This is a genomic window from Shewanella sp. SP2S2-6 (assembly GCF_031931965.1).
In the GTDB taxonomy this organism is placed as follows: Bacteria; Pseudomonadota; Gammaproteobacteria; order Enterobacterales; family Shewanellaceae; genus Shewanella; species Shewanella baltica.
Genome location: NZ_JAUOEQ010000013.1, coordinates 1 through 115,343, shown reverse-complemented (window position 1 = coordinate 115,343; position 115,343 = coordinate 1). Strand labels below are relative to the sequence as shown.

98 protein-coding genes and 1 riboswitch (1 of these 99 running past the window's edge) are annotated in these 115,343 nt (G+C 46.8%); of the genes, 42 read left to right on the top strand and 56 right to left on the bottom strand.

Annotation, left to right across the window (positions count from 1 at the left end):
* On the bottom strand, window positions 1-1,864 hold the 5' portion of the coding sequence (locus Q4Q57_RS11305) for an NADPH-dependent 2,4-dienoyl-CoA reductase (RefSeq protein WP_311890869.1). Its footprint begins 155 nt before the window's first position; only the first 1,864 of its 2,019 coding nucleotides appear in the window; it begins with the start codon at window positions 1,862-1,864; its stop codon lies off the left edge, out of view.
* Window positions 1,865-2,029: 165 nt separating this feature from the next.
* Here Q4Q57_RS11305 and sppA point away from each other — a divergent pair, with 165 nt between their 5' ends.
* Both sppA and ansA read left to right on the top strand, forming a co-directional pair.
* Complete coding sequence (gene sppA, locus Q4Q57_RS11300; RefSeq protein ID WP_311890868.1) at window positions 2,030-3,877, top strand: signal peptide peptidase SppA; 1,848 nt, start codon at window positions 2,030-2,032, stop codon at window positions 3,875-3,877.
* Between the two features lie 137 nt (window positions 3,878-4,014).
* The gene (gene ansA / locus Q4Q57_RS11295) at window positions 4,015-5,028 is read left to right on the top strand and encodes an asparaginase (RefSeq protein ID WP_006086774.1); all 1,014 of its coding nucleotides are present in this window, start codon (window positions 4,015-4,017) and stop codon (window positions 5,026-5,028) included.
* A gap of 263 nt (window positions 5,029-5,291) precedes the next feature.
* Here the strand turns inward: ansA and Q4Q57_RS11290 are convergent, their stop codons facing one another.
* The 11 genes from Q4Q57_RS11290 to Q4Q57_RS11240 form a co-directional block, all read right to left on the bottom strand.
* Window positions 5,292-5,573, bottom strand: coding sequence for a DUF1315 family protein (locus tag Q4Q57_RS11290; protein WP_311890867.1), 282 nt, complete (start codon window positions 5,571-5,573; stop codon window positions 5,292-5,294).
* Complete coding sequence (locus Q4Q57_RS11285; RefSeq protein WP_006081737.1) at window positions 5,570-5,887, bottom strand: hypothetical protein; 318 nt, start codon at window positions 5,885-5,887, stop codon at window positions 5,570-5,572. The genes Q4Q57_RS11290 and Q4Q57_RS11285 overlap by 4 nt, the downstream gene beginning before the upstream one ends.
* 12 nt (window positions 5,888-5,899) lie before the next feature.
* A complete protein-coding gene (locus tag Q4Q57_RS11280) occupies window positions 5,900-7,027 on the bottom strand; it encodes a M14-type cytosolic carboxypeptidase (RefSeq protein ID WP_006086776.1) in 1,128 nt (375 codons plus the stop codon).
* Window positions 7,028-7,251: 224 nt separating this feature from the next.
* Window positions 7,252-7,932 (bottom strand): response regulator transcription factor, encoded by a 681-nt coding sequence (locus Q4Q57_RS11275; RefSeq protein ID WP_311890866.1) that lies wholly within the window; start codon window positions 7,930-7,932, stop codon window positions 7,252-7,254.
* A 261-nt stretch (window positions 7,933-8,193) separates the two neighbouring features.
* On the bottom strand, window positions 8,194-10,755 hold the full coding sequence (locus tag Q4Q57_RS11270) for a TonB-dependent receptor (protein ID WP_311890865.1): 2,562 nt from the start codon (window positions 10,753-10,755) through the stop codon (window positions 8,194-8,196).
* A gap of 994 nt (window positions 10,756-11,749) precedes the next feature.
* The gene (gene ruvB / locus Q4Q57_RS11265) at window positions 11,750-12,754 is read right to left on the bottom strand and encodes a Holliday junction branch migration DNA helicase RuvB (protein ID WP_006081741.1); all 1,005 of its coding nucleotides are present in this window, start codon (window positions 12,752-12,754) and stop codon (window positions 11,750-11,752) included.
* Between the two features lie 44 nt (window positions 12,755-12,798).
* Window positions 12,799-13,416, bottom strand: coding sequence for a Holliday junction branch migration protein RuvA (gene ruvA, locus Q4Q57_RS11260; RefSeq protein WP_311890873.1), 618 nt, complete (start codon window positions 13,414-13,416; stop codon window positions 12,799-12,801).
* Window positions 13,413-13,934, bottom strand: a complete 522-nt coding sequence (gene ruvC / locus Q4Q57_RS11255) for a crossover junction endodeoxyribonuclease RuvC (RefSeq protein WP_006081743.1) — start codon at window positions 13,932-13,934, stop codon at window positions 13,413-13,415. Before ruvC ends, ruvA begins: the two co-directional genes overlap by 4 nt.
* 120 nt (window positions 13,935-14,054) lie before the next feature.
* Complete coding sequence (locus Q4Q57_RS11250; protein ID WP_006081744.1) at window positions 14,055-14,801, bottom strand: YebC/PmpR family DNA-binding transcriptional regulator; 747 nt, start codon at window positions 14,799-14,801, stop codon at window positions 14,055-14,057.
* A 308-nt stretch (window positions 14,802-15,109) separates the two neighbouring features.
* Window positions 15,110-16,888: an aspartate--tRNA ligase gene (gene aspS, locus Q4Q57_RS11245; protein ID WP_012089298.1), complete on the bottom strand. Its 1,779-nt coding sequence runs from the start codon at window positions 16,886-16,888 to the stop codon at window positions 15,110-15,112.
* 184 nt (window positions 16,889-17,072) lie between these two features.
* Window positions 17,073-19,883 (bottom strand): transporter substrate-binding domain-containing protein, encoded by a 2,811-nt coding sequence (locus Q4Q57_RS11240; RefSeq protein WP_311890864.1) that lies wholly within the window; start codon window positions 19,881-19,883, stop codon window positions 17,073-17,075.
* A 150-nt stretch (window positions 19,884-20,033) separates the two neighbouring features.
* Between Q4Q57_RS11240 and cmoA the strand changes: the two genes are divergently transcribed.
* The 4 genes from cmoA to Q4Q57_RS11220 all read left to right on the top strand — a co-directional run bounded on the left by cmoA (window position 20,034) and on the right by Q4Q57_RS11220 (window position 25,020).
* The gene (gene cmoA / locus Q4Q57_RS11235) at window positions 20,034-20,765 is read left to right on the top strand and encodes a carboxy-S-adenosyl-L-methionine synthase CmoA (protein WP_006081747.1); all 732 of its coding nucleotides are present in this window, start codon (window positions 20,034-20,036) and stop codon (window positions 20,763-20,765) included.
* Entirely contained in the window at window positions 20,762-21,754 is a 993-nt protein-coding gene (gene cmoB / locus Q4Q57_RS11230) for a tRNA 5-methoxyuridine(34)/uridine 5-oxyacetic acid(34) synthase CmoB (protein ID WP_311890863.1), read from the top strand. Before cmoA ends, cmoB begins: the two co-directional genes overlap by 4 nt.
* Window positions 21,755-22,048: 294 nt before the next feature.
* Window positions 22,049-23,908 (top strand): peptidase M3A, encoded by a 1,860-nt coding sequence (locus Q4Q57_RS11225; protein ID WP_311890862.1) that lies wholly within the window; start codon window positions 22,049-22,051, stop codon window positions 23,906-23,908.
* Between the two features lie 203 nt (window positions 23,909-24,111).
* Window positions 24,112-25,020: a LysR family transcriptional regulator gene (locus Q4Q57_RS11220; RefSeq protein WP_311890861.1), complete on the top strand. Its 909-nt coding sequence runs from the start codon at window positions 24,112-24,114 to the stop codon at window positions 25,018-25,020.
* Between the two features lie 60 nt (window positions 25,021-25,080).
* On the opposite strand, the gene Q4Q57_RS11215 is transcribed toward Q4Q57_RS11220, so the two are convergent.
* The 9 genes from Q4Q57_RS11215 to Q4Q57_RS11175 all read right to left on the bottom strand — a co-directional run bounded on the left by Q4Q57_RS11215 (window position 25,081) and on the right by Q4Q57_RS11175 (window position 36,723).
* Window positions 25,081-27,504, bottom strand: coding sequence for a putative metalloprotease CJM1_0395 family protein (locus Q4Q57_RS11215; RefSeq protein WP_311890860.1), 2,424 nt, complete (start codon window positions 27,502-27,504; stop codon window positions 25,081-25,083).
* Window positions 27,505-27,509: 5 nt separating this feature from the next.
* Window positions 27,510-27,773 (bottom strand): chemotaxis protein, encoded by a 264-nt coding sequence (locus Q4Q57_RS11210; RefSeq protein WP_113940374.1) that lies wholly within the window; start codon window positions 27,771-27,773, stop codon window positions 27,510-27,512.
* A gap of 102 nt (window positions 27,774-27,875) precedes the next feature.
* Window positions 27,876-28,991 (bottom strand): 2-iminoacetate synthase ThiH, encoded by a 1,116-nt coding sequence (gene thiH / locus Q4Q57_RS11205; protein WP_311890859.1) that lies wholly within the window; start codon window positions 28,989-28,991, stop codon window positions 27,876-27,878.
* A complete protein-coding gene (locus Q4Q57_RS11200; RefSeq protein ID WP_311890858.1) occupies window positions 28,988-29,752 on the bottom strand; it encodes a thiazole synthase in 765 nt (254 codons plus the stop codon). The genes thiH and Q4Q57_RS11200 overlap by 4 nt, the downstream gene beginning before the upstream one ends.
* 1 nt (window position 29,753) lies before the next feature.
* Window positions 29,754-29,957 (bottom strand): sulfur carrier protein ThiS, encoded by a 204-nt coding sequence (gene thiS / locus Q4Q57_RS11195; protein WP_311890857.1) that lies wholly within the window; start codon window positions 29,955-29,957, stop codon window positions 29,754-29,756.
* Between the two features lie 16 nt (window positions 29,958-29,973).
* Window positions 29,974-30,885 carry a HesA/MoeB/ThiF family protein gene (locus Q4Q57_RS11190; protein ID WP_311890856.1) on the bottom strand — a complete coding sequence of 304 codons (912 nt, stop codon included), beginning with the start codon at window positions 30,883-30,885 and terminating at the stop codon, window positions 29,974-29,976.
* Complete coding sequence (locus Q4Q57_RS11185; RefSeq protein ID WP_311890855.1) at window positions 30,878-32,815, bottom strand: bifunctional hydroxymethylpyrimidine kinase/phosphomethylpyrimidine kinase; 1,938 nt, start codon at window positions 32,813-32,815, stop codon at window positions 30,878-30,880. Before Q4Q57_RS11185 ends, Q4Q57_RS11190 begins: the two co-directional genes overlap by 8 nt.
* Window positions 32,816-32,817: 2 nt before the next feature.
* Complete coding sequence (gene thiC, locus Q4Q57_RS11180; protein ID WP_311890854.1) at window positions 32,818-34,923, bottom strand: phosphomethylpyrimidine synthase ThiC; 2,106 nt, start codon at window positions 34,921-34,923, stop codon at window positions 32,818-32,820.
* 202 nt (window positions 34,924-35,125) lie between these two features.
* Window positions 35,126-35,224, bottom strand: a riboswitch (TPP riboswitch).
* A gap of 167 nt (window positions 35,225-35,391) precedes the next feature.
* Window positions 35,392-36,723, bottom strand: coding sequence for a hypothetical protein (locus Q4Q57_RS11175; protein WP_311890853.1), 1,332 nt, complete (start codon window positions 36,721-36,723; stop codon window positions 35,392-35,394).
* 506 nt (window positions 36,724-37,229) lie between these two features.
* Between Q4Q57_RS11175 and trhA the strand changes: the two genes are divergently transcribed.
* Window positions 37,230-37,913: a PAQR family membrane homeostasis protein TrhA gene (gene trhA / locus Q4Q57_RS11170; protein ID WP_311890852.1), complete on the top strand. Its 684-nt coding sequence runs from the start codon at window positions 37,230-37,232 to the stop codon at window positions 37,911-37,913.
* Window positions 37,914-38,045: 132 nt separating this feature from the next.
* On the opposite strand, the gene Q4Q57_RS11165 is transcribed toward trhA, so the two are convergent.
* The 3 genes from Q4Q57_RS11165 to Q4Q57_RS11155 form a co-directional block, all read right to left on the bottom strand.
* Complete coding sequence (locus Q4Q57_RS11165; RefSeq protein ID WP_311890851.1) at window positions 38,046-38,651, bottom strand: tRNA-uridine aminocarboxypropyltransferase; 606 nt, start codon at window positions 38,649-38,651, stop codon at window positions 38,046-38,048.
* Window positions 38,652-38,799: 148 nt separating this feature from the next.
* Complete coding sequence (locus Q4Q57_RS11160; protein WP_311890850.1) at window positions 38,800-39,330, bottom strand: NUDIX domain-containing protein; 531 nt, start codon at window positions 39,328-39,330, stop codon at window positions 38,800-38,802.
* 253 nt (window positions 39,331-39,583) lie between these two features.
* Window positions 39,584-40,387: a tRNA (adenine(22)-N(1))-methyltransferase TrmK gene (locus tag Q4Q57_RS11155; RefSeq protein WP_311890849.1), complete on the bottom strand. Its 804-nt coding sequence runs from the start codon at window positions 40,385-40,387 to the stop codon at window positions 39,584-39,586.
* Between the two features lie 255 nt (window positions 40,388-40,642).
* Between Q4Q57_RS11155 and Q4Q57_RS11150 the strand changes: the two genes are divergently transcribed.
* The 3 genes from Q4Q57_RS11150 to Q4Q57_RS11140 all read left to right on the top strand — a co-directional run bounded on the left by Q4Q57_RS11150 (window position 40,643) and on the right by Q4Q57_RS11140 (window position 44,546).
* On the top strand, window positions 40,643-42,775 hold the full coding sequence (locus tag Q4Q57_RS11150) for a glycoside hydrolase family 97 protein (protein WP_311890848.1): 2,133 nt from the start codon (window positions 40,643-40,645) through the stop codon (window positions 42,773-42,775).
* Window positions 42,776-43,144: 369 nt separating this feature from the next.
* A complete protein-coding gene (locus Q4Q57_RS11145) occupies window positions 43,145-44,059 on the top strand; it encodes a helix-turn-helix domain-containing protein (RefSeq protein WP_311890847.1) in 915 nt (304 codons plus the stop codon).
* A gap of 37 nt (window positions 44,060-44,096) precedes the next feature.
* Complete coding sequence (locus Q4Q57_RS11140; RefSeq protein WP_311890846.1) at window positions 44,097-44,546, top strand: carboxymuconolactone decarboxylase family protein; 450 nt, start codon at window positions 44,097-44,099, stop codon at window positions 44,544-44,546.
* An 86-nt stretch (window positions 44,547-44,632) separates the two neighbouring features.
* Here the strand turns inward: Q4Q57_RS11140 and Q4Q57_RS11135 are convergent, their stop codons facing one another.
* From Q4Q57_RS11135 to Q4Q57_RS11125, 3 genes are all read right to left on the bottom strand, one after another.
* Window positions 44,633-45,640 carry a class I SAM-dependent methyltransferase gene (locus Q4Q57_RS11135; protein ID WP_311890845.1) on the bottom strand — a complete coding sequence of 336 codons (1,008 nt, stop codon included), beginning with the start codon at window positions 45,638-45,640 and terminating at the stop codon, window positions 44,633-44,635.
* Window positions 45,641-45,853: 213 nt separating this feature from the next.
* Window positions 45,854-46,723, bottom strand: a complete 870-nt coding sequence (locus Q4Q57_RS11130; protein WP_311890844.1) for an alpha/beta hydrolase — start codon at window positions 46,721-46,723, stop codon at window positions 45,854-45,856.
* Window positions 46,724-46,871: 148 nt separating this feature from the next.
* Entirely contained in the window at window positions 46,872-47,165 is a 294-nt protein-coding gene (locus Q4Q57_RS11125; RefSeq protein WP_311890843.1) for a YciI family protein, read from the bottom strand.
* Between the two features lie 659 nt (window positions 47,166-47,824).
* Here Q4Q57_RS11125 and Q4Q57_RS11120 point away from each other — a divergent pair.
* From Q4Q57_RS11120 to umuC, 4 genes are all read left to right on the top strand, one after another.
* Window positions 47,825-49,480: an MFS transporter gene (locus Q4Q57_RS11120; protein ID WP_311890842.1), complete on the top strand. Its 1,656-nt coding sequence runs from the start codon at window positions 47,825-47,827 to the stop codon at window positions 49,478-49,480.
* Between the two features lie 291 nt (window positions 49,481-49,771).
* Window positions 49,772-52,336: a glycoside hydrolase family 15 protein gene (locus Q4Q57_RS11115; protein ID WP_311890841.1), complete on the top strand. Its 2,565-nt coding sequence runs from the start codon at window positions 49,772-49,774 to the stop codon at window positions 52,334-52,336.
* Between the two features lie 196 nt (window positions 52,337-52,532).
* Window positions 52,533-52,952: a translesion error-prone DNA polymerase V autoproteolytic subunit gene (gene umuD / locus Q4Q57_RS11110; protein ID WP_220590351.1), complete on the top strand. Its 420-nt coding sequence runs from the start codon at window positions 52,533-52,535 to the stop codon at window positions 52,950-52,952.
* On the top strand, window positions 52,949-54,223 hold the full coding sequence (gene umuC / locus Q4Q57_RS11105; RefSeq protein WP_311890840.1) for a translesion error-prone DNA polymerase V subunit UmuC: 1,275 nt from the start codon (window positions 52,949-52,951) through the stop codon (window positions 54,221-54,223). The genes umuD and umuC overlap by 4 nt, the downstream gene beginning before the upstream one ends.
* A 182-nt stretch (window positions 54,224-54,405) precedes the next feature.
* Here umuC and Q4Q57_RS11100 read toward each other — a convergent pair whose 3' ends face one another.
* Window positions 54,406-55,563, bottom strand: a complete 1,158-nt coding sequence (locus Q4Q57_RS11100; protein WP_311890872.1) for a cupin domain-containing protein — start codon at window positions 55,561-55,563, stop codon at window positions 54,406-54,408.
* Window positions 55,564-55,782: 219 nt separating this feature from the next.
* Here Q4Q57_RS11100 and Q4Q57_RS11095 point away from each other — a divergent pair, with 219 nt between their 5' ends.
* The gene (locus tag Q4Q57_RS11095; RefSeq protein ID WP_011846919.1) at window positions 55,783-56,409 is read left to right on the top strand and encodes a PolC-type DNA polymerase III; all 627 of its coding nucleotides are present in this window, start codon (window positions 55,783-55,785) and stop codon (window positions 56,407-56,409) included.
* A gap of 158 nt (window positions 56,410-56,567) precedes the next feature.
* Here the strand turns inward: Q4Q57_RS11095 and Q4Q57_RS11090 are convergent, their stop codons facing one another.
* Entirely contained in the window at window positions 56,568-57,614 is a 1,047-nt protein-coding gene (locus Q4Q57_RS11090) for a LacI family DNA-binding transcriptional regulator (protein ID WP_311890839.1), read from the bottom strand.
* A gap of 104 nt (window positions 57,615-57,718) precedes the next feature.
* Window positions 57,719-58,447, bottom strand: coding sequence for a DUF3334 family protein (locus Q4Q57_RS11085; protein WP_106650630.1), 729 nt, complete (start codon window positions 58,445-58,447; stop codon window positions 57,719-57,721).
* 357 nt (window positions 58,448-58,804) lie between these two features.
* On the opposite strand from Q4Q57_RS11085, the gene Q4Q57_RS11080 reads away from it, so the two are divergent.
* The 5 genes from Q4Q57_RS11080 (at window position 58,805) to crr (ending at window position 63,820) form a co-directional block, all read left to right on the top strand.
* Window positions 58,805-60,442, top strand: coding sequence for a methyl-accepting chemotaxis protein (locus Q4Q57_RS11080; protein ID WP_311890838.1), 1,638 nt, complete (start codon window positions 58,805-58,807; stop codon window positions 60,440-60,442).
* 206 nt (window positions 60,443-60,648) lie between these two features.
* Window positions 60,649-61,044, top strand: a complete 396-nt coding sequence (locus Q4Q57_RS11075; protein WP_220590356.1) for an ACT domain-containing protein — start codon at window positions 60,649-60,651, stop codon at window positions 61,042-61,044.
* A 28-nt stretch (window positions 61,045-61,072) separates the two neighbouring features.
* Window positions 61,073-61,330 (top strand): HPr family phosphocarrier protein, encoded by a 258-nt coding sequence (locus tag Q4Q57_RS11070; protein WP_028760055.1) that lies wholly within the window; start codon window positions 61,073-61,075, stop codon window positions 61,328-61,330.
* A 205-nt stretch (window positions 61,331-61,535) separates the two neighbouring features.
* Complete coding sequence (gene ptsP, locus Q4Q57_RS11065) at window positions 61,536-63,239, top strand: phosphoenolpyruvate--protein phosphotransferase (protein ID WP_311890837.1); 1,704 nt, start codon at window positions 61,536-61,538, stop codon at window positions 63,237-63,239.
* Window positions 63,240-63,310: 71 nt separating this feature from the next.
* Entirely contained in the window at window positions 63,311-63,820 is a 510-nt protein-coding gene (gene crr, locus Q4Q57_RS11060) for a PTS glucose transporter subunit IIA (RefSeq protein WP_106650635.1), read from the top strand.
* Window positions 63,821-64,034: 214 nt separating this feature from the next.
* Here the strand turns inward: crr and Q4Q57_RS11055 are convergent, their stop codons facing one another.
* The gene (locus Q4Q57_RS11055) at window positions 64,035-65,417 is read right to left on the bottom strand and encodes an MFS transporter (RefSeq protein ID WP_311890836.1); all 1,383 of its coding nucleotides are present in this window, start codon (window positions 65,415-65,417) and stop codon (window positions 64,035-64,037) included.
* Between the two features lie 271 nt (window positions 65,418-65,688).
* On the opposite strand from Q4Q57_RS11055, the gene Q4Q57_RS11050 reads away from it, so the two are divergent.
* The 12 genes from Q4Q57_RS11050 (at window position 65,689) to Q4Q57_RS10995 (ending at window position 75,278) form a co-directional block, all read left to right on the top strand.
* Complete coding sequence (locus tag Q4Q57_RS11050; protein WP_106651830.1) at window positions 65,689-66,033, top strand: ArsC family reductase; 345 nt, start codon at window positions 65,689-65,691, stop codon at window positions 66,031-66,033.
* A complete protein-coding gene (dapE, locus tag Q4Q57_RS11045; RefSeq protein WP_311890871.1) occupies window positions 66,033-67,172 on the top strand; it encodes a succinyl-diaminopimelate desuccinylase in 1,140 nt (379 codons plus the stop codon). The genes Q4Q57_RS11050 and dapE overlap by 1 nt, the downstream gene beginning before the upstream one ends.
* Window positions 67,166-67,879, top strand: a complete 714-nt coding sequence (locus Q4Q57_RS11040; RefSeq protein ID WP_311890835.1) for a M15 family metallopeptidase — start codon at window positions 67,166-67,168, stop codon at window positions 67,877-67,879. The genes dapE and Q4Q57_RS11040 overlap by 7 nt, the downstream gene beginning before the upstream one ends.
* 111 nt (window positions 67,880-67,990) lie before the next feature.
* On the top strand, window positions 67,991-68,821 hold the full coding sequence (locus tag Q4Q57_RS11035) for an alpha/beta fold hydrolase (protein WP_311890834.1): 831 nt from the start codon (window positions 67,991-67,993) through the stop codon (window positions 68,819-68,821).
* A gap of 320 nt (window positions 68,822-69,141) precedes the next feature.
* Window positions 69,142-69,588: a hypothetical protein gene (locus Q4Q57_RS11030; protein WP_311890833.1), complete on the top strand. Its 447-nt coding sequence runs from the start codon at window positions 69,142-69,144 to the stop codon at window positions 69,586-69,588.
* A 128-nt stretch (window positions 69,589-69,716) separates the two neighbouring features.
* Window positions 69,717-70,325, top strand: a complete 609-nt coding sequence (locus Q4Q57_RS11025) for a hypothetical protein (protein WP_311890832.1) — start codon at window positions 69,717-69,719, stop codon at window positions 70,323-70,325.
* Window positions 70,326-70,335: 10 nt separating this feature from the next.
* Window positions 70,336-70,773 carry a phosphate ABC transporter substrate-binding protein gene (locus tag Q4Q57_RS11020; protein WP_311890831.1) on the top strand — a complete coding sequence of 146 codons (438 nt, stop codon included), beginning with the start codon at window positions 70,336-70,338 and terminating at the stop codon, window positions 70,771-70,773.
* Between the two features lie 298 nt (window positions 70,774-71,071).
* A complete protein-coding gene (gene can / locus Q4Q57_RS11015; protein WP_028760064.1) occupies window positions 71,072-71,689 on the top strand; it encodes a carbonate dehydratase in 618 nt (205 codons plus the stop codon).
* Between the two features lie 194 nt (window positions 71,690-71,883).
* Window positions 71,884-73,074, top strand: coding sequence for an 8-amino-3,8-dideoxy-alpha-D-manno-octulosonate transaminase KdnA (kdnA, locus tag Q4Q57_RS11010; RefSeq protein WP_006081832.1), 1,191 nt, complete (start codon window positions 71,884-71,886; stop codon window positions 73,072-73,074).
* Between the two features lie 20 nt (window positions 73,075-73,094).
* Complete coding sequence (gene kdnB, locus Q4Q57_RS11005) at window positions 73,095-74,165, top strand: 3-deoxy-alpha-D-manno-octulosonate 8-oxidase KdnB (protein ID WP_311890830.1); 1,071 nt, start codon at window positions 73,095-73,097, stop codon at window positions 74,163-74,165.
* A 97-nt stretch (window positions 74,166-74,262) separates the two neighbouring features.
* Window positions 74,263-75,000 carry an 8-amino-3,8-dideoxy-manno-octulosonate cytidylyltransferase KdsB gene (gene kdsB / locus Q4Q57_RS11000; protein WP_006081834.1) on the top strand — a complete coding sequence of 246 codons (738 nt, stop codon included), beginning with the start codon at window positions 74,263-74,265 and terminating at the stop codon, window positions 74,998-75,000.
* Window positions 75,001-75,047: 47 nt separating this feature from the next.
* On the top strand, window positions 75,048-75,278 hold the full coding sequence (locus Q4Q57_RS10995; protein ID WP_106650647.1) for a DUF2897 family protein: 231 nt from the start codon (window positions 75,048-75,050) through the stop codon (window positions 75,276-75,278).
* Between the two features lie 165 nt (window positions 75,279-75,443).
* Here Q4Q57_RS10995 and Q4Q57_RS10990 read toward each other — a convergent pair whose 3' ends face one another.
* Both Q4Q57_RS10990 and Q4Q57_RS10985 read right to left on the bottom strand, forming a co-directional pair.
* Window positions 75,444-75,911 (bottom strand): hypothetical protein, encoded by a 468-nt coding sequence (locus tag Q4Q57_RS10990; protein ID WP_311890829.1) that lies wholly within the window; start codon window positions 75,909-75,911, stop codon window positions 75,444-75,446.
* A 336-nt stretch (window positions 75,912-76,247) separates the two neighbouring features.
* Window positions 76,248-77,252, bottom strand: a complete 1,005-nt coding sequence (locus Q4Q57_RS10985) for a rhodanese-related sulfurtransferase (RefSeq protein WP_220590365.1) — start codon at window positions 77,250-77,252, stop codon at window positions 76,248-76,250.
* 375 nt (window positions 77,253-77,627) lie between these two features.
* Between Q4Q57_RS10985 and Q4Q57_RS10980 the strand changes: the two genes are divergently transcribed.
* Both Q4Q57_RS10980 and Q4Q57_RS10975 read left to right on the top strand, forming a co-directional pair.
* Entirely contained in the window at window positions 77,628-78,284 is a 657-nt protein-coding gene (locus Q4Q57_RS10980) for a glutathione S-transferase (RefSeq protein WP_311890828.1), read from the top strand.
* A gap of 196 nt (window positions 78,285-78,480) precedes the next feature.
* Complete coding sequence (locus Q4Q57_RS10975; protein ID WP_006081839.1) at window positions 78,481-78,678, top strand: hypothetical protein; 198 nt, start codon at window positions 78,481-78,483, stop codon at window positions 78,676-78,678.
* A gap of 224 nt (window positions 78,679-78,902) precedes the next feature.
* Here Q4Q57_RS10975 and Q4Q57_RS10970 read toward each other — a convergent pair whose 3' ends face one another.
* Entirely contained in the window at window positions 78,903-80,660 is a 1,758-nt protein-coding gene (locus Q4Q57_RS10970) for a SulP family inorganic anion transporter (protein ID WP_011846940.1), read from the bottom strand.
* A 184-nt stretch (window positions 80,661-80,844) separates the two neighbouring features.
* Window positions 80,845-81,471, bottom strand: a complete 627-nt coding sequence (locus Q4Q57_RS10965) for a LysE family translocator (protein WP_311890827.1) — start codon at window positions 81,469-81,471, stop codon at window positions 80,845-80,847.
* Between the two features lie 92 nt (window positions 81,472-81,563).
* Here Q4Q57_RS10965 and Q4Q57_RS10960 point away from each other — a divergent pair, with 92 nt between their 5' ends.
* On the top strand, window positions 81,564-82,922 hold the full coding sequence (locus Q4Q57_RS10960) for a PLP-dependent aminotransferase family protein (RefSeq protein WP_311890826.1): 1,359 nt from the start codon (window positions 81,564-81,566) through the stop codon (window positions 82,920-82,922).
* 188 nt (window positions 82,923-83,110) lie between these two features.
* Here the strand turns inward: Q4Q57_RS10960 and Q4Q57_RS10955 are convergent, their stop codons facing one another.
* Complete coding sequence (locus Q4Q57_RS10955; RefSeq protein WP_311890825.1) at window positions 83,111-84,985, bottom strand: choice-of-anchor I family protein; 1,875 nt, start codon at window positions 84,983-84,985, stop codon at window positions 83,111-83,113.
* A gap of 595 nt (window positions 84,986-85,580) precedes the next feature.
* Here Q4Q57_RS10955 and Q4Q57_RS10950 point away from each other — a divergent pair.
* The 3 genes from Q4Q57_RS10950 (at window position 85,581) to ilvN (ending at window position 89,562) form a co-directional block, all read left to right on the top strand.
* Entirely contained in the window at window positions 85,581-86,804 is a 1,224-nt protein-coding gene (locus Q4Q57_RS10950; protein ID WP_311890824.1) for a multidrug effflux MFS transporter, read from the top strand.
* Between the two features lie 545 nt (window positions 86,805-87,349).
* A complete protein-coding gene (locus tag Q4Q57_RS10945; RefSeq protein ID WP_311890823.1) occupies window positions 87,350-89,068 on the top strand; it encodes an acetolactate synthase 3 large subunit in 1,719 nt (572 codons plus the stop codon).
* Window positions 89,068-89,562, top strand: coding sequence for an acetolactate synthase small subunit (gene ilvN / locus Q4Q57_RS10940; protein WP_006081846.1), 495 nt, complete (start codon window positions 89,068-89,070; stop codon window positions 89,560-89,562). The genes Q4Q57_RS10945 and ilvN overlap by 1 nt, the downstream gene beginning before the upstream one ends.
* A 99-nt stretch (window positions 89,563-89,661) precedes the next feature.
* On the opposite strand, the gene Q4Q57_RS10935 is transcribed toward ilvN, so the two are convergent.
* The 14 genes from Q4Q57_RS10935 to trmJ all read right to left on the bottom strand — a co-directional run bounded on the left by Q4Q57_RS10935 (window position 89,662) and on the right by trmJ (window position 100,171).
* Complete coding sequence (locus Q4Q57_RS10935; RefSeq protein WP_311890822.1) at window positions 89,662-90,105, bottom strand: Hsp20 family protein; 444 nt, start codon at window positions 90,103-90,105, stop codon at window positions 89,662-89,664.
* Between the two features lie 362 nt (window positions 90,106-90,467).
* The gene (gene ndk, locus Q4Q57_RS10930; RefSeq protein WP_006081848.1) at window positions 90,468-90,899 is read right to left on the bottom strand and encodes a nucleoside-diphosphate kinase; all 432 of its coding nucleotides are present in this window, start codon (window positions 90,897-90,899) and stop codon (window positions 90,468-90,470) included.
* Between the two features lie 197 nt (window positions 90,900-91,096).
* Window positions 91,097-91,264 (bottom strand): hypothetical protein, encoded by a 168-nt coding sequence (locus Q4Q57_RS10925; protein ID WP_006081849.1) that lies wholly within the window; start codon window positions 91,262-91,264, stop codon window positions 91,097-91,099.
* A 217-nt stretch (window positions 91,265-91,481) separates the two neighbouring features.
* Window positions 91,482-91,679 (bottom strand): Fe-S cluster assembly protein IscX, encoded by a 198-nt coding sequence (gene iscX, locus Q4Q57_RS10920; protein ID WP_006081850.1) that lies wholly within the window; start codon window positions 91,677-91,679, stop codon window positions 91,482-91,484.
* A gap of 113 nt (window positions 91,680-91,792) precedes the next feature.
* Window positions 91,793-92,698, bottom strand: coding sequence for a 30S ribosomal protein S6--L-glutamate ligase (rimK, locus tag Q4Q57_RS10915; RefSeq protein ID WP_006081851.1), 906 nt, complete (start codon window positions 92,696-92,698; stop codon window positions 91,793-91,795).
* A gap of 157 nt (window positions 92,699-92,855) precedes the next feature.
* Complete coding sequence (gene fdx / locus Q4Q57_RS10910; RefSeq protein ID WP_006081852.1) at window positions 92,856-93,194, bottom strand: ISC system 2Fe-2S type ferredoxin; 339 nt, start codon at window positions 93,192-93,194, stop codon at window positions 92,856-92,858.
* A gap of 8 nt (window positions 93,195-93,202) precedes the next feature.
* Window positions 93,203-95,065, bottom strand: coding sequence for a Fe-S protein assembly chaperone HscA (gene hscA / locus Q4Q57_RS10905; protein WP_311890821.1), 1,863 nt, complete (start codon window positions 95,063-95,065; stop codon window positions 93,203-93,205).
* Between the two features lie 67 nt (window positions 95,066-95,132).
* Window positions 95,133-95,657 (bottom strand): co-chaperone HscB, encoded by a 525-nt coding sequence (gene hscB / locus Q4Q57_RS10900; protein WP_311890820.1) that lies wholly within the window; start codon window positions 95,655-95,657, stop codon window positions 95,133-95,135.
* A gap of 16 nt (window positions 95,658-95,673) precedes the next feature.
* Window positions 95,674-95,997 (bottom strand): iron-sulfur cluster assembly protein IscA, encoded by a 324-nt coding sequence (iscA, locus tag Q4Q57_RS10895; RefSeq protein ID WP_107947761.1) that lies wholly within the window; start codon window positions 95,995-95,997, stop codon window positions 95,674-95,676.
* A 14-nt stretch (window positions 95,998-96,011) separates the two neighbouring features.
* Window positions 96,012-96,395, bottom strand: a complete 384-nt coding sequence (gene iscU, locus Q4Q57_RS10890; RefSeq protein WP_011072277.1) for a Fe-S cluster assembly scaffold IscU — start codon at window positions 96,393-96,395, stop codon at window positions 96,012-96,014.
* 37 nt (window positions 96,396-96,432) lie between these two features.
* Window positions 96,433-97,647, bottom strand: a complete 1,215-nt coding sequence (locus tag Q4Q57_RS10885) for an IscS subfamily cysteine desulfurase (RefSeq protein WP_107404633.1) — start codon at window positions 97,645-97,647, stop codon at window positions 96,433-96,435.
* Between the two features lie 79 nt (window positions 97,648-97,726).
* Window positions 97,727-98,188 (bottom strand): Fe-S cluster assembly transcriptional regulator IscR, encoded by a 462-nt coding sequence (gene iscR, locus Q4Q57_RS10880; protein WP_006081858.1) that lies wholly within the window; start codon window positions 98,186-98,188, stop codon window positions 97,727-97,729.
* A gap of 378 nt (window positions 98,189-98,566) precedes the next feature.
* Window positions 98,567-99,388 carry a serine O-acetyltransferase gene (gene cysE, locus Q4Q57_RS10875; protein ID WP_107404634.1) on the bottom strand — a complete coding sequence of 274 codons (822 nt, stop codon included), beginning with the start codon at window positions 99,386-99,388 and terminating at the stop codon, window positions 98,567-98,569.
* A 54-nt stretch (window positions 99,389-99,442) separates the two neighbouring features.
* A complete protein-coding gene (gene trmJ, locus Q4Q57_RS10870) occupies window positions 99,443-100,171 on the bottom strand; it encodes a tRNA (cytosine(32)/uridine(32)-2'-O)-methyltransferase TrmJ (protein WP_263167246.1) in 729 nt (242 codons plus the stop codon).
* Window positions 100,172-100,324: 153 nt separating this feature from the next.
* On the opposite strand from trmJ, the gene suhB reads away from it, so the two are divergent.
* A complete protein-coding gene (gene suhB, locus Q4Q57_RS10865) occupies window positions 100,325-101,128 on the top strand; it encodes an inositol-1-monophosphatase (protein ID WP_106650666.1) in 804 nt (267 codons plus the stop codon).
* A 293-nt stretch (window positions 101,129-101,421) separates the two neighbouring features.
* On the opposite strand, the gene lolE is transcribed toward suhB, so the two are convergent.
* From lolE to Q4Q57_RS10850, 3 genes are all read right to left on the bottom strand, one after another.
* Complete coding sequence (gene lolE / locus Q4Q57_RS10860) at window positions 101,422-102,672, bottom strand: lipoprotein-releasing ABC transporter permease subunit LolE (RefSeq protein ID WP_311890819.1); 1,251 nt, start codon at window positions 102,670-102,672, stop codon at window positions 101,422-101,424.
* Window positions 102,669-103,364, bottom strand: coding sequence for a lipoprotein-releasing ABC transporter ATP-binding protein LolD (gene lolD / locus Q4Q57_RS10855; RefSeq protein ID WP_006081863.1), 696 nt, complete (start codon window positions 103,362-103,364; stop codon window positions 102,669-102,671). The genes lolE and lolD overlap by 4 nt, the downstream gene beginning before the upstream one ends.
* Before the next feature lie 130 nt (window positions 103,365-103,494).
* Window positions 103,495-104,727, bottom strand: coding sequence for a lipoprotein-releasing ABC transporter permease subunit (locus Q4Q57_RS10850; protein ID WP_012089342.1), 1,233 nt, complete (start codon window positions 104,725-104,727; stop codon window positions 103,495-103,497).
* A gap of 94 nt (window positions 104,728-104,821) precedes the next feature.
* Here Q4Q57_RS10850 and Q4Q57_RS10845 point away from each other — a divergent pair, with 94 nt between their 5' ends.
* The 3 genes from Q4Q57_RS10845 to Q4Q57_RS10835 all read left to right on the top strand — a co-directional run bounded on the left by Q4Q57_RS10845 (window position 104,822) and on the right by Q4Q57_RS10835 (window position 110,077).
* The gene (locus Q4Q57_RS10845; RefSeq protein WP_311890818.1) at window positions 104,822-105,493 is read left to right on the top strand and encodes a hypothetical protein; all 672 of its coding nucleotides are present in this window, start codon (window positions 104,822-104,824) and stop codon (window positions 105,491-105,493) included.
* Window positions 105,494-105,578: 85 nt separating this feature from the next.
* Entirely contained in the window at window positions 105,579-109,076 is a 3,498-nt protein-coding gene (mfd, locus tag Q4Q57_RS10840; protein WP_311890870.1) for a transcription-repair coupling factor, read from the top strand.
* The gene (locus tag Q4Q57_RS10835; RefSeq protein WP_300480586.1) at window positions 109,076-110,077 is read left to right on the top strand and encodes a peptidoglycan binding protein CsiV; all 1,002 of its coding nucleotides are present in this window, start codon (window positions 109,076-109,078) and stop codon (window positions 110,075-110,077) included. The genes mfd and Q4Q57_RS10835 overlap by 1 nt, the downstream gene beginning before the upstream one ends.
* 61 nt (window positions 110,078-110,138) lie before the next feature.
* Here Q4Q57_RS10835 and Q4Q57_RS10830 read toward each other — a convergent pair whose 3' ends face one another.
* The 3 genes from Q4Q57_RS10830 to Q4Q57_RS10820 form a co-directional block, all read right to left on the bottom strand.
* A complete protein-coding gene (locus Q4Q57_RS10830; RefSeq protein ID WP_106650673.1) occupies window positions 110,139-110,414 on the bottom strand; it encodes an acylphosphatase in 276 nt (91 codons plus the stop codon).
* Between the two features lie 504 nt (window positions 110,415-110,918).
* The gene (locus Q4Q57_RS10825) at window positions 110,919-112,619 is read right to left on the bottom strand and encodes a hypothetical protein (RefSeq protein WP_311890817.1); all 1,701 of its coding nucleotides are present in this window, start codon (window positions 112,617-112,619) and stop codon (window positions 110,919-110,921) included.
* Window positions 112,620-112,629: 10 nt separating this feature from the next.
* Window positions 112,630-114,909 carry a hypothetical protein gene (locus Q4Q57_RS10820; protein ID WP_311890816.1) on the bottom strand — a complete coding sequence of 760 codons (2,280 nt, stop codon included), beginning with the start codon at window positions 114,907-114,909 and terminating at the stop codon, window positions 112,630-112,632.
* Between the last annotated feature and the right edge of the window lie 434 nt (window positions 114,910-115,343).

Genomic DNA, 115,343 nt, shown 5'->3' with positions numbered 1-115,343 from the left:
CAACATTATCAACGACCAGCACTTCAGCGGTTTCGCCCACGCGAATATGCAGTCCCGCATCATCAAACTTATCGTAACTCACGCCCGTTTTCATCTTCACATCATGTTGCTTAAGCACAAGACGGTGGATCCAGCCGGTGGTTTTACCTAAGCCCTTGCCCATCTTCGACGTTTTACGTTGCAGTAAAAACACCTTACGATGATCGGTATTGTCGGAATGTGGTTCTGTTAGGCCGCCCGCATGTTGGTAAGTTTTATCTATGCCCCACTGTTGCAGCCATTTATCAGCGTTCAGCGTGCTAGATTGGCGCTCACATAAGTAATGCGCCATATCGAACCCTATGCCGCCAGCACCAATCAAGGCCACGGTATTACCGACAGTCACTTCACCCGAGAGCACTTTTTGATAATCGACCACCCGTGGGTCATCAAAGCCGGGTAAGACTAAATCACGCGGCACAACGCCTGACGCTATCACCATTTCATCAAACTTTTCGGTTGCCAACACACTGGCATCCAGGCGAGTGTTTAATCTCAGCTCCACCTTATGCAACTTAATTTGGTTGATGAAATAACGGATAGTTTCGTTAAACTCTTCTTTCCCAGGGATTTTACGGGCGAGATTAAACTGACCACCCACCTCGGATTTCGCTTCAAACAAGACAACATCATGGCCACGCATGGCGGCATAAACAGAAAATGCCATGCCCGCAGGACCTGCGCCCATCACCGCAATACGCTTTTTATTGGCTGTGGGTAAGAAGTTGATTTCAGTCTCATAACAGGCACGAGGATTCACTAAACAGGTTGCGCGCTTGAGTGAGAATGTATGATCAAGACATGCTTGGTTACAGCCAATACAAGTGTTAATCAGCTCTGGTGTGTTCGCCGCGGCTTTATTGACAAACTCAGGATCGGCGAGAAAAGGCCTTGCCATCGACACCATGTCAGCTTGACCAGAGGCAATGATCTGCTCGCCAATTTCAGGGGTATTAATGCGGTTAGTTGCAATTAAGGGCACAGAGACAGATTGTTTGAGCTTTTCAGTTACCCACGCAAAGGCGCCGCGGGGCACACTCGTCGCAATGGTCGGTACGCGCGCTTCATGCCAGCCAATACCGGTATTTAGAATGGACACGCCAGCTTGCTCTAACCACTGGGCGAGCTGCACCACTTCATCCCAAGTTGAGCCGTTATCCACCAGATCGAGCATAGATAAACGAAAGATAATGATGAAGTCTTTACCGACTTTTGCCCGTATCGCGTTAACAATCTCAATCGGGAATTGCGCGCGCTTTTCAAACGCGCCGCCCCATTCATCGGTGCGGGTGTTGGTGCGCGCACTGACAAACTGATTGATCAAATAGCCTTCTGAGCCCATGACCTCGACGCCATCGTAACCGGCTTTCTTGGCGAGTGCGGCTGAGCTGGCGTAATCCTTAATGGTCGAGCGCACTTGGCGACTAGACATAGCTGACGGCGTAAAAGGTGTAATCGGTGATTTAATCTTGCTCGGTGCTTGGGAAAAAGGATGATAACCGTAGCGGCCCGCATGCAAAATTTGCATACAGATCTTACCGCCCGCCTCATGTACAGCCTGCGTGACCACGCGATGCTTACCGACTTGCCAAGGAAAACTCAGCTGACAGGCATGCGGCGTAAGGCGGCCACGAAGATTAGGGGAAATACCACCCGTCACAATCAAACCCACACCGCCCAGAGCGCGTTCTTTGTAGAACGCTGCCAGTTTCTCAAATCCGCCCTTTTCTTCTTCCAAACCTGTGTGCATTGAGCCCATAAGCACGCGGTTTTTGAGCTGGGCAAATCCCAGATCTAAGGGTTCTAATAAATGGTGAAACGACATTCAAACATCCTTTTAAAACAAGTGATTTAAATCAGCATACCTTGAGTCAAATCTAAGCTCAACCGTTGGATCGAGACCATCAGTCAAAATCCTTTACAATTGTGTTTAGCCTGTAGCGCCATTTTCAGTTAGCATTGGCAGATTGGACTTATAAAGGAGTGGCAGATGTCCGCTAACCCATCGTTTTTCAAGAGAATATGTTTGTTTATTTGGCACACCCTCAACGGGACGCGTAAACTGATCCTCAATCTGATCTTTTTTGGCATCTTAGCCGCCATTATCATCTCCATTGGCAGCAGCGAAGATATTCAAGTTGAAGATAATTCAGCACTGGTGCTTAATCTGGCTGGTTCGATTGTCGATCAGAAGCAACAGGTCGATCCCTTAGAAGCCGCATTCAAGCAAGGCAATAATGGCAATGCCGATGGGGAAATCCTGCTCGCCGATGTGCTGTATGTGATTGACAATGCCGCGCAAGATCAAAGGATTAGTACCCTAGTACTTGATCTAGCCGATTTGAAACGTGCCGGGATCAGCAAGCTGCAATCTATCGGTGATACACTTAACCGCTTTAAAGAAAGCGGCAAAAAAGTGGTCGCCATCGGCAATTACTACGAACAAAATCAATATTTCCTCGCCAGTTTTGCCGACACCATTTACCTCAATCCCCAAGGCGGCGTGTCGCTTGATGGCCTGAGTATGTACAACCAGTACTTCAAATCGGCCTTAGATAAACTCAAAATTAAAGCGCATATTTTCCGCGTAGGAACCTTTAAATCCGCGGTTGAACCCTACATGCGTGACGATATGTCCGACGCCGCTCGCGAAGCCAGTAGCGCACTTTTAACCGATGTATGGCAAAGCTACACCCAGACTGTCGCTGGTAATCGCAATATTGAGCCTAACTCGCTAGTGCCCGATGCAACCACTTATTTGGCTGAGCTCGATAAAGCTAATGGTGACTCTGCTACAATGGCCATCAACATGAAATGGGTTGATAGCTTAGCGACCACGGAAGATTTTCGTCAAACCATGCTAGAAACCGTGGGCAAAGCCAGCAGTGGTGACAGTTTCAAGCAAGTGAGTTTTTACGATTATTTAACCTTAGTGACGCCATTGCCAAGCTTTGTTGAGCAAGACAGTGTCGGCATTATTGTCGCAAGCGGTACGATTCTGAACGGCACTCAACCTGCGGGCCAAATTGGCGGCGAAAGCACTGCCGAACTGCTACGTAAAGCGCGTTTTGATAAACACGTTAAAGCCTTAGTGCTGCGCGTCGATAGCCCTGGCGGTAGCGCCTTTGCCTCGGAGCAAATTCGTCAAGAATTACTGGCACTTAAAGCAGCGGGCAAACCTGTTGTCGTCAGTATGGGCAGTTTGGCCGCATCGGGTGGTTATTGGATTTCGGCCAGTGCCGACTACATCTTCGCAACGCCAACCACGCTCACGGGCTCAATTGGGATCTTCGGCATGATCACCACCTTCGAAGATTCTCTGGCCAGTATAGGCGTGCATACCGATGGCGTATCAACGTCGGAATGGGCGGGATTGTCTGTGACACGCACGCTGTCACCGCAAGTTGAAGCGATTATCCAACGTCATATTGAACGTGGCTATTTAGACTTTATCTCGCTGGTCGCCAAAGAACGAAAGATGACCATAGAACAAGTCGATAAGATTGCCCAAGGCCGTGTTTGGAGCGGTAAAAAAGCCCTTGAGCTTGGCTTAGTCGATGAACTAGGTGATTTAGATGAGGCGATAGCTAAAGCCGCTAAACTCGCGGATATGACACTATTTGACACCCGCGTTATCGAACAAGAGCTGACACCCGAGCAACGCTTTATGCAACAGATGTTTGCCTCAGTATCGAGCTACCTGCCCGCCTCACTGAGCCAATCATCGATGTTAGAGCAAATGCTACAGCAATGGACCAGCAGCTTGAAAACGTTAACCTCTTTTGATGATCCAAATAACGTCTACATCTACTGCGATACTTGCAACATAATGAACTAAATCTGCCAGCGCCTAGGTTGCAGCTCGCAACTTCAAGATGATGACAAAGACAAAGCCCGGCTCTCCGGGCTTTTTTATTGGGTTTATGTCAGTTAAATCGTATAATTCGGCCACTTGAAGCTAAGAAAACGACAAGAATGACTAAACGCTCCATTTATGTTGCCTATACAGGTGGCACCATCGGTATGCAAAAGACCGATAACGGCTTCGTCCCTGTGGCGGGATTCCTGACTCAGTGCGTGCAATCTATGCCTGAGTTTTACCATGAAGAAATGCCGACATTCGTGATCCACGAATACTGCCCGCTTATCGACTCTTCCAATATGGCGCCGACCGATTGGCAGATGATCGCCGACGATATACAAGCTAATTACGATAAATACGATGGCTTTGTGATCCTCCATGGCACAGATACCATGGCGTATACGGCTTCGGCGCTGTCGTTTATGCTGCAAGGCTTGTCAAAACCTGTGATAGTAACGGGCTCACAAATTCCCCTCGCCCAGCTGCGCTCAGACGGACAAACTAATTTATTAAATTCACTCTATATTGCGGCGAATTATCCGGTCGCAGAAGTGTGTTTATTCTTCAACAACAAACTCTTTCGAGGTAATCGCTCGACGAAGGCCCATGCCGACGGTTTCGATGCTTTTGCTTCGCCTAACTTCCCGCTACTGCTTGAAGCTGGGATCAAAATCAATCTGCGCGCTGGCAAAATCACCGTTGCCAACGATACCCCATTGGAAGTGGCGCATATTAGCCCGCAGCCTGTCGGTGTGGTGACTTTGTATCCAGGTATCTCGACCCAGATTTTTGAGAACATTCTGCAGCAGCCGGTTAAAGCCCTCATACTACTGACATTTGGTGTGGGTAACGCGCCGCAGGATGCTGCCTTACTCAAAACCTTAAGGCAAGCGGATGAACGTGGCATAGTGCTGGTGAATCTTACCCAGTGTTTCCAAGGTAAGGTGAATATGGGCGGCTACGCCACAGGCAATGCACTCGCTAAAGCGGGCGTGATCAGTGGCGCCGATATGACCATAGAAGCAGCCTTAGCTAAACTGCATTATTTACTATCTAAAAATTTGCAGCCAGCCGAGATAAAAGCAGCCATGTTACAAAACTTGGTCGGTGAATTGAGCATAGATTAAAGATAGTGTCTGTTAATCTGTTCGTAGTTCTCAATCACTAGCAACAAAAAAGCCCATATTTAATGGGCTTTTTTATGTTAACTCAGATTAAACGACGTCAAATGAGTACTTGTCTAGGTGCTTTTACAGAGAGCTATTTACAGAGGCTATTTGCATTGAAGTTATTTGATACTAAATCAATATTAACGTCACATAAACAGCTAGTCCTAGATCCACGCCTAACATCTTAGCAAACTCAAACCACCTTGAAGTCAGTGAGTAATTTATAAATCCTGCACTTTAAACTCAGCAATCGGCTCACCGCGGAATTGCTTTTTCAGCTCGGCTTTAGACAATTCATTGATTTTACCGTCAGGCGCAATAGTGAAATGCTCAGTTTGCTCAAGCTTGCGAGCTTGATACAACATCACGACCTGCAGGGTCGATTCACGCTGCGCTTCACTTAACACAGTGCCATCTTCCCACTTACCCAGCTCTGCTGCAGTACGAAGCCTTTGATAGACTTCAATGGGCATTTGATCGATCACTTGATTAATATCTGTCATACACTTTTCCGCTTATGTAACACGATTCTGACTCGTGTGATGAGATAACCCACAAAACCAAACACAAAGCATATTCCAGCTATATTCGCCCGCATACCTTCGGCAGGTTCACCACCCCAAAACCAAATCACCACACCAGCAATAAACAAGGTCATAGCAACAAAACTCTGATTCATTAAGCTGCTGGACTTTTGAATATGACTAATGCGCGATAAAGACTCATTGTCACCATTGGTGCTCGCTTGACAATGGGGACATGAAGGCGCCTTACTCGACATCCGCTTGCGACACACTGGACATTCAATTAATGCCATATCAGCCTCGCCCTAACGTAATTTATCAACAACGGCGAGCATGGCGATAAGCGATGCTTCACCTAAATAAATACTGCGCTCTGGCGACCAACCCACAAAAGGATCGGCCAGATTGTTATTGTCTTTAAAAGGCATTTCGAGGGTATTGGATAAACACTCGAAGGTCTGAGCGACCCAATTAGACGCAACCGTTAGATTCGCTTGGCCAGGCTCGTCTTTGTCATAGCCAAACTGAGTTTGGAAATCGGCACTGGCTAAGGTTAATGCTTGACTGAAGTCCGCTTGCAGCTGCGCCAGCTTATCATTGTAGGCAGGCACGCCCTCACAACCTGCGAGAAACACATAAGGTAAACCTTCATCACCATGGACATCATAGAACAAGTCGACACCAGTTTGCTGCATCTTGTTGACGACGTGGTACACCTCTGGACTCTTTTCTAAACTCGGCGTTTGCCACTCGCGGTTAAGATTGATCCCAATCGCATTGGTGCGCAGATGGCCTCTGACACTGCCATCGGGATTCATGTTCGGCACTATATAGAAATTGGCTTTGTCGAGCAGCGCTTTCGCTGTTGGACAATCATTATCGAGTAAACGATTCACTAGACCTTCGACTAACCATTCAGCCATGGTTTCGCCCGGATGTTGTCTGGCGGTGATCCAAATATTGCGTTTAGAAGGATCGCCATTCCCGACTTTCATCAGGGTAATATCGCGGCCATCTAAGGTCAGGCCCAAATGCTCTAAATTGACATCTGGGTGTAACTGGGCGCTGCTGAGTAAATCTAAGTGACGCTCATAGCTGTATGGCGCAAAGTAAGCGATTTGAATCGCATCGCAATCCAGCTCTAAGCTAATGCTCAGTTTACCGTCTTTATACTGTGTAGGAATACGGAACCAATGCTGACGGTCGTAACTGGCTACTGCTTGATAGTCTTCCCATCCCTTGGTATAGGAAGCCGTCCCCGCGTTGATGATATTTAAGGTGTAATGGTTACCCACCTCACCTTCGAATCGAAAATTGAACCATTGATAAAACTCGCCGCCCGCATCGGGACGAATAGCAAGTTGAATATCGTCTTTATTATCAAGATTGACGACTTGGATATTTCCGCCATCAAAGTTGGCACTGATCCGCATAATGATTCCTAATAGGTTGTTAAAGCTAAGGGCAGTTAATGGCACGCGACTGATAGCACGCGGCACATTTTATTATATGGCCGATAGGATAAACCAAAACATCCCAAGGGGAAAACGAAAGCCAGTAAATTCAGTCAAGGCAGTTGCAGTCGACCTTTTATTGACCAAGTTTCACGCCAAACATCCGTCAAACTTAGCCGTTCACAAGTTAGTAAACGATGGTGTTAAGCCATAAAACTATAACCTTGGCCGCGCACTGTATTGATTAAGTTACGCGGCAAGCTGATGTTGGCTAATTTACGGCGAGTGTTACTAATGTGCATATCGAGATTGCGGTCAAATCGGCCCAGATCTTTTTGTAATACAGAGCGCTGCAGCTCTTGCTTAGTGATGACTTGACCTTTCCTTTCAAACAGATATTTAAATAATTTAAACTCGGTTTGAGTCAAATCGACATACCGTGTACCAATAGTTATCCTATAACTCATATCATCAAAGTTAATCACTTTCGCTGCTACAGTTGCAATTTGCGGCGAGTGAGGTTGACTGACACAAAGACGTCGCTCTAAGGCGCGTAAGCGAACAAATAGCTCTTTGATGCTAAATGGTTTACTCAAAAAATCATCGGCCCCCAATTCATAACCTGTGATGCGATCGTCTTCATTATCCCGTGCTGATATCATCAATACCGGCGTTGAGCATTCCCGCGCTTTTAACAGCTCAAAACCATTCATTTGTGGCATGACTAAATCAAGTACTATGATGTCGGGAGCAAAACTTTCAATGCATGCCAAACCGTCGACACCATTTTCCGCACATGCAACTTCATGCCCTTGTGTGCCCAAGGCATCGGCCAACCACACACTAAACAAGGGATCATCATCAACTAAGAGTATTTTACTCATCCTTAAAACCCAAACGAGAATCTATATCATTTATATTACCATGCGAATCGAGATGACTCTAGACCTATTACATTCGTTAGGAAGTGTGATGTTGAAAACTGTGAACAAAATACGAAATTTAGGGAAAATTAAACGAAAATTGGCTATTCAAAAGTGAAGAGTAAAATGATGCTTAGCCACTCAAAAATCTGTGTCTGGTTCCATTTCGCAATAAAAAAGCGCCCTAAGGCGCTTTTTAAACACTAAGAGTACAAACTTAGCTTAGAACTTAACCGTTACACCACCGTAAATAGTACGGCCAATGGTGTCGTACACTTCAGGAACTGTACCTGCATCACTACCGTTAGTAACGTATAGAGGCTTCTCGTCAGTAAAGTTCTTAACACCTAAGCTAACTGTGGTGCTGTCATTTACGTGATAAGTCCCTGAAATATTGTGATACAGAATAGAATCAACACCTCTTACCGCAGCAAATGGTTCATCATTCACATCATAGTCAGTGTAATTATCATTCATAGAACGGATATAGCGGTTGAAGTACATTACACTCCAGTCATCTTGACCCGCAGAAATGCTGAAGTTGTTACGAACACGAGAGTAAGCACCGAAGTTCCCATCGATAGTGCCAGTATAGTTTTCACCATCTTGCTCATAATTGATGAGATATGTGGTGTCATTGCTGACTTTCCAGTCTAACCCAAACAATGCAAAGCTATAAGCTAAGTTGAAATCAATACCACTAGTATCCTGTGATCCAACGTTTGTTAATGCGCTTGTTAAATTAAACAAATCACCATCGGCAGTAATATTGAATGTGCTACATGCTTCAGCATCACCTTTATGACAAGCATCTAAACCGACTTGAACATCTGCACGAGCAATAGCATCAGTTACTTTGAAACGCCAGTAGTCTAAAGTCAGAGACATGCCATCGATATAGTTTGGTGAGTAAACTAAACCAGCGGTATATGACTCAGATTCTTCAGGTTTTAAATTTTCATCTGATGTACGATTAACTAAAATCTGTCCAGTTTGTTCACTCAGAGGCAACCAAGGGTTCGTTAAATAATCAAAAGAACCTGAATTACCACCATATAATTCAGCAACACTTGGAGCACGGAAACCTGTAGCAGCGACAGTACGTAACATAAGTTCGTCGGATGCGACATATGTCAACCCAATTTTCCACGTAGTTGCTTTACCAAATGTTGAATAATCATCTAAACGCAGTGCAAATTCACCCGTTAATTTTTCTGTAAATGGTACGCTCACTTCTTGGAAAATAGAGATAACGTTGTAGTTACCGCTTGTCGGGTCTTGCTGAGCAGCAGTACTATCGCCAGCGACAACAACTGGATCTGGATTATAGAAACCACTTTCGCGACGGTATTCAGCACCAATCGCAAAGCCCACAGCACCCGCACTTAAATCGAAGAGTTCACCATTTAAGCCAGCAGACAACGTTTGTTGTTCATTGCCACCAGTTGATTTCTCGTCATACGAAACGTCTTTCATCTCATTCGTCAGTGGAGACCCTTCAAACCACGCATATGGGTCTGCATAAATAGAAGCAGCCATTAATGTTGCGTTAATTGAGTTATCAACACCAGTTTTAGCCTCGTTCTTACCAAATGTGTAGTCCACATTCCAGTTCATACCAGTATGAACATCCAAAGAACCCGCTAATCCACCAGATAAACGCCAAGTATCAGTATCTTGGCTGTAAACACGAGGTCCAACATCATTCATACGTCTGTTATATTGCACTTGTCCGCGAGCGTCAGCTTTAATCCCTGCATCAACCATGCTTTGGTCAAGATTAAGGCAACCAGCAGTTGGATTTGTCACTCTTGGGTCGCCACAAACATTTAATTTGATTTGCGCAGGTTGTGCCGCAAGCTGTTGGTTTGAACGACGATTGGTATAGATAGCATCCGCGGTTAGTACCACATCATTACCTAACTCTTGTGTCATATTTGCAAATAAGCTACGGCGTTCGCTTGGCGTTTGGAAGTAAACGTCATTCGAATAATCATAACCTGTGGCTCTGTTAACCCAATTACCATTTGCATCAATAACCTTCTGGTTTAATGCACCAGTTGGAATAATTGAACTCGTATTATCGAGTGGGTCATACCAATCTCGATCACCTTGGATAACACCACGACGGTCAGCATAAGCAGCACCAAAGGTGTAGTTACCACCCTCTGTGTTGAAACCATATAATGCACTTACATCACCGCTTTCACCATCGCCTTTATCAGTGCCACTGCCGTTAAAATCGAGCTGAAAACCTTCAAAGTCTTTCTTAGTGATAATGTTCACAACACCGGCAATGGCATCTGAACCATAAACCGCTGAAGCGCCATCTTTCAGAATTTCAACACGGGCAATCATGGCAACAGGAATCGAGTTCAAATCGACAGAACTATTCGCGCCAGAACCTGAGTTCACCATACGACGGCCATTCAGTAATACAAGCGTTCGTTGTGAACCCATACCACGTAAATCAACTTGCGCAACACCATCTGCACCGTTGTTCGTAGTTGAACCCACGGCTGCACCCGCCATAGATGTTTGTACTTGTAGCATTTGGTCAACAGAAGTAAAACCTTCCGCTTTAATCGCAGCAGCATCAATAACGGTCACAGGTGAAGCTGTTTCCATATCTTGGCGCTGAATGCGTGAACCCGTGACTTCAATACGTTCAACTTTTGCTTTTTCTTCCGCAGCAAATGTGCTTGACGTTACAAATGCACCAGAAGTGATAGATGCAACGATAGCTAAGTTAATAGCTGACGCGACTTTGGTTCTTTTGATCATGTATGAATGCTCCCTAGATCTTACTATTATTTTTATGCTTACAGCTTGTACAACTATTGATGTACTACTGTTGCACTCGATACTGAGGATTCACTTTAACTCCGTCAACACTCAAAATATTAACCAACGAAAAAGCAATGTTAAATAATTTAGGTTACTTTGTTTTTATTTATGACGCATATTTTCAATAAAACTTAAGCATCATATTTTATTAGAAGTTAAATCTTAATGAGGACAAGTAATAAGTGATTAACACTGTTAACGAGTTACTTTTATGAAACATGTTCAGCATCAAAAAGTGTGATCAAAATCACATTTAATTATTCAAGCGAGAGCTGTAAACTGGAATGAGGTACTGATTAACCACCACTTAAATTGCATAGTCATGAACATTAGTAACTTATATGCAGCCATAATTATGGAGATAACCTCGCTAAATCAGTGCATAACAGAAGATACAAACAGTATCAGTTGTGCTATTTATGCACACAAAGAAAATCACCCTCGAAATTTCAACAATATTGACACAAATTATTCCGTATACCAAACCCTAGCAAAAGATAACTGTAGTGAGTATTTGTGTTGAGGATTTAGTAACCTAAGGCAAATTATTAAATTAAGTTAATCTCAGAATAAAAATCAATTTTGATAGTGGATAGTTCCTATCCCTGCTCAATAAACAAACTAAATAGATACATTTGTTAATTAATTTAGGTTCGCGTCAATTAACTATAAATATACAGTTTTCTGTATAAAATCTATTGTAATCGTCTAAATACTGAGCTTAAAAAGACGGGGAGTTCTGGAATACTGATACAACTTAATGATGAGAAACTCATAGCTATCAAGTTTTAAAAAGTCTTATATTTAACGCCATTTCAAACGCTATTCGATTTGCCAAAATCTCACCCCTATTGTAACCAAAGTTAAATTTCACCCATAAAAAAGCGACCACTCAGGTCGCCTTTCATTATCGGTATTATCAAGCAGATGGTTATTCAGGTTTGATCAACTCAAAATGCTGGTATGCCCGTGCGGTTGCAATGCGGCCGCGGGGCGTGCGTTGGATAAACCCTTGCTGGATCAAGAAAGGTTCTAACACATCTTCAATGGTTTCACGCTCTTCGCCGATGGCTGCGGCTAAGTTATCTAGTCCTACTGGTCCACCCATAAATTTATCGATAATAGCCAGTAACAATTTGCGATCCATATAATCGAAACCTTCACTATCCACGTCTAACAAGTCTAAAGCGTGTTCGGCCACAAACTTAGTGACGGCACCGTCATGCTTCACCTGCGCGTAATCCCGTACGCGGCGCAGCAATCGGTTGGCTATTCTCGGTGTACCGCGTGAACGGCGCGCGATTTCAAAGGCACCTTCAGCATCAATATCCAGCTCCATTACCTGCGCCGAACGCGTGACTATGGTGCTTAAATCTTTGATGTTATAAAACTCAAGCCGCAGCGGGATCCCAAAACGCGCCCGCAGTGGTGAGGTTAACGCACCTGCCCGTGTTGTCGCGCCCACTAGAGTGAACGGCGGTAAATCAAGCTTAATAGAACGCGCTGCAGGCCCTTCACCTATCATGATATCCAGCTGATAATCTTCCATCGCCGGATACAAAATCTCTTCTACCACAGGGCTTAATCGATGGATTTCATCGATGAATAACACATCACCGGATTCAAGATTGGTCAAGAGGGCTGCAAGATCGCCCGCTTTTTCAAGCACGGGGCCCGAGGTGGACTTAATGTTCACTCCCATCTCGTTCGCCACAATCATAGCCAAGGTGGTTTTACCCAGTCCTGGCGGACCGTAGATCAACATATGATCTAAGGCTTCATTACGATTCTTTGCCGCTTGAATAAACACCTTAAGTTGCGCCCGAGTGTCATCTTGGCCCGTGTATTCATCGAGCATTTTAGGGCGCATTGCCCTGTCGATGGATTCATCTTGAGCTTGGATCTGCGGCTGGATGAGTCTGTCTGCCTCAATCATTATTATTCCTTCTCGCAGCTTTCATCTTAATTATCATCATTCAATTAAAGCATCGACTTAAGGGCAGCTTTGATCAGTGTTTCTGAATCCATGCCCTCTTTGTAGGCTGCAGAAACCGATTTGCTCGCCTGCGGCGATTTATAACCCAGCGAAATCAAAGCTGAAATAGCATCTTCTTCGGCACTATTGACTGTCGGCGCAGGAGAGTAATTAGATTGCAGCACAAACTCACGCTCTGAACCTGCAGAGGCTTCCATCAAGCTCTTGAGCTTATCGCGCATTTCTACCAGTAAACGCTCGGCGGTCTTCTTACCCACACCGGGTAATTTCACTAAGGTCACTATGTCATCGCGCTCAACACAACCCACAAATTCTCCGGCTGTCATGCCAGATAAAATGGTCAGTGCAAGCTTGGGACCGACGCCATTGGTCTTGATCAATAAACGAAATAAGGCTCTTTCCTGTTTCGTGATAAAACCATAGAGTAACTGTGCATCTTCACGCACCACAAAGTGGGTGTAGACCATGGTTTCATGGTTAACTTCAGGCAGCTCATAAAAGCTGGTGAGCGGCATCTGCAACTCGTAACCCACACCATTAACATCGATCAAAATTTCTGGCGCTTGTTTCTCAACTAACACGCCCCGTAAACGACCTATCATCTGTACCGTCCGTATGTTCTTGCCGTTGCCCGGCCACTCAATGCGATTAAACTCTGGCTGGTGTGATAATGACACACAGCAACACCGAGTGCATCTGCGGCGTCAGCTTGTGGGGCTGCGGGTAATTTAAGTAGTTGTTGGATCATGTGTTGTACTTGGGCTTTTTGTGCTCGCCCCGTGCCAACGACTGCGCTTTTAATTTGAGTCGCACTGTATTCTGCCACAGGTAAATTGGCGACCGTGGCGGCGACAATGGCCGCGCCGCGTGCTTGGCCAAGCTTGAGCGCAGAATCGGCATTTTTTGCCATAAATACCCGTTCAATCGCAAACTCATCCGGTTGATACTGACGAATAATTTCAGTGATCCCATCAAATATTTGCTTGAGCCTGCCAGGAAGCTCTTCAGACGAAGTACGAATACAGCCACTGCCAAGGTAAATCTGATGCCGCCCCTGACATTGGATCACGCCGTAGCCTGTGATCCGCGAACCTGGGTCAACACCTAAAATAATTGCCATTTAATGCCTTATATGGGATCTGAATGTTCGTCTCAGTTCCTGGATTAGCGAGTGCCCTACGTTAGCGTGTGCGAGCTGAAATTGGTTTAGATTGACGCCCAAATCCAGCTCACAGTCAATCTAACCTAGGCTTGCCATCACGTCATCGGAGATTTCCGCATTATGATACACTTCTTGCACATCGTCATGATCTTCAAGGGTATCGATAAGGCGCATAAATTTTTCGGCAGTGTCTAAATCAAGCTCAGCTTTCGTCGAGGCTATCATAGCGATTTCAGCGTTATCTGCCACAAAACTCGCTTTATCGAGCGCATCTTTCACCATATAGAAATCAACGGGATCGGTGAACACATCAATAGCACCATCATCATAGCTGACAATATCTTCCGCACCTGCTTCAAGCGCCGCTTCCATCAATGCATCTTCATCGGTTCCCGGCGCATAGGATAACACCCCACGCTTAGTGAACAGATAAGAAACCGACCCATCCGTGCCTAAGTTACCGCCCGATTTACTAAACGCATTGCGCACACCGCTCACAGTCCGATTACGATTGTCCGTCATGGTTTCGACCATCACAGCGGTGCCGCCTGGGCCATAACCTTCATATAGAATGGTTTCGAGTTGCTGACCTTCTAATTCACCGGCGCCGCGTTTAATCGCGCGCTCAACCGTATCGCGGGTCATATTGCCACCGAGGGCTTTATCAATGGCGACACGTAATCGTGGATTTGAATCGGGATCTGAGCCGCCTTCACGGGCTGCGACGGTTAATTCGCGAATGAATTTAGTAAAGAGTTTACCGCGTTTAGCATCTTGAGCTGCTTTACGGTGCTTAATGTTGGCCCATTTACTGTGACCTGCCATGGGAAGTCTCCTTAACTGAGGTGTCATCGCATAGCTTATCAAGAGCCGAGGTGTAATGGATTGAATAACGGCTATTTAGGATTGAACAAACAGATATTGATAAGCAAAGAAATGACGGTTCACTAAAACAGACCGAGGCTTGAGCCTCGGTTTTCGGTACGAATAAAAATAACTGATAAGGACTAATGCTAATAGACTAACGCCAATCGACTAATGCCAATCGCCTTTCACAAAACGAGTTACACAACGTTGACTTGAATAAGGTCGATTTGCATAAGATCGATTTACAAAAGCCCTGTTACGAAAGATCAGTCTTCCGTTTTAACGGCTTTCTCAACCACGGCAATGCCAAGTTCAGCTAACTGCTGCGGATTTGCAAATCCTGGTGCGTTAGTCAGCGGACAAGCGGCTGTTGTCGTTTTCGGGAACGCCATCACATCGCGGATTGAGCTTGCGCCCGTCATCAGCATGATGATGCGGTCTAAACCAAACGCTAAACCTGCATGTGGCGGAGTACCGTAACGCAGCGCTTCTAACAGGAAGCCGAACTTCTCTTTAGCTTCTTCGTCGGTAATACCCAAAATACGGAATACCGCAGACTGCATTTCTTGGTTGTGGATACGCACTGAACCACCGCCTAATTCGCAGCCGTTTAATACCATATCGTAAGCATCAGAAACACGATTTGCTGGGTTAGCTTCAAGTTCTGCCGCCGTTACGCCGCGCGGTGCGGTGAACGGATGGTGAACAGCGTGGAAATTGCCGTTGATTTTCTCAAACATTGGGAAGTCAACCACCCACAGTGGACGCCATTCGCCTTGTAATAAGTTAAAATCTTCACCCGCTTTAAGACGCAGTGCGCCCATGGATTCAGCAACCACAGTCGCTTGGTCAGCACCAAACAGAATAATGTCACCGGTTTGCGCGCCAGTGCGGCTGACGATTTCATTGACTATGCTTTCGTTTAAGAATTTCAGCACAGGTGATTGAATGCCCTCTAAGCCAAGGCTTAGGTCATTAATCTTCATCCACGCTAAGCCTTTAGCACCATAGATGCCAACAAACTTCGTATAATCATCGATTTGCTTACGAGACAGTGCAGCGCCGCCTGGAATACGCAGTGCAGCAACACGGCCTTCTTCATCGTTAGCAGGGCCTGAGAATACCGCAAATTCGACTTCTTTGAGTAAATCGGCAATGTCCACCAGCTCTAATGGGTTACGTAAATCTGGCTTATCTGAACCGAAACGACGCATCGCTTCGTTGTAGGTCATGCGCGGGAACTCGCCGAGATCCACGTTCAGCATTTCAAGGAACAGACCGCGCATCATCTCTTCGGTTTTCGCCATCACTTGCTCAGAGCTCATGAAAGACGTTTCGATATCGATTTGGGTGAATTCTGGCTGGCGGTCGGCACGTAAATCTTCATCACGGAAGCATTTTACGATTTGATAGTAACGATCAAAGCCTGACATCATCAGCAACTGTTTAAACAGCTGTGGCGATTGTGGCAAGGCAAAGAACTGACCTTTATAAGTACGGCTTGGTACTAAATAATCGCGGGCACCTTCTGGGGTTGCCTTGGTCAGGATCGGTGTTTCTATGTCTAAGAAACCATTTGAGTCGAGGAAACGACGCACAGAACTGGTCACTTTAGCGCGGAAAATTAATCGCTGCGCCATTTCTGGGCGACGTAAATCTAAGTAACGATACTTAAGACGTTGCTCTTCGCTGTTGTTCTGGTAGTTATCCATGCTCAATGGCAGTGGATCGGCAGCGTTGATGATAGTCAAGGCTTGGCCTAAGACTTCAATCTCACCCGTCTTCATTTGACCATTGACTTGACTGTCAGGACGGGCGCGAACTAGGCCTTTAACCTGAACGCAAAATTCGGCGCGCAGCGTGCTGGCGACATTGAACACCTCAGGTAAGTCTGGATCATAGACCACTTGGATCAGACCTTCTCTGTCTCTTAAATCTAAAAAGACAACGCCACCCAAATCACGGCTACGATTAACCCAACCTACCAAGGTAACTTCTTGTCCAACGTGAGACTTATTGACGTCTCCACAATAATGACTGCGCATCTAACTCTATCCTTTATCCGGAAACCGGTGCTTTGGAAATAATCAAAACGAGATAAAAGCGGCATTATAGTAAAATAATGCCGATTACCAAAGTACTTCACACTTAGGCGGTGAAGTATCAAACAGTTTTACGCCCTTGACTAGAGGCGAACGCACTATCTGAGCATGAGCGTTCAAAAAAACATCAAGCTGAGCGATAACAACGCCCGCCGCAACTTTTTGCTTGGTACATCAGTTGATCGGCTTTTTTCAATAAGCCTATCGCGGTATCACCATCGCGGGGATAAATCACCACGCCCATACTGACCGCTATGCTGACACTGACGCCTTGAATAAGCAAAGGGCTCGACAGTGCCTGTAGAATATTATCAGCAACTTGGGTTGCAGCATCGAGATCTTGCACACGATTTAGCAGGATAACAAACTCATCGCCGCCAAATCGCGCCACGGTATCTGAGCCACGGATAACCTTGGTTAACTTTTGGGCGACCTGTACCAGCAATTCATCGCCAATCGGATGACCATGTTGATCATTGATTTGTTTAAACCCATCCAGATCGATGAATAGCAAGGCAAAATGGGCTTGGTCGCGCTGATGGGACAGCAAAGCTTGGGCTAATCTGTCATCGAGCAAGGCGCGGTTAGGTAACTGAGTCAAAGCATCGTGATTTGCCACATGCAGCAAACGTTTTTCAGCGACGAGTCGCTGGGTGATCTCACGATTTAAGCGGCGATTCACTAACAACACGGCCACCATCACTGAGCACAAGATTATCACGCCAAATACGATATAACGCAGCCATTGCAGATATTTAGCGCTCTCTGTCGCGACAGAAAATGACACCCAACGCGCATAAATTTGCTGTTGATGCTGAGTATCAATCAAGGCTAAGGCTTTGTTAATCAGTGGTACCAGCGGCGCAAACTGAGGATAAACACCAATATGGCTATGCTGATCGGCAAGATCACTCAGCAGCGACATTTTCAGCGTCGGGTAGTGACTGGTTTTAAGTTCGGAGGCCAATGTCACCACTTTATCGATAAACACATCCGCATTGCCATTCGTCACCGCCGCCAATCCCGCCTGTGTATTTGGCACTATTACTAACTTGAGTGAAGGTTCCAGACTCATCAATTGCGCCACCAAATGATAGCCCTCGACCACGGCCACCCTTTGCCCTGCAAGCTGGGCAATATTGAATACCGAGACTTGCTCCAATTGCGACACTAATGCCCACGGCGATGGCCAATAAGCCTCACTAAACGCTAAACGCTGCTGGCGCTCTGCCGTTTGGGCGACACTGCCGGCTAAACTTACCTCGCCCTTTTGCAACGCCTCGATTAACGAATGCCAATCATCAAAGGCAACGGGCGTCAGCTTAAGTTTGAGCTGTTCCTTGAGTAATTTGACGATATCGCTGTTGATCCCCGCAAACTCGCCCTGCTCATCCATAAACTCCATCGGCGGCCATTGCTTTAAATAGCCCACTTTAAGCTCGCCTACACTTTCCACATAGGCCTGTTCTGCAGGGCTTAAGCTGACATGCCGTTCAGTTTGGGTAAAAACATGATCTTTGGGATTGAGCATCCATTTATTTTCAATATCGGCAAACTCTTGATTGCTAATATTGTTAAATCCATTGGCGATCCGCTGCGTCATGCCAGGATCATCACTGCGAGTCAGCACATAAATATTGGTGCTAAATTCGAGATTGGGATACTGGCTAAAGTCAGACCAGCCTTTATTGAGCAGTAAATAATGTGATGTCCATGCACCCGAAGCCACAAAGCCGACAATCTCGCCCGATCTTGCGCCCACAACCATGGCATCCATATTGTCGTAATAGCGCAGTGCCACTTGGGGTAAGGCTTTACGTAACTCCACCAGATAAGGCGCCGTCGGCACCACACCAATACGTTTACCTTTTAAGCTGTCTAAATCGGTCAACTGCTGCTGAAAGAGAAATAAGCGGCTCTTAACTGTATATAAATGCCAAGCCCGATTGAGCCCCGTTTTGACATCATTACTCTCTGGATAACCAATGTGCGCATCGGCAAGACCTCGGCGAACATCATCCACACTGGAGTTCATATCGCCAGAAATATAATCAACGGCGATACCGGTCTTCTCAGACCAAAGCTGCCACATGTCCACATACAAGCCATGGGGTAAACCATCGACCCCTAAGTCCACAAAAGGCTCGGCGCCCAGTTGCATGGAAATAACAATCCCAGCTTGTTGACGTTGGTAGCCAAGCCATCGTCGCTCCGTTTGTTGGATAAAGTGCGGATCGAGCGCGGTGAAACCTTTATTGATCCTATCAACTAAATCGAGATTGCCCTTTTTGACCGCAGGAACAAATTGCATCGCCTTAATTTGGATACGCGCCGTATTGGGATAATTCGCGGCAATCTCTTGGGATGAAGCGGGATCTTTCAAATAACCTTCTAAGCCCGCAAACACCATAATCTCGCCGGCTGCGACCCCAGCGAGTAATTTCTCGCGACTTTCGTAACGTTTAAACACGAGCTGCGGTTCGATACGGTGCAATTCCGCCTCGTGAGATGAAGCAGCTACCACACCAATTTGAAAGGGAATGAGTTCTTTAATGGACTTTTTGCCCTGCAGGGATTTATGCAAATACAAAAAAGTACCGACATCGGCGATGGGCACAGTAAAGTCGAACTCTTGCTCACGCTCTGGGGTTTTCCCCATGCCGATATGCACTTGCGCCTTACCTTGCCGGAGTTGATCAAGGGACTCGTGCCAGTGGCGCGCCACAAAAACCACTTGGGTATGGCTTTGTTTCGCCCACTCTTTCCATAAATCGACCAGTAGTCCGGTCGGCTCACCATCGTTGTCGACATATTGATAGGGAAAGCTATCTTCACCCATCACCACGATTAATGGCTCGTCGGGCAATGGACTTGCCTGCCCTGTTATGCTCAAAAAACAGCTGCACAAGATCACGATTAAGTGGATCACAAACTTCAAGTTGAGCCCTTAGTACTTGATGTACATGTAACGATTTTGTTATCTATGGCGTATTAGACAAAAATTTATCGCAAATTACCAGTATGAGACTTGCTGCTAATCGATCGGATTCGTTAAAATGCCGGGTTGAATTCCCATGAAAAATCTCAGATGAACGTTTCTCAAGACACTATCTACGCTCAAGCGAGCGAGCATATTAGCGATTTCCAGTTTGATAACCGTGTAGCAGGCGTGTTCAGTGACATGATCCGCCGCTCCGTGCCCGGATATACGCAAATTATCAATACCATAGGCGATTTTGCAGATCGTTTCGTCATGCCAAATACTCAAATTTACGATTTGGGTTGCTCACTCGGCGCCGCGACCTTAAGTATTCGTCGCCAAATCCAAGGCCGTCAATGCCGCATTATCGCCGTTGATAACAGCGAATCTATGGTTGCACGCTGCCAAGAGAACCTGAATGCCTATGTTAGCGATACAGACGTCGATCTGGTTTGCGGTGATATTCGCGATATCGATATTCAAAATGCCTCACTGGTGGTACTCAATTTTACCTTGCAGTTTTTACCGCCAGAAGACAGAGAAACCCTGATAGCCAAAATTTATCAGGGCCTAAACCCCGGTGGGATTTTAGTGCTGTCGGAAAAAATTCGCTTCGAAGATGCCCCGATCCAAACCCTATTGGAAGAGCAACATTTAGACTTTAAACGCGCCAATGGCTACAGCGAACTCGAGATCAGCCAAAAACGCAGTGCGCTGGAAAATGTCATGAAGCCTGACACTTTAACCACGCATCAACAACGCCTAACCAGCCAAGGCTTCAGTCACTTTAGTCTCTGGTTCCAATGCTTTAATTTTGCTTCTATGGTGGCCATCAAGTGATCAGCTTTAGCTCGTTTTACCAACAAATCGCCGATTCAAATCTACAACACTGGCTCGAAACCCTGCCGAGCATTTTAGGCAAGTGGCAACGGGATCATAAACACGGCAACTTGCCAAAGTGGGAAAAAGTGCTCAACAAGCTGCACTATCCTACACCCGACCAAGTGGACTTTATCGATAGCGTGACCGTCGGTAGTGGCGAGCAACTTAGCTCTGGCGAAAAAGAGAAGCTTGAGAACCTACTGCGCCTGTTTATGCCATGGCGTAAAGGCCCCTTCCACATTCATGGCATCCATATCGATACAGAATGGCGCAGTGACTGGAAATGGGATCGCGTGAAGCAACATATTTCACCGCTGAAAAACCGCACTGTGCTCGATGTCGGTTGCGGCAGTGGCTATCACATGTGGCGCATGTTGGGCTCAGGTGCCAAACGTGTCGTCGGTATCGACCCTTCGCCGTTGTTTTTATGTCAGTTTGAAGCGGTAAAACGTTTAGCGGGCACACATCATCCTGTGCACCTGTTACCTCTTGGCATTGAAGAGTTGCCACCGCTCGATGCATTCGATACGGTTTTCTCCATGGGCGTTTTGTATCACAGGCGTTCACCTATCGATCACTTGTTACAACTGCGTGATCAGTTGCGCACCGGTGGTGAACTCGTGTTAGAAACATTAGTGATAGATGGCGACGAAAACGCCGTACTCGTGCCTCAAGATAGATATGGCAAAATGAATAATGTATGGTTCATTCCGTCCGTTGCCGCGCTGATGCTCTGGTTAAAGAAGTGTGATTTCACCGACATACGTTGTGTCGATACCGATGTCACAGCCCTTGCTGAGCAACGCCGTACCGACTGGATGCCTAACGAGTCACTGGTTGAATACTTAGATCCTAACGACATCACCAAAACAGTTGAAGGTTATCCTGCGCCCAAACGTGCCACGATTATCGCAGTGAAAAATCAACCTAATCAAGATTTAACCTGACCTTTTCAGTCTGAAGTAAGCGGATATCAGTCATTGCGTCCTCAGGGTTTGAGCTAGTAATGGCTGATATCAAAAGCCGAAAGATCACCATTCCTCTCGTTTATCTGGAATATACAAGTGTTCAGCCGCTCATTGCTACTCCTTCCTGAATAGCAATACATTTGCGACTCTCACCCTTACCGTTGACATCGATAACGGAACAGGGTTTCATGCATAACAATGACTTGAAGCTAGCTCAATTAGATACTAAGCCAAAGTTAACTCATTCCATCACAAATGCAGAACACATAATCCATGTTAAAACCCACTTTACTGGTTAGCCTGCTTGGCTTGAGCCTTTATGCTACAAATGCCGCCTACGCGGCGCCAAGTCCTGTCCCCCTCTTAGTGGAGCAATGTCTGCGTTTGCCAAACATTGAGCTTGCATCTGCCTTCGCTAACGCACGCTTAACAACAGCACAATTAACCTTGGCTCAGCAGGCGCTTATTTTTGAGCAACAGACGATAGGACTCAATAATATTAACGATAGGCTCAACTATTACCGTGGGTTTAACTTACCAAGTGAAGAACGCGAAGGCTTACTCCAATGCCAGTTACACCTCGCCGATACCCTGTCGCAACTTATAAACCAAGCAGAATTTAGCCAACTGGCTTACGCATTAGCTCAAGGTAATGCAGAACAAATACTGTTGAGCCAACAGCTTAAACAGTTACTACAACAGCATTGGAGCGCCGAGGAAAAAGCAAAATTGCATACAGCGCAGGCCAGCATAGGCCAAGGGTTAGGCAGTCAACAATTTAGTCTTGCCTTCAATGACAGCCAATGCCAACCCGAACCGACTCAGCAGCAACATTATCTGCATAAAGAAGAGGATAAAAATGACGAGCTGAAGCGTAGCAGTGCAAAGCAAAGCGATTTTTCGGGCACTATCGTCAGCTACTTACTGACACAGGAAAACGCCCTATGTCGCCAAAATGTATGGCAGGCTTACCAAGCCAGAGCGAGTGAAACCAATCAAACGGCATTACAGCGAATTGCAGAGCAGCGCCAACAAGCCGCCACGGCGGCAGGCTTTACCGATTACAGCGCATTAGCGCTTAGTTCGCAGCAGTTATCATCCCCTGAGTTGGTCAAAGCCTTTCTTGATAGCCAAACCCAAGATTTGCAAGTGGCTCCCTGGGATATTGGACGTACACTGTCACAACAAGCATCAGCCAAAGGCCCCACATGGCAGACCCCAGACGTCTTGAGTCGCAGCTTTACTTATCTGCAAGTGTTTGGTTTGCAGTTTGAGATCATAGCAACCGCCAACGCCGATAAAACACCAACCGATCCTAATCGGCCGCATATCGTCAGGGTTTACCACCAGCAAAGATTATTGGGTGAAATCTATGTGGCCTACAACCAAAATCCACAGCAAAGTAGTCAACAGCAGACATTGCGCCAAAGTGTACTCGGCCAGCAATTTGGACAACAGGCGTTGGATCTTAAGCCGCAGCTGAGTAACTACAAAGACATTGAACAGTTAACCGAATCCATCGCAGAAGCAGTGGCGTCCCTTGCTAAAGCGAGCCATTTCTACCTCAACAATGCCATGGGGCAGAGTCAGGATAGCTATTTTGTAGCGAGTCTCTGGTTAGCTGAAGTGCTGCGCCATCAACTCTTTCCGCAGTTTGAACAAGATTATTTACACGAGCGTGAAACATTAGCTAAAGCTTATTCGAAACAGCTCAAAGTTTTTCGAGCTAAGGTTGCAGTTAACTTTTACCAAGACGCAAATTCACAAGTCTATCCTGATATCGGTGCAGAGTTTAGTGCCAGCTTTGGCCAAGATTGGCCGCAAACCAAGGATTATCCCTACAGCTTTAATGCTATCGCCAACGAAGGACCGCTTTACTACCAATCACTCTGGCAAGCATCGTTAGCGAAGCTGATTGATCAAGCCACATTAGGCTGCCAAGACAAACTTCAATTATTCAATTTGTTAGTCGTCAATGAATACGCTTTAAACCTAAGTGAACAATTGAGTGCAGTCATTGGTGCACCCGTTGATAGCGCTTCGCTGATCCAAAGGCTCTCAGATAGCGATTCGGAACATGCTAGTAATTCTGGCAATCAAGCTTTCGAGTCCACAGGCTCTTGTGCGTTTTAAGTGTTAATACTTAGGATGTGTTTGTGACTCGGTCGGGCGCAAACACAGCAAATCGTCATGATTTGCCTCTCTATCCCCTCAGTCACTTAGCGCGACATAGCTAGCAGTATGTCGTGAGAATGACTGACTCTATGATATTTAATTGAAAAAGTCGTAAGAAGTGGCCACTATAAGCCTCAATCTATCGTTTTTTTGATATTATAATGACTCGAGCTAAATCTACCTTAGAACAATGGCGTATTTTGCAAGCTGTGGTCGATTATGGCGGCTATGCCCAAGCGGCCGAAAGACTCAACAAGAGTCAATCGTCACTTAACCATGCCGTTGCCAAATTACAGCATCAGTTAGGTATAGAACTACTCGAAGTCAAAGGCCGTAAAGCCTATCTCACCCAGCAAGGCGAAGTACTGCTGCGCCGCTCACGACATGTCACCCAAGCCGTCAACGAGTTAGAACAGCTCGCGAGTAACCTCGAACAAGGGTGGGAACCTACACTCACGCTTGCCCGCGAAATTATCTATCCGATGGAAAGTTTAGTGTGTGCCCTCAATGCGTTTCTGCCCCACAGCCGTGGCACTCGCATCATCATGCTGGACTCTGTGATCACTGGCACCCAAGAGCTCATTCTGCAGAGTAAAGTCGATATTGCTATCTGTGCAGGGGTACCGCCTAAAGGGTATTTATCCGAACCCTTATGTGAACAAGAGCTTTACCTCGTTTGTCATCCAAGTCACCCACTCGCAGACTTAGGCACAATTGAAGACGATAAACTACTGGCACAGTATTTACAGTTAGTGATCAAAGATACCGGCGTGCAATCCAATATTGATATCGGCTGGCTCAAAGCTGAGCAGCGCTGGACAGTCTCTAACTTCCACGAGGCAAAAGTCATTCTTAACCAAGGTATTGGCTTCTGTTGGATCCCCTCTTTCTTAATCCAAGAGGAATTAGCTTCCGGCAAGTTAGTGCGTTTACATCTTGAGGGCAGTCAAAAACGTCGCATCATGTTGAGCCTAGTGATCCCCAATAGGGATCAACAAGGACCAGCATCCAAACTGCTTGCCTCTTTGATTTTACAACAACATGGAATTGAACCGACGAATAGCAACTAATAGCAACTAATAGCAACTAATAGCATGAAACCAAATCATGGGAATTGTTAAAGCTTAAGCTTACACACTAAAGTCAACATAGCGCGCTGGGTGCTTGTCCAAGTATTGCGGCTGGATCAATCCTGCTTGTTGCGATGCATTATCTTCAGCACTTGTCTCACTCTGCAGTGACGCACTACGATTTTCACTCGCACTGAAACCGTTTATCTTGCTGGTATCTTTTGCGGCCAGAATTGGCAGAACAGTAGCGGATTGCGCATGATTAGGCAGCTCATTTACAGGGGCGAGATTAGAAGGCTGCATATCGGCTTGCGGCGTTACGTCAACGCGGACTGAAGGCCCAATACTGGCTTGTGCAACCGCGGCATAATAACGACTTGCTGTGCTATCGGGTCTTGGAATAAAACGGGTCGCTAAATTCACAGTACTTGATGCTTCTCCAAATGCTAGGGTTGCAGTCGGCGGCTCAATGGTTTCCACTGTCGTTGACGTATTGACTAAGCTGCTAGTACTCGAGGTATTAGACTGAGTTTCCGAACTAGTACCAGAACTTGTGTCAGTCGTCGCAGCAGTTTTGGCCGTCTGCGCTTCAACCCTTTGAATGAGCTTGTCAACTGCATCTGAGACTGGTGTTGAGACGGCACTTTGGGGCTGAGCAATATTACCTGACTCATCAACGTCTCCCGTCACTACAGGTGAATGTTTTTCTAACGGTGGCAACTCTTTGATTTGTGCATCTGCGTCTATTAATGTTTGAGTCGTTTGCAAGTCAACAATTTGTTTTTGTCGCTCCTCTGCCAGCATCACTTTAGCTTCATTCATTTTTTGCAAGGCTTCAGCGGCAACGCGAATATCCGCAGAAGAAGGATCAACCGGAGCCATTGCCGCCGCGTACACTTGTTTCATTTTGTTTATCGTTGCGAGTGGATCGCCTCCGACAGCAGAAACATCAATCTGCACTTCACCATCGGTGGCATAACGTTGGCCATCGGCCCCCTTCTCATACTTAAAACTCGGACTCTGAGCGTATTGCCCACCGACAGTGGCATGGGCATGTTCATGGGCTTTAACCTCAGAATCTCTGGCTTTAAGTGAATCAAGCTGTTGTTGCTGCAGTGCCTGCGCTTTTTCTTGGGCTTGCTTTACTTGCTCCTGAGCTTGCTGTGCCTGTGATTGCGCTTGTGACTGTTGTTGCTTTGCTTGTTCTGCTGCCACAGCTTGCTGTTTCTGCGACGCTCCTTCCTGTGCTTGCTTTTCAAGCTGATTATGATTTTTAGCAAAAACAGCGGCTAAGGCTTGCTGGCGATCATCGGGGTTAGACGCTATAGCAGGATCTTCTACCTGACTGACTTGAGCCTTAGCGTCACCGAAAACCTGGGTAAATTGTTCCAACACTGTCGGTTGAGCCACTTCATTGCGAGCGGATTGATCTACTGCTTTTGCAGCGTTCGACTGCTCAACAGTCACTGTACTCGCTGCTGAACTATTACTACTTATATTTCCAGAAGTGTTATTTACAGAGCTGTTACCTGCCGAGTTAGAGGTGGAGGAGTCAACTACCGCAGCGCCAGTAAAAACAGTTTGTGGCCCAAACACTGCGGCTAAATCAGGCATTATTGGAAAAGCACTGCCCGTATTCGTTGGATTAAAAGCGGAAGGCTCTGTGCCAGTCGTATTAATTGATGAACTCGTAGGCGTAAAAATATCAGCGGCAATACTGCTCGTGACACTAAGACTTGGGCTAGTTGCCGTTAAGGCGTTTGCCCCAAGGCTACTTCCTGTAGCACTCGTGATTGATGACAATGCAGGAGTCGACACAGGTGTGGCAATTTGTCCCCCGCGTACACCAGAAATGGACCTTGGCCCCGTTAACAAGCTAAAACTGGCATCCGCATGCAAACTTGCCCGATCTTTTAACCCATTAACTTGAGGAGCATTGGCTTCAGGAAGAGTAATCTGCGGCCTTGATTCAGCAAAAGGATTGGCCTTTAGTGCTTGACTTGCGCCATTGAACGCTGGTGGTAGTACAGGCGTAACATCCGCAATTGCAAGCGGCGCTTTTAAAGCATCAATACCTGCGACATTTGAACTTATGGGTGTCGCGGTATTTGTATCGCTGAATAAAGGCGTTGATGATATAGCTGCAGGCATTGCAGAAAATGTTTGAGCGCTCGATTGCAATGAACTAGCTGCCGAAGAACTCGCGTTAAAAGATACATTCGGTGATGAGTGGAGAGATTGAGAAACGTAAGTTACTAATGGAGCAATAGCCGAAGCTTTAACCGGAGCGGTTGAGGTTCCAGTAAAATGTGGTTCATAGGCACCACTCGCTTCAAATTTTGCGGAGCCTGCAGTGTGAGCGCTGGCTCCTTGATAAGTGCTATTAGCGTGAATCTGGCTTAGATTCGAGCTTAGCGTCTTATCATGTGCCGAAAATGAAGAGGATGACGCTCCAACCTGAGGTGATAGCGCCACAACCGACATGATATTTACACCTTAATGTTAATGATCGAACCTATCGTTTCTGAATCAGTTTCAATCACCTCTGTAGAGGCTTCACCTTGTCTTAATGACTCATTTGCCGCCAATAATGCCGAGGTTTTATCGGGCTGGGCAACATCTCTGGCAGGCTCTGCCGGAGATGCACTTTGCGTCGGTGTCGGTTTAGCCACATCTATTGTTGCTTGAGTGAGCCCAGATTGCGCACTTTGCAAGCCTTGCAGACCGGATGAATAAGCAGATTGGATTTGCATAACGGTATTCCTGCATGCTGTGATTAATGGGTCAATTATTGACCAGCAACGTGCAAAAGTACAGATTTTATCCGCATTCTCAGCATTTATTTACGGCCAGATTTATCCTGTGATCCAATTAGCTTCCCAATCCTTAAATACGGGATTAAAACCCTGCCGTTGCATCTGTTCGATAACTTGCTCGACACTGCGATCATCGCTTATCTCAAATTGATCGAGTTGACTGTCAGGCGCTTGATAGCCTCCCGGTTGTGTCGAACTGCCCGCACTGATTTGAGTGATCCCAAGTGGCAAAAGATTATCCCTCAGCTCAGGACTTTCCCTTGTCGACATGCTGATATCAAGCTGTTGATTAAAAAGTCTAAATGCACAAATCATTTGCACTAAACCTAGATCCGATAGCATGACTTTTGGGGTGTTCCCGCCAGTACAAGGTCGTAACCTTGGTAGCGAAATACTAAAGCGGGTGCGCCAATAGCGTCGCTCTAAATAGTCGAGATGATATCCCATCATTAACCCATCTAAACGCCAATCATCCAGCCCCAGTAATACCCCAAGACCAATTTTATCAACGCCCGCCGCCGCAACTCTGTCAGGTGTTGCTAAACGATAGGCAAAATCCATTTTTTTCCCCCTGGAATGGTGACTAGCATAAGTCTCGGGTTGATATGTCTCTTGATAAATCATCACAGCATCTAAACCTAGCGCGACTAACTGGCAATAATGGTCCTCACTCATGGGTTGAACCTCCATCGCCACATGGCTAAATTGCTGCTTTATCAGCGGCAACATTTGCTTGAAATAATCGATACCAACCTTAGTTTCATGCTCACCTGACACCAGTAAAATAGAATCAAAACCTCTGCCTTTGATAATGGCTATTTCAGCCATCAACTCCCGTTCATTCAAGGTTTTGCGTTTGAGTTTGTTACTCATGCTAAAACCACAGTAATCACACTCATTAGCGCACAGATTCGAGACGTATAGCGGTAAATACATGCCCAGATTCGCGCCAAATCGCTGCCGCGTAAGCGCCGCTGAACGTTGTGCCATGGTTTCGATATAAGGTTCAGCCGCAGGTGATAACAAGGCCAGTAAGCTACGTAAATCCCCTGCTGGACTCACTAACGCCCGCTCAACATCCTGGGCAGTGCAAGAATACAAATCGAGTAACAGTTTATCCCGTGGGATCTTGGCAAATTCCGCTACAAAACTCATTGGTTTAAAAATCCCGTCAGAGGACTGGTATGTACCGCGCCCGTTTGTACTCGGCCAAGCCCAGCTTCAAAGGCCCGTCTACCGCATTGCACCGCCTCTTTAAAGCACTCGGCCATCACTATCGGCGACGCACTGCTGGCGATGGCGGTGTTAACGAGCACCGCATCGGCGCCCAGCTCCATTGTCCGTGCAGCCTGCGAAGGTGCGCCAATGCCGGCATCGATCACCACAGGCACCTGCGCCTGCTCTATGATGATTTTTAAAAAGCTTTCAGTGACTAAACCTTGATTACTGCCAATCGGACTCGCCAGTGGCATCACCGCAGCGCAGCCTACCTCTTCCAAGCGGCGACAGAGCACAGGATCGGCATGCACGTAGGGCATCACGATAAAGCCTTTCTCACAGAGGATTCTAGCCGCCTCTAAGGTTTCTATCGCATCGGGCATTAGGTACTTAGGATCCGGGTGGATTTCGAGCTTAATCCAATGAGTTCCCAGCATTTCACGGGCAAGCTCAGCCGCAAACACCGCTTCCTTGGCGTTTCTCGCCCCCGAAGTGTTAGGCAATAGCCGTACACCCGCTTGGCGTAACGGCGTGAGTAAATCATCAAGCCCCATTTTAAAATCAATTCTTTTCATCGCAACTGTCACTAACTGCGATTTTGAAGCAGTTATCGCCTCAAGCATCACTTGGCTATTGCTGAATTTCCCCGTTCCGGTAAATAACCGTGATTCAAACTCCACATCGGCAATCGTTAACATACTAGCCTCCAGCTACAGCTGAAAAAAGTTCTAATTTATCTTCATGTTGGCAGAGAATCGATTGCCAGCGATTACGCGGAACCACCTCTGCATTCAACACGATAGCGACCGAATCGAGGGCTATATCTTGCGCGAGGATCACAGCCGCGAGTGAAGTCGGTTCTGATAACGACTGGGGGACATTATTTATGTGAATTAAAATCATATCAAACCTCCATACTTTATAGTTTGCTGGGCTTATCGGATGATGAACAAACCTCTTTTGGACCACATACGTCACAATGGGGATCCCGCGTTAATGTCGCCGCTGTCCATGAAAGTGATTTAGCGTCGAAGCGCCAAAAACGCCCAAACAAGGCACTTTTAGATTCATCACAACTATCCATACTCAGCAAGAGTTGCATGGCCATCAAAGATTGCATTGACGCCATCACGCCCACGCTCGGCCCGAGTACGCCTTGGGTACTACAGCTCTGCGACACTCTCGTCAGTGCGGGGAAAATACAGTGATAACAACCACCAGAGGGGAACCGAATTTGGTCGACTGCAAACAATTGACCGCTAAATGCTGCGATTGACGCACTGACTAAAGGTAAAGCCGCTTCGATACAGCGGCGATTAATGGCTTGGCGAGTCGCAAAGTTATCGGTGCAGTCAAGCACAAGTACTCTTTTACCCTGTTGTTTCGCCTCTAGAATATCAGCGAAGTGATGAGCCGCAGTTTCTGTATTAAATGCTGTTTCATGGGCAGTCACAGTGCACTGTGGCGCTAAGCCATTAAGCTTTTGCTTAGCAACTCGCGCCTTATTAAGTCCAATATCAGCATCGTTGAATAACAATTGTCTTGGCAGATTCGATACTTCAACCTTATCCATGTCGATTAAGGTCAAGCAACCAATACCTGCGCGAGCCAGATACTGCGCCGCCAATTGCCCTAAACCGCCAAGACCGATAATAACAACGCTGGCGTCGACCAATTGCAATTGCCCAGCCTCACCGACTTCAGGCAATAAGACTTGCCGAGAATAACGCATAAAATCGGCATCACTGAGTGTATGGCCGCAGTGTTCATTGTCGCTGTGTATATGACCGCAAAGAACCTCTGCGTGAGCAAGCGGTGGGTTTTTACTCATGCTTAGCACCCAACTCATGGTTTACAGCCAGTTCTTCAGACAAGCTACATTGCTCCCAAGCTTGGCTCAGCTCTGCAAACGCGGCTAACGGATCCTTAGCTTTCGTTATTGCGCGCACCACAGCAATATTGCCAACCCCTGTGGCTTTCACCTTTGCCAGATTTGTTAAGTCAATACCGCCAATGGCGACCAAGGGATAATGATCTTGGAGTAACGCCACATAGTGTTTAAGTTTTGCGAGCCCTTGGGGCGCCGAAGGCATTTGCTTCGTTGTGGTTGGGAATATATGCCCAAGCGCTATGTAGGATGGCGAGTATTGGTGCGCCAATAGCAACTCGAAATAACTGTGGCTCGATATGCCTAGCGCGAGCCCCGCGGCTTGAATGGCCGCTAAGTCGGTAACGGCGAGATCTTCTTGGCCTAAATGTACCCCAAAGGCATGGTATTTTATCGCTAACTGCCAGTGATCATTGATAAAAAGCTGCGCATTAAAATGCTTACCTAAGGCAATGGCCGTTTGAATTTGTGCTTCTAATTCGGAGCCAATTAACTCAGGTTCGCCTGACTCACATCTACTTAGCGCTGATTTACCTAAATCAGATTCGGCTAACTCTGCAGTAGTTAACTCGCTGATGTCGGTTTTTATCCGTAACTGCAGGGTTTTAACGCCCGCAGCTAACAAACTCTCCAGCATGGTTAAGTCACTCACCACAGGGTAAACACCAAGATCGGCATCGAGCACTTTAAAACCGTGGGATAAAATATTTTGAGGTAGCGTCGAGGCTATTCTTACCTGAGCGGTTGCCTGATCTGTTGCGGATAAAACTGTTGCAACTAAATCATTAAAAACATCAAGGTGTTGGTTGAGTTGATGACTAATAAAATTGCCATCACACAGATTTATCTTGGCATAGCGGGACAAGTTATTAGGCCAACCCGTACGGGCCAACGGCCCTGGACCTTGCCCTAAACCAATCGCCGCGCTTAAACCTTTACTCACATAGGCTTTGGCAACAACCACCGCATCTTGCAATACAAAACCTTGCGCTAACACGGCGGCAATGGCCGATGACAAAGTGCAGCCGCTACCATGATTATGGCGGGTATTAACCCGTTGGCAGGCTAACCAGAAACGCCCATTTTGATGTAGTTTAGAGCTCGCGCGCACTTGACGACAAACTAGATAATCCTCGGCAAGCTCAAGGTCCCAGCCGTTGCTATCAAGAGCGATAACATGAGCGTTAGCCTGAGTTTGAGCATAAGTGTTATCGTGAGTTTGAGCATGAGTATCATCAAGAATGTCAGTGCTGCCAAAGCTCACATCGCCACCTTTGGCGAGCACACTGCAATCAAGGCTCTGGGATAAAGCCAGTGCCGCGGCAGCGAATTGCGCTTTCGTTGAAACATCACTGTGAGTTAACCGCCCAAGTTCAAGCACATTGGGCGTGATAAGTTCGATTAAACCTTTGAAAGGCTTAAAATCTAAGGCTGATTTGGCCGCACTTTTTATATCCTGACAGTTATCTACTGCTAATGCATCACCACAACTGGCGACCATCACAGGATCGACAATCACAGGCACTGATGGATAGTGGATTTTAAAACTCGCGATCCAATCTGCCAGCAATGCCACTTGAGTTTGATCTGCCAGTAAGCCGATTTTAATTGCTTTGGGTGGCAAGTCGGAAAGTAAAGTAGTCAGCTGAGCCATTAACATCGCCGCTGATACGGGCTCGACTAAAGTGACCGCCACTGAGCTTTGCGCCGTCACTGTGGTGATCACGCTGCAACCGTGACAGCCCAAATCTTGAATTGTCGCCAAGTCCGCCTGAATACCGGCACCGCCGCCACTGTCTGAACCAGCTATGGTCCAGACAAACGCGGGACGCTCGGTATTAATGGGCGCATTATCCCCATGAATACCCAACATAATTAGGCTTCCTCAGCTTCGGCGACAAGCTTGTCTTTCACGTGATAGATCTCGGCGCCCGAGGCAGCAAATTGTGCCGATTTTAGCGCCATTGCCGCTTCCAACTCCTGCGGCGTCTTGACTGTGACTTGCATGGCTTGGTCAGCAGCTTCAACTTGATCCGCCTTCGCTTGTGCCGCCTCTAAGCCAGCGGCATAGGCGCGCACATCTTGGGTGATTTTCATCGAACAAAATTTAGGGCCGCACATAGAGCAAAAATGCGCGACTTTAGCGGATTCCTGCGGTAAAGATTCATCGTGATAAGCACGTGCGGTTTCAGGATCGAGTCCTAAGTTATATTGATCTTCCCAGCGGAATTCGAACCGCGCCTTTGCCAGCGCATTATCACGTATTTGCGCACTCGGATGACCTTTCGCCACATCGGCGGCGTGGGCGGCAATCTTATAAGCAATCAAACCTTGCTTAACATCTTGTTTATTCGGTAATCCTAAGTGTTCTTTTGGCGTGACATAACACAACATAGCGCAGCCGTACCAAGCAATCATGGCCGCGCCTATGCCGGAGGTGAAATGATCATACCCAGGTGCGATATCGGTGATTTGTGGGCCAAGCGTGTAAAACGGCGCTTCATCGCAGTGAGCTAACTGCTTGTCCATGTTCTCTTTAATGAGCTGCATCGGGATATGTCCCGGCCCTTCGATAATGGTTTGTACGTCGTATTCCCACGCGATTTTGACTAGCTCACCTAAGGTTTCAAGCTCTGCAAACTGGGCAGCATCATTAGCGTCGGCAATCGAGCCTGGACGCATACCATCACCTAAAGACAGGGATACATCGTAGGCGACGCAAAGCTCACAGATCTCACGAAAATGGCTGTAGAGGAAGTTTTCCTTGTGGTGACTCAGGCACCATTTGGCCATGATTGAACCGCCGCGGGAAACGATCCCGGTAACGCGTTTAGCCGTCATCGGTACATAACGAAGTAACACACCAGCATGAATCGTAAAGTAATCAACACCTTGCTCCGCTTGTTCAATCAAGGTATCGCGGAACACTTCCCAGGTTAAATCTTCTGCCACGCCGTTCACTTTCTCCAGCGCTTGATAAATCGGCACTGTGCCAATGGGCACTGGCGAGTTGCGGATGATCCACTCGCGGGTCTCGTGAATATAACGACCCGTGGATAAATCCATAACCGTATCTGCACCCCAACGGGTTGACCAGACGAGCTTTTCCACTTCTTCCTCGATGGATGACGTCACCGCAGAATTACCAATATTGGCATTCACTTTCACCAAAAAGTTACGCCCAATGATCATAGGTTCGGCTTCGGGATGGTTAATATTCAGCGGAATAATCGCGCGGCCACGGGCGACTTCAGCGCGGACAAATTCGGCGGTAATCGGTTCGCCGACTAAGGCACCAAAAGCTTCGCCCTTGGCTTTACGATTGAGGATTTCATCCTGTACTTCGGCAAGTGCCATGTTCTCGCGGATCGCCACATATTCCATTTCGGGCGTGATAATCCCTTGACGGGCATAGTGTAATTGGCTGACTCGTTTGCCCTGCAGCGCTCTGCGTGGGCGGACAATGGCACTCGAACCCGCCTCAAAACGCAGATGGTCTAAACCATCATCGGCGAGTCTTTGTTGGGTAAAATCTGAGGTCGCGCAGGGTAATTGCTCTGTATCGTTGCGGGCTAGGATCCAGTTTTGTCTTAATTTACCAAGGCCTAGACGCACATTGATGTCTGCCTCAGGATCGGAATAAGGTCCGGCGCAATCGTACACGCGGATTGGCGGATTTTTTTCCATGATAGGCGCATCATCAGTACCGCCTACAAGCGTGTCAGTCTGCAGGATTTGCCGCATGCCAACGCGAATATCGGCACTGGAACCTTCGAGGTAAATCTTTTGTGAATTAGGATGTTGCAGCGGCGCTAACGTATCGATAAAGGCTTGGGCCTGCGCGCGGGTTTCGCGGCGACTCGGCGCCTTCGGCACGATTGATTGACTAGACTCAGTCGATTTATTAGGGATTGTCGATTCTGGCGCAGTGATTTCTATCGCATTGGCAGCTACAGCTGGGTTTTGGTTTGAACTGGACATAAGCAATCTCACGTTAAAAAATGGAGTTGCTTGTCTGGAGAATTGAGTTGTTGATAGCTGGACATGGCAATCAATTTTTGTGGCCAACACTGGCTTCAAAAATTGAGTTACCCTGCTCAATAACAATTAAATCTAAACATTAAGGCTTAAAACATTGCTGAGTAAACAGGTGTTTAAAGCCGTCTATTTTTGCGATTTAATGTGTGTTATTACGCTTGTTTCCTTCGCAGGTTTTAACCTGATCAGGTTCAACGGATCCCGAATAAACGGTCTCAGCCAAGAGGCACTCCGACAAGATGAGTGCGCAGTATAGACAGAAGCGGCAGCAACAAACAAGGAAAAAAGTAATTAAAAACCTTAACTACCAATCCAAAATAAAGATTCATAATTCATTGTTTTTAATTGATTAAATAAAATGAAACTAAAAAAGCTATAATTAGCATGAAAATAGATCATAAAAAAAAGTCACTATTTATGGGGTTTGAGCATCATTTTGTTTAATCGAGATTGAATGGCATCATCAATAGCTTGATTGATTTTTTTGCCACTGCAGTCAAATGGAAAGCCTAAATTTTCGGCGTAAGGATTAACTTGAGTGCCGACTTGTACCACGCGATAACAAGTATCCCCTTTACGCACAATACGATTTGGATCTAAGGGTAAATCTAGACTCGTTGTGCCACCGAAATCATCGGCGTTAGGGACAAATAACACTTCCATCTCAGGGCTCATTTCACTCATATTCGATTTCCGGGTGAATTTATCGGCCTGTTCAATGACGAGATCATCGAGCGCTTGCTCGCGCTGACGTTCAAAATATTGCTGGGTGAATAAACTCATGCTTGAGCTTGTCGCTATTGTGCTCTCACCTTCTGCTGCGGGCGAACTCTTAGCGCCGAGCAGCGGCTTAATTTCTGTAGCATCAAACATATTCGTTGGCTTTTTTGCCGTTGCTTCCACGGGCTGTACTTCACTTTGTACACTTGATTGAGATTGGCTTGATTGAGTGATGTCCGGTTTAACCGTATCTGGCTTCACTTTTCCCTGATCTACTTTTTCAGGCACGACCTTTTCAAATATTGGCATAGGCTTAACTTGAGTTGTAGGCGTGGGAACAATTGTAGGCGTAACAGAACTTTCCGCTTCAGTCTTATCCTCGGCCTTGCTCTCTGTTTCTAGCGCAGCGCTTTCAGCCTTCTCTACCGCGGGAGCATAAATAAAGTAAGCTTTAAGCGCCTTTACTTTAGGGCCCCGGCTTTCTGTTTCTGTTAATCCAAAGGGATTTAACTGTGGGCGCCACAAAATGCAGATAAGTAAAAATAAACACACATGCACTAAGATCACAAAAAATAACAGACTTAATCCTTTGAAATACGGCTGACGAGCACGCAAAACGGATCCTGTCCCCAATGAATGAGCACTGGTTTGTATTGTCCTAGGCAGTTCAGGTTTGGATTCAGATTCAGCAACCAATTTATCTTGATGTTGATCTTGATGTTCAGCATGGATTTCTTGCAGTACCAAATCTTGAGCCTGCTCATGATATATAGCTTGGGTGTCATGCTCAGTGACTAAAAAGCCTGCACCGCTATTGAACGCTAATGGCTCCGCATTAGTGGTAAAAACAGGCGTTTGAGCAGTATCCAGTTCACCGAGCTGATGATCAAAGGCGATAAAAGTCTCACCTTCTGGCGATGTGACCGAAAAAAGCAAAGCACTATCAGTATCATCTCCAATCGCTATTGCTGTAGGAGATACTGTCAATAAAGGCACGGCTTTGGGTTGACGTTGAAAAGGCAAAATCCATCCTTAGGTTTTGTGTAGTCTCAATTGATTTCGATGATGCTTAACGTGGAACAATTGCACTCAACTCCAATATCAATCCAATATCGTGTTGCTGAATATTGAAAGAGAATTATCCAATGATTGCATTTACTTGCGAGTGCTCAACGCAGATTAGAGGAGGCAAACAGGGTAAAGTTCAACGCGAATGCAACACGTTACAAGCGCAGTGCTTACGCTAATGCTTGATAAGACACTTGTCAGTCGAGACAAATAAGGCTGGGAATTGAGCTCACTATCGCGCTAAATTGAAAGGAAATGGCTTGTTAACTCTTACGTCTTGAAGCGGATAACATCATCAATGCGATACGCTGACGGGAATACAAGACGGCGTTAAAAATCTAAAGGGCGAAAACAATAGAAGCCAGCTACACATTTAAGCTTACAGTTGTACGCTTAAATATGGTGATTTATTTTCCTAACTGATAGACTCAGTCATTATCGTTTGCGAGTGTGTATCTACCATGTCGAGTCAAAGTGTTATCGAACAACAAAACCCAGCTAAAATCCCTGCTAATTCTGGGCCGTATAGTATTAAAGAAGAGATAGCTAATAGTGTATCCCATGGCTTAGGCGTCATCGCAGGCATAGTGGCATTGGTACTGATGTTACTCAAAGGGCAAGATCATCTAACGCCAATTCAACTAACAGGCGTTGCCATTTATGGTACGAGCATCATAGTGCTTTTTCTATGCTCGACCTTATACCACAGCGTTAGCCATTCAGGCTGGAAACATAAACTTAAAATCGCCGATCACTGCGCAATTTACTGCTTGATTGCAGGAACTTACACACCTTTGATGCTGATAAGCCTACAGGGGACGCAATCGATAGTGATTTTAACAGCGATTTGGTCGCTTGCGATTGGTGGGATCCTATTTAAGACGCTATTTATTCACAAATTCAAAATGTTAAGCTTAGTCTTGTATCTCGCCATGGGTTGGCTATGTGTCACTGTGATGGGCGATTTAACGGCGGCCATGTCGGAGTTGGGTTTCAATCTATTGATCTTAGGCGGGTTATTTTACACTTTAGGGGTGGTGTTCTACGTCGGGAAACGCATTCCATTTAACCATGCCATTTGGCATTTGTTCGTGCTTGGCGGTGCCATGAGTCACTTTCTGTGTATTTATCTGACTGTTATTTAAATGGCTATGATTTACCTGATGGTGATTTAACTGGCTCTGATTTAACTGACGGTGATTTATCTGTGATTCAAACCTGAAAGTCGTTAATTATCTATTCAAGCACTTCCTCAAACGTTCTCTCGAACATCGCAATCAAGTACGGCTATTCAATTCAGTAAACAGCGACGCTAATAGCGCCGCTTGTTCTGCTCTGCCACACTGGCGCCAAAGCGCAATAATGCATTCTGCGGTGCACAAGCCCCCTTCTTGCTGATTACGCCGCAATATAAAGGCGGATTCAGGCATAAGTGGCGGCAAACTGACTCGTGCAGCCGTTTTCAGATAGGGGCTCTGGCGCAGCATCTTACGTGCCTCCTGCCAGGTCGCATCTAAAATCACCACTTGGCTCGGCATTAGTTCTGCTATCACTGTAGATTGCGCTGGTGCTAAAAAGGCTTGTGCGTTCGATAGCGCTGGCTCAGCTAAAACCGTATCTAAGGCATTATTATCAATGGGCACAGCGGGCTCAGTATCGCTTGCTGGAAACAACAGTTTAGCCTGCTGCGATGCCAACATAGCCACTAAATCGTTATCAGGTGCCGTTCTCGACCAGACGATGCTTTTCACCTCTTCAGGGAATGCGGCTAACGCGAGTTGACCAGTATTTGTTTTGCGGGTTAACTCGCGTTCGTGGGTCAATAAAATAATCTGCATTGCCTTCCTTGCTGCGGCAAAAGAATGAGAAATAACATTAAACATCTAGCGATGTTAGGAACAGGCTCGAAGCTGTAACAGCTTAAAAGAGCACGTTGAAATAACGACGTTCAGTCGCTAACCAAACCCTGCTCACTCAGTTATGTGTGAAATAAAATCATATATTAAAAACATGATTTTAAAGTGATAAAACTTACAAACATTCCAACACTATCTGTTTTAGCAGAAAAGTTTCACGCTCTATTGATTGGCCTTTATGGGGATGATTGCGCTGAATATCTTCATTATGGGCGATAGCTTGATGAATATTGAGCCATTCAGGCCGCATGCCATTTTTTATCTCATGGGCTTCTAATCGAGTCTCACCTAAACCACGCTCGCCCAGTGCGGTGTCAATACGGCACACATAACAGAATGACTCCATGTGCACTACGTTCGCCCCTTCACGGTACCAAGGCCGAAACTCTTCGTAACGACCAAAGGGGGCTAACACTTGAATGTCTAGGGCGCCGGTTTCTTCCTGTAGCTCGCGGATCAGCCCATCTTCGAGGCTCTCGCCATGGTCAATTCCGCCGCCGGGTAAGCTGTAGTCGCGATATTTTTGGGTATACAACAGCAAAATGTCTTCACCCGATAACACAATCGCGCGGGCAGCTCTGCGATAAAAAACGCGTGCTGTCTGTAGGTTAACCGCTGGATCTTGGGTGGTTCTCAATAAACGCATAGTCTTAGCCATTTGCCGAAAAGGAGTCGCAGCATAAACGAAAATGTGCCAAATGCAGATCAAAAACTGTAGCAGAGGCAATAATCACACTCAGTCCCGTTCGAGTGATTAATAGGTTTTAGCGATTAGACTCTTGATTATTAACGGGTTAAACTAAAATCGTTTTACACATGATGTTAAGATCGCGATGCATCATCTCTTTCGCCTGATTCTCATCTTTAGTGCTCACGTAATGCCTAAACGGCAAAAATGCTCAAGAGCATTCAAACTCACTATGCTCACTCAAGAGCTGGGCCAATTGCTGCTGATAAGCATCAATAATCTCTGGTGTTTGCTTATGCGTGGGCATGCGTTGGTAATGACCAATCACCTGCGACAGATAACGCTGCGCTCGCGGCAAACTTGCTTCATCTAGCATCTGCCACATTAACGAACCCGTAGCACTGATAGGCCGACCATTTGGAGCCGCGATTGTACTGACATGGAGGATTTCGTAGAAACGTTGATTCTCTTCCAATAAGTGTTCCGACTTCAGCCCTAACCCTAAGGCAGTGAGTGATTGCCTGACATAATAATTATGATGCACGGGACACAAAATAAATTCGAGGTACCGCTGTGGGTGCTTGGCTAGAATTGCCTTCACTAAGTCCACCAGCAGTTCACCGCCCACACCAGCGATGATAATCAACTGTTTATCTTTGTCACTGGTTTGCGCGAGCGGTAAAGCCGCAACATCAAGGCAATGCACTTGCCACTGAGTATCACGACTTAAATTTGGGTCTATGTCTAGGTTTAAGTGTGGATCTGAGTGTGAATCTAAGTTTGGATCTAAGTGTGAATTTAGGCCTGATATGTCAGCGGGGAAGAAACGCTGCAAACGCAGTTCAAGCGCCTGCATCAGCGAAGGGACACAATCGACAAAGTGCACTTGGTGGGCAGCGCTTCTTTCTAGCAACAGCATACCGAGTAAACCATGATCGCAGCAGCAATCCCAAATATGATCGTAATGACCACTGATCATGCTGTTTATCTGTTGTAAACGTTGGCTAATTTTCACGGTTTGACCTTATTGCTGCGGCTCCAAATACTGTAAATCCCACGCTAAATTGCATTTTTAAGCAAAAATAAAGCGCGCATTCTACCCGAGTCAAAAGCAAACCACATCTTTTGTTCGTGCCCTCGCAATGCTTCTCGTCACTTCTGTTACGTCACGCCTTAATGTGGTGAATACGTATGCAGGCCGTTGCGGTTAAAAAGCCATCGCCACTAGTATGCTGTGAGTCACATTCATTATAAAAACAAGGATCAAGGAATGTTCATCAAGACCAACCCTATTCAGTTTACTGGCCGTCACTTAACAAAGAGTCACGCTCGCCAGAGCTCATCACGCCAAAAGCGATCGCAAGCGCTATTGTGCCCTACACTTATCGCCCTTGCGGTTACGAGTCTCTTTAGTGCCAACGTATTTGCCAAAACCGTTACCGTCAGCTCACCCAACCAACAAATTCAAATCAGCTTGAGTGACGATACTGGCCGCCCCGAATATAAAATCAATTTTCACGGCAAGACAGTCATAGAACCGAGCCGCTTAGGCTTAGTTTTTCAATCCCTTGGTGAACTCGGTCAAGGATTGCAGATTAACAGCAGCGAGAAAAAAAGTGCCGATGACAAGTGGCAACAACCTTGGGGCGAGCAGGAATGGATCCGCGATCAGCACAATCAACTGACCGCAGTATTAAGCAACGGCAAGGTGCAACTCGAAGTCGAGTTTAAAGCCTTTGACGATGGTATTGGCTTTCGCTATCACTTAGCCCAACAAGCTACCCTTCCCGCTAATTCGCCGCTCTCAATCACAGACGAGTTAACCGAGTTCAATGTCGGCCAAGCCGATAAAGCCACCGCTTGGTGGATCCCGGCCCGTGGCTGGAATCGCTACGAATACCTGTATCGCACTACAGCGCTGAAAGACGTCGATAGAGTCCACACGCCCTTCACCTTTAAACTCGCGGACGGTACGCACTTAAGTATTCACGAGGCCGCCTTGGTTGACTTTGCCGCCATGACCTTAGATCAACAGCGCGATGGCAAGCTTAAGGCCGATCTCACGCCTTGGTCCGATGGCATTCGCGTCAAAACTCAAGTGGGCTTTTATACGCCGTGGCGCACCATTCAAATTGCCGACAACGCGACTGGGCTGCTCAATTCGCACCTTATCCTTAACCTCAATGAGCCCAATAAACTCGGCGATGTTGCTTGGGTAAAACCGGGGAAATACGTCGGTATTTGGTGGGGAATGCACTTAAATGAAAATACTTGGGGTTCGGGCCCAACCCACGGCGCCACCACCAGCGAAACCGAACGCTATATGGATTTCGCCGCTAAATATCAGTTTGATGGTGTATTGGTAGAAGGTTGGAATGAAGGTTGGGACGGCGACTGGTTCCATAATGGCGATCAATTTAGCTTTACTAAGGCCTATGCCGATTTCGATCTGCCCGCCATTACCGCCTACGGGGCGAAAAAAGGGGTGCGTTTAATCGGCCACCACGAGACAGCAGGCTCAGTCACCCATTATCGCGATCAAATGGCTGATGCCTTTGCCCTGTATGAGCAGCACGGTGTGACCCAAGTCAAGACGGGCTATGTCGCTGATGGTGGCCAAATCAAGCGTATCGATGACAAAGGCATTACCCGTCACGAGTGGCACGACGGCCAGTTTATGGTGGGTGAGTATCTGCACAGCGTCACAGAAGCTGCGAAACACCATATCAGCATCAATAGTCACGAGCCAATCAAAGACACGGGTCTGCGCCGAACCTATCCGAACTGGATCGCCCGCGAAGGTGCCCGCGGCCAAGAGTACAATGCCTGGGGTAGCCCACCAAATAGCCCTGAACATACGGCCATGCTACCGTTCACCCGTATGCTCGCTGGCCCAATGGACTTTACCCCGGGGATTTTTGACTTAGCACCTAAGGGGTTGGATGTGCAAAACCGTGTGCAAACCACCTTGACCAAACAGCTCGCCTTGTACGTTGTGCTCTATAGCCCAATCCAAATGGCAGCGGATTTACCACGCAATTATGAAAAGCACTTAGATGCCTTCCAATTTATCCGCGATGTGCCCACAGATTGGTATCAGAGTGTCGCGCTTGCCGGTGAAGTCGGCGACTATGTGGTCTTTGCCCGCCAAGCGAAGGATCAAGGTGATTGGTACTTAGGTGCACTCACGGATGAAACCGCGCGCAAGGTCACGGTCAAACTGGATTTCCTCGATCCCAAGAAACGTTATCAAGCGCAGATTTACCGCGATGGCGCAAAAGCCGATTGGAAAACCAATCCCTATGATTATGTGATTGAGACTAAAGAAGTGAGCGCTAAAGATAGTCTAAACCTCGCACTCGCTAGCAGTGGCGGCACGGCAATACGCTTTAAAGCACTTTAGATTTCATAGTGTTCAGTTCAGCGCATTAACTTAAATGCTTAAGCGAGTGTGAAAATACAGAGTAAAAAACAGAAAGTCACCAAGGATGCACCTTGTCCCTGGTGACGTTTTATCGCCCTCTAACACCTATTTATCCCAATACAAACGTAAAAGTTAACCCTCTTCGAAGCGACTTAGTTGATGTTGGCCTAAATTCAGTTCGTGCTCATTGGCCGACAAATCGGTATAAACCGAATAAACAGGCTGTAAATGCCCTCGCAAACTCACCCACATCGTAGACAGACCATGCCAGTCCAAGGCGAATGCGTACAACCAACACAGGTGCAAAAATGCCTCAGTTAGATTAATCTGACCTTACTTTACTTGCTTATGGTGCTCAGCTTGCGATATCGGGCAAATTTATTAGAAATGCGCAGCTTTAAGCGTTTCGAGACTGAACTCGCGCACTTAGGCTTTAGCCATTTTCAACCCTTAGCGCCACTTCGCCCTTGGGTGCAGCGCTACTTTCATTTGCGCGTAGCGACTGATTTACCGCAGAGCATTGAGCAGACATTTTATCCAGACGGCGGCACTAGCCTACATTTCTATTTCCCAACGCCAACACTAACTCAAACGCTCAGCGGCGACGAACCTCAAGTGTTGTTTCATTGTGGTCAGAGCCGACATTCCCACGCCTTTTTGCCAGGAATCGAGCTGCTGACAGTTCGCTTTCACCCCGGCGGCGCGTTTCATTTACTCGGCATTGAACTGCAAGATATTCAGTCTGCCACATCAGTGATGGCTATTGATGCGACGCAATTGCAGCTAACAGGATTGGCTCAACTGTTATCGCAACTGGCGGAAACGAATCAGCCGGCCCAACGCATCGCATTACTTGAGCATTGGCTATTGCAACTCAACCAGCGGCAATTTGATGCGGCCTTATCTCGACATAAAAGCGCTATGATTGGCTTAGTGCAGGCGAGTTTACCAAAGCTTATTCAAACCCAAACCAGTTTAGAGGATTTCTATAAGCAACTGCCCTTAAGTCGCCGCCAGTTTGAACGAAGATTTAAACAAGAAACCGGATTGTCGCCGGCGCAGTTACTACAATTAAACAGAGTCAAAGTCGCCCGAAACTTACTCAGCCAATCACCTAACCTCAGCCTAGTGCAGGTTGCATTCGATTGCGGATTTTACGATCAAGCCCATCTACATCAACACTTTGTAAGGGTGACACAGCAAACACCAGGACAATACAAAAAGCGTAAAATGTCGCAAATCTCCAATCCCAGGTCGCGCTAACCGCTTAGATTGAAGCCTCAGCTTATAGGAGGCTTTTATGTCAGAACGTATACCACGCCAGCAAATTTATCAGCTACAACCCGCACTCGCCAACGCACTGTTAAGCTTAGACAAAGCAGCCGGCGACTCCCACTTTTCGCCATTACTGGTGCATTTAGTCAAGCTTAGAGCATCGCAACTCAATAGCTGCGCGTTTTGTCAGCGAATGCACGCCAAGGAAGCCAGAAGCGACGGTGAAGAACAGCTGCGTTTAGATTTACTTGCCGCTTGGCATGAGGTCGATGGAATCTTTAATGAACGGGAACGTGCAGCGCTGCTCTGGACAGAAATCTTAACCCAAGTTGCTACTGCACCCGTGCATGACAGTCATTATGCGGCGCTTGCAGAGCATTATTCCGAGAAAGAAATTGTCGACCTCACCAGCTTAATCATTGCCATTAATGGCTGGAACCGCGTCGCGATTGCCTTCCACCTGCAACCCATCTAGCGGCACATAAATGGACAAATAAACAGGGCACCGCATCGGGTGCCCTGCTTATTGATATCACTGTGACGCTCGTACCAGCTATGCCGTTAGCTTAAGGTCAGCGCGACAATTTTGAGTGGATGATTATCATCGAATGACGGGAAATCCTCATGGGGATCGAGCCAAGTGTGCGCTGTGACACTGCGGCCTTGTTTTTCAACGCAGCGCACTAAGCTGTCGAACCAAGCTTGGCGTTCGACTTTCGCCACATTGTTACAGCAAACGATAGTGCCACCGACTTTGGTCGCCATTAATGCGGGCTTAAACAAACCTTGATAATCATTGATCAAATCGACAATACCGAAAGCGCTCTTGGCATAACGCGGTGGATCGAGGAACACCAGATCAAACTGGGTTTGCGGCAATTTGGGGTAGCTCGGTAATTTTTGATTGCGGCGGCCTCCCACACTCAAACCAGCCAATTGGCGCAGGGCCGGAAACGCATCACTCTGCACAAACTCACACACATTCGACACCTGATTTAACGCCGCATTCGCTTTACCCGTGGCTAAAGCAAAAGAAGAAAAATCGACGTTCATCACCCGAGTCGCGCCGCCCATGGCTGCCGCAGTGCCAATGCCGCAAGTGTAGGAAAACAAATTCAGCACGGTTTTATCTTGGCTGTGTGCCCGCACATATTCACGGCCAATGCGCATATCGAGGAATAACAGCGGATCTTGCCCTTCGTGGCGCAGTTTAGTGCTGAACTTGATGCCATTTTCCTGCATGACTCGCTCAGAATTCGCAATATCTGCCAGTGCGGGTGATAACGCGTTCAATACCCGGGAATTACCTAATGAGCGGTCGTTATACACAATCGGCAAATCGGCCTGTTGCAGCAAAACGGTGCTGACATCGATTAACTCTTCGTCGGTTAAGGTCTGATGAAAACTCTGCACTAGCCAAGTATCGCCGTAACGGTCGACATTCAAGCCACTCACGCCTTCGACTGTGCCATGGAACACCCGAAAACAATCGGTTTGATCCTGTTCTGCTTGTTGTAAAAAATCATGGCGTTTCGCCAGAGCCGTCGATAACAGCGTTTGAATAGACATAAAAAGCGGGACTCGCGCAGCGGAAACCTGCGTAAGGTTTCAAGAAGGAAAACGGCATGATAGCAAACTAGCACTCAGAATATCGGATAAATTCACCCTGCCAGTGCGAAAAACAGGCTTTAAAAAGTGCATACTAGGACAACGACCTAGCTTGATTGGGTTCATTCACTTTTTGGCTTTAGTCGTTACGGCTCAATGCATGCTCAAACTCACTTATGCCTCCCGTTTGCGATTCAATTCACTGAGTCCTTGATGGATAAGGCTTAAGCAGGCGGAGGGATCTTCTAACGGCAACAGATGCCCATATCGCTGATCTTCTAAAAATACCGTATTCGGTGTGAGCTGTTGCCAACGCTGCCAAGTCGCTTCAGAAAAGAACACTGACGGTTTCCCTCGAATGGCGACGCAGGGAAGCTTTATCTGCCGCAATATCGATAATACATTCGGCGGCTGGGTGTAATTATGCGCTTCCCACCGTTTAGGAAACTTCAACGTGAATTGGCCATCATTGTGTTGATAAACCCCGAATTGGGCTAAGGCAGCAAAAGCCTCATCATCAAAGCGTTTGTATAGCTTACTCATTTTGCAATATTCAAGGAAATGCTCACGACTTTCCCACACATCGCGCTTCTTTAAGGTGTTTTTGGCGGGCGCGGTCAAATTCATTAATGATTTAGGCATTAACTTGGCAAACCAAGCGATAGGGCGCGACACCATTGCAGGTTCAATAAGTATCAGTGCTTTAAACAAATCGGGTCTTTTGTTAGCGGCAAGAATGGTACTGGTTGCTCCCATCGAATGACCCATTCCGACAATTGGCGCACTGCAATGCCGCTCAATATGCAAGATCAAATCATCGGCATATAGCTGCCAATCTCGGCGCTTAGGCGGCAAACCTACATCGGGCCATGTCGGCCTTAACTCGAGTGCATTAAGGCTAAAGGCTTGCTGCAACTTGGCCAATAAGGGCGCATAAACACCTAATGGAAAACCATTGGCATGGTAGAAATGTACGCTTTCACCAGTATCAGAAAAGGTTTTAAAAACCTTAGCCTGTTGTAATTCAGTCCAAATTTGATCCATTAAATCCTACTTATCGCGTCCCAATTTTCTAGTTCAACGGATTCAATCGCACCAATCTCAGCCACTAGGCACCTTCCGTTCAAGCTACGAAATCTAGCGATGAAATCTAACCTGCCGATATTAGCCTCCACGACGGCCTAAAAGGTCATTAAATCACTTCAATTAACGACTCTAATCCGGGCGCGGTTTTAGTTGGCACAAACTCTATCACCTCAAACTCGGCAACATCGGCAATGCAGAACGGATCTTGCTGCAAAATGGCCTCTAGCGCCGCGCGACTGTCAGCCTTCGCGAGGATGACGCCGCCGGTTCGAGGCACCTTGCGACCCGAGGCAATAAAAGTCCCTGCGGCATAATACTGCTCAAGGTAGGCAATGTGCGCGGCTAAATGTAACTCCACTTCGGCAATAGGCTTTTTATAGGTGAGCGAAACAACAAACATAGGTATCCTCTTATTCAGCAAGTCGGGGCTTATACAATAGGTTTCTTCCCGCTGACTATATAGTGCGGTCCTAAAGTGTCAAATGAACTTAGCCTCCAGCAAAGTTAAAAACAGTCAACAGCAGGTTGCACCTCTGTTTACGTGTGGTTATCAACCCATGATGAATACGTATGTAAGCGGTTGTACCTAAAACCAAGGCAAGGCTACTATAAATCCGCTCGTTTCACCCTCTGCTTGTGGGGTTTGAGATGTGTGAGGTCGTTTCTGATAGGGTTATATACAAGGATTACTATCAGGCTTAAGTTCTTTCTGCTGACTGGCTTTGAGCCATTCTTTTGGACTGACTCGTTTTAATTAAGGTGTTAAGTCCAAATGTGAAATGAATTTATCGGCGAATATGCTTCTGAGGGAGAGGTATATTCGCCATTTTTTCACAGAGCTGACTCATTCATAGCATGCGCGAAACCATAGCGAACAAGCTTTGAATCAGACTCTTAGCTGTTTCGAGGATGCGCTGGCTTTTACACACAAGCCTCTTTGCAGTGATGAATAGCGATCCACATAAAAGCAAAGTACAGTGCCAATCCATTGCTCGGCAAAACAATTAAAACAATAAGCACTCAAGGCAGACATACTGCCGGCAACAGAAAGGAAGTTCAATGTCTTCGAATCATCAACAGGCGAATCAACAAGATAGCCATCAAGCTGTCGTGCCTCAGGCGCCGCATTCATTCAAGCAACAACCTGAACTGAATTTCTGGCAAATTTTTGATATGTGCTTCGGCTTTTTAGGCATTCAATTTGGTTTTGCCCTGCAAAATGCCAACGTTAGCCGCATTTTCCAAACCTTAGGCGCCTCTATCGATGAAATCCCCATTCTGTGGATTGCCGCGCCGCTGACGGGTTTGTTGGTTCAACCTATTATTGGTTATTTAAGCGATAAAACCTGGGGACGCCTTGGCCGCCGCCGCCCTTATTTTTTGATTGGTGCGATTTTTACCACTCTCGCCATTTTTATCATGCCGCACTCGCCTACCCTGTGGATTGCCGCGGGCATGTTGTGGATCATGGATGCCTCGATCAACATCGCCATGGAGCCATTTCGCGCCTTCGTCGGTGATAATTTACCGAAAAGCCAGCGTACCCAAGGCTATGCTATGCAAAGCTTTTTTATCGGCATTGGCGCTGTGGTCGCTTCGGCCTTACCCTATATTTTGACTCACTTTTTTAATGTCGCTAATACCGCACCAGCGGGTGAGATTGCCGACTCAGTGCGTTATGCCTTCTATTTCGGTGGCACAGTGTTATTGCTCGCGGTCACTTGGACTGTCGTATCGACAAGGGAATATTCTCCCGAAGAGTTAGCCGCCTTTAATGCTAAACAAATCGATGCTGAGGATGAAACCTTATCCCGAATCCGCAGCGCAAAAAAATATCAATTTGCGTCCTTCGTGTGGATGGGGCTCGGTGCCCTGCTCACCTTCGCTATTTGGGCGCAGGATTTAGACAAGCAACTGTATATCTTAAGCCTAGGGATTTTTGCCTTTGGTCCATTGCAACTGTATTGCGCGCTGCGTTTAGGTAATTCACACCCCGCTGAACGCCATAAGCTCGGCATGGTATTTAGCGTGGTCGATGACTTATTCCATATGCCCAAAGCCATGCATCAACTGGCGATTGTGCAGTTTTTCTCTTGGTTTGCGTTGTTTGCCATGTGGATTTACACCACAGCAGCCGTGACGTCTTACCATTTTGGCAGTAGCGATGTGTTGTCCCAAGCCTACAACGACGGCGCAGATTGGGTCGGCGTGCTGTTCGCCTCCTACAATGGTTTTGCCGCCATTGCCGCGATCTTTATTCCTATGCTGGCTAAGCGTATCGGTATCAAACTGACGCACACAGTCAATATGTTCTGTGGCGGTATAGGCTTGATTAGCTTCTTCTTTATTAAAGATCCAAGCCTGTTATGGCTGCCTATGATAGGTGTCGGTATCGCGTGGGCGTCCATTTTATCTGTGCCCTACGCTATGTTATCGGGCATGTTACCCCCGCAAAAAATGGGCGTTTACATGGGGATCTTTAACTTCTTCATTGTGATCCCGCAGCTTCTTGCCGCCAGTGTGCTGGGTTTAGTGCTCAATGGTCTGTTCGATGGTCAACCTATTTATGCGCTGATCACAGGTGGCATCTTGATGATGTGCGCAGGTATTGCGGTACTTTTTGTTGAGCAAGAGATTGTGGATCAAAATGACCAAAGCGCCGCCGTAAATAGCAAAACCAACTTAACCACAAAAGCCGCAAACAAAGTTAACTGATAACAGTTCACTGAGAGCAGTGACGCCCAATGAGGTGGCACTCAATTAAGCTGCGCCCATTTAAGTGCTGAACAGTTAAGCGGTGAACAATTAAGTTAGACTTTTTTAGATGCCAAGCCATTAGATAACAGTCAGTTAGATACTAGGCCGTTAGATAACAGTCAGTTAGTCGGCATATAGCCAGATACGTTAAGCGCGGTGAACTCGGCAAGTTGGCGATTCACCGCAGCATGAAGCTTTTATATCAATTCAATCACTATAAAAATATAACCATTATTTGGGGAGAACGAGATGGAATCGAGTCCTACGCCGCAGCAGGATCTGCACACTAGCCAAACCCGTCACGCACAAACGTTAACAAGGCGCAGCCGCCTAGCGCTTGCCGTCGCCGCAAGTCTATTAGGGACAATAGGATTCACAGCCTGTTCACCCACATCGAATTCAGCCACACCAAGCATGAGTGTCAATGCCGCATCAAATGTGCAGCTGGTTGCGCCCGGCGCACCGGGTAAAGCACCGACTTGGGCATTTTCGGGTAAAACCGGTATTGGAACGTCGTACGAGCCTTACACCCAAGGTCAATACCAAGATGCCAAGCAAAATCCCATTAGCCGCGTTTGGTTCTCCCTCGCCCAAGGTATTTTAACCGAAACCATGTATGGTCTGATCCATAATGCGCAGCTCAAAGAACTGCAATTTGTGGTCACGGGTAATGGCTTTGTCGATACCGAAAAAGATAACACCATCAGCAGCATAGAATATTTAGATACCGATGCTAACGGTCGCCCGCAATCCCTTGCCTATAAAATTATCAATAAAGATGTTGAAGGTAAGTATCAGATTGAAAAGCATATCTTTACCGATCCCGACCGCGACACCCTAATGATGCGCATCACCTTTACCGCCTTTGAAGACGGCATTACGCCGCATTTGTATGTCAATCCGCATATCGATAACGCGGGCGCCAATGATATCGGCCGCATCGACACTAATACAGACAATCATACTGGCAATCAGGCGCTGGTGGCCTATACCGCCGCCAAAGACAGCAGCGTGATGACGGTGAAATCCGATCTCAATTTTGTGCAGGCAACCACTGGCTTTGTCGGTGTCTCCGATGGCCTAGCCGATTTGGCCGATAACGGCACACTCGATACGCCCTATCAAACGACCAGTGCGCAAGATAAATCGACCGTTGGCAATATAGCCTTTACTGCGAGTTACCCTACGCTCATCAAAGCCAAACCCGTCACCTTTAATCTCGCCATCGGTTTTGGTAAAGATGAAACCCAGAGTTTAGCCAATGCCGATGCCACCTTAACCGCAGGTTATGATGCAGTGCTGAGCGCCTACAAAGGCGATGCAACCCATGTCGGCTGGCACGATTACTTAAGCTCGCTGCCCGCCATCGCAAACATGGCCAACAACACCACAGATAACGGCAAGCTGCTGTATACCAGTGCTATGGTCTTGAAAGCGCAGGAAGATAAAACCTATGCGGGCGCACTTATCGCCTCGTTATCCAATCCTTGGGGCGATACGGTTTCAGCAGCCGTTCCGAGTACTGGCTATAAAGCGGTATGGCCGCGTGACTTTTACCAATGTGCCATGGCATTCCTCGCCATGGGTGACACCCAAACGCCCAAAGTGGCCTTCGAATACCTGAAAAAAGTGCAAGTAACCGAAAAGACGCCCGGCTTTACGGGTACGCCGGGTTGGTTCCTGCAAAAGACCCATGTAGATGGCCAAATTGAGTGGGTTGGTGTACAGCTCGATCAAACCGCCATGCCAATCATGCTCGGCTGGAAACTCTGGCAAGCGGGTGTACTCACCCCTGATGAGATCAGTCACTGGTATCAAGAGATGCTCAAAGGTGCAGCGGACTTCTTGATCAGTGGCGGTGAGGTCAATCTGGATTGGAATCACACTCAAATCACCCCGCCTAAAACCCAGCAAGAGCGTTGGGAAGAACAGGCTGGTTACTCACCCTCGACAACGGCCGCCGTGATCGCAGGTCTTGTTGCCGCGAGTGAAATTGCCAAAGAAGCTAAAGATATTACTTCAAGCGCCCGTTATCTTGCCGCCGCCAAAGACTTAAGTAATAGTTTAGAAAAACACTTAGTCACCACCCAAGGACTACTAAAAAACAGCGCAGGCGTCAGCGCGCCTTACTATTTACGTTTAAGCCCGAATGGCGAGCCAAATACTAGCGATACACTGGCAGCGAATAACGGTAAGCAAGGTTTAGATCAGCGTCAAATCCTCGATGGCGGATTTTTAGAACTAGTGCGTTATGGCGTGCGCGGTGCAACCGACAAGCTCATCAATCAAAGCCTTCAACTGATTGATAATAAAGAGCTTGAGCACAACCTACGCATAAAATACGAGTTTACCGCCAAAGATGGCAGCACTATCCCAGGCTTTAGACGTTATGGTAACGACGGCTACGGCGAGGATACGGTGACTGGCCATAACTACGCAGAATCCGGCAGCAACAGCGCCAATCAACGTGGCCGAGTCTGGCCCTTCTTCACCGGCGAGCGCGGTCATTTTGAATTAGCACTCGCCCAAGCGAAAGGCGAGCTAACAGGCAATAACGCCCAGCAAACCAAGCAGCAGTTGATCAACACCTATGTGCAGGGCATGGAAACCTTTGCGAATGCGGGCATGATGTTACCCGAGCAAGCCTGGGACGGTGTCGGCGATGCCACCCGCTACCATTACCAACTCGGACAAGGCACTAACTCGGCCACGCCGCTCGCTTGGACCCATGCCGAATACATCAAACTGGTGCGATCGATGACCGACGGCCAAGTCTGGGATAACTACCCTATCGTCCCAGCGGCATTGAAATAATGTATTGAAATAACATATTAGTCGAACTACAAATTCGGTATATCGCTGGCTAGAACAACCTCTCATAAGTTGTTCTAGCTTTTTTATAGGGGTTTTATAATGCTTGATTTAGCTCCTACTCTCCCCACATAAATTATTTCGATAAGTATCATTGTTAGACTATACTGTTCATACGTACAGTATACTGTGATTTATTATGATGATCCTAGGCCGCTTCGCCAAACATACCCAATATCGGCTCTCGCTATTTAGCTCCTTGATTGCCGCAGGATTTCCGTCACCAGCCCAAGACTATGTAGAACAAACATTAGATCTCAATGAGTTATGCATCAAACACCCCGCCGCCACGTTTTTTGTCAAAGTCCAAGGGGATTCGATGATCGACGCGGGGATTTTCTCCGGTGATATTTTGGTGGTGGATCGCTCATTACAGCCGGCACACGGGGATATCGTTGTCGCAGCAGTCAACGGTGAATTTACCGTAAAGCAATTACAGCTGCGCCCTGTGGTGCAATTGCTGCCACGTAATGCCTTATTCTCCCCGATTGCCATCAATGATGAGTCTGAGTTAAACATCTTTGGAGTGGTGACCAACGTGGTGAAAAAGCTCAAATGACGTCCTCACTATTCGCCCTCGTCGATTGCAATAATTTTTATGCATCCTGTGAGCGGATGTTTAGGCCAGATTTAGCTGGCAGGCCGATTGTAGTGTTATCCAATAACGATGGCTGCGTCGTCGCCCGCTCGGCAGAGGCAAAACAACTTGGCATCAAGATGGCGGTGCCTGTGTATCAAATCGCAAACCAACTCCGCCAGCATCACGTCGCGGTATTCTCCTCCAACTATGCACTCTATGCCGACATATCAAATAGAGTCATGACCACCTTAGAGCAAATGGTACCGAAAGTAGAAGTGTATAGTATTGATGAAGCGTTTTTAGACCTTTCTCGTTTCGATAAATGCATTGATATTCATCAGCTTGCACTTGATATTTATCACCGAATACCGCAGTGGATTGGGATCAGCGTTTGCGTCGGCATTGGACCGACAAAAACCCTGGCTAAACTGGCAAACCATGCCGCGAAACGTTATCCAGCGACGCAGGGCGTGGTTGACTTGCGCGACCGTGAACGCCAACGACGGCTGATGGCGCTTATCCCTGTCGACGAAGTCTGGGGAATAGGCCGTAGGCTTACAAAACGCTTGAACATCATGGGTATAAATACCGCGTTGCAATTGGCGGATGCGCATCCTAAGCTTATCCGCGACACCTTTTCTGTCACCGTCGAGCGCACGGTACGCGAACTTAACGGCATTGCCTGTGATGACATACAAGAGGTCGCCGCTACTAAACAACAAATTATCAGCTCCCGATCCTTTGGCAGTCGTATTGATAATTTAGAAGCGATGCAACAGGCAATCAATGAATACACTTTTAGGGCCTGTGAAAAACTGCGCTCCGAGCGCCAGTACGCTAAAGCGATGTCGGTATTTGTCCGTACTAGCCCTTTTAGCGATGCAACTCCCCAGTACAGCAAATCACTGTCGGGCAGTTTAGTTCGCCCCAGCAATGATACGCGGGATTTTGTCACCCTTGGCCAAAGCCTACTGCAACGCATTTGGCGTGAAGGTCATGCCTATGCAAAGGCCGGTGTCATGTTAGGGGATTTTTTTGGTACAGGCATGTTTCAGCTCGGATTATTCGATGACGTCACGCCTAGGCCTAAAAGCAAGGAGTTGATGCAATTACTCGATAAAGTGAACCACAGCGGTCATGGAAAAATATGGTTTGCAGGGCAAGGTATTGACCCGACTTGGGGAATGAAGCGTGAGCACCTTTCTCCTCGTTACACCACCCAATGGGCACAATTGCCCATAGTGAAATAATCAACAGAGCCAGTGGCTAAATGACCGCCTGCGAATTACAGACCCCACCTAACTCTACACTAACTCTAAACTCCATATAGCACTAAAACCCATCTAGATCTAAAAAACATATACCGCTAAGCCCCGTTGGGTGTTAACGCTAAAGTGGCATTAACACCCATCAAGCTTTGGCTCATTCCGCCTTAACACTCTTCATCGCTGAGATCTTCAAAGTACCAGTAGCCTAGATTCACCCACTCGGTAAGTTGCGTGAGCAAATCAGCATGGGCTAACCAAGGGGCTAAGGCAGCTTTATCCAACTGATTACTATCACATAGTAATGGGATCACTGCGGCCAATTCGGCTGAAAGCTGATACTTATCACCATTAATATAGACAACGCCCTGTGCCACATTAATATCAAAATACAAACAGCGCAGCCCGCCGAGGCGAATAAGCGGCTGCTCATCGAGCCAAGCGAGCACTTCGTCTTGCGTGATGTCCAATGGCTCATCGGGTAAATCTAAGGCGCATTTTGACTGAGTTAAATAGCGGCCCGAAAACTCGCTCACCAGTTCATCGGTCAGCATATTGGTCAGTTGCGTACGTAACCGCGTTAAATCGCCATTATCGACACAACCACTGCGGGTGGTCAGCTCGCGATCTGGATCTTCAATCTGCTGTGCGCCTAAATCCTGCTCAGACAAATGATCGGCCAAAGCACTTATCATATCTTTAGCGGAGGCGGTGCGATAACCCACTGAAAAACTTAACGACTGTTCTAAGGTTATGCCGTCATGGGGGAATCCAGGGGGAATATAAAGGATGTCGCCAGGCAACAACTCAGTATCGATAATCGGGTCAAAGGCTTCTGTGTGCAGCAAAGCGGGATGGGCGGCAAACTCTTTGTGCGGTCCCAGATCGCCCACGCGCCAACGGCGACGTCCTGAACCTTGGCAAATAAACACATCATACAGATCGATATGCGGCCCCACGCCACCGCCTGGCGTCGCAAAACTCACCATCACATCATCTAAACGCCAGCGCGGAATAAAATCAAAGCATTGGATCAAGGCCTCCGCATCGGGCACCCAGTTATTCAAAGCTTGGACGATCAGAGTCCAATCCCGTTCACCGAGATGATCGTAGGAATCGAAGGGGCCAAATTCCGCCTGCCATTGGCCTGCTTGTTGGTACACCCGCCGAGATTCCACCAGCTCATCCATGGCTAAGCCCGCTAATTCTTCGGCCGAGACTAAATCTTGAAAATGCTTGAATCCTTGGCGGATCACCAAAGGTTTTTTCTGCCAATATTCTGCTAAAAAATGCGCGGGCGTTAAGCCGTTAATATCGAGTTGCATGGGTTGCTCACAAACCAAACTGTTATTCATAGAAGCAAATGCTAACAGGAAGCGAAACCAAGAAAGCTCGACCGGATCAACAAAGCATTAAGTCTTTTGTCAGCATCAATGTGATAGTGAATTTACTAACGTATTGAATTACAATCGGCTTATCAAAAAGTATTTCGCCACAAACAGCGCTAATGCTGACACATCATTTATTGAGTCCATGTAAGATCTATGCCTACATCAGCTGCTAACACTTTGGTCGTGCTCGACTTTGAAACCACGGGGCTGTCGCCCAATCAAGGGGACCGCGCGATTGAAATCGGGGCTGTGCTGATTGAAGACGGCGTGATCACCCAAAGATTTTCTGAATTAATGAACCCAGGATTTAGAATAAGTCGCTTTATTGAGGACTACACTGGGATCAGCAATCAAATGCTCAGGGACGCGGCGCCCTGCAATGAAGTGATGGCGCGTTTTGCGGACTTTATCGCCGATCACAATTTAGTTGCCCACAATGCGGCGTTCGATCAGCGCTTTTTAGATGCGGAGTTTGCCCAAATTCGCCATCGTTATCTTGGGCAATTTGGCTGTTCCTTGCTGGTGGCGAGACGTTTGTATCAAGCGGCACCCAATCATCAGTTAGGTACTTTAGTGCGCTATAAACAGTTGCCGACCGATGGCACATTTCACCGCGCCTTAGCCGATGCCGAAATGACCGGCCATTTGTGGTTAGCTATGCTGGCAGACCTTCAGCAAGAGTTTGGACTCTGCTCACCGACCTTTGAGTTACTGCAAAAATTAGCGAAGAAAACCAAAGCAGAGGTGCCGAAGTTTTTACGCCAATACGCCGTCAAGTGATCCAAAAAGCAACGCAGCTAAGAGGTATCAAAAAGCAAAAAGCCGATAAATCCAAGGATTATCAGCTTTTTGTTTCAATAGGTACGATTTAACTATTCAATCGGTTGCCAACAAATAACAGTATGCTAGAGCTACGAACGCCTAGCGATAATAGCCATCTATAGCGGCTTAAGCGGCGCGCTATCAATGCCGCAGGAGCTGCGAACCACTAAGGTTGTCGGAATAAGCTGCGCACTCACCTCTTGTCCGCGGATAAGTTTGAGTACACTGTCGACTAAGATCTCACCGGCTAATTGGGTATTCTGTTTAATGGTCGTTAATGGCGGATTGGCAAAACTCGCCACCGGAATATCGTCATATCCCACGACAGCCACTTGCTCTGGAACTGAAATACCCTTTTCCTTCAGCGCCCGAATCGCGCCAATGGCGATCAAATCGCTGGCGGCAAATATCGCATCAAACTTAGCACCTTGTGAAATCAACACCATAGCGGCATCGTAGCCAGAACTTTCTGTGCTGATGGCCGACACTTGCTTAGTCCGATCAACGGGAATATTCGCCGTTTGCAGCGCCTTTACATGACCTAAATATCTGTCCCTAAACTCAGGACTGTGGCTCGAAGCATCGCCTAAAAAGGCAAAAGCATTGCGGCCAAGGGAAATTAAGTGCTCTGTCGCGATCAAGCCGCCTTGATGATTATCACAGCCTATCGATAGCACAGACTTGTTGTTATGCTCGGCGCCCCAAATCACAAAATGGGTATTCTGCGCTAATAGTCGTTCTAGCTTTTGCTCGTAATCCATATAGTCGCCGTAACCGAGCAGAATAATGCCATCGGCTTTATTACTGTCTTCATAATCGGCGTGCCAATCGCTGGATAATTGCTGAAAAGAAACGAGTAAATCATAACCCTGCTGCGCTGTTGCTCGAGTGATGGAGCCCAGCATAGACAGGAAAAAAGGATTGATTAACGAGTCATCATTGGTGGGGTCTTCACACAATAGCAGCGCTAAGGTATGGCTATTTTGGGTGCGAAGATTACTGGCGTTTTTATCGACCTTGTAATTCAGCTCTTTAGCAATAGCTTGAATGCGTTGTCGGGTCTCTAAATTGACTAACGGACTGTTTCTAAGGGCACGGGAAACCGTAGACTGGGATACGCCAGCACGATAAGCAATATCAATCGAGGTCGCTTTCGATGCCATAGAGAGGAGGTAACCTTAGTGATTATTTTGCGTCGATACTAAAACAGTTACGCTAACTTGTATAGACGAATGCGTTAACATCCGTCTTACACTGGGGTTTCTGCTTAAATGCCAAGCTGATCGAGCAAATCATCGGCTTCATTATCAATGGCGCGAGTCGCAATAGCAGGTTTATCGGCCATCTTCACCCAAGGCGAAACATTCGAATTTGAGTCGTTGTTTCCCCCAATCGTACTGTGCTGCTCTAACAGGCTATCGGGGTCGAACTCTTCATCGTAAACAAATTCATCTAAACGGATAAATTCGGTTTTATCCATGGCAAATTCGAGGTAGAAAATATGATTGTTTTCAGTTCTAAACGACACTCTACGGGCCACAGCATCATCTAAGTTAGCATCGATTGAAATAGTTAACTCTTTATTAATCGTCAACATTTTTGGTTGACTTTGGCTGATTGACGTTTGTAATTCTTTTGAAATTTTATTAATAAAATCCCCTAAGATTTGGTTCATCAACTCACCCATCACGTTACCCACTTCATCTGACGTGTGCGAAAACGCTAACTCAGATTCAGGCATCCCCATGTTCAGCATGTAGCGACGGTAGATTTCAATCGCCGCTGATGCGGAAAAGTTGATCACCACTAGGCCTGAAAAACCGCCATCAAAAATCGAGAAACAACCGAGATCAGGTTTTAGACGCGTGCGCGCGATACTTTGAACCATACCCGCGTGGGTAACATTACTGGCACTGGTGCTAGAGAGCACGTGGGCGACTGAGTGACATAACTTCAGTAAAATATCATCCGACGTTACGATAGTATTTGTGGTCATAATCGATTCTCAAACTGAATAATGCATTAATCTTGCGCGTAAAAGTGTAAAAAATCAAAATTAAAACAATTGATTAGCCTAATTTAGCAAGGCCGTAAAGTTAACATAATGCTAACTTATTGATATTTAATAGGTCAGATAAAACCTTCAAGGCGCAAGAACTTAAAAAACGGAATAACTTAATAAGAACATGCCCCATAATGCAACAGATTAAAATTCCCTATCATGATTCCCTGCTTTAGATCAAAGAAACTCATATTTTATAACGGCTTTTGCTGAATTTATGTCACAGACGATTCAATTGAGATTGATTCGCAGGTATATTAAGCAACAATTATTAGCCTTTGAGAAACCCCAATGATCACGTTTTTGCGCCGATTTACCATCTTGCAACGCTTAATGATGATGCTTCTTATGGCCGCGATAGGGACTGTGTGTTTTGCCAGTTTTTCGATTAAGGAGCAGTACAGCAATTTAATTGAGCAGAAATGGCTACAGATAGACGGTCAACTCGCAAGCATGTTAAGCGTGATAGATATACATCGTCAGGATGCGCTCAAAGGTAAATACAGCGAAGAAGACGCCAAGAAAGCTGCCGCTGAGTTAATCAATCAGACTCGCTATTCTGGCTCAGGCTATTTCATTGTTATTGATGATAATAATCAAATCCTCGCCCACGGTGACAATGCAAGTCTTGTTGGTACCTCAGCATTAACATTTAAATTACCCAATGACACTAATCCATTGGCCACTATGCTGCCATTGGCGCGGGCTAAATCTAAAACCACCCTCGAATACCCCATAGCCGATCCTATGACTCGCGCTATCGAAGATAAGCTCGCCGAAGCCCGTTACTACCCGCAATGGGGCTGGACAGTGATAACAGGCGCTTATCTCAGTGATGTGAAAGCGAGTTTAAAGTCGGTCATTATCGATTACCTGATTATCATGTTTTTGATTTCAGTACCGATTTTTGCTTTCTTCCTTGTGCTTAATCATTCCATCACCTCGCCATTGAATGATGCCATTGATGCCCTTGAAGATATTGCCCAAGGCGAAGGCGACTTAAGTCAGCGGATTAATGCCCAAGGTAAAGATGAAATTGCCCACCTTGCTCGCGCCTTTAACATGTTTGCGCAAAAAATTGGCGACATGGTCGGCCACTTACAGCCTTTAGGCCAAGCATTAGACACTGACGCCAAACAACTCTTAATTGCAGTTGAAGAGTCTAATCAAAGTGCTGAGCATATCCACAGAGAAACAGGTAGCGTTGCCACCGCAGTCAATCAAATGCTCTCAACCACCCACGAAATGGCGAGCAACACTCAGCAAGCGGCCGATGCGGCGAACAGCGTAAAAGAACAGGCGCAGCAAAGCCAAGTGGTGATTGACAACACGGTCAGCAACACTGAAAAGCTGGTGGCTGAATTAAAAGCCTCTGAGATCATCACCCAAAAGCTGGGCGTCGCCTCACAGCAAATCGGTAGCATTCTCGATGTGATCCGCAGCATTGCTGAGCAGACAAACTTGCTCGCCCTTAATGCCGCCATTGAAGCTGCGCGAGCGGGGACCCATGGCCGCGGTTTTGCTGTAGTTGCCGATGAAGTCCGCGCCCTCGCCACTCGCACCCAAGACTCGACCAATGAGATCCAAAAAATCATTAGCGAGATCCAATCTGGTGTCGGCTCAGTAATGAAGAGCAACAATCAAACTCAGCTGCAATCCGATGAGCTGCAAGCCCAAGCCCACGAAGCGGGTAAAGCCATGGCAGCGATTCTGCAATTGATTGCCCATATCAGTGACATGAACACGCAATTAGCCAGTGCTACCGAAGAGCAATCACTAGTGACGGAAGAGATTAATCGAAATATTTGTAATATTTCGGAATTAACCGAAGTCTCAGTCAAAGCCAACGAGAGCAACAGTCATGCGGCTCAGTCACTGCAAGACATTAGCCAAGACATGTCCCGCACCTTAGGTCAGTTTAAAATCTAACTAACAGTATATGAGCTGTATAACTTGTCGATAGGGGCGCCATAGAGCGCCCTTTTCGTTGCACATGTTTCCGGTAACCCTGGTTAACCGCTAGCTCACCAACAATGAATTTCAACGAAAAAGTCCCATCAACCACAAATTCTCTGTCACGCTAACGTTTGATATGCGGTATGCTTTAGCCTTAAAAATCCAACCGAGACACTGCCATGCGAATGACCTTAGCCGTTCACCCTGAACAGTACACAATTCATAGCTTTAGCCCGAATGCCGTATTGCCCAGTGAGGTTTTTGCACAAGACATGTATTTCATTGGAAAAACCCAAGAAGGTTTATCTTTAGTTATTTCCAGTGAAGTGAAACTCGACAGCCTAGAACAAGAACCGGACTGGTGTTGTTTTGAAGTGCTCGGGCCACTCGGATTCTCGATGACAGGCATTTTATCTAAAGTGTCTGGCACCTTAGCGGACGAACAAATCAGTATTTTTGCAATTTCCACCTTTGATACTGACTACATTTTAGTGAAAAAGAATCGCCTCAACAGTGCCATCGCTGCCTTGAAAAAACAGGGCTACCACATCATAGAATCGAAAGACGAAGTGTAATACCCCTCTAAATATGAGCTCATCCACTATGTACGAAAAAACAGTCACCATTACCGCTAAACATGGCATCCACACTCGTCCTGCAGCTTTACTGGTTAAAGAAGCCAAAACCTTTGATTGCGATGTCATGGTTGAATGCAATGGCAAACAAGCGAGTGCTAAAAGTCTGTTTAAGCTACAAACTTTAGGGCTATATTCTGGCGTTACGGTAAGAGTGTTTGCCGAAGGTGAACAGGCACAAGCCGCAGTTGAGAAAGTCTCCGAACTGCTGATCACGCTAAGCTAGCTAGGCCTTTGTCCTATTTTCGAGTGTATTGATTAGCGCACCAATATCTAAGACTGCATATATAACTTACCGACGAGGGATAAGTCGAAACGGGTTCTGTACGTGCCAATACTTTACACGCCAACGCTTTACAAACTCAACGCCACTCAACTAGACTCGCTAGCGCTAACAAGCATTCAGTTCAGTGGTTAATTTAGGAAGGGATATGTCAATAACGGGGATTATAGTGTCATCGGGAATTGCCTTTGGTCAGGCACTTCACCTTATTCACACCGAACACCACCTCGATTATCGCCCTATTCCCCTGTCGAAAATTCCCCAACAACAGGGCAAGTTTGCCAAAGCCTTACAAGAGTTGCAGGCACAACTGACCCACAGCCTAGCCACACTAGATAGCGACTCCGAAAATTATCAGCTGATCGAAGCCGATTTATTATTATTGGAAGACGATGAATTAATCGAGCAAGTAAATGATGCGATTCGTACCTTACAATTGTCGGCAAGTGTGGCGGTTGAACGTATTTTTGCCCATCAGGCCAATGAGTTACAATCCTTAGATGATCCCTATTTAGCCAATAGAGCCCAAGATGTGCGCTGTTTAGGCCAAAGAGTCGTCGCGGCGATAAACGGCCATTTAGCTCAAGGGCTCGAAAAACTCGATAGACCCACTATCTTGTTGGCGCAGGATTTGACCCCCGCCGAATTTGCCTTACTACCACGGGAAAACCTCTGCGGTATTGTACTGAAAACGGGCGGTTTAACGAGCCATACGGCGATTTTAGCCAGAGCAGCCGGCATTCCTGCCATCTTAAGTTGTCAGTTCGACGCAGACTCTATTCCCAACGGTACGCCCTTAGTGCTCGATGCACTCGCGGGTGAACTTTGTGTCAATCCCAATCCAGACCAACAGGCAAGACTCACTGTCACCTTTCACCATGAACAGGCAAGACGGGCGGCACTGCAAACTTACAAAGATGGCCCTGCGCAAACCCAAGATGGTCATACCGTGGGACTCATGGCAAACGTGGGTAATCTCAACGACATCACCCATGTCAGCGATGTCGGCGCCGATGGAATAGGTTTGTTTCGCACCGAATTTATGTTGATGAACGTCGCCACCCTGCCCGATGAAAAAGCCCAATACAGCATATATTGCGATGCATTGCACGCCCTAGGCGGTAAAACCTTTACCATCCGTACCTTAGATATAGGTGCAGACAAAGAACTCCCCTGTTTATGCCAAGAAATTGAAGATAATCCCGCCTTGGGTCTTCGCGGCATTCGCTACACCTTGGCGCACCCAGAATTATTTAAAACCCAGTTGAGGGCCATTTTGCGTGCAGCTAACCATGGTCCGATCCGTTTGATGTTCCCTATGGTCAATCAAGTCGAAGAATTGGATGAAGTGTTTGCACTGATTGCCCAGTGCCAAGATGCCCTGGAAGAAGAAGAGAAAGGCTACGGTGAACTCAGCTACGGTATCGTTGTCGAAACCCCTGCTGCGGTATTCAACCTCAACGCTATGCTGCCAAGACTCGATTTTGTCAGCATTGGTACCAACGATTTGACCCAATATGCAATGGCAGCCGATAGGACAAACCCGCAGCTTACCCGTGACTATCCGTCCCTTTCGCCTGCCATTTTAGCCTTAATTAACATGACAATAACCCAAGCTAAGGCCGCTAATGTTAAAGTTTCTCTGTGCGGTGAACTCGCCAGTTCACCGCAAATTGCGCCACTGTTAATCGGCATGGGGTTGGACGAACTCAGTGTTAACTTAAGCTCACTCTTAGAAGTGAAAGCTGCCATTTGCCAAGGCAGCATCACACAATTTTCGGCATTAGCGCACACAGCATTACAACAAGATAGAATTGCAAGCTTACAGCAGTGTATAACAAGCTATAAATAGAGACATTTATTCGTTATGCTGCATTACAGAACAAAAACAATGACAAAAACAAGCAAAAGAGGCTCTAGATTATGGGATTTTTAAGCCGAATAAGGCGCTTGGTATCGGGCCAGACTCAATTAGCTGGCGGTATCATGGTATATGCCCCCGTTTCCGGGGATATTGTCGCCATTGAAAAAGTCCCCGACGTGGTTTTTGCTGAAAAGATTGTCGGTGATGGCATCGCTATCGCCCCCAAAGGCGAATTAATTCTGGCGCCTATCGACGGCACCATAGGTAAAATTTTTGAGACAAATCATGCCTTCAGCATTGAGTCTCCCCAAGGTTTAGAGCTATTTGTTCACTTTGGTGTAGGTACAGTCGAGCTGAGAGGCAAAGGGTTTAAACGTTTAGCCCAGGAAGGTCAAGAAGTGAAAGTCGGCGATCCAATTTTGTCATTCGACATTGATTATCTTAAAGATCAAGTAGACAGCCTACTCACCCCTGTCGTTTTGGCAAACATGGAAGACGTCAAATACCTAGACAAGGCCCAAGGCAGTGTTACCGCAGGTAAAGACGTGATTTTTACAGTGCAGATCTAATTTAAAATATTGCATCATCTATCGGTTGTTTGTTGAATAATAAAAGGCTGACTCACCATCATGAGCCAGCCTTTTACGTTTTTGAAAACCGAGCCTAAAACGGTATTGCATTCGCCAAGCTGTACCGATACACAGACTTAGGAGAATCTATTTCGGCCGTTCTCACGCTAAGCATCATGTTACTTGCAAATAACGGCTACATGACTCTAGTAAACTAATCTACTTTGAACATGGCAAAATCAGGTCGCGGCAATTTATCTAAAATACTGTACAGATAAATCACTAATACCGAGAGTGCCGCGCCCGTCAAAAACAGCCTCTGACCGCCAAAATGATCCAATATTATGCCGCCACCAAGGGGCGCGAGGGCAAAGCCTAAATCATAGAATGAGGCAGCCCCAAAGTAGGCGCCGCGAAGATGATCAGGGGCTAAGCGGTCAATATGCACATTCATAGTAGGAAACAAAATCGTCTCGGCGACGCTCATCACCACAATCGCACCAATCCAGCCCCAAAATAGATCCAGCGGATTAAATGCCAGCCAGATTTGTGAGCCGATCAGTAATAGCAATCCGATTTGAATCCGTTTGACGAGCGGAAAACGGGCCATGAGTTTCAATAGCAAAAATTGGGTGGAGATAATCACCATAGCATTGGTGAAAATCATGCCAGAAATTAACGTCAGCAAATCAGGCGCACCTGCGCGAGTAAGATATTGGATCAACGAACTGTCCATTTGGGCATAAATGAACATACACAAAATATTGGCAAAAATTAAACATTGCAGCAGTTTATCTTGCAATAGAATGGCGATAATTTGCTTACGGCTCACGACTGCCGCTTTTTTCGTGCTCGTCTCAGTATCACTCAATAAGCCATTCACGCCACGATTAACACCATCACTTGTTATGCCATTTACACAGCCACTTGCACCATCACTTTCAGTGCCACTCGTACCGCCACTTAAATTGTCATTCGATGAGGCGCCAGCCGCCAAAGCCGCATCCTGACGGGTTTGATGGTTAAATCCCCAGTACAACATAATTAACAACACGGCAAAGGCCACTGCGGTAAGGTAAAAACTGGACTGCTTGCCCGTAAGACCAAGCCATACCCCAAGCATAGGGCCAACGGCGCAGCCAACGTTGACGATGAAATACAGTGACTGCATCGCCAATTCGCGCGTCTTAGAATCGGCAATAATGTCACCAATAGCGGCGGATGTTAGCGGTCGCCACAGTGAAGTGGCCATAGAGCACAATGTCATCACAACCACATACCCTTCAACAGAATTGGCTTCAGCCAATAATGAAAACGAAATGATATAGAGGATACCCGTCACGTACATCAGCTTATGACGACCTATTCTGTCGGATAATGAGCTACCAACAAAGCTGGTAAATACCGAAATAATCGCGGCGCTGGACAAGACCATGCCGACCTCTGTGGCACTTAGCGCAAATTTCTCATATAAAATAACAGCTAAAAATGGCCATACCATGTAATAACTGCCACGGGTGATAAACGACCCAAACAAAAATATCCACATCAAGCGCGGAAATTGCTTAAATCGCTGCAAAGAAACATCGCTGTGCATTTTAATCCTTTAAAAGTCGCGCTAGAGTCAACGCCAGATATCAAACTGATTTTAATGAAAAAACAATATATACAAGGCACTTAAGTTAAACAAGTGTTAAAAAGTCAAGCCAAAGCAAGGCAATAGCGATGATTATCCCTAGAAAATTAGCGTTTTGTTACTCACCAGATATCGGCAACACATCCCACTTGTGACATGCGCCGCACAATGCCACAATGCCAGCAAAATCAATGCTTGCCAGCCAAGCGTCCATCCACACTGGAGCATCATTTTGACCCTCTACGGTATTAAGAATTGCGATACAGTGCGTAAAGCACGTAAATGGATTGAAAATCATCAACTTCCAGTTCATTTCCATGATTTTAGAGATGACGGCCTACGTCAAGAAGACCTCGAATTCTGGTGTAAAACCTCGGGCTGGGAAACCGTATTCAATAAGCGCAGCACAAGCTTTCGTGCCCTCAGTGACGCAGATAAAACCGATATCGATCAAGCCAAAGCCATTCAACTTATGCTGGCGCAACCGACACTGATCAAACGCCCCGTCTTGGTCGTCGGTGAACACGTGCTGATTGGCTTTGATGAAGCCGCCTATAAAAGAGTATTTTCACTATGATGCCAGCCGACGATTATCCTGTAACTGAACTAACAAAAGCGCTGATTGCCTGTCCTTCGGTGACGCCGCTTGATGAAGGCTGTCAAACCTTAATGGCTGAAAGACTCAGCGCCATCGGCTTTAATATCGAACCTATGGTATTTGAAGACACCACCAATATGTGGGCTCGCCGTGGTAATGAAGGCCCCGTTTTTTGTTTTGCGGGCCACACAGACGTTGTGCCAACGGGCGATGTGAGCCGCTGGCACACGCCGCCTTTTGTGCCCACCATCATTGATGGCTACTTATATGGCCGCGGCGCAGCGGACATGAAAGGCTCACTGGCGGCTATGATCATTGCCACCGAACGCTTTGTGGCTAAACATCCCGATCATCATGGCTCTATCGCCTTTTTGATCACCAGTGATGAAGAAGGTCCGTTCATCAACGGCACGACGCGAGTCATTGATACCTTAGAAGCGCGCAACGAGAAGATCACCTGGGCATTAGTCGGCGAACCCTCATCAACCCTAAAGCTGGGTGATGTGGTCAAAAATGGTCGCCGCGGCAGTTTAACCGGCAACTTAACCGTGAAAGGCATTCAAGGCCACGTGGCCTATCCACACCTTGCTGATAACCCAATCCACAAAGCCGCGCCTTTCTTAGCCGAGCTGAGTCAGATGCACTGGGATAATGGCAATGAGTTCTTTCCCCCCACCAGCTTCCAAATCGCCAATATTAATGGCGGTACCGGCGCATCGAATGTGATCCCCGGCGCACTGGACGTGATGTTTAACTTCCGTTACTCCACCGAAGTGACCGCCGAAATCTTGATTGAGCGGGTTGAAACCCTTTTGAAAGCCCATGAGCTAGATTACGATATCAGCTGGATTTTCAATGGTCTGCCATTTTTAACTGGCGATGGCCCACTGCTTGACGCGACCCGTATTGCAATTCGCCAAGTCACAGGTTATGAAACCGATCCACAAACCACGGGCGGCACATCGGACGGACGCTTTATCGCGCCAACGGGTGCTAAAGTGTTAGAGCTTGGCCCAGTGAACGCCACCATTCATAAAGTGAATGAATGCGTTAAAGTGGACGACCTTGAGCAGCTAGCCCTGTGTTATGAAGTGATTTTGGAACAACTATTGTGCTAACACACCTCGAGATCCGTCCCGAAACCGCTAGGCTTTACGGCTTAAACGCCACTGAATTGGTGGAATATTTAAGTCCGTATCACCATGGGTATCATAGCTTTTGGCTCGAAGCGAACACCGCCATCGCCTTTAATGCGATGGCTCAAAAAGCCAAAGATGCGGGCATAGCACTCGCCATCTGCTCTGCCCATCGCCCTTTTGAGCGACAACTGGCAATTTGGAATGCCAAGGCCAGCGGTAAACGCGCGGTATTGGATGCCAATGAGCAGGCGGTAAGCATAAAGGGATTGAGTGACGATGCCATCGTCGACTTGATTTTGCTCTGGTCGGCGCTGCCCGGTGCTTCACGTCACCACTGGGGTACCGATCTCGATGTGTTCGATGCGGATCAAATTGATGTCAAAGCCCTGCGGCTTATCGAAGCTGAATATGGCCAAACTGGCCCCTGTGCAAAATTACATGCTTGGCTGGTGGAAAATGCCCATGATTTTGGCTTTTATTTCCCGTTTCAACAGGGACAAAGCGCGGTCAGTCCTGAGCCTTGGCACATCAGCCATTTCCCTGTATCACAATTATTATTGCCGCAATTCGATCGTGCCGAACTGGCAATCCTTTTAGAAAACAGTGATATGTTGCTCAAAGATGCGGTACTCGCACGATTAGACTATCTAGTGGATGAATACGTATTGCGTATCGCTCAGCCTTAGCTGTGGAATAATAGCCGCAGATTTTTGTAAAGGTTAAGTCCAGCGCTCTATCGCCAAAATGGGCGCCAGAATACGGCTTAACATAATGATATATTTAATTAAGTAGGTTTTATGGATTTTTCGTCACACCGTCAGCAGCTCATGATTGCCGATCGTAAATTAAGTTACCTTGATGTCGGTACAGGCCCTGTATTGTTGTTTGGCCACAGTTATTTGTGGGATAGCGCCATGTGGGCGCCTCAAATTGCCGCACTAAGTGCCCATTACCGCTGTATCGTGCCAGAACTGTGGGGTCATGGTCAGTCAGATTTACTGCCCGATAATGGTAAAACCCTGCTCGATATTGCCGATCACATGTTGGCCTTAATGGATGCCCTCAATATCACTGACTTTAGTGTTATCGGACAATCTGTTGGTGCTATGTGGGGCGCAGAATTGGTACTGAAAGCACCAACAAGGGTTAAAACCTTAGTCATGCTCAACAGCTTTATTGGTTTTGAACCCGAAGTGACCCGCGCGAAATATGATGGCATGCTGGATATGATTACCGCCGCTAAGGCGATTCCTGCGCCGCTTATCAGTGCGATTTCACCTTTGTTCTTCGCAAACAATGCCGCGCATGACACACCTGAACTGGTCGCTGGTTTTGAACACTCACTTGCCACAATCTCAGCAGAAAAAATCCCCACGATAGTGAAACTGGGACGAATGATTTTTGGTCGTCGCGATACTATGGAAGATGCCGAGCAGCTAACGCTGCCTTGCCTTATCATGGCGGGCGTTGAGGATAAAGCACGCAGTGTGCTAGAAAGCTACCTGATGAGCGATGCCATCGATGGCAGTCAGTTGGTGCATATTCCTGCGGCGGGACATATCTCAACCCTTGAACAAGCCGAATTTATCAATCAACACTTAGCCGATTTTCTCGCACAACATCACTGATCCGTTGCTAAATACTGTCACTCAATAAAATCTTCAAGATGTGGGCATGTGCATCTTGAAGATGGCTATTTCAGCTTAATCCACATCATCAATACCGAACCCAGGTTCAATCCCTATTTATCCCATGCAAACATTGGGCTTTAGCTGATTTTGCTTCGCAGGTTAGCCCACTCACCTTTCAAAGACTTCCCCATAAAATCAGCATTAACAAGTATAAATCATCATTTTGTCGTCAGCGCCTCAAAAAATGTTGCACAAAGGTGAAATCTACTAATTATCAACTACCTTTATACTGTATTCCCTCAACAAGGTATTCTGCCATGAGAAAAAGTACAGTTGCCCTCTGCGTATTCAGCACACTTTATATACCGTCTCTTTATGCTGATGTTCAAATAAATGGATTTGCCTCTATTGTCGCAGGCTCGAGTCTCAGTGACGATAAAAGCTATTATGGTTATGACAAAGAAATCAACTTTAATAATGATTCTAGAGTTGCCTTACAATTTACCGCCGATCTAGGTAGTGGCCTAAGAGCCACGGCGCAAGTGCTATCCAGAGGCAATAACGATTACAGTGCCGAATTCGAATGGGCTTATATCTCCTATGACATCAGCGACAAACTTATGCTGATGGCGGGCCGCCAACGCTTTAACCTCTATAAATATTCAGATTATATTGACGTAGGTTATGCCTATCACTGGATCACCCCGCCCCGCCCCGCGGAGTTTATTCACTGCCATTTAATTCAGGTGAAGGTGTCGGCTTAGTTTATGCCGATTTATGGGGCGATACCGAAGTCGGTTTGACCTATAAGTATATTACCACTTCAGTTTCTGACTACTCGCCTACGGGTTCATCAACACCTCCTGCGCCCTTCTCCGCCGAGGGCCACATAATGAACTTTAATTTTGTGACCTCAGGGTTTGAGTACGGCTTGAATATCGGCATAGTCACCGATTTCTCCTACGAATTACCCGCACAGCTTGGCTTAGGTAATGCAATTTCTCAAACCGGACTCTTTACTCAGCAAGTAGTTGATGATCTTTTACCCATTAACGACAGCGCGTTACTCATAGGCGCTAACGTTAAATATGATGCTGAAAAATGGTTTATTTTGGCCGAATACACGCGAATTGATGTCGATCCCAGTAGCTTTAATATTCAAGATTCAGCCTTTGTTTCCGGCGGGATCCGCTATCACGATTTCACCTTCCACTTGACCTACGGTATTGATAAAGGTGAGCCCCAATACGATGCCTATGACGCTATGTTACCTGTTTACAATGGTCTGCCACCGGCAAACCAAGCTGCACTCGCACCGCTTGTTTTTGAAACACAAGCAGCGCTTGAAGCACAGCAAGAAGATAGCGCCTACTACATCATAGGAACACGCTGGGATTTCCATCCCTCAGCCGCACTAAAACTGGAGTATACCAACTACAGCAATGACAAACCGTCCTCCGATGAACAGTTGCTGAGTATGGCAATAGACTTAGTTTTTTAAGGAGTTAAACATGAAACTATTAATAAGATCTCGGTTGATGATGAAAACCTTAGTTGCTAGTGCACTTTTACTTGGCAGTGCCTATGTGCAAGCCGAAATTGCCGTCGTGGTACATCCTTCAAATACATCCGAATTTAGTGCTGCCGATATTTCACGTATCTATTTAGGTAAACTCAAGTCTTTCCCGAGTGGAGGGACTGTGGTTGCGCTCGATCAGCCCGAAGGCTCACCCGCTCGTGATGCGTTCGTGAAGCAAATCCTCAATAAAACTGAGAGTCAGCTCAAAGCCTATTGGTCAAAACTGGTCTTTTCAGGCCAAGGTCAACCACCCAAAGTCGTCGACTCGAGCGCTGAAATGCTCTCATTGATTGCCGCCAATCCGAATATGACCGGGTTTGTTGACGTCAGCGAGGTGAACGATAGTGTAAAAGTGATCAGTAAGTTCTAACCCATAACACATCATCCTTGTCCGCCTTAATTTTTAGCGGACAAGGTGTTCACTCAGCTTTAGCGCAATATCACCCACAAACACGCGAACAAATGGCGCTTAGATCCCCAGAGGGAACCTATTCATTTACAGAACTATTAATAAAAAATAATCTCGATTGCTCAATATCCCGATTCAAACCTTAATTGGATAGACCAGCAGAGCCAATTTTGCTGGTATACTCTTGCTAAAAATGTGCTGCTTGCATGAATTAGAGCATGAGAAGACATTTTATATGTCAATAAAACAATAGGTTAAAATGAAACTACTCAAACCTTTATTCGACAACAACCGCCGCTGGGCCGGACGTATACGCCAAGAGAATCCAGATTTTTTCGAGCAATTAGCGAAACAACAACATCCTGAATACCTGTGGATTGGCTGCTCGGATAGTCGCGTACCTTCTAACCAAATCATTGATCTTATGCCGGGTGAAGTCTTTGTTCACCGTAATATCGCCAACATGGTTATCCATACCGATCTTAACTGCTTATCTGTGCTGCAATACGCCGTTGATGTGCTCAAGGTGAAGCATATTATGGTAGTGGGTCACTACGGCTGTGGTGGTGTGCGCGCGGCCATGGGTCAGCAACGCTTAGGATTAATCGATAACTGGCTCGGGCATTTACGTGATATCTACCGTATTTATCAGGAAGAATTACAACAGATGGATGAAGCTAAACGTTTTGATCGCCTGTGCGAGCTCAACGTGATTGAACAGGTTGCTAATGTGACCAGTTCAACCATAGTGCAAGAAGCCTGGGATCGCGGCCAAGAAGTGGCAGTACACGGCTGGATTTACGGCATTGATAACGGTTTACTGACAGATTTAGATGTCACGGTCGACCGTGAACACGGCTTAGCTAATCCACGCTAACAGCCTGAATATGTGCTTTTAAGCTCCCGCTGAGTGCCATCTATGCTCAGATAAAACCTGCCCCTGTGCAGGTTTTTCTTTTTCCATGGCAATTTTCAGCAATAAAACATCGCAAGGGTCTATTACCCCAGTTATAATCCGCCAGTTAATTGCAGCGCGACCTATGCGCGACATATTCTAAGGAGATACCTTCCATGCCCGGTTTTGAATTATTTGGTCCTGAAGAGAAGCAGGAAGTCGCTGACGTTATGGAAAACGGTTTTACCTTCCGTTACAACTTCGACCATATGCGTAATGATCGCTGGAAGACTCGCGATATGGAGCAACTGCTCTGCGAGAAAATGAACGTGAAGCATGCTCACCTTTTATCAAGCGGTACCGCTGCACTGCAAACGGCCATGATGGCTGCGGGCATTGGCGCTGGCGACGAAGTTATCGTGCCACCTTTTACCTTTGTTGCCTCAGTTGAAGCGATTTTTATGGCAGGCGCGATCCCCATTTTTGCCGAAATCGACGAGACACTGTGTTTATCTCCAGAAGGTATTGAAGCCGCGATTACCCCACGCACTAAAGCGATTAACTTAGTGCACATGTGTGGTTCTATGGCGAAGATGGACGAGATCAAAGCCGTCTGTGCAAAACATAACATCAAGATTTTAGAAGATGCTTGCCAAGCCATTGGTGGCAGCTACAAGGGCCAAGCCTTAGGTACTATCGGTGATGTGGGTTGTTACTCATTCGATTCAGTCAAAACCATCACCTGTGGTGAAGGTGGCGCTGTGATCACTAACAACACTGAAATCTACAACAACGCGCACATGTTCTCCGATCACGGCCATGACCACATAGGTAAAGACCGCGGCGCTGAGTCACACCCAATCATTGGCTTGAACTTCCGTATTTCGGAAATGAACGCCGCCTTAGGTTTAGCGCAATTACGTAAACTCGATACCATTATCGATATCCAACGTAAAAACAAAAAAACCATTAAAGATGCGATGGCCGCTGCTATCCCAGAAGTCACCTTCCGCCTGATCCCCGATCCAGAAGGCGACTCGGCTGGCTTCTTAACCTTTATGTTGCCAACCGAAGCGCGTACTATTGAAATCAGCAAAAAACTGGCTGAAAACGGCGTCGATGGCTGCTTCTACTGGTATGTAAACAACTGGCATTATTTGAAAAACTGGAAACACATTCAGGAGCTTAAGGCATCTGCTGCGTTACCAATCACATTAATCGCCGATAGACCTGACTATACTCAAGTTTCTGTGCCTAAATCCGATGCCATTATGAGCCGCACCATTTCTATGCTCATCAAGTTGTCTTGGACCGATGCTCAGATCGCCGAGCGTATCGAAAACATCAAGAAAGCATTTGCCCAATAATTCTACGGGAGTTTGTTGCAATGAGTTTTAAGAATTTTAAAGTAGTTGAAAAAATGATCTTCGGCCGTGGCTCATTCGTCCAATTGGATGATGTGTTAGCTGCTGAACGTAAAACCGCCGACGACTTCGTGGTATTTTTAGTCGATGACGTGCATCAAGGCAAAGCCCTTGAAGGCCGTATCCCAGCTAAAGCACAAGATATGGTGATTTGGGTTAACGTTGATGAAGAGCCAAGCACCATTCAAATCGACACGTTAACAGAGCAAGTTCAAGCTTTTAATAGCAAACTGCCTGTCAGCGTAGTGGGTTTAGGTGGCGGTTCAACCATGGACGTGGCTAAAGCGGTATCGCTGATGCTGACGAACCCAGGTGGCTCTGCCATGTACCAAGGTTGGGACTTAATCAAGAACCCAGCGGTACACCACATTGGTATCCCAACGATTTCTGGTACTGGTGCAGAAGCGTCACGCACCGCCGTGTTATGTGGTCCTGTGCGTAAGCTAGGTCTGAACTCAGATTACACAGTATTCGATCAAATCATCATGGATTCTGAGTTAATCGAAGGCGTTGAAACGGACCAATGGTTCTACACAGGTATGGATTGCTATATCCACTGTGTTGAATCTTTACAAGGTACCTTCTTAAACGAATTCTCTAAATCCTACGCTGAAAAAGCCATGGATTTATGTCGCCAAGTGTACTTAGACGACCATGTAGATAAAGACGACAAGCTGATGATGGCGTCTTTCATGGGCGGCATGAGTATCGCTTACAGCCAAGTGGGTGCCTGTCACGCGGTTTCTTACGGTCTGTCTTATATCCTGGGTTACCACCACGGTATCGGCAACTGTATCGCCTTTGACGTGTTAGAAGAATTCTATCCAGAAGGTGTTGAAGAGTTCCGTTTGATGATGAAGAAACACAACATCACACTGCCGAAGAACATCTGTAAAGATCTGCCAGACGAAACCATAGCAAAAATGGTTGCCGTGACTAAGAGCATGGGTCCACTATGGGCTAACGTTTATGGCGCGGGTTGGGAAGAGAAAGTCACAGACGAAATGTTGACTGCCCTGTTCCGTCGCATCTAAGCTCTAACACATGTTAAAAGGGCTCAATCGTGAGCCCTTTTGTCTATATGCATTGTATATCTACACTGTATATCTTTGATAAAAGTAGGATAATTTGATGAATGTGACTCTGTTAATCCCGGCTCGTTACGGTTCAAGCCGCTTCCCGGGCAAACCCTTAGCCCCGATTAACGGCAAGCCAATGATCCAACACGTGTATGAACGCGCGTCGTTAGCCAAAGGCCTCACCAATATTTATGTCGCTACCGATGATGACCGCATTAAAGCGGCAGTTGAAGGTTTTGGCGGCAAAGTGGTCATGACCAGCCCAGAAGCGGCATCGGGTACAGATCGTATCAATGATGCGATAAACCAACTGGGACTGAAAGATGACGACTTAGTGATCAATCTACAGGGCGATCAACCTCTAATTGACCCAACCTCCATCGAGCAAGTCATCAGCCTCTTCGAGCGTCACCCAGGGGAGTTTGAAATGGCCACCTTAGGCTTTGAAATCGTCAATAAAGCCGAGCTTGACGATCCTATGCATGTGAAGATGGTGTTTGATAACAACAACTATGCCTTGTATTTCTCTCGTTCGCGTATTCCTTTTGGCCGCGACACCCAAGATTACCCCGTTTATAAGCACTTAGGTGTGTATGCTTATACCCGCAAATTCGTTCAGGCCTTCGCCGCCCTACCATTAGGTCGTCTAGAAGATCTGGAAAAACTCGAGCAATTGCGTGCTTTAGAATATGGTCATAAAATCAAAATCGCCATTAGCGCCTTTGATTCTATTGAAGTGGATACGCCAGAAGACATTCGTAAATGTGAGCAACGTTTAGCGGTTGATTAGTCACCCGAGAGTCTTGCGCGCGAGTCTATTCGAAACAGGAGCTGAGTATGTCGACCTTAGAAGTCTGGATCATTATTATTTTGATCGTCGGTGTTATCGCCAGCAATCTTGCCGCGTTGAAATACAGTGCTAAGTTCAAATTGCCACAATTCGGCCAACATAGTAAAGATAAGCAGATCAAGCCTTCGACAGCTGAGAATGACGCAGAAACGGCTTCAAATAAGCCCTGTACTACTGACTCAGAAGCCAATAAAGCTGATGAGCCACCTAAGCGTTAAACTCAATAGCGGCCTTTAAAGAGTGTGTTGAAATATGACTCGTAAACACGCCTCTTAAAGACTGCGCTAAAAAGATGAGCAATGATGTTAGCAAGCATAGAAAAGGCGCCACAGGCGCCTTTTTTGTCTCTCAAATAACAAGCTAGTCAATGCCATTAATCAGCCTTAAGCTTTTTTCGCTGATGTGCGACTCAATGGCTGATCCTCAAGGTGCGCCACTAAAAAGACTAAGAAGCGAAACAGGGATTTAATCCTCAGGTCGTGGCTTTTATTGGGCTCGGCCGCGACTAATTTCTGCAGTGATTTGATTTTAGAATAAGCATTCTCGACTAAAGCGTCGTTCTCTTTACCGACATACTTAGCAAACTCGGCAAATTCGCCAATAAACTTCAGGGTCACTTTACGGCGATTTAACACAGTGAGTGCGGCGCCCTCTTTCAGTTTTGCCTCAAAAATACTGTATTCTAAACCGCTGGCGATCGCGCTTTGCGATAAACCGCTGCTTAACGCATCGGCCAGAAAACCCAAATTGGCTTTTAACTCAAAGGCAATCGCCTGCTTACTGGCGCTCGATTGCTGCCAGCGACTGCGTTCCTTATCGAAAATATCGTATAGCTCTTTCCAAATGCTCATGCGCTTTGCCTACCTTGCACTGAATCGCTCCCTGTCGTTTAATGGCACTCGACTTCATTTTTCAATACTAGTAATACTCGCGTTTTTTAATACTAGCGACTGAAAGTTATCATAAATTTAAGATTTTCGGCATAGCGCTATGATAAATAATGAGTTAAATAATGGGTTAATGCACATTCACACTAAAACTAAAATCGGCATAAAAAAATGGCCCGAACGAGTCGGGCCATAGTGCAACCATATTCAAATCGAGAGCAATGTATGAGCTGCCTGAGCGAGAAACGAACTCAGTGAGAACTCATGACTAACTCGCAGCTAATCCAATGAAATATAAAGTTAAAGCACTTGCGATTTTTTCGCATTATTTTTCTCGGCGGCGAGTCGACGCTGCGCTTCTTTTTTCTCGCGGCGCGCTTCAATCACTTGATTTACATCGCTGCCGATATGCGCTTCGTTACGGGCTTTTGCCAGATTCACTTGACGCTCACGCTCAACAAAACGTTTACGCTGCTCATCAGAAATTTTATCGATACAATGTGGGCAGCTGACACCTTGCACATAGGCAGGGCTCTGTTTTTCAGCTTCAGTGATTGGCATACGGCAAGCATTACATTGATCGTATTGGCCTTTCTTCAAGTCATGATTTACCGCAACGCGGTTATCAAATACAAAGCACTCGCCTTCCCACAAACTTTCTTCCGCTTTGACTTCTTCAAGGTATTTAAGAATACCGCCTTCAAGATGATACACCTCGTCGAAGCCTTGCTCTTTCAAATACGCGGTTGATTTTTCACAGCGAATACCACCGGTACAGAACATGGCGACCTTCTTATGTTTAGCAGGATCAAGATTTTGCTTCACATATTCCGGGAATTCTCTGAAGGTTTCAGTCACAGGATTAATGGCATTTTTGAAAGTGCCGATTTGCACTTCATAATCGTTACGGGTGTCGACTAAAATCACATCCGGATCAGAAATCAGCGCATTCCAATCTTGAGGCTTCACATAGGTGCCAACCACTTTAAGTGGATCAATACCTTCAACGCCCATAGTCACGATTTCGTTTTTCAGTTTGACTTTAGTGCGGTAGAACGGCATTTCATCGTCGAATGACAATTTGTGCACGATATTGTCTAGGCCATTTTGGCCGTTAAGCCAAACCAATAATGCTTCGATCGCTTCTTGGGTACCGGCAACTGTGCCATTAATTCCTTCGCTTGCGAGGAGCAGAGTGCCTTTGATCTCGGCCTGTTCCATCATAGCGAGCAATGGCGCTCGGATAGATTCAAAATGCGGTAAAGACACAAATTTATATAACGCACACACGACAACTTTAGCCATAACACCCTCTTTGCTGGCTGGAACTTAATTTCCAGTGCATAAACACATTAATCATCTGTAGACTGGCTACAGATCCCAAAATAGCGCGGAATTCTACCTGAGTCACAGCAAGATAAACACAGATAAAATACAGGGTCTTTAATTCTTTACGCACGGAGGTAAGAAAAATCATTTTCTGCTGGCAAATTAAGCAGAAATTTCAACATGAAAGCGTTACCATCTGCGCCCTTTGCACACTGCCTGATTGGCACGCGGCATTCGTACTGGCACACTCGCGTCGTCAATAAGCATGTACATGTAGAGGACACAAGCCGACATCTGCGTACATCGCACTAACTTGCGTCGCATTAGCGCCGCACAGTAGAGGAAATCCTAATGGCTCTAGCCGTCTTATACACTTTTCGTCGTTGCCCCTATGCCATGCGAGCGCGTTTGGGACTCTTACTCGCCCAATGCAATGTTGAAGTCCGCGAAATCACCCTCAAAGCTAAACCAGCGCAAATGCTGGCCGCTTCATCCAAAGGGACAGTGCCGGTATTAGTGCTAGCCAATGGCGAAGTGATTGCCGAAAGTATTGAGATCATGCGCTGGGCACTCACGCAAGCGGATCCCTTAGATCTGCTATGTCAACAAAGCCCTGTAATTGAAGATAAAATGGCGCAACTTATCGCGCAAAATGATCAGCAATTTAAGCCATGGCTCGACCGCTATAAATATGCCGACCGCTACCCTGAGCAAACGCAAGCTGACTATTACCAGCAAGCGAGCCATTTCCTCACGCAACTTGAAGCATGCTTAGGACAACACTCCTTTTTAGTCGCCGATACACCTCGCCTTGCTGATTACGCCATCGTGCCTTTTATACGCCAATTTGCCGCAGTCGATCTCAAACGTGCACTGAGCGATGATTTTCCGCGACTCGCCGCTTGGCTAGAAAACCTCATTTCGAGTGAAATATTTATTCGAGCGATGGAAAAATATGTGATCTGGGACGCTAGCCATTCTCCAACTTGCTTGTTAGGAGACATGTAAGCCAATAAGATTTAAAGATTATTTTTATTTTATGTTATAGCCATCGGTAAAATATTCGAGTAAGGTATTTGACAGTTAGTGAGGTGGCTAATTTAGCTACAGATCGCTAGGCAAGCTTCTCAAGATAAATGTAACCGCGCTTAATGTATTTCAAAGGCGTGAATGATAGAACACAAGGATAAGGCAGTTGGAACATATGGATATCAATATCATTATTATGCTTGGGGGCCTGATGCTACTGCATTTTCTTTTCGCCCTTAGAGCCTTCAAGAGTAAAGTGGATCTCAGCACCAACAAAAAATGGTTATGGTGCCTACTCAGTCTGATCCTCGGTCCTATGGGATATTACGGTTATCACGGTTTTATTCCCCTCGATAGAATTCTCAAAGACTAAGCCGTCAAACACCGTCACATTGGGCGACAACACTTGCTACAGCATCAATGACCCGCCCAATTCAAAGACTCATTTCAATACGAATCAAAGCACATAAATAAGCGTTTAAACAAACACTTACAAGAACTTAAACAAGTATTGAAACACGAAAAAAATAGCGCAAGCTTAGGCTGCGCTATTTTAATGACCCCTCTTTTACAAAACCTTAAAATTTAAATCATTCGCTATAAATGGCTATGCAACAGCACAGCATCATCGGGGACTTTTTGGATTACAGGCGCTTGCCCTTCTGCCAAGGCTTGTTTATAGCTTTGGTTCATTTTAAGGGCGAGATACAAATCTGGCCGGATCAGAATGCCGCCTTCCCCTGTCTGCATGCCCGCTTGCTCGAACCAACTCAACATCTGTCGTTTACGCCCCGCAAGCACTAAGCGTACTCCACGCTTTTTAAGCAATTGATGTAAATCTGCCAACATGGCCATCACACTTAAATCTAAATGGGTAAAACAAGGCACGGCATCAATAATGATGCAATCGACCGGCTCAGATTCCCGAATAAATTTTTCCAGTAAACGGCGCTTAAAATACGTTGCATTAAAGTAAGTTAACGGCGAATTAAAGCGATACATAAACACGCCAGGCACAGATTTGGCTTTACCCGAATCATCGACGCTGCGGATAACGCCCTTATGATCTAAACCAAGCACTTGATCCGTGGGGCGCATTACCGTAGCAAGGAACTGGAATAACCCCAGTAACACGGCCAAAGTGATCCCAGGAATCACCCCAATAAACAGCACGGAGAACAAGGTAATACACGCAAGCAAGAAAGCTGACTTATCGCGCACACGCAGATTCCACAGCGACTTAAGATCGATAAGCGAAATAGAGGCAATCACCAATACCACCCCTAATGCTGCGCTAGGGATGTACTTCAACGGCGCAGTAAAAAACAGCGCCACAACGCCAATCAATACCGCCGCTATGATGGACACTAACTGGCTCTTGCCGCCATTGGCATCGTTCACCGCAGTGCGGGAATCGGCGCCGCTCACCGCAAACCCTTGGGAGATGGCAGATGCGATATTGGCTAACCCTAACGCCCTGAATTCTTTATCTGCATCTATATCGTAACCATTTTTTGCCGCAAAACTTCGGGCGGTCAGCATCATGCTCACAAAGCTCACCATGGCTAAGTTGAGCGCTGGCACCACCAACTCACGGGCGATCCCCAAATCAAAAGCCGGTGCTTGGAATGAAGGTAAACCAGAGGTCACCTCTCCGACAACACTAATGTCAAAGCTCGTCAGGTTAAATACCCAAACAAGAAACGCCGCCATCGCCATCGCGCACATAGATGCGGGCCATTGGGGACGAAACCGTTTGACTAAGGCATAGGTCGCCAGTGTCACAATCCCCATAGTCAAGGTCGGCCAATGGGTTTTTGATAAATAAGAAGGGGCGCCGCTGAGGCGTTCGATTAAATAGCGCTCGTCGAAGGTAAAACCAAAAATCTTCGAAAATTGTCCGACGATAATGGTGATCGCGACCCCGTTCAGCAATCCCATCAAAATCGGCTTTGACAGAAAGTCAGCGAGCACACCCAGCTTAAAACGGCTCGCGATCAAGCACCAAAAGCCTGTCATGGCCGTCATGGTCATGACTAACTGCCAGTGCTTCATGCTATCGCCCGCAGCGAGGGGTGTAACAACGGCGGCGATAACGGCGCAGGTCGCCGCATCTGGACCCACGATTAATTGCTTTGAGGTGCCAAATAGCGCGTATACCAGCATAGGCAAAACGCAGGAGTACAAACCCACAGCAGCATTGACGCCTGTGAGCTGGGCATAGGCAATAGCAACAGGGAGTGCCACAGCGGCAACGGACAAGCCTGCGCGCACATCATCCCTAAGCCATTGCTTTTCATATTGTAATAATTGCGCCAATCCCGGCATAAACGAAATCAAACTAGGGAACTTCACTCGGCAACCTCCATACACACCATCAAGATAAGCACTAATCAGTATAACCGAGACTGAAAATATTCAGCGAAAAGGTCATTACCTAAAAGCCAGCAATAGTATGTTGGTTATGGCATAAAGCCAATCATTACGCGAGTATTTTCCTCAGAATATTTATGGAGTTAGGCGCTGAATAAACACTAAGTTAGCGCAATATCATCGGCAGTGACACTAAAAGTAAACTGCCCATAAACCAATTAAAATGACGCTTACGTCTATCCGTATTGAGTTTCTTACTGATCGCCGCACCGACAAACACCCAAGTAAATGACGCCGGAAATCCCACTAAGTTAAAGGTTAATACCCCAAGAAAAGCACTGAGCCAAAAGCCATCGCCGCCTAATGTGAATGCGCTGCACAGGGTAATTGTCGACATCCAAGACTTAGGGTTAATCCATTGGAATAAAGCGGCCTCAATCAGGGTCATAGGTTTTCGGCCGTCATCAAGATGCGTGCTCTGCACTGGCGACGTCACTAATTTGTACGCGAGATACAGCAAATACGCCAAAGCGAAATATTTCAATACTTGGTGCAATACCGGTAATGCTTCAAACAAGGTTCCAAGCCCAAATAACACCGCAAGGTGTAAAGAAGTCGAACCCAAGCGGATCCCTGCAATGTGCGGCACAGTGCGCATCACACCAAAATGCGCACCGGAACTGGCCAATAGCACATTGTTTGGTCCGGGCGTCATAGACATAGTGGCGCAAAACAGCGCAGTCGAGGCCATCAAAGTCCATAATTGTGGATCGTAAAGTAGTGCGGCATTCATATTCACCTCAAATTGTATGCATACATTTATTGACATAAACAGATGCAATAAATAATATACGGAGAATATTAGAGATCAATGGATTTATTGTCATGGGTACAATCTGGACGCCAGACCTAACAGCTTTTTCAGGCCCGAAATATCAGCGCTTAGTCAGTGCTATAGAACAAGGCATTTTGCAGAAGGTGTTAACCCAAGGCAGTAAACTGCCCCCGCAGCGCCGTTTAGCCGATGCTTTAGGCATCACTATTGGCACTGTGACCCGCGCCTATGCATTGGCGGAACAAAGGGGGTACGTCGAAGCGCGCGTCGGTGATGGCACCTATGTCAACGCCTCCCCAGTACCAGAGATCGGTAAAGTACAATTGAATATGGCGACCTGCCAGCAGCCACTCACAGATCAAATTAGCACCCTCAGTGATTGCCTCAGCCAATTAGCAAAAGACCCGACAAAGCTCAGCCAGTTACTGGGTTATCGCGCCAGTCCATTAGATCAACACCAACAAGTGTTTCACCAATGGCTTAACCAACGCGGCATACAACAAACGCCTGAGCAACTGATCTTCACCCACGGCGGCCAGCAAGCGATTTTTGCCTGTTTAAGTGCATTTTTATCGACGGGCGATGTGCTGCTGCACGAGCAATACAGTTATCCAGGCGTGAGAATTTGCGCTAAGCAACTCGGCGTGACCAGCATTGGTGTGCCCCTCACCCATGAAGGTGTGGATCTCGCCCGCTTTGAGGCGTTAGTGCAAATCCATCATCCCGAGTTAGTTTATCTAACCCTGAATAATCAAAACCCTACCTGTATTCAATACAGTGAGCCGCAGCGGCAAAAACTCCTCGAATTGGCTGAGCAGTATCAGTTTTATATCATTGAAGATGATGTGAATTATTGTTTACCCGAAGAGTGGCATTCGCCCCTGTGGCAATTAGCAAAACAGCTGGCTATCCCACGGGTGATTTATATTTCTAGCCTGTCCAAATTGTTTTCTGGCGGCCTAAGGCAAGGTTTTATTCTGGTGCCTGAACCACTTATCGCCCAAGTGCGACTCGCGATTCATAGCCAATGCTGGATGGTATCGCCGCTGAACATTGAAATAGCCTGTCGGTTGATTAAGAAAGGCCAAATCACTGCCGATCGCGATACCATAGTTCGCCAACGGCAACGTCTCTGTATCGCCATGGGCGAACGACTGGGATTAACCCAAACTTGGCGAGGACTGAACGGTTGGCTACAACTGCCAGAAGATATCAAGGCCCATCACCTCGTCACTGCGCTAGCTGCCAAAGGCATTTTGATCCGTAATGGAGATGACTTTAATTGCCATGACAATTTTATTCGCTTGAGCCTTGGCGGCGCCGAAAACGACACTCAATTTCAACATGCGATTGACTGTATCGAGGCGACTATTCACTCCTTGGTACAAAATGCCTATTCAGTGGTGTAATAGCGCTTAAAAACCTCCGAACTCAGCCAATTTTTATGCGCCATGTCAGATGAAGTTAATTCACACTAAATGGCTAATTTATAAAATTAGAGAGCATAAAAAAGCGCCAGTAGCATGTATGCTACTGGCGCTGATGTGACTGACAAGCTTGATGAACAAGTAATTAGTTATAAACCACTAGCGCACCATTATTTAATCTTTAGTTGGTAAACACTCGTCGTGCCGCTGACTTCATTGCCTATGATTAACAAAGGATTACCGTTAGGACTTTTATCGGCACTGACAAACTTCATCCCTTCTGGCCCTAAATCACCCGCCATTGTTGCATCCCCTTTGACTTCACCCGTATCAGTATCGATAACAAAGTCGGCATCAAAATCACGATTCACAACATAGTCGATAAAATGCACATCGAAGGGATTGGTCACGTCATAGATCATAAAGCCTGAAGTACGCTCCAAACCAACAAAGGCATATAGTCGTTGACCAATTTGACCTAGGGCTAAGGCTTCTGGCTCTGGTCCTTTGTCATCGCTGCGGCTATCACCTTTATTTTCTTCGTTATTATTGTTGAAGTTACTGCCTAAAAGTGCCGCGGTAATACGTTCAAAATCACTCGCACTGTCAAAGACTTGCTGACCGTCTGCGCTCCAAATCGAGAATGAGCGAGCACCGAAGCTGACTATCTTGTCGTAATCGCCGTCCTTATCGTCATCCCCCATGCTAGTAGTTACTTTAAGGCGTGCTAACTGCGTTTTATCTTTTGCAGCGGCAAATTGTGGATGATTTGGGTCGAGCACTAAATCCCCTGCGCGGGCTTCCTCAGAAAAGCCTGCATAATCACGGGAATCACCTTCGTTGGCCGTAACGATAAAGTCGGTATTGTTCCAACGGTAGGTCGCGACAGTATCGGGTTGATACATACCATAGACGCCTGTGTAGCTTTGCAGGTTGACAAGATTGTCTTTGTCACTCGCATCAATTTTATTCACCTCAAGTCCATAATCCTTAAGGCCTAGTGGTAAAATCTTGGCGACTTTGGCATTGGCGATATCAATTACGGCAATGGCATTGTTCTCTTGCAAACTGACAAACGCACGGCGGTTATCTTGGCTAATCGCGATATATTCAGGTTCTAAATCCTGCGCCACACTCGCCATTGGACCATTGATTTTAATGTCTGGCGTGATCTCACTGGCACGTGCACCGCCCTGATTAAATTCACTAAAACCGATAATAGTCGCAGTGGCTGCAGGCTTACCGTCAGTAATTGCAATCAGCGCCACACTGCCTTCAGGATCTAAGGTATAGGCTGGATTTGGCTCGCCTTCATTGGCTACTAATAAGGTTTTACCATCGTGGGTAAATGCCAGGTTATCGGGTAAAGCGCCGACTTCTACCGCGCTGATAAACTGCGGTGCATCTGTGCCGTTAAGCTGATAAAAAGCGACAAAACCATTGGCTTGGGTTTTATTGCCGGCAGCATCGCCACGTTCAATCGCAGCCGCTAACAAGTTGCCTGAAATACTCACACTGTTAACGCTACCCATAAAGGTTTGGCCAACGTCTTTAGCCACATCAAGTTCGCCAAATTTTTCGAGATTATTCAATGCTAACGGATCAGCGGCATTGGATGCCGTTGCTAATAAACTGCCATTTATAATGTCCACTTTGCCGCTAATGGCATTGACCACAAAAATACGGTTAGATGCACTGTGATATTCAACGATTTCGGCGGCACTTAAGCCATAAACGCCAGTCTGATGACGACCAATTAACTCAGCTTTTAAGCCTGCAGTTTGTGGCTGGCAAACATATTGGGTTTGCGCTGCTGCAATTTCGTTGTCATCTAATTGTCTATTATTATTAGCATCTAATCCGGTATCGATTCGCTGACCACCGGCGGGACAATGTGCATCACCGATATTCAATGCCGTCACTTTAACCAGTGAATTTAAGCCGTTGTCGCCTTTATCACCTGCTGCGCCATCATCACCGCTGCAGGCTCCAAGTAATAAGCTCGCCATAATGGCTGCGGCTAGCGGAAGTCGTTGTGTTTTCATCGTGTCATTCCTGAATATTTTATTTTTAGTAGGGTGAAGCTAAAGCCCACTAAACTAGTCAGCATAAAAGACGCTGGGATGACAAAGCCGTGACACTCAGATGACAGCTCGCACTTTAGAATGAGTCAGTTTGAACCATAAGGATGTGAAGGACTAAGGTGTAAAGAACAGAGTTACAAAGGGCTACGATTTGATAAGAAAGACTTGATAAGAAAGATTTAAATGAAGAATCTTGTGAAGATAACGGCTCAATCCACTAAAGTGATGCCTCGATAATCAAACTTACCACTTAGTTACAATTTAATCGGTAAAATACAGTAAAGAAATCAGCGCAAAGATTGGTTTATTTGTCCGAGCACTTTACTATGCTATTGCTTACTGTCTGAACTGTGCAAATAGACAATACCGCAATTCACTTTTGCCTTACCCCCGCCAATGATCTTGATCATGTGCTCTCGCTCTTAGTGTAGAAACTGGTAGCGCAGGAACTGGCTTCAAAATGGCGGATTAATCGTGAATTGTCCTAGTACAATTTAAACCACACCGCATAAACCTGTGAAATACGCTTTCAATTCTTTCGCCACCCGAGGTAACAGTGGACCCACAATCACAACCTTCTGCCCATAACGGCAGACGTATACCGAATTTAGCGCTGCTTATTCCCATGCTTGCGGCGATTGTCGCGATCACGCCATTGGCCATCGACATGTACTTACCTGCGATGTCGACATTGGCACTCAGTTTTCATACCGATGTCACGACAGTGCAGCAGTCCCTGAGTATCTACTTAGCGGGTTACGCGCTGGGCATGTTATGTTTCGGCCCCCTAGCCGACCGCATTGGTCGTCGCCCTATGGTGATATTGGGACTGAGTGGATTTATGCTCACCAGCTTACTGATAGGGTTTGCGGGTCAAGTCGAAGTCTTTCTTGGACTACGTTTTTTGCAGGCTTTTATCGGCGCGGCTGCGACTGTGGTGGTACCGGGATACATCAAAGAAGTCTATGGTGATAATACCGCCAAGGGTATGTCATACGTGAGTTTAATCATGATGTTAGCGCCATTACTCGCACCTACCATTGGCAGCGTGATCCTCGAACTCGGTGATTGGCATTTAATCTTCTTCATTCAATCCGCCTATGCCGCAACCCTGTTATTACTGGTGCTGTTTGCGCTAAAAATGCCCAGCGATAAAGATATAGATACCCGCAGCCAGAAATCGTTTCTTGGCGCCTATGCGACCGTATTTTCCCGCTCTGGCGTTAAGCTAAACATTGCCAGTGGCGTGTTAACGTCTTTTTCATTTTTCTGTTATCTCACTGCATCGCCCTTCGTTTACATGGAAGTCTTTGCCTTAGATAAATCCTATTTTGCCATCTTGTTTAGCACTAACGTCGGCGCCTTGATGTTGGCTAATATCATTAATACGCGCATCGTGGGCCGTTATGGTTCGCTACGTATGTTGCATGTGTCGACCTTTTTCGGGGCGATTGCCGGGGCCGGTTTATTAGCCGTAAACCTGCTGGATATGAGCTATCACTTTACCGTGATCATGCTTATTCCTTTGATGGGCAGCCTAGGGGTGATGTCAGTCAATGCCGATGCGATAGTACTGATGAAGTTTAAACAAGAAACAGGAACCGCAACCGCAGTTATTGGCACCTTAAGATTTGGCTGTGGCGCACTGGCGGGGCCATTATTGGCGGTGTTTTACGATGGCACTGCCGTGCCCTTCTCTGCCCTCATGTTAGGCTCTGTTGTGTTAGTCGGTATTTGCCAATTCAATCGTCCTAAGCATCAAATCCAACCGACGGTTTAAGGCGCTCTTTTTAAAGATCTATTTTTAAGGGTCTATTTCTAAGAGCCATGGCTACCAATGCCACATAGGCAACACATGTTTGATCGCATAAAACAGCGCATTGGCTTTCACAGATGTAGCAAATAAGTAATATTTAATCGCGACAGTTAAGTATCTGCTTATCTAACCTCCAACACCAAAACGGCACTTTTAGTGCCGTTTTTGCTTTTTAAGCATCTAACAATCTGAAAAATATAAGATAAGCCCATAAACCAGCCTAGGTTACTTGGCGATTCAAGCAAGTTATCGAGTCATTCAAACGTGAAATTGTTTCAAGTTGGTTATTTTTTACATAAAAGGCTTGAAATGTTGTTTTTTTTGAATATGATGAAATTCTGTTCATTGCAACAGTTGCTGCATCCTAAGGGATGAGTCACTTGTCTTCGACGAAGTCAGTTCAGCATTTCGGAGTCTGAATTACCCTTCAGGCTTAATTTTTAGAGCGATTACCGTCGCTGTAACAAGATACTGTTTACCGTAACGGTACTATGCAATAGGAGTTCCACATGGAGATGTTATCCGGCGCCAGCATGATAGTGCGTTCTTTGATCGATGAAGGCGTAAAGCACATTTTTGGCTATCCTGGCGGTTCAGTTTTAGATATCTACGACGCCCTGCACGTTATCCCCGGTATTGAACACATACTCGTTCGCCACGAACAAGCCGCCGTACACATGGCCGATGGCTACGCCCGTGCCACGGGTAAAGTGGGCGTGGTATTAGTCACCTCAGGTCCAGGCGCGACCAACGCGATTACCGGTATTGCCACCGCTTACATGGATTCTATTCCCCTTGTGGTGTTATCGGGTCAAGTCCCGAGCAATCTTATCGGCAACGATGCCTTCCAAGAATGCGACATGATAGGTATCTCTCGCCCTGTGGTGAAACACAGCTTTTTAGTCAAAGATCCGACTGAAATTCCTGAAATTATTAAAAAGGCTTTTTACATTGCCTCTACTGGCCGTCCCGGTCCTGTGGTTGTCGATCTGCCAAAAGATTGTTTAAACCCCGCCCTGCTGCACGAATATTGCTACCCAGAAAGCGTCAAAATGCGCTCATACAATCCAACGACATCAGGCCATAAAGGTCAGATCCGCCGTGGTCTTCAAGCCCTGTTAGCCGCGAAAAAACCGGTACTTTATGTCGGTGGCGGCGCAATTATCTCAGGTTGTGATAAGCAAATTCTGCAATTAGCTGAGAGATTAAATATTCCCGTCGTCAGCACGCTGATGGGGCTTGGCGCTTTTCCAAGCACCCACAAAAACAGTTTAGGCATGCTTGGGATGCACGGTCGCTACGAAGCTAACATGACAATGCATAACTGCGATTTAATCTTCGGTATTGGTGTGCGCTTCGACGATAGAACCACCAATAATGTGGAAAAATACTGCCCGAACGCGACCATTTTACACATAGATATCGACCCATCTTCTATTTCGAAAACCATCCACGTGGATATTCCTATCGTGGGGTCAGCCGACAGTATTTTAGACAGCATGTTGGCACTGTTAGATGAATCGAACGAACACAACGACAACGATGCCATTGCCACTTGGTGGAATGATATTGAACAATGGCGCAGCCGCGATTGTCTGGCCTATGACAAAAGCAGTGGCCGCATTAAGCCACAGCAAGTGATTGAAACCTTGTATAAACTGACTAATGGCGATGCCTATGTCGCCTCAGATGTTGGCCAGCACCAAATGTTTGCCGCCTTGTACTATCCGTTCGATAAGCCGCGCCGCTGGATCAACTCAGGTGGCCTAGGGACGATGGGATTTGGCCTACCCGCCGCAATGGGCGTGAAAATGGCCATGCCTGACGCTACTGTTGTGTGTGTCACGGGTGATGGTTCTATCCAGATGAACATTCAAGAGCTTTCGACCGCGCTGCAATATGATACGCCGGTAAAAATTATCAACTTAAACAATCGTTTCCTTGGCATGGTAAAACAATGGCAGGACATGATTTACTCTGGCCGTCACTCACATTCCTATATGGATTCAGTGCCAAATTTTGCCAAAATTGCCGAGGCCTATGGTCATGTTGGCATGACGATCAGCGATCCCGCCGAACTTGAGTCAAAAATGGCTGAAGCGCTGGCGATGAAAGACAGACTGGTCTTTATCGACATCATGGTGGATGAAACTGAGCACGTGTACCCCATGTTGATCCGCGGTGGTGCGATGAATGAAATGTGGCTGACCAAGACGGAGAAATGCTAATGCGTCGAATTATATCTGTATTATTAGAAAACCAATCCGGCGCCCTGTCTCGTGTGGTCGGTTTGTTTTCACAGCGCGGTTATAACATTGAAAGTTTAACAGTGGCGCCAACGGACGATATCACCCTGTCGCGGCTTAATATCACAGTCGTTGCCGACGAAATGGTATTAGAGCAGATAGAGAAGCAGCTACATAAGTTAATCGATGTGTTAAAAGTATCGAATATTACTGAGTCTGCTTATATTGAACGCGAACTCGCCCTTGTTAAGGTCCGCGCCCAAGGCGAATTTAGAGAAGAAGTGAAACGTATGGCGGATATTTTCCGCGGTCAGATTGTCGATGTCACGGCGAATTTATACACAATCCAAATGGTGGGCACGTCAGACAAACTCGATGCCTTTATTCATGCGCTGGGGGAAGTCACCAAACTGGTCGAAGTATCTCGCTCCGGCGTGGTGGGTTTGGCCCGCGGCGAAAAGGCAATGAAAGCCTAGCTTTCCCTCGGAAATCTCGCGGACATTTTCGCATAAGCACAAAAACATCAAGGGGAGCATAATGCTCCCCTTATTTTTAGGCGGTGATCACAGCGTCAATTATGACTGGCTGTCTAACAAGCGCGATGAGGTGATTTCAATTTTGCGTGGTTTCAATGCTTCAGGAATTTCACGCACTAAATCAACATTGAGTAAGCCATTTTCTAAACTTGCACCGAGCACAGTGACATAGTCTGCCAGCTGGAAAGTACGCTCAAAACCGCGTTCAGCTATGCCTTGATACAGGTATTTACGCTCGGTTTGGTTTTCGGCTTTATTGCCTTTCACCAGTAATTTTTCACCTTCACTGCTGATCTCAAGTTCATCCATTGAGAATCCGGCTACGGCCATCGTTATGCGATAACGATTTTCGCCGAGTAATTCGATGTTATATGGAGGATAACCTGAGTTGCCATTATTGGCAGCGGCATGTTCTGCCAATTGCGCTAAACGGTCAAAACCAATGGCACTGCGGTAAAGTGGTGTTAAATCATAAGTACGCATATTCATATCCTTGTCTTAAGCAATATGGAGAATTGGCGGACTGTTTTCAGGATGAAAACGTTTGTAGAGTCTGCCGAATTAAATCTTCTGTCCTTACGGCACAGAATTCACACTAGGACCCTCATCGAGCGATCCTGAAATAGATATAAGGACGGGAGAGAAAATTTCAAGCAAGAAAATTAAAAAAATGTGCAGAACTTTAAAAGACCAATAAAAACAAACGCTAATTCAACTTTAAAACGGTGAAGCGAGACGTGATTGGTATCGCTGCATTAGATTCATTGCGCACGGCAAGCAGTATTCGCTAAATTGCAGCCAATAAAAAAGGAGCCTAGGGCTCCTTTTTCAGTCTTAGCATCGAATTAACGAGTGCGTGGACACAGTTCTTCAGCGCTGAAGAAGTAAGCAATTTCACGAGCTGCAGATTCAACAGCATCAGAGCCGTGAGCCGCGTTTTCGTCAATACTTTCAGCGAAATCAGCACGGATAGTACCAGGAGCCGCTTGAGCTGGGTTAGTTGCACCTAAAATTTCACGGTGAGCTAAAACAGCGTTTTCGCCTTCTAATACTTGGACCATGATAGGACCAGAAGTCATGAATGCAACCAGAGCACCGAAGAAACCGCGCTCGCTATGCTCAGCATAGAAACCTTCAGCTTGTTCTTTAGTCAGGTGTAACATTTTTGATGCAACGATCTTAAGACCAGCAGTTTCAAAACGATTGTAGATAGCACCGATGTGGTTTTTTGCAACAGCATCAGGTTTGATAATAGAAAATGTGCGTTCGATCGCCATAACTAGCTTCCTTTGTCAGCAAGTTTAAAAAATTCGCGCGGATTATACGAAATTTAAAAGCTAAATCCTATCTTTATAGCAAATTAGTCTGAGATATTGCGCACATTCGCTTTATTCGTAATCAGCTTGATCACGCAAAAGGCCCCGCTAGGAGGATAAATCCTTAGCAGGGTCCATTAACTCATTAAAAAATGGGATTATTTTCTATTTTTGGCCCAAATACCTGCCCAAGCAATCAAAGCGACTAAAATGACTGCGGGAGCAAGATCTAACAAGTGGTGGAATAAACCGACACCGCCATGCCCTGGATGAGCCCAAGCCATTGAAGGGACAAGCATACATAACAATACAAGCAAAAGTTTCATGTGAACATCCTTGCAGTTGCGATAACAAAGTTAAGCCATTTAAATGCCTTAACCAATATACAACAAGGTACGATATCCGCTAAAAATGAACTTGACTGTGATCAAACTCTCGCCAAATATTCTCTGCGCCGCTGCAAATGCGTGAGGTAAATCACCTTAGTTAAACGTCAAAAGGACAAGATGCCTCACATAAAAAGCCGTATCACCGCTGTGCTCACTACTTTTCATCAATCCAACACTGCTGAATCGCTTCCAGTATTTTTTCATTACAGTGCTTGGGATCATCGGCAAAATCATCCAAGGCTAACACCCACTCATACAATTGGGTGAAATGCAGCTGAGTAGGATTCACCTCTGGGTGTGCTTCGAGTAATTCCAACGCAATATCTAACGAATCTATCCATGTTAATGTCATCGTTTTCCCCTATTCGGTTCGCTTTAATGGGTAAGCGATTGCTTAACGGCGTTACCCATAAGGAGGTGAATCAAGTGCTGATATTCCGCAGTCAATACTCGACAGCAAGGGCACTAACCCTGTGCTTGCGTCACCTTTTTAACTTTTATCGCATTTTTTTCAACAAAATCAATAATAGCACCCGCCACATCTTTCGTGGTGGCGCCTTCAATTCCTTCAAGACCGGGTGAAGAGTTCACTTCCATGATCACTGGACCGTGGTTTGAGCGTAGCAAGTCAACGCCAGCGACATTGAGCCCCATGGTCTTAGCCGCACGAATGGCGACTGAGCGTTCCTCTGGGGTTAATTTGACTAAACTTGCCGTGCCACCACGGTGCAAGTTAGAGCGGAACTCACCGGGCATAGCTTGACGCTTCATGGCGGCAATCACTTTATCGCCGAGCACAAAGCAGCGAATGTCTGCACCATTAGCCTCTTTGATATATTCCTGCACCATAATGTTGGCTTTAAGGCCCATAAAGGCTTCAATCACGCTCTCAGCCGCTTTACGGGTCTCGGCTAATACCACGCCAATACCTTGGGTGCCTTCGAGTAATTTAATCACCAGAGGCGCGCCACCCACCATATCAATTAAGTCGGGAATATCACTCGGTTTATTGGCAAAACCCGTAATGGGCAAGCCAATGCCGCGGCGTGACATCAACTGCATAGAACGCAATTTGTCACGTGAGCGCGAGATCCCTACAGAATCATTTAAAGCATAGACGCCCATCATCTCAAATTGGCGCAACACCGCCGAGCCATAAAAGGTAATCGACGCCCCAATACGGGGGATCACTGCATCAAATGCAGGTAACTCTCGCCCACCAATGTGGATACTCGATTGCCGCATGTTGATATTCATATAACATTCAAGGGGATTAATTACGTGTACTTCATGACCACGTAATTGCGCCGCTTCAACGAGTCGCTTCGTTGAATATAGCTCAGGCCCTTGCGATAAGATCGCTATTCTCATTTGGTCTCCGGCAACCATTAATTTTGAGCGCATAATACGCCTGCGCAGGGATAAATCAAACAACTAGAGGCATAGACAAGATTAGTTGCACAAATGCTCAACGCCAAAAGCAAAAAACCAGTCACATGGACTGGTTTTAACAATTACCGCGACAGCATTAATTGCCTTCGCTAACCATGTTAACCGTGTATTTAGGGATCTCAATCACCATGTCAGTGTCGACCACTTTCGCCTGACAAGATAGACGGCTTTCAGGCTCAAGTCCCCAAGCTTTGTCTAACATATCATCTTCCAGCTCATCACTTGGCTCAAGATCATTAAAGCCTTCACGCACGATACAGTGACACGTCGTGCAAGCACAGGACTTTTCACATGCATGCTCGATATTGATGCCATTACGCAGCGCAACATCAAGAATGGTCTCACCAACATTCGCCTCAAGCACTGCGCCATCTGGGCACAACTCGGCATGGGGAAGAAAGACTAATTGGGGCATTACATCACCTATATGTTGTCGATCGACTGGCCTTTGAATGCCACTCGAATAGAATTGTCCATACGTCTGGCAGCAAAATCTTGGGTTTGCTCATCCAGTTTTTCAATCGCGAGTTTAATTGCATCGGCATCATCACCCGCGGCAACTTGCGCCACATTGGCCATAGTGGCATCGATTTGTCCACGCTCATCGGCATTCAGCAAGTCGCCATCTTTCGCTAACGCGGCATGTAAAGACTCGAGTACCCTCGCCGCCTCCACTTGCTGTTCGGCCAGCATACGACGAGTGATATCGTCTTTGGCATACTTCATCGAATCTTTCAGCATAGTGGCAATTTCAGTATCCGATAAACCAAATGATGGCTTAACTTGAATACTTGACTGCACGCCGGTGGATTTCTCCATCGCGGTCACGCTAAGTAAACCATCGGCATCCACTTGGAATGTCACCCGAATGTGCGCAGCGCCAGCGGCTAACGGCGGAATACCTTTTAAAGTAAAACGCGCCAGTGAGCGACAATCGTCAACCAGCTCACGCTCGCCCTGCACCACATGGAATGCCATGGCCGTTTGACCGTCTTTAAAGGTGGTAAATTCCTGTGCTCGCGCAACCGGAATCGTGGTATTACGCGATACCACTTTTTCCACTAAGCCGCCCATGGTCTCTATGCCTAATGACAAAGGGATCACATCAAGCAATAACAAATCCGATTCAGGTTTATTACCCACTAAAATGTCGGCTTGAATAGCCGCACCAATGGCAACAACACGATCGGGATCGATAGATGTCAGCGGTGGTTTGCCGAAGAAAGCTTCGACCTGTTCACGCACTAATGGCACGCGCGTTGAACCGCCAACCATCACAGTTTCAAGCACTTCATCCGTTGTCACGCCCGCATCACGCAGGGTACGGCGACAGCTGGCAATGGTCTTCTTAACCAACGCCGCAATCATGGCATCAAATTCAGCTTTAGTAACGATTTGCGTCAGTTCAGTCCCATCGGCAAGGATCACTTTCGCTTCAGTTTCTACAGCATCCGTTAAGGCTTCTTTGACTCGACGCGATTCAATCAGCAACTGACGGCTTAATTGTGAGTCGATGTCACTAAGCTGCCACACTTGTTGCATATGTGCTTGCAATAAATGGTCAAAATCATCACCGCCAAGCGCTGAATCACCACCCGTAGCAAGCACCTCGAATACACCGCGATTCAAGCGCAAAATAGAAATATCGAAGGTGCCGCCGCCTAAGTCATAGATGGCAATCACACCCTCTTGCTTAGAGTCTAAGCCATAGGCAATCGCAGCAGCCGTCGGTTCATTCAACAAACGTAGCACTTTAACACCCAGCAAAGCTGCGGCATCTTTCGTGCCTTGGCGCTGGGCATCGTCAAAATAGGCCGGTACGGTTATCACCACACCTTGCAGTTCGCCGCCTAAGGTTTTTTCAGCACGGGCGATCAGCGGACGTAAAATCTCCGCAGACACTTGCACGGGATTCACTTGGCCTTGGGGCGTCACAAATAAAGGTAATCCGTTTTCGCTTTCAGCAAACTCGTAGGGGAATGATTGCTCACCGGCTTTGATATCAGCCAGACTGCGGCCCATAAAACGCTTAACCGAAACGATCGTGTTTTGCGGATCCTGCGCCGAACTCAACGCCGCAAGGGCGCCTACTTCGACTGAATCTTGGGTATAACGCACGATAGAAGGTAATGAATGCTGTCCAAGTTCGTCCGGCAGGGTTGCCGTCTCGCCACTTCGAACAGCCGCCACCAAAGAATTGGTCGTACCTAAATCTATGCCAACGGCAAGTCTATGTTGGTGCGGCGCGGCACTTTGACCGGGCTCAGCTATCTGCAAAAGGGCCATATATATCCAACTTAGTAATGCCAACCCAAGCGTGCTTGAGTCAGCAAAGTAACATAAACACGGAAAATCAATCTAACAGAGCGTCTTCGACTCTGGTCAACTCGTCGTGTAATTTTGCCATAAATTTGAGTTTGCGAACTTGATCCGCCGCTAACAATGCATCTTCAGCCTGCTTACTGGTTAACAGTTGAGTCAATTGCTGAGTGAGTTGCGCGCGGTACTGCGCAAAAGATTGATATAGCTCGTCAATACTCGCTTGAGGATCGGCACTATCGCGTATGTCTTCCAACGCCTCGCGCCATTCCATTTGCTGCATCAAGAAGCCAGTATCTTTCACTGTGGTGGTTTCATGGCTTAATTCAATGCCACGCAGCGACAACATATGCTCAGCGCGGCGAATGGGATCTTTTAAGGTTTGAAAACCATCATTGACTTGCGCCGTGCGCTGCACCGACAACAATTTCTGCTGCTCAGTATCATTGGCAAATTTATCGGGATGAACCGCCCGTTGCAGTTCGCGATAGCGTTCTGCAAGTAAGGCGGTATCAATATCGAAGGCAGGGGAAAATTTAAACAGCTCGAAATAATTCATGCGTCAACTTTAGCGGTTAAACAGTGAAACTCTCACCGCAACCACACTCACCTTTTGCGTTAGGATTATTAAATTGGAAGCCTTCATTCAGCCCTTCTTTAACAAAATCCAGCTCGATCCCTTGAAGATAGATGAGGCTCTTAGCATCGATGATAATTTTCACATCATCGATATCAAACACTTCATCGTCATCATTTAAAGAATCAACGAACTCAAGTACATAAGCCATACCAGAACAGCCTGATGTTCTTAAGCCGAGACGCAGGCCCACACCTTTGCCTCGGTTGACTAAGAAAGATCTGACACGATCGGCTGCCGCTGGGGTCATTGTAATCGCCATCTTAACTCCAGATGTTACTTAGCTTGTTTCGATTTGTACTCGTCGATAGCAGCTTTAATGGCATCTTCAGCCAAAATTGAACAGTGGATTTTCACCGGTGGCAATGCCAATTCTTCAGCGATATCTGTGTTCTTAATCGCCGCAGCTTGTTCGATAGTTTTGCCTTTAACCCACTCAGTTACCAGTGAGCTAGATGCAATCGCGCTACCACAACCGTAGGTTTTAAACTTAGCGTCTTCAATGATGCCATCAGCACCAATTTTCAACTGAAGTTTCATCACGTCACCGCAAGCAGGCGCGCCTACCATGCCGGTCACGACCGAAGGATCGTTTTTGTCAAAAGAACCAACATTACGTGGGTTCTCATAATGATCTATCACTTTTTCACTGTAAGCCATGGTACTGCTCCAAAATTATCTATTGTAAAGGTCAGAATTAATGATGTGCCCATTGAACTTGGTTCAGGTCGATCCCATCTTTAAACATTTCCCACAAAGGAGACATTTCTCTTAATTTATCAATAGATTGAGTAATTACTTCGATAGCGTGATCAATTTCTTCTTCGGTTGTGAAACGGCCGATAGAGAAACGAATCGAGCTATGTGCCATTTCATCGTTTAAGCCAAGCGCACGTAATACGTAGCTAGGCTCTAGGCTGGCTGAGGTACAAGCCGAACCCGATGAAACCGCTAAATCTTTCAGTGCCATCATTAACGACTCGCCTTCAACATAGTTGAAGCTGACGTTGAGGCTACCGCTAACGCGCTCAATCGCATCACCATTGATATAGGTTTCTTCAATGTGCTTGATGCCATTCCATAATTTGTCACGTAATGCACCGATACGAGCGTCATCAGAGGCCATTTCCGCTTTTGCGATTGCAGCAGCTTCACCTAAACCTACGATTTGATGCGTTGGTAACGTACCGCTACGCATACCACGCTCATGACCACCACCGTGCATTTGCGCTTCTAAGCGAATGCGTGGCTTACGGCGAACATACAGGGCACCGATACCTTTAGGTCCATACATTTTATGGCCAGAAATCGAAACCAAATCCACTTTAGTGGCTTGCACATCGATAGGCACTTTGCCCGCACTTTGCGCAGCATCCATGTGGAAAATAATGCCTTTTGAACGACATAGCTCACCTATTGCATCGATATCATGGATCACACCGATTTCGTTGTTAACGTGCATGATGCTGACAAGGATAGTGTCGTCACGCATTGCCGCTTCTAAACGTTCCATCGGAATGATGCCGTTTGCCGCAGGCTCTAAATAAGTCACTTCGAAACCTTCGCGCTCTAATTGGCGACAAGTGTCGAGAACCGCTTTATGTTCAGTCTTACTGGTGATGATGTGCTTGCCTTTCTTATGATAGAAATGAGCAACACCTTTGATCGCAAGATTGTTTGATTCAGTTGCACCAGAAGTAAACACAATTTCACGGTGATCGGCGTTAATTAACTCAGCAATTTGATTGCGAGCAATATCCACCGCTTCTTCAGCTTGCCAGCCGTAGCGGTGTGAACGTGATGCCGGATTACCAAAGATGCCGTCCATTGTCATACATTGGAACATCTTTTCCGCGACTCTTGGATCAACAGGCGTGGTGGCGGCGTAATCTAAATAGATAGGAAGCTTCATAACACACTCCGTACTGAGCAGTCTCTGGTAGAGGCTACATACAACGTACAAAAATTATTTTTATATATAACAAAGGCCGTTATAAACTGACTCTTTGTTCCTTTTGCATAGTGTCTTGCTTAAGCGAGATAAATTGCACATCTCGTTTCTGCATCAAGCCAGCAAGACTGATACCATCTAAAAAATCTGAAATTTGTTTGCTTAAATCGCCCCAAAGTGAATGGGTTAAGCAGCGAGTTCCACTCTGACAATTGCCAAGTCCTTGGCAACGAGTCGCATCGACAGACTCGTCTACAGCATGGACAACCATGCCGACTGAAATATCATTGGCTTCTAGGCCTAAGCGATAACCACCGCCCGGTCCACGTACACTGGCAACTAAGCCGTGTTTTCTTAGCTTAGCGAAGAGTTGTTCCAGATAGGAAAGCGAAATCCCTTGTCTTTCAGAGATGTCCGCTAAGGGAACTGGTCCCGATGCTGAGTGGATTGCCACATCTAGCATAGCGGTTACTGCATAACGACCTTTTGATGTAAGTTTCATAACTACCATAGCTCCCGAACAGGTATGCATTATTTCAACATACCCGAGTAATTCAGTCAAGTATTAAAACCTACTAAAACACTCAAGTATATGAGTGTGCAAATAACCAATACCCTTTCATCTTGGTGGGGTATTTAACCTTTTTCTAGCTTAAGATTCAATGCTAGAGCACCAATTAATCGACTTCTAGCACGATATAAACCCACAATAAAAGTCATCGCTGCACTGGGACGCGATCAAACTCAGGTTTGATCGCAATATGCGTCTTTACAACAGGATGAGCTAAAGTAAAACGCTAAACGAGACCCTTGCGAGGGTCAGCCCTTACGCAAGTAAGGCCACTAAGTTAAATGATTTCGTTGAACCATTTCTTGAAACTTAGATACTCGGATCAAACTCATCTAATGCACTATGGCGTTTTTCCGCTGCCGCTTTTTCTGCATCATTAAACTCGCCCATATCCAGCTCTGGCAGTTTTTCGGTGCAGACATTACCACCCAACCCTTGAATGGCTTGACACAACTCTTGAACTTTCGAGTCCATCAGATGCATGTGATCGAGCATCTGCCCTATCGCATTGGCAACAGGATCGGGATTATCCGGTGATACTGCGTACGCATCGAAGCCATATTTTTTTGCCATCGCGCTGCGGCGTTCAGTTTTCTCTTTCGATTGCGGTGACGGTGATGCCACCACGCGCCCAGGAATACCGACTACTGTGGTATCTTTTGGCACATCTTTCACCACAACCGAGTTTGAACCCACACGCGCACCGTCGTGCATGGTAATAGGACCGAGGATTTTAGCTCCCGCGCCTACCACCACGTTATTGGCTAACGTCGGGTGACGTTTACCCGCTTGCCATGTGGTTCCGCCAAGCGTGACACCATGATAAAGCGTGCAATCATCACCGATCTCAGCCGTTTCACCAATCACCACCCCCATACCATGGTCGATAAAAAATCGATGACCTATGGTCGCACCAGGATGGATTTCAACGCCCGTCAGCCAACGGGAGAAAGTCGATAAACAACGAGCCGTTAAGCGCCAATCACGCTTCCATAACTTATGGCTTATCCGATGCAACCAAATGGCATGCATGCCCGGATAGTTAACCAAGATCTCAAACGCGCTGCGCGCAGCAGGATCACGGTGATATATAGATTCAATGTCTTCTTTTAGCCTAGCTATCACGCCCATTGTTTATCCCTTTGCAGTCATTCTATACGGTGATTATTGATGATGAGGATTTGGCTATTTATCTTTAGAACCTGTGACTTTATCAATAGAGGTCAAGATTCCCCTGAGGATATTCATCTCCTGACTCTCAATCCGCGCACGACTAAACAAGCGGCGCAGTTTCATCATCACTTGTCCGGGATGATTCTTAATGATAAATCCGGTTGATAACAGCGTCGTCTCAAGGTGCGCAAAGAAACGTTCCTGATCGGCGGCCAAGGGATACTCGGTTAGCTCTTCTTCGGCCACTTCTTTTTGTGCGAGGTGGGCAACACGGGTTTCATAACAAATGATTTGTACGGCTTGCGCAAGGTTGAGCGAGCTGTATTCAGGATTCGCAGGAATCGCCACATGATAAGTACACTGTTGCAACTCTTCATTACTTAAACCGTGGTTCTCACGGCCAAATACTATGGCAACGGGGCCTTTAAGTGCCTCGGTCGCTAATTTAACCCCTGCTTCTCTTGGCTCTAACATTGGCCAGTCTAAGGTTCGGCTACGTGCGCTGGTTGCAATCACGAGACTGCAATCAGCAATCGCTTCAGCGAGTGAATCCACTTTCACAAGATGTTTCAGAATATCCGATGCACCCGCGGCTAATGCAATGGAATGCCCATCGGGTTCAACACGCGGTTCTGCAAGGTACAGATTTGACAGACCCATAGTCTTCATCGCTCTGGCAGTGGAACCAATATTGCCGGGGTGCGAAGTCCCCACTAAAACCACTCGAATATTACTTAGCATGAAACAACTTAATTTAATTCATAAAACGTTGGGGACGAATATTATCACAGCCATTGCCGAATGCTTATATGAAAATCGGTATTTGATATAACTATCAAATCGAGTATAATGCCGCCCGCTATTTTAACGTTCTTTAACATCCAGGGGATTGCAATGCATCCGATGCTGACGATTGCTGTACGCGCTGCCCGCGCGGCCGGCCAAAATATTATGCGCGCCTATACCGAACTTGACCGTATTGAAGTCAGTTCAAAAGGTATCAACGATTTTGTTACCAGTGTAGACAAGGAAGCAGAAGCGACTATTACTTACCAAATTCGTAAATCTTACCCTGATCACACTATCGTGGGTGAAGAGAAAGGCGAAAACCGCGGTGAGAATAGCGACTACGTTTGGATAGTTGACCCTCTGGATGGCACTAACAACTTTGTTAGAGGCATTCCCCACTTCGCGATTTCTATCGCTCTGCAACATAAAGGTAAAACTGAAGTTGCAGTTGTTTACGATCCTGTCCGTGAAGAACTCTTTACCGCCGTCCGCGGTAAAGGCGCAAAACTCAATGATTTCCGTCTGCGTGTGACTAACGTGAATGAATTAGCCCCAACAATGATTGGTACAGGCTTCCCATTCAAGGCCCGTCAACATACTGAAACTTATATGGCTATTTTCGGCGAAGTGTTCGGCCAATGTGCTGACCTACGTCGCGCAGGTTCTGCCGCATTAGATTTAGCCTATGTTGCTGCGGGTCGTTTAGACGGTTTCTTCGAAATCGGCTTAAAGCCATGGGATATCGCTGCTGGCGATCTTATCTGCCGCGAAGCGGGCGGTACAGTTACCGATTTCACTGGCAACCATAACTATTTGATTTCTGGTAACATAGTTGCAGGCTCACCTAAAGTGACCACAGAGTTAGTTAAAATCATGCGTCCATTATTGAACGAAGGTTTAAAGCGTTAATATTAAGCGATTAGTTTCGAAGCGTTAGCCTCAAGTGTTAGTTCCGAAGCGTTAGTGTCAAGTGCTCGAAGTATTAATCTCGACTAACGCTTCGCTTTCAAAACGCTAGATACAAAACGCATAGATACAAAACGTTAGACATAAAAAAGGCCAGTGGCAGTCTCTTCTAAGAGCGCTCACTGGCCTTTTTGTTTATGGGGCTTTCATTCCTAAAACTTTAAGAAGATACTCCTGCAAGCGTGCACTGATTTTCAACGATAATCAGCTCACAGGACGTACAACCACTCAATAGATTATCTACCTGCCAAAGCTTGTGCTGGCGCAATCTGGCTGGCTTTCCAAGCAGGATAAAGCGTGGCGATTAAGCTCATGACAAATGCCATCACAATCACCAGCGCCGCATCTGAGCCATGTAACTCAGACGGTAAAAAGTCGACAAAGTACACATCGGCTGACAGCAGTTGAATACCGAGCAACTGCTCAACTGAGCTGGCAATCGCACTTAAATTCAGTGCCACGCTCACGCCGATAATGCCACCAAGACCACAGCCAAGCAGACCATTCAAGGCGCCCTGCACCATGAAAATCCCCATCACAGCCAAACGGCTCAGGCCCATGGTCATCAAAATCGCAATTTCTGAGGCTTTATCCCGCACCGCCATCACTAAGGTGGAAACGATGTTAAAGCAAGCCACACCAATCACCAGCACTAACACTAAGTACATGACTGTGCGAACCAACTGAATATCTTGATATAAATGCCCTTGGGTACGGGTCCAGTCACTGATATACACCGACTGCTTTTGCGCATAACCAAGCTCGCGCACTTTGACGGGGGCATCAAACACTTTATCGACGCTAATACGCACGCCAGTCACGCCGCTCTTCATGTTCAAGATCTGCGCCGCATACTGAATAGGAATATAAGCCGTGGTCAGCTCAAGCTCGCCACCAAGATTATAAGCGCCAGATACCACAAAACGATGGCTCTTCGCCGCACGTAAACTGCCCGCCGCTTCTGGATCCATATCCTGTACATATAAGGCCAGCGTATCTCCAATCTCAAGCCCTAACTTAGTGAGCAAGCTTTGCCCAAGGACGATGTGATTTTCATCTTGGCCGAGACTCTGCCAGCTGGCATCACTCATAAATTGCGCCAGTGTCGAGACCTTGATTTCTTCTTTTGGATCGATCCCCACGACAGCTAAGCCTTGAAAACCGCCGGGCTTTTGCACTAAACCTTGCATGCGGATAAAAGGCGCCGCGCCACGAATACCTTCAATTAACAGCGCCCCCTCGGCAACACTTTGCCAATTCGCGATAGGTTCGCTCACACCGACTATGTCCGCCTGCGGCACAACACCAAGCAATCTATGTTCTAACTCGCGCTCAAAACCGTTCATTGCCGACAGGACGATGATCAATACCGCCACGCCTAAGGCGATGCCCGCAGTCGATGCGAAGGAAATAAAACTAATAAAGCTGTTGGATTGGCGGGCGCGATAAAAACGCCAACCAATGGATAAGGCTAACGGTCCTTTCATACTTGGGTTTCCGCCGCTAATTGCAGGAAGCCGTTCTTCATCATCAGTTGACGATCCATACGGGCGGCCAATTTATGATCATGGGTCACCACCACAAACGCCGTACCCAGTTGTTCGGCGAGTTCGCGGATCAACTCATAAACGGCATCGCCGCTGTTGGCATCTAAGTTACCCGTAGGTTCATCGGCCAGCACTAATTTAGGTTTATTAATCAAGGCCCTTGCGATAGCCACACGTTGACGTTCGCCGCCCGATAGCTCGGCGGGAATGTGCGTCATCCGATGCCCTAACCCAACGCGCTCCAACAAGGCTTTAGCATCGGCAAGCGCCAGCTTACGATCTTTACCTTGAATAAACGCTGGCATAGCGACGTTTTCTAGCGCGGTAAATTCAGGCAATAAATGATGGAATTGATAGATAAAACCCAAATCTTGGTTACGGATCTGCGCTTGGCGCGCACTGGACACTTGATATAAATCTTCGCCTAACAGCAAGACTTTACCTGCGGTTGGTTCATCCAACGTGCCCATGATGTGCAGCAAGGTACTTTTACCTGAGCCTGAACTGCCGACAATCGCCAACTGCTCGCCCTTAAACACTTGCAGATCAACATTAGACAACACTTGCGTGGTCACGGCGCCATCATGGTAACTCTTACTGACACTCTGCACTTGCAGTAACACGTCTTGCATTGAAGTTCTCTCTTAAACAGGCTTTGGCATCGATTTATGTCATTAAATCAATGCATTTAATTATTCGCATCTTGCTAAACCGTCGCTCAATTCAAAAATGCCGACGGTTTACAGCTATTGGCGCATACCGTTACTCATATCTGAGCGCAGTCGCGGGTTGCACATTAGCAGCGCGCAGTGCGGGATATAAGGTCGCCAACAGGGTTACCAGTAGCGTACCAATCACGATCACAGACAACTGCATCAATTCCAGTTTCACCGGCAAACTTTGCCCTACGCCTAGAATAGAAATCCCTAAGGTGGTCATAATGCCATTCAGATTCAAGGTGATGAGTATCCCAACCGCCAGCCCCAGCACTAAACCGAGCACTGCATTGAGCGACCCTTGCACCACAAAAATGCCCATCACGGCGGGTGTGGTCACGCCTTGAGTTTTGAGCACCGCCACATCTGTGGTTTTATCGACCACCATCATGACCAGCGCCGAGACGATATTGAATGCGGCCACGGCCACAATCAGACTCAACATCAGCGACATCATGTTCTTTTCCATTTTGACCGCGCCGAACAAGTGGCCATAGGTATCACGCCAATCGCTGGTTGTCGCCTTAACACCTTGTTTAGCTAATATATCCTGCACTTTAGGCGCTAAAGCGGGTGCGCTAAAGGGATCGGCTAAATAGAGTCTAAGCTGATCGATAGCCTCACTGGGTTGGCGCATCAGCCGTTTCGCATCTTGATAATGGATATACGCCACGCCCGCATCGACCTGAGAGCCCATTTCAAAAATGCCCGAGACTAAAAACTTACGTTGGCTCGGCACTGGGCCTAAGGGCGAGTACACAACCCCATCGCCACTCAATAATCGCACCGTATCACCGGGGGCGACTTTAAGTTGCCTTGCCAGCTCAGAGCCCAAAATTACCTTGTAGTCGCCGCTCGTCAGCTGCTCAAATGCACCTGAGTAAGTGTGCTGGGCAACCGAAGATAACTTTTCCGCTAACTCGGGGAACACGCCATAAACCTGCACAGCACGAATACTCGCCGCCGATTGCACCATGGCCTGCGTTGACACGCTCGGCGTCACGCCTAATACGCCCGGTAAGGCTTTAAGCGCACTCGCCTGCTCAGTCCAATCGACTAAGGGCGCTTCACTATAAAGAGTTAATTGCGGTACTGCGCCTAAGATACGTTGCTTGAGTTGGCCTTCGAGACCATTCATCACAGAACTCACAACAATGAGCGCGGCAACGCCTAAAAAAATGCCCGAAACGGCAAATAGAGTAATGAACGACGCGAACGCGTTCGCTTTTCTGGCCCGCCAATAACGGTAACCAATATAGAAAGGAAATCCTGGATTCATTGAAAGAGGGTTACGTCCTGTGTGCTGAACTTGCTAAATCATGAAGATGGGCACGATAATAGGGGTATTGGTCCTATAAATAAAGAGGCAAGCCTTGTTCACTGACACCAATCCGTATTTTAGTGTGCCTCACCCTTTTACCGCCTACTTAAGTCTGTGGCCGAGTTCCGAGCCATTACCCTCTGAAATGGCATTAAGATCAATGCAATCATTGGGTATTCAGCTACTCAGCGAAGTGAAAACGCTCGAAGCCAATTGCTTGCTGCAACTGCGCCATTTAGACAACGACGCTAAAGTGGTGGTGGACTTTTTAAAGCTGCAATCCCGCAAAGTGGATTTAGTGCTGCAGCATGTATTAGAGAAAGAAACCCAAGAAGGCGAAAAATGCATTGGCAATCAGTTTGGTGGCAGCGGCCTAAGACTACTCACACCCACAGCCTTGGACATCGGCTCACACTATAAAATCACCCTGTTTATTCACGACGAGTTAGTCGCCATTCTTTGTTTTGGCAAAGTGACCGCCTCTACCGCGCAAAAAACGCTATCCACCGAGTGCAGCGCCGATAGCGATACTAATAGCGGTGACACACAAAGCCCCGAGTTCAATACTCAGGCGGAACTTCAGTCTCCTGCCACGCAATGGCAAACCGACTTTGAATTCAGTCAAATTCTCGAAGCTGACGTGGAGCAATTAGTCAAAGCCAGCCTCAATGTGCAGCAGAAACAACTCAAGTTACGTAAACTCGCCAGAGACGAGCGTCAATAGCCGCTGACTTTTCACTGGCACCTGCGCCATCAAGTCTCTACAATGTCTGCAACTCTTTGTGAATGAATCAGTTTATCGCACGCCAATGACTCACATATCAGCCCTAACGCCGCCAGCCGTCAAAAATGGCACTCAAATCCAGACTCTGTCCACCGTGGGCGGAGTTTGCCAAGCCGTTACACTCGCCAGTTTAGCGCGTCAACATAAGGGGACGACCTTAGTTGTTACCAGTGATACGCCAAGCGCCTTAAGCTTAGAGCTAGAGCTGAGTTATTTGCTCAGTAAAACAGGCATTAAGGTCAGATTATTCCCTGACCGCGAAACCTTGCCCTACGACAGTTTTTCGCCCCATCAGGATTTGATCTCCCAGCGACTCGAAACCCTGTCGCAGTTGTCTCAAATTGAGCAAAACATCGTTATCGTGCCCGTCACGACCTTAATGATGCGCCTGCCACCTAAGGCCTATTTAAGCGCTAACGTGTTTGTGCTGAAAAAAGGTGATAGCTACAAATTACACGATGTACGCCAGCATTTAACCGACACTGGCTACCATTCGGTGGAGCAAGTGTATGAACACGGCGAGTTTGCGATTCGCGGCTCGATTCTGGATATCTTCCCCACTGGGATGAACATGCCACTGCGCATCGAGCTATTCGATGAAGAAGTGGAAACCATCCGCCATTTTGATCCCGAAACCCAACGTTCATTGCAGCCTGTCGACTCGATTCGCCTATTGCCCGCGAAGGAATTTCCGACCGACAGCTCAGCCATCGAAGGCTTTAGACAAAGATACCGTCGCCGTTTTGAGGTCATAGTCAAAGAGCCGGAGTCAGTTTATCAGCTGGTGAGCCGCAACTTGATGCCGGCGGGGATTGAAAACTACCTGCCGCTGTTTTTTGATGACACAGCCACCCTATTCGATTACTTGCCCAAGGACACTCAGTTAGTCACTTTAGGGGATATCGAAAAGTCGGCGCGCGCGCATCTGCAAGAAGTCGAACATCGCTATCAAGACAGACGAGTCGATCCACTGCGGCCGCTACTGGCGCCTAAAGAGCTGTATCTACTCATCGAAGAGTTATTTGCCGCCTTTAAACCGCTGCCACGTTACCAAATGCACGTACCGACGGATGGCACTGAAGCGACAAAAGCTGTGGTGATTGCCGCCAGCACCCTGCCCGACATCAGCGCCAACCATAAATTAAAGCAACCGCTGTTAGCGCTGCAAGATTACGCCAGCAGCGCCAAGCGCATGTTGTTTAGCGCTGAGTCCGAGGGTCGCCGCGAAGCGCTGCTTGAATTGCTCGCAAAAATTCAGTTAAAACCTGCGCTGTTCAACCATTTTGATGAATTTATTCAAAGTAATGCCAAGTTAGGCCTTATCGTATCGCCGCTGTCACGCGGTTGTTTACTGCAGATCAACGCCAAAGATGGCATCAGTATCATTTGTGAAACTGAACTCTTCGGCCATCGTATTTCCCAGCAACGTCGCCGTGAAAAACAGCGTCAGATCAGTAACGATGCCCTGATTAAAAACTTGGCCGAACTCAAAGTCGGCCAGCCCATTGTGCATTTAGAACATGGTGTTGCCCTCTATAAAGGCTTAGTCACGCTAGATACAGGCGGACTGGTCGCTGAATACCTGCAACTGGAATACGCCGGCGGTGACAAACTGTATGTGCCAGTGTCTTCACTGCATCTTATCAGTCGCTACAGTGTTGGCGCTGATGAAGACGCCCACTTAAATAAACTCGGCAACGAGACTTGGGCTAAAGCCAAGAAAAAAGCCATTGAAAAAATCCGCGACGTCGCGGCCGAGCTGCTCGATGTCTACGCCCGTCGCCAATCTCGTCCCGGCGAAAGCTGCGAGATTGACGAAGAAGAATACGCCCAATTCGCTCGCGGTTTCCCCTTCGAGGAAACCGTCGATCAAGAAAGCGCCATTATCGCCGTGTTAGCCGATATGCAATCGCCGACCGCAATGGACAGATTAGTCTGTGGCGATGTGGGCTTTGGTAAAACCGAAGTCGCCATGCGCGCCGCCTTTGTGGCCGTCAACGCCGGTAAGCAAGTGATCGTGCTGGTCCCGACCACATTGCTTGCCCAGCAACACTATGAAAACTTTAAAGACAGGTTTGCCGACTGGCCCGTAGTCACCGAAGTGATGTCACGTTTTCGTACCGCCAAAGAACAGAATCAAGTGCTGCAGCAACTGGAAGAAGGCAAAGTCGATATTGTTATCGGGACTCACAAGTTACTGCAATCTGAGGCCAAGTTTGAAAACTTAGGCCTGCTGATCATCGACGAAGAACACAGATTCGGTGTGCGTCAGAAAGAGAAAATCAAGGCGCTGCGTGCCAACGTCGATATCTTAACCCTGACCGCGACGCCTATTCCACGGACCTTAAACATGGCCATGTCGGGCATGCGCGATTTATCGATTATCGCCACCCCGCCCGCCAAACGTTTAGCGGTAAAAACCTTTGTGCGGGAATCCGATCCTGCAACCGTGCGCGAGGCTATTTTGCGGGAAATTCTCCGTGGCGGCCAAGTGTATTATCTGCACAATAATGTTGAAACCATTGAGAAATGTGCCCAAGGCATTATCGATTTACTGCCTGAAGCGCGAGTCGTCGTCGCCCATGGGCAAATGCGTGAGCGTGACCTTGAGCGGGTGATGTCAGACTTTTATCACCAAAGATTCAACGTGTTAGTCTGTACCACTATTATCGAAACCGGTATCGACGTGCCCAGTGCCAACACCATTATTATTGAGCGCGCCGACACCTTTGGTCTGGCGCAGTTACACCAATTACGCGGCCGCGTCGGACGCTCGCATCATCAGGCCTATGCCTATTTAATGACGCCGCATCCCAAACGTATGACCCCAGATGCGCGCAAACGTTTAGAAGCCATTGATGCTCTTGAAGATCTCGGAGCGGGATTTATGCTGGCGACGCAGGATTTAGAGATCCGCGGTGCAGGTGAACTCTTAGGCGATGAGCAGAGCGGCCATATTTCGAAAATTGGTTTTAGCTTATACATGGAAATGCTCGAAGCAGCAGTCAAGGCCTTAAAACAAGGTAAAGAGCCCTCGCTGGCGCAAATGCTCAATCAGCAATGCGAGATTGAACTGCGTATCCCCGCCTTGCTGCCAGAGGACTATGTGAGTGACGTCAATATTCGTCTATCCCTCTATAAACGCATTGCAGGTTGCGAAACACAAGCGGCGCTGGATGAACTAAAAGTCGAATTGATCGACCGTTTTGGCCTATTGCCCGAACCGACGCGCAACTTAATGGAAATGACCCTCTATAAACATGAGGCGACTCGCTTAGGTGCGACTAAAATAGAAGTGCACAGCAAAGGTGGTAGCATCGAATTTAGTGATGATCACGTTATAGACCCTATGTTTATTATTGGATTGCTCCAAAGCCAGCCACAAATCTATCGAATGGAAGGACCGAATAAGTTAAAGTTCAGCCTTGCGGCCGAAACCAGTAAAGACAGGCTCGCTTTGGTCAAACTCTTGCTCGAACAACTATCTCAACATCAATCGCAACATCGTCTTGGAGATAAATAGTGTTACGTAAACTCGCGGTCTCTATCGCTACCCTCATTGCACTATCGCACAGTCAGGTCGTCCAAGCGGAAGCTTGGTTCGAAGTTGAAGTCTATGTATTTGAACGCCAAAGTCAGTCGACTGAACAATGGCCAGATGCACCGATCAAGACAAAAACCGATAACGCGATAGACTTGATCTCTCCAGCGGTTGCACAAGCTGTCACCCCAATGGCGAGTGAGTCGGCGCCTTGTACGCTAGTATTTGATGCCGATGCCAATAGCCATTGCGCCGAAACCTTAAACGGTGAGCCAACGTCTGAGCCTGTAGCCGCCGCACCGACCAGTGTTGAATATCGCTATCCGCCAGTGATCCCATCAGAAATCAGCAGCGCAACAAACAGTTATGCCAGCGCCAATGGCGGTCCAGTGTTATTAGCACGCAGCCAAAGCCAGTTTGCGAGTATTATCAATAGTATCTCCCGTGAACGCGGCACGCGCAGTTTACTGCACATGGCGTGGCAACAACCAATGCGTGGTAAAAGTGGTTCAGTGCCTATTCGTTTATTTGCGGGTAAGGATTTCTCAGGTACATATCACTTCGATGGCAGAAAAATCATTAAGCAAGCTCAAGCTGAGCCTATGACTCATGCCGATGGCACGCCTATGCTTGCGCCAGTGGTATCACCGGTGTGGGAATTAGATGGCACACTGAATATCTATTTAAGCCACTATTTGTATATTGAAACCGCACTGAATTTGCGTAAAGAAGGCCGGAAGTTATTACCAGTAATGCCAAGCGATGCATCAGACAGCAGCGCAACGCTCACAGCGCCCAAAGTCATGACACCGTTTTTAATGTCAGTACCTTTGGAACAAAACCGCCGGGTGAAGAGTGAAGAAATCCATTATTTAGATCACCCCGAAATGGGCATGGTGATCCAAATTCGTAAGATGGCACAACCTAGTGCACAGCAAATAAGTTTGAATGCTGAATCCATACAAACGGTTGGACAATACTGAACCTATACGTAAACCGCAAAAGACTTAAGACAGGACAGCTGTTTAAGACTATACTTTTAACTTAAGACTGTACTATGGAGAAGTCGAGGTAGATATCATCGGCTTCGTCTTCTCCCACAGTGACCGTTAAGCCCTCGGTACAGGGCACACCCACTTCGCACCAAGCAATTAAATTGTTCACCGCAATATCACTGCCTTGAGCTAAGATTTCGACACTGCCATCGCGGCAATTGGTGACATAGCCTGTCACCCCCAAGGCTCTGGCCTTTGTCAGGGTCGCATGCCGACAACCCACACCTTGCACTTTTCCGGTCAAATTAATTAATACTCGCTTCATCTCACGCTCCTGTTTCACGGAACCTTGTTATAGAAATAAGCATAGCCGCAATTATCCGAAGGCTAAGTGTTAACCTATGGATCTATAGAGCAAAAAACAAACGATATTTAATTTTAGGCAAAAAAAACAGCTAACAAGACTGCAGTTAGCTGTGTCGGGCGACATACGCAAAGGGATATCCAATAAATGGACAAATAAAACAGCAACTCTGTAGCATTTTGTTACAAAATAGCAAGACTGGCTACTTTACACAATAAATAATTATTTTCAAGAGTTTGAAAAATAAAACTATCCACCACTAACGAATATAATGCTTTTAGCTGAAAATTGGTCCATATCGTCACTTGCATTGTTCATTTAAAAAAACGCACTGTGAATGTCGCTAAAACATGGGCGTGTTGACGTTTAGCACTACAGCTGAGCATGTAAGAGATAAAAAGCAAAAAACCGGCCTAGTCAGCCGGTTTTTACTTTATTGCGCTAACATACATAAGCGATGGCATGCTACTCGCTAATTATCAGACCATTTTGATAGCGATACTCGGATGAGGGTTCACCATTAAAGTAATACACCGACCTGCCGTGCAGTTGATTATCGAGATACTCATCACTTTGCAGCAGGCTGCCATCTTCGTTAAAACTGTAGCCTTTGCCCTGCAATTGACCTTTATCATCATATTGCGTCAGCCCTAATAAATGGCCGTTGGCTGAAAAGGCCTGCCAGCTCCCGACTTCGTGTCCTGCTTTATAGTTGCCATGCCAGAGCTTAACCATGCTGTAGCTGCTTTCATCTTGCAGCAGCCATTGGCCTTCACGCTGACCGTTAACATACTGACCTTGAGCTTGCAGCTGTTTATCAAAACCACGCTGTAAATATGCGCCATGTAACTTAGCGTTTTTATAAAATGCTCGGTGCATTATCGTGCCATCGGCTGAGATTTCACTCTGTTCACCGTTAAGCTGACCTTGTTGATTAAACTGCTCATTGCGCGTCGTATCGGTATTTTGTGTGATCCACTGACCAACCTTTAAGCCCAAGTGGTATTGGCCCTTCACAAAACTGCCGTCCTCGGCGTTATCTTCTCGATAGGCACCGTGCATTTGACCTTTGCTGTAGTTGATTTGCCTGACATAACCATTCCAGCCAGCACCGATATACAAGCCATCGTATCGCCCCTTGAGTTGTTCATCACGTTCAATCAGCTCACCTGCTGCATCAAAACGCTGACGTAAGCTCCAGTCTTTTGCAGTATCTTGCTGATATTGATGGGTTAACTTTCCCGCAGAATCGAAGCGCTGTTCAGTGCTAATCCGGCCTTTTGCAAGATATTGAGTATCGGTTTGGGTGGCGACATTACCAGCATCATCATAGGTAATATTCTGTATTTCGCGGCCATCATTATCGTACTCTTGCTGCATGGCTAACAGCCCTGGCCCTTTAAAACGCTGCTGGTTTCCTACCTGCTTGCCATGCTGATAATGTTTGATCTCTTGCAGAATATCTGCGGCCTGATAGATCAACACTTCTCCGTGTATTTTCCCCTTAAGATAAAACTCTTTGGTGTATAACCAGCCCTCTTTGGCCCAATACAGTCGTTCACCTTGGTATTTTCCCGCCACCATATTCACGCTTTGTTCTGGATTACCATTGCCATAGAAGCTTTCATATCGCCCTTCCATACCGTTCGCACCATAGTTTGCGCGCGATGCCAGCTGGCCGTTGGCATGATAACTTTGCGATAAGCCTAATTCAGCCCCATTCACGCGATGCTGAAGTTCCCGCAAATGACCATTGGTATGGTAACTTTTCTGATCTCCATGCAACTGGCCATTCTGGTAGTGGTACTCTCCCGAAAGCGCTCCGTCTTCCCAATAATGCAGATGCGTGCCCTGATAATGTCCTTGCGCATCGCTACTGCCCTTGCGAGACAATTGACCGTTGGGGTAGAAAAACTCGAAATCGCCAACGATAAAACTCTCGACTAAATTGGGATTGTTGACACTACCCTTAAAAACCGGTTTATCCGTCTCCAGATAAAAGAGTTGTAGCGGCCACTCGCCATTTTGTTCTGTCGGCGCTTGCTCCAGATAATAAATGGCTTCGCCCGGTACATCGTTAAACCGCCATTCTTGGTCGAGTAAAATTCGCTCAGCCAACAAATTAAACGACATCAGTAGCGCAGATAATAGTAATAAGACTCGCATTTTCTGCTCCTTAAGGTAACGCAGGGAATATATTAACCCACTGTTTATTGACCGGTTCGCCACTTATCGTCAGCTGTTCTATCTTTGCAGCGCGCCCCGCCAGTACAAACCAGCGTTGCTCACGTAATACTTGCTGAAACGGACGCTGATAAAAGTCACTGCCATAATCTTGAATAGCAGGCGCAAGGGGTAAATTCTGCGCATTTAAAAAACGATAGCGCCGCATAACGTCGGCGACGGTTTGAGTGGCATCAAGATTCGGCAGTTGAGTGATATCAATCAACCAACTTTGCTCGGGTTGATATGCGAGTGCTTGCCATTGAGGCGTTCCAGTACAGGCCAAGGTGCTGCTGACATTGATGTCGTAAAAATTGCGGCGGATCCCATCGGCGCTGCTCAGTTGGTACAGCACAAACTTATCCAGCCCAGCACCAAAACCCGTGTTGTTGCTTGCGCTGGTGTTTGTCCATTGCAGTGTGTGCCCGTTGACCTTAGGGGCATCGACTACACTGAGGGTGCACACCGCTGCCTGCTCGGACGTTAACAGCATGCTGACGCCATATTTGGCGACGATTTGCGGCTCAAGTAAGGCAGGACCAGCAGGTGTGCTAGGTTGCGACTGATTATCATAGGACGCATACATATCATCGCTGTAAAGCAGTTGCTGCTGCGCCGGCGGATACGCGACATTTTGCGCGTAATCTTGGGTTGGAATAAAACGAATATTCTTCGTCATTTCGCCGCTGTCAACCGCAGTATTTACATAGAGTGTCAGTGTTGACGGCGCGGCGGCAAAGGTAAACTGTGTAATCGTTTCATATTGCGCCGATGAAGTCAGCGCCAGCATATTTTGCTCTGCCGACGTTAACCAATCCGGTCCAGTGGCTGGCGGTGGCAGATAGTGCACCATAGCGCCTTCGGCACCATCATAGCGCCGGTATAACCACGTTTTGTCAGCGCCGCCTCGCGATTTCAGCAGATAACTGAATGGCTTGTCAGGAATTGGCGAGAGTTCGAGCTGTAAATCTTCATACTGCACGCTCACGGTTTTACTGGGATCGGGTGTCAGGTTAAGTTTTACCAGTTTTGCACCGTGGTAATGGGCCGTCGCGCGAAACTCAGCGACTTGAGCTAAGAGGTCATTTGGTGCATTCCAGCCAATAAGCAAATTTTGCTGCACAGATTGATGGAAACCATCCTGTTCTGGATAACTGTAACTGCCCACCTTGCTTAGTTGCAGCGGCAGCACAGTACCATCCGCGCTGTGTGCCGTGATATCGGTTAAGCTAAACCCGCCTTCGGGTTTAAAACCTGAAAAGTCATGCTGATAGGTTAGATTTAATAGGTCATCTTGCTGGTAAAAGTAACCCGCATCATAGGCAAATACGGCATCAATGGCTAAGGTCTTATTGATCTCATCCAGCACAAAGTCAGGCTGTTTTTGATACTCAAAGGCTGGGAAATCATAATCAAAACCTAAACGCTGTGTTAAATCACCCAACTGGCGCTGCTGCGGCAACATAATAACGTTGCTGCGCACTGTGCCCTTATAGCCGTAGCGCTCAAACGGCGCTTCTGCCACTAAAGCTAACTGCGCTAACCAACCCCGCTCACGTTCTAACATCAGCTGACCGTATATTTTGGCTTGCTCGCCGTCACTTTCAACTTTGGCTAATACATGCGTATCAGTGACTTGCAATACAGTAAGTTTGGCATTGGCGTGGCCTTGATAGGTAGGAAGCGCGACGACCGCCCCCGCTTTGGCGGGTATGGTGCTAAGGAAGGCCGATGAGCTAAAGAGTTTTTTCAGTTCCTGCTCAAGCTCTGCGCCGCGTTCAGCCAGCAGCGCCTGCCATACAGGTTTGTTCAATGCACTGAATTCTTTAACGCTGCCATCGTCTAGATTTAACGTAAATTCAAATCCCTGCGAGAAAATAGCGTGCATTTCTGGATTACGATCGGCCCGCTGGCCACTACTGACGCCGCTCCCTTGGCCATCGCGCATGTTCATATAATCGACGTGCACTTGAAACCGACTGTTTTTGCCCGTTTCGAGGACTTTATAACGCAGCAATTGATGTGAGCTGGTGTTCACCGTTTCGATACGCTGACCATTATCTACTGTGATGTTGGTGGTGCTATACAGCTGATACGAGCGCTCTTCTCCTTTTTCTGGCGTAAACTCAACATCAGCATCCCCAAAAGAACAGGCCGATAATAAACAGCATGCAACTACGCTAACCAAGTACTTCACGGTTATTCCTTGTATCTCAAATAGTAAGCGCCGCATTATGCCCTTTCACGCCCAGTAAATAAAATGCTTTGCTATTTATGCCAGTTCAGCACAACACCTGAATGCGCGACTAAAATATCCTTTTAGATCGTCACAGGTAGGGCAATACCTATCTTAGGCAAGTTCTTAATGACGAATTACAACATAAAGAACTGATGCAAAAAGCTAGTTGTGCGGCATTAATTGTCATGATTCCCCAGTGACTCGCCGATTTTTTATTTAATAAGAAGTATCCCTTTGGGCTCGACGGCGACACCCATCATGTCAACTATCACTGTAGCTGCAATGTCAATCCTAACTATCACTTTCGCAGTTCGTTTAGCTAAAAAGCTATTGCACCAAAGCAAGATAACTTTGTCGTCAATAGTGCAGCATGAATTGTCATTGTTTCCCCAGTGACTCGCCGTAAATATATCCCTATAGGCTCGACG

What these genes read in the sequence shown, in the direction of transcription:
- Q4Q57_RS11275 (WP_311890866.1), bottom strand. Translation starts at nt 7,932, where the DNA reads ATGAGTAAAATACTCTTAGTTGATGATGATCCCTTGTTTAGTGTGTGG.
- Q4Q57_RS10850 (WP_012089342.1), bottom strand. Translation starts at nt 104,727, where the DNA reads ATGAATCCAGGATTTCCTTTCTATATTGGTTACCGTTATTGGCGGGCC.
- Q4Q57_RS10990 (WP_311890829.1), bottom strand. Translation starts at nt 75,911, where the DNA reads ATGAGCATTTGGAAAGAGCTATACGATATTTTCGATAAGGAACGCAGT.
- Q4Q57_RS11035 (WP_311890834.1), top strand. Translation starts at nt 67,991, where the DNA reads ATGGATTTTTCGTCACACCGTCAGCAGCTCATGATTGCCGATCGTAAA.
- Q4Q57_RS11130 (WP_311890844.1), bottom strand. Translation starts at nt 46,723, where the DNA reads ATGGATCAAATTTGGACTGAATTACAACAGGCTAAGGTTTTTAAAACC.
- ruvB (WP_006081741.1), bottom strand. Translation starts at nt 12,754, where the DNA reads ATGATTGAGGCAGACAGACTCATCCAGCCGCAGATCCAAGCTCAAGAT.
- Q4Q57_RS11095 (WP_011846919.1), top strand. Translation starts at nt 55,783, where the DNA reads ATGCCTACATCAGCTGCTAACACTTTGGTCGTGCTCGACTTTGAAACC.
- Q4Q57_RS10955 (WP_311890825.1), bottom strand. Translation starts at nt 84,985, where the DNA reads ATGAAAACACAACGACTTCCGCTAGCCGCAGCCATTATGGCGAGCTTA.
- cysE (WP_107404634.1), bottom strand. Translation starts at nt 99,388, where the DNA reads ATGGGCGTGATAGCTAGGCTAAAAGAAGACATTGAATCTATATATCAC.
- Q4Q57_RS11165 (WP_311890851.1), bottom strand. Translation starts at nt 38,651, where the DNA reads ATGTTTAATGTTATTTCTCATTCTTTTGCCGCAGCAAGGAAGGCAATG.
- Q4Q57_RS11215 (WP_311890860.1), bottom strand. Translation starts at nt 27,504, where the DNA reads ATGTCGGTTGTGGCGCTATCACCTCAGGTTGGAGCGTCATCCTCTTCA.
- thiH (WP_311890859.1), bottom strand. Translation starts at nt 28,991, where the DNA reads ATGAGTTTTGTAGCGGAATTTGCCAAGATCCCACGGGATAAACTGTTA.
- suhB (WP_106650666.1), top strand. Translation starts at nt 100,325, where the DNA reads ATGCATCCGATGCTGACGATTGCTGTACGCGCTGCCCGCGCGGCCGGC.
- Q4Q57_RS10985 (WP_220590365.1), bottom strand. Translation starts at nt 77,252, where the DNA reads ATGGCTAAAGTTGTCGTGTGTGCGTTATATAAATTTGTGTCTTTACCG.
- iscU (WP_011072277.1), bottom strand. Translation starts at nt 96,395, where the DNA reads ATGGCTTACAGTGAAAAAGTGATAGATCATTATGAGAACCCACGTAAT.
- iscR (WP_006081858.1), bottom strand. Translation starts at nt 98,188, where the DNA reads ATGAAACTTACATCAAAAGGTCGTTATGCAGTAACCGCTATGCTAGAT.
- Q4Q57_RS11200 (WP_311890858.1), bottom strand. Translation starts at nt 29,752, where the DNA reads ATGTTAACGATTGCCGATGTGGAGTTTGAATCACGGTTATTTACCGGA.
- Q4Q57_RS10925 (WP_006081849.1), bottom strand. Translation starts at nt 91,264, where the DNA reads ATGAAACTTTTGCTTGTATTGTTATGTATGCTTGTCCCTTCAATGGCT.
- crr (WP_106650635.1), top strand. Translation starts at nt 63,311, where the DNA reads ATGGGATTTTTAAGCCGAATAAGGCGCTTGGTATCGGGCCAGACTCAA.
- lolD (WP_006081863.1), bottom strand. Translation starts at nt 103,364, where the DNA reads ATGCAAGACGTGTTACTGCAAGTGCAGAGTGTCAGTAAGAGTTACCAT.
- Q4Q57_RS10885 (WP_107404633.1), bottom strand. Translation starts at nt 97,647, where the DNA reads ATGAAGCTTCCTATCTATTTAGATTACGCCGCCACCACGCCTGTTGAT.
- kdsB (WP_006081834.1), top strand. Translation starts at nt 74,263, where the DNA reads ATGAATGTGACTCTGTTAATCCCGGCTCGTTACGGTTCAAGCCGCTTC.
- umuC (WP_311890840.1), top strand. Translation starts at nt 52,949, where the DNA reads ATGACGTCCTCACTATTCGCCCTCGTCGATTGCAATAATTTTTATGCA.
- Q4Q57_RS11190 (WP_311890856.1), bottom strand. Translation starts at nt 30,885, where the DNA reads ATGAGTAAAAACCCACCGCTTGCTCACGCAGAGGTTCTTTGCGGTCAT.
- trhA (WP_311890852.1), top strand. Translation starts at nt 37,230, where the DNA reads ATGTCGAGTCAAAGTGTTATCGAACAACAAAACCCAGCTAAAATCCCT.
- Q4Q57_RS11285 (WP_006081737.1), bottom strand. Translation starts at nt 5,887, where the DNA reads ATGGCATTAATTGAATGTCCAGTGTGTCGCAAGCGGATGTCGAGTAAG.
- aspS (WP_012089298.1), bottom strand. Translation starts at nt 16,888, where the DNA reads ATGCGCAGTCATTATTGTGGAGACGTCAATAAGTCTCACGTTGGACAA.
- Q4Q57_RS11210 (WP_113940374.1), bottom strand. Translation starts at nt 27,773, where the DNA reads ATGCAAATCCAATCTGCTTATTCATCCGGTCTGCAAGGCTTGCAAAGT.
- umuD (WP_220590351.1), top strand. Translation starts at nt 52,533, where the DNA reads ATGATGATCCTAGGCCGCTTCGCCAAACATACCCAATATCGGCTCTCG.
- cmoA (WP_006081747.1), top strand. Translation starts at nt 20,034, where the DNA reads ATGAACGTTTCTCAAGACACTATCTACGCTCAAGCGAGCGAGCATATT.
- dapE (WP_311890871.1), top strand. Translation starts at nt 66,033, where the DNA reads ATGCCAGCCGACGATTATCCTGTAACTGAACTAACAAAAGCGCTGATT.
- Q4Q57_RS11030 (WP_311890833.1), top strand. Translation starts at nt 69,142, where the DNA reads ATGAGAAAAAGTACAGTTGCCCTCTGCGTATTCAGCACACTTTATATA.
- Q4Q57_RS11270 (WP_311890865.1), bottom strand. Translation starts at nt 10,755, where the DNA reads ATGATCAAAAGAACCAAAGTCGCGTCAGCTATTAACTTAGCTATCGTT.
- sppA (WP_311890868.1), top strand. Translation starts at nt 2,030, where the DNA reads ATGTCCGCTAACCCATCGTTTTTCAAGAGAATATGTTTGTTTATTTGG.
- Q4Q57_RS11120 (WP_311890842.1), top strand. Translation starts at nt 47,825, where the DNA reads ATGTCTTCGAATCATCAACAGGCGAATCAACAAGATAGCCATCAAGCT.
- Q4Q57_RS11160 (WP_311890850.1), bottom strand. Translation starts at nt 39,330, where the DNA reads ATGCGTTTATTGAGAACCACCCAAGATCCAGCGGTTAACCTACAGACA.
- Q4Q57_RS11100 (WP_311890872.1), bottom strand. Translation starts at nt 55,563, where the DNA reads ATGCAACTCGATATTAACGGCTTAACGCCCGCGCATTTTTTAGCAGAA.
- Q4Q57_RS10965 (WP_311890827.1), bottom strand. Translation starts at nt 81,471, where the DNA reads ATGAATGCCGCACTACTTTACGATCCACAATTATGGACTTTGATGGCC.
- kdnB (WP_311890830.1), top strand. Translation starts at nt 73,095, where the DNA reads ATGAGTTTTAAGAATTTTAAAGTAGTTGAAAAAATGATCTTCGGCCGT.
- fdx (WP_006081852.1), bottom strand. Translation starts at nt 93,194, where the DNA reads ATGCCCCAATTAGTCTTTCTTCCCCATGCCGAGTTGTGCCCAGATGGC.
- thiS (WP_311890857.1), bottom strand. Translation starts at nt 29,957, where the DNA reads ATGATTTTAATTCACATAAATAATGTCCCCCAGTCGTTATCAGAACCG.
- iscX (WP_006081850.1), bottom strand. Translation starts at nt 91,679, where the DNA reads ATGACATTAACATGGATAGATTCGTTAGATATTGCGTTGGAATTACTC.
- Q4Q57_RS10945 (WP_311890823.1), top strand. Translation starts at nt 87,350, where the DNA reads ATGGAGATGTTATCCGGCGCCAGCATGATAGTGCGTTCTTTGATCGAT.
- Q4Q57_RS11090 (WP_311890839.1), bottom strand. Translation starts at nt 57,614, where the DNA reads ATGGCATCGAAAGCGACCTCGATTGATATTGCTTATCGTGCTGGCGTA.
- Q4Q57_RS11280 (WP_006086776.1), bottom strand. Translation starts at nt 7,027, where the DNA reads ATGCGGATCAGTGCCAACTTTGATGGCGGAAATATCCAAGTCGTCAAT.
- lolE (WP_311890819.1), bottom strand. Translation starts at nt 102,672, where the DNA reads ATGAAAGGACCGTTAGCCTTATCCATTGGTTGGCGTTTTTATCGCGCC.
- Q4Q57_RS11185 (WP_311890855.1), bottom strand. Translation starts at nt 32,815, where the DNA reads ATGTTGGGTATTCATGGGGATAATGCGCCCATTAATACCGAGCGTCCC.
- mfd (WP_311890870.1), top strand. Translation starts at nt 105,579, where the DNA reads ATGACTCACATATCAGCCCTAACGCCGCCAGCCGTCAAAAATGGCACT.
- Q4Q57_RS11145 (WP_311890847.1), top strand. Translation starts at nt 43,145, where the DNA reads ATGGTGCTCAGCTTGCGATATCGGGCAAATTTATTAGAAATGCGCAGC.
- ansA (WP_006086774.1), top strand. Translation starts at nt 4,015, where the DNA reads ATGACTAAACGCTCCATTTATGTTGCCTATACAGGTGGCACCATCGGT.
- Q4Q57_RS10935 (WP_311890822.1), bottom strand. Translation starts at nt 90,105, where the DNA reads ATGCGTACTTATGATTTAACACCACTTTACCGCAGTGCCATTGGTTTT.
- Q4Q57_RS11085 (WP_106650630.1), bottom strand. Translation starts at nt 58,447, where the DNA reads ATGACCACAAATACTATCGTAACGTCGGATGATATTTTACTGAAGTTA.
- ruvA (WP_311890873.1), bottom strand. Translation starts at nt 13,416, where the DNA reads ATGATAGGTCGTTTACGGGGCGTGTTAGTTGAGAAACAAGCGCCAGAA.
- Q4Q57_RS10975 (WP_006081839.1), top strand. Translation starts at nt 78,481, where the DNA reads ATGGATATCAATATCATTATTATGCTTGGGGGCCTGATGCTACTGCAT.
- Q4Q57_RS10830 (WP_106650673.1), bottom strand. Translation starts at nt 110,414, where the DNA reads ATGAAGCGAGTATTAATTAATTTGACCGGAAAAGTGCAAGGTGTGGGT.
- ruvC (WP_006081743.1), bottom strand. Translation starts at nt 13,934, where the DNA reads ATGGCAATTATTTTAGGTGTTGACCCAGGTTCGCGGATCACAGGCTAC.
- iscA (WP_107947761.1), bottom strand. Translation starts at nt 95,997, where the DNA reads ATGGCGATTACAATGACCCCAGCGGCAGCCGATCGTGTCAGATCTTTC.
- ilvN (WP_006081846.1), top strand. Translation starts at nt 89,068, where the DNA reads ATGCGTCGAATTATATCTGTATTATTAGAAAACCAATCCGGCGCCCTG.
- hscB (WP_311890820.1), bottom strand. Translation starts at nt 95,657, where the DNA reads ATGAATTATTTCGAGCTGTTTAAATTTTCCCCTGCCTTCGATATTGAT.
- hscA (WP_311890821.1), bottom strand. Translation starts at nt 95,065, where the DNA reads ATGGCCCTTTTGCAGATAGCTGAGCCCGGTCAAAGTGCCGCGCCGCAC.
- Q4Q57_RS11055 (WP_311890836.1), bottom strand. Translation starts at nt 65,417, where the DNA reads ATGCACAGCGATGTTTCTTTGCAGCGATTTAAGCAATTTCCGCGCTTG.
- ndk (WP_006081848.1), bottom strand. Translation starts at nt 90,899, where the DNA reads ATGGCGATCGAACGCACATTTTCTATTATCAAACCTGATGCTGTTGCA.
- Q4Q57_RS11075 (WP_220590356.1), top strand. Translation starts at nt 60,649, where the DNA reads ATGCGAATGACCTTAGCCGTTCACCCTGAACAGTACACAATTCATAGC.
- Q4Q57_RS11150 (WP_311890848.1), top strand. Translation starts at nt 40,643, where the DNA reads ATGTTCATCAAGACCAACCCTATTCAGTTTACTGGCCGTCACTTAACA.
- Q4Q57_RS11220 (WP_311890861.1), top strand. Translation starts at nt 24,112, where the DNA reads ATGACTCGAGCTAAATCTACCTTAGAACAATGGCGTATTTTGCAAGCT.
- Q4Q57_RS11225 (WP_311890862.1), top strand. Translation starts at nt 22,049, where the DNA reads ATGTTAAAACCCACTTTACTGGTTAGCCTGCTTGGCTTGAGCCTTTAT.
- Q4Q57_RS10995 (WP_106650647.1), top strand. Translation starts at nt 75,048, where the DNA reads ATGTCGACCTTAGAAGTCTGGATCATTATTATTTTGATCGTCGGTGTT.
- Q4Q57_RS11080 (WP_311890838.1), top strand. Translation starts at nt 58,805, where the DNA reads ATGATCACGTTTTTGCGCCGATTTACCATCTTGCAACGCTTAATGATG.
- Q4Q57_RS11250 (WP_006081744.1), bottom strand. Translation starts at nt 14,801, where the DNA reads ATGGCAGGTCACAGTAAATGGGCCAACATTAAGCACCGTAAAGCAGCT.
- kdnA (WP_006081832.1), top strand. Translation starts at nt 71,884, where the DNA reads ATGCCCGGTTTTGAATTATTTGGTCCTGAAGAGAAGCAGGAAGTCGCT.
- Q4Q57_RS10825 (WP_311890817.1), bottom strand. Translation starts at nt 112,619, where the DNA reads ATGCGAGTCTTATTACTATTATCTGCGCTACTGATGTCGTTTAATTTG.
- trmJ (WP_263167246.1), bottom strand. Translation starts at nt 100,171, where the DNA reads ATGCTAAGTAATATTCGAGTGGTTTTAGTGGGGACTTCGCACCCCGGC.
- Q4Q57_RS11290 (WP_311890867.1), bottom strand. Translation starts at nt 5,573, where the DNA reads ATGACAGATATTAATCAAGTGATCGATCAAATGCCCATTGAAGTCTAT.
- Q4Q57_RS11125 (WP_311890843.1), bottom strand. Translation starts at nt 47,165, where the DNA reads ATGTTTGTTGTTTCGCTCACCTATAAAAAGCCTATTGCCGAAGTGGAG.
- rimK (WP_006081851.1), bottom strand. Translation starts at nt 92,698, where the DNA reads ATGAGAATAGCGATCTTATCGCAAGGGCCTGAGCTATATTCAACGAAG.
- Q4Q57_RS10820 (WP_311890816.1), bottom strand. Translation starts at nt 114,909, where the DNA reads ATGCGGCGCTTACTATTTGAGATACAAGGAATAACCGTGAAGTACTTG.
- Q4Q57_RS11070 (WP_028760055.1), top strand. Translation starts at nt 61,073, where the DNA reads ATGTACGAAAAAACAGTCACCATTACCGCTAAACATGGCATCCACACT.
- Q4Q57_RS10960 (WP_311890826.1), top strand. Translation starts at nt 81,564, where the DNA reads ATGGGTACAATCTGGACGCCAGACCTAACAGCTTTTTCAGGCCCGAAA.
- Q4Q57_RS10980 (WP_311890828.1), top strand. Translation starts at nt 77,628, where the DNA reads ATGGCTCTAGCCGTCTTATACACTTTTCGTCGTTGCCCCTATGCCATG.
- thiC (WP_311890854.1), bottom strand. Translation starts at nt 34,923, where the DNA reads ATGTCCAGTTCAAACCAAAACCCAGCTGTAGCTGCCAATGCGATAGAA.
- Q4Q57_RS11135 (WP_311890845.1), bottom strand. Translation starts at nt 45,640, where the DNA reads ATGTCTATTCAAACGCTGTTATCGACGGCTCTGGCGAAACGCCATGAT.
- Q4Q57_RS11025 (WP_311890832.1), top strand. Translation starts at nt 69,717, where the DNA reads ATGAACTTTAATTTTGTGACCTCAGGGTTTGAGTACGGCTTGAATATC.
- Q4Q57_RS11140 (WP_311890846.1), top strand. Translation starts at nt 44,097, where the DNA reads ATGTCAGAACGTATACCACGCCAGCAAATTTATCAGCTACAACCCGCA.
- can (WP_028760064.1), top strand. Translation starts at nt 71,072, where the DNA reads ATGAAACTACTCAAACCTTTATTCGACAACAACCGCCGCTGGGCCGGA.
- Q4Q57_RS11020 (WP_311890831.1), top strand. Translation starts at nt 70,336, where the DNA reads ATGAAACTATTAATAAGATCTCGGTTGATGATGAAAACCTTAGTTGCT.
- Q4Q57_RS11115 (WP_311890841.1), top strand. Translation starts at nt 49,772, where the DNA reads ATGGAATCGAGTCCTACGCCGCAGCAGGATCTGCACACTAGCCAAACC.
- ptsP (WP_311890837.1), top strand. Translation starts at nt 61,536, where the DNA reads ATGTCAATAACGGGGATTATAGTGTCATCGGGAATTGCCTTTGGTCAG.